The organism is Rhodococcus sp. MALMAid1271 (assembly GCF_049195265.1).
Classification (GTDB): Bacteria; Actinomycetota; Actinomycetes; order Mycobacteriales; family Mycobacteriaceae; genus Rhodococcoides.
Window position 1 is genome coordinate 1 of sequence record NZ_JBMIRQ010000085.1, and the last position, 81173, is coordinate 81173.

At 64.8% G+C, this 81173-nt stretch carries 77 protein-coding genes and 1 pseudogene; 39 read left to right on the forward strand and 39 right to left on the reverse strand.

The features are described 5' to 3' along the window. Positions 1–157 (forward strand): annotated as a pseudogene (locus tag ACOQFP_RS12405) (acyl-ACP desaturase); the annotation flags it as partial. A 61-nt stretch (positions 158–218) separates the two neighbouring features. On the opposite strand, the gene ACOQFP_RS12410 reads toward ACOQFP_RS12405, so the two are convergent. The 4 genes from ACOQFP_RS12410 to ACOQFP_RS12425 form a co-directional block, all read right to left on the reverse strand. Continuing rightward, complete coding sequence (locus tag ACOQFP_RS12410; RefSeq protein ID WP_206487584.1) at positions 219–905, reverse strand: response regulator; 687 nt, start codon at positions 903–905, stop codon at positions 219–221. Further along, complete coding sequence (locus ACOQFP_RS12415; protein WP_241256290.1) at positions 898–2580, reverse strand: sensor histidine kinase; 1683 nt, start codon at positions 2578–2580, stop codon at positions 898–900. Before ACOQFP_RS12415 ends, ACOQFP_RS12410 begins: the two co-directional genes overlap by 8 nt. 46 nt (positions 2581–2626) lie before the next feature. Next, a complete protein-coding gene (locus ACOQFP_RS12420; protein ID WP_206487588.1) occupies positions 2627–4012 on the reverse strand; it encodes a GntP family permease in 1386 nt (461 codons plus the stop codon). 90 nt (positions 4013–4102) lie between these two features. Further along, positions 4103–4993, reverse strand: a complete 891-nt coding sequence (locus ACOQFP_RS12425) for a Bug family tripartite tricarboxylate transporter substrate binding protein (protein WP_241256291.1) — start codon at positions 4991–4993, stop codon at positions 4103–4105. On the opposite strand from ACOQFP_RS12425, the gene ACOQFP_RS12430 reads away from it, so the two are divergent. After that, the gene (locus ACOQFP_RS12430; RefSeq protein ID WP_421584485.1) at positions 4986–5132 is read left to right on the forward strand and encodes a hypothetical protein; all 147 of its coding nucleotides are present in this window, start codon (positions 4986–4988) and stop codon (positions 5130–5132) included. The genes ACOQFP_RS12425 and ACOQFP_RS12430 overlap by 8 nt on opposite strands. A 93-nt stretch (positions 5133–5225) precedes the next feature. Next, positions 5226–5930: a M50 family metallopeptidase gene (locus ACOQFP_RS12435; protein ID WP_341244797.1), complete on the forward strand. Its 705-nt coding sequence runs from the start codon at positions 5226–5228 to the stop codon at positions 5928–5930. A gap of 9 nt (positions 5931–5939) precedes the next feature. Here the strand turns inward: ACOQFP_RS12435 and ACOQFP_RS12440 are convergent, their stop codons facing one another. Continuing rightward, positions 5940–7343, reverse strand: coding sequence for a GntP family permease (locus ACOQFP_RS12440; RefSeq protein WP_421584486.1), 1404 nt, complete (start codon positions 7341–7343; stop codon positions 5940–5942). Between the two features lie 116 nt (positions 7344–7459). Here ACOQFP_RS12440 and ACOQFP_RS12445 point away from each other — a divergent pair, with 116 nt between their 5' ends. The 5 genes from ACOQFP_RS12445 (at position 7460) to fabG (ending at position 11846) form a co-directional block, all read left to right on the forward strand. Then, positions 7460–8425 (forward strand): lysophospholipid acyltransferase family protein, encoded by a 966-nt coding sequence (locus tag ACOQFP_RS12445; protein ID WP_206487592.1) that lies wholly within the window; start codon positions 7460–7462, stop codon positions 8423–8425. 97 nt (positions 8426–8522) lie between these two features. Then, complete coding sequence (locus ACOQFP_RS12450; RefSeq protein WP_341244795.1) at positions 8523–9518, forward strand: ABC transporter ATP-binding protein; 996 nt, start codon at positions 8523–8525, stop codon at positions 9516–9518. After that, positions 9515–10270 (forward strand): ABC transporter permease, encoded by a 756-nt coding sequence (locus tag ACOQFP_RS12455; RefSeq protein ID WP_206487596.1) that lies wholly within the window; start codon positions 9515–9517, stop codon positions 10268–10270. Before ACOQFP_RS12450 ends, ACOQFP_RS12455 begins: the two co-directional genes overlap by 4 nt. Before the next feature lie 15 nt (positions 10271–10285). Beyond that, positions 10286–11020 carry a 1-acyl-sn-glycerol-3-phosphate acyltransferase gene (locus tag ACOQFP_RS12460; protein ID WP_206487598.1) on the forward strand — a complete coding sequence of 245 codons (735 nt, stop codon included), beginning with the start codon at positions 10286–10288 and terminating at the stop codon, positions 11018–11020. 67 nt (positions 11021–11087) lie between these two features. Beyond that, positions 11088–11846 (forward strand): 3-oxoacyl-ACP reductase FabG, encoded by a 759-nt coding sequence (fabG, locus tag ACOQFP_RS12465; protein WP_206487600.1) that lies wholly within the window; start codon positions 11088–11090, stop codon positions 11844–11846. Between the two features lie 78 nt (positions 11847–11924). Here fabG and ACOQFP_RS12470 read toward each other — a convergent pair whose 3' ends face one another. The 4 genes from ACOQFP_RS12470 to ACOQFP_RS12485 form a co-directional block, all read right to left on the reverse strand. Beyond that, a complete protein-coding gene (locus tag ACOQFP_RS12470; protein WP_421584487.1) occupies positions 11925–12818 on the reverse strand; it encodes an SDR family oxidoreductase in 894 nt (297 codons plus the stop codon). A 203-nt stretch (positions 12819–13021) separates the two neighbouring features. Further along, complete coding sequence (locus tag ACOQFP_RS12475) at positions 13022–13870, reverse strand: 3-hydroxybutyryl-CoA dehydrogenase (protein ID WP_421584522.1); 849 nt, start codon at positions 13868–13870, stop codon at positions 13022–13024. A gap of 5 nt (positions 13871–13875) precedes the next feature. Next, positions 13876–15042 (reverse strand): acyl-CoA dehydrogenase, encoded by a 1167-nt coding sequence (locus tag ACOQFP_RS12480; protein WP_206487605.1) that lies wholly within the window; start codon positions 15040–15042, stop codon positions 13876–13878. Positions 15043–15179: 137 nt separating this feature from the next. Next, positions 15180–15827: a TetR family transcriptional regulator gene (locus ACOQFP_RS12485; RefSeq protein ID WP_206487607.1), complete on the reverse strand. Its 648-nt coding sequence runs from the start codon at positions 15825–15827 to the stop codon at positions 15180–15182. A 105-nt stretch (positions 15828–15932) separates the two neighbouring features. Between ACOQFP_RS12485 and ACOQFP_RS12490 the strand changes: the two genes are divergently transcribed. From ACOQFP_RS12490 to ACOQFP_RS12515, 6 genes are all read left to right on the forward strand, one after another. Continuing rightward, complete coding sequence (locus ACOQFP_RS12490; RefSeq protein ID WP_341244892.1) at positions 15933–16277, forward strand: metalloregulator ArsR/SmtB family transcription factor; 345 nt, start codon at positions 15933–15935, stop codon at positions 16275–16277. A gap of 108 nt (positions 16278–16385) precedes the next feature. After that, positions 16386–18092, forward strand: coding sequence for a SulP family inorganic anion transporter (locus ACOQFP_RS12495; RefSeq protein ID WP_421584488.1), 1707 nt, complete (start codon positions 16386–16388; stop codon positions 18090–18092). Between the two features lie 32 nt (positions 18093–18124). After that, complete coding sequence (locus ACOQFP_RS12500) at positions 18125–19543, forward strand: FGGY family carbohydrate kinase (RefSeq protein ID WP_421584489.1); 1419 nt, start codon at positions 18125–18127, stop codon at positions 19541–19543. A 101-nt stretch (positions 19544–19644) separates the two neighbouring features. Then, positions 19645–20631: a 2-hydroxyacid dehydrogenase gene (locus ACOQFP_RS12505; protein WP_421584490.1), complete on the forward strand. Its 987-nt coding sequence runs from the start codon at positions 19645–19647 to the stop codon at positions 20629–20631. Positions 20632–20757: 126 nt separating this feature from the next. Then, on the forward strand, positions 20758–22266 hold the full coding sequence (locus ACOQFP_RS12510; RefSeq protein WP_421584491.1) for a SulP family inorganic anion transporter: 1509 nt from the start codon (positions 20758–20760) through the stop codon (positions 22264–22266). Between the two features lie 37 nt (positions 22267–22303). After that, the gene (locus ACOQFP_RS12515; RefSeq protein WP_206489746.1) at positions 22304–22711 is read left to right on the forward strand and encodes a MerR family transcriptional regulator; all 408 of its coding nucleotides are present in this window, start codon (positions 22304–22306) and stop codon (positions 22709–22711) included. Between the two features lie 8 nt (positions 22712–22719). On the opposite strand, the gene ACOQFP_RS12520 is transcribed toward ACOQFP_RS12515, so the two are convergent. Next, positions 22720–23976: a lipase family protein gene (locus ACOQFP_RS12520; protein ID WP_341244898.1), complete on the reverse strand. Its 1257-nt coding sequence runs from the start codon at positions 23974–23976 to the stop codon at positions 22720–22722. 176 nt (positions 23977–24152) lie between these two features. Further along, a complete protein-coding gene (locus ACOQFP_RS12525) occupies positions 24153–25862 on the reverse strand; it encodes a ribonuclease J (RefSeq protein WP_421584492.1) in 1710 nt (569 codons plus the stop codon). Positions 25863–26067: 205 nt separating this feature from the next. Between ACOQFP_RS12525 and ACOQFP_RS12530 the strand changes: the two genes are divergently transcribed. Continuing rightward, entirely contained in the window at positions 26068–26619 is a 552-nt protein-coding gene (locus ACOQFP_RS12530; RefSeq protein ID WP_421584493.1) for a dihydrofolate reductase family protein, read from the forward strand. Positions 26620–26650: 31 nt separating this feature from the next. On the opposite strand, the gene ACOQFP_RS12535 is transcribed toward ACOQFP_RS12530, so the two are convergent. Next, on the reverse strand, positions 26651–27037 hold the full coding sequence (locus ACOQFP_RS12535) for a cupin domain-containing protein (protein ID WP_421584494.1): 387 nt from the start codon (positions 27035–27037) through the stop codon (positions 26651–26653). A gap of 174 nt (positions 27038–27211) precedes the next feature. On the opposite strand from ACOQFP_RS12535, the gene ACOQFP_RS12540 reads away from it, so the two are divergent. From ACOQFP_RS12540 to ACOQFP_RS12550, 3 genes are read left to right on the forward strand one after another with little or no spacing between them, the layout of a single operon-like run. Then, positions 27212–28699, forward strand: a complete 1488-nt coding sequence (locus tag ACOQFP_RS12540; protein WP_421584495.1) for a flavin-containing monooxygenase — start codon at positions 27212–27214, stop codon at positions 28697–28699. After that, positions 28696–29541: an SDR family NAD(P)-dependent oxidoreductase gene (locus ACOQFP_RS12545; protein WP_421584496.1), complete on the forward strand. Its 846-nt coding sequence runs from the start codon at positions 28696–28698 to the stop codon at positions 29539–29541. Before ACOQFP_RS12540 ends, ACOQFP_RS12545 begins: the two co-directional genes overlap by 4 nt. Next, positions 29538–30203, forward strand: coding sequence for a TetR/AcrR family transcriptional regulator (locus tag ACOQFP_RS12550; protein WP_421584497.1), 666 nt, complete (start codon positions 29538–29540; stop codon positions 30201–30203). The genes ACOQFP_RS12545 and ACOQFP_RS12550 overlap by 4 nt, the downstream gene beginning before the upstream one ends. Here ACOQFP_RS12550 and ACOQFP_RS12555 read toward each other — a convergent pair. The 5 genes from ACOQFP_RS12555 to ACOQFP_RS12575 are packed head-to-tail and all read right to left on the reverse strand — an operon-like array spanning position 30196 to position 33395. Next, positions 30196–30420: a ferredoxin gene (locus tag ACOQFP_RS12555; RefSeq protein ID WP_421584498.1), complete on the reverse strand. Its 225-nt coding sequence runs from the start codon at positions 30418–30420 to the stop codon at positions 30196–30198. The two genes, ACOQFP_RS12550 and ACOQFP_RS12555, sit on opposite strands and share 8 nt — an antisense overlap. Beyond that, entirely contained in the window at positions 30417–31628 is a 1212-nt protein-coding gene (locus ACOQFP_RS12560; RefSeq protein ID WP_421584499.1) for an NADH-ubiquinone oxidoreductase-F iron-sulfur binding region domain-containing protein, read from the reverse strand. The genes ACOQFP_RS12555 and ACOQFP_RS12560 overlap by 4 nt, the downstream gene beginning before the upstream one ends. Then, the gene (locus ACOQFP_RS12565) at positions 31625–32182 is read right to left on the reverse strand and encodes a ferric reductase-like transmembrane domain-containing protein (RefSeq protein ID WP_206489736.1); all 558 of its coding nucleotides are present in this window, start codon (positions 32180–32182) and stop codon (positions 31625–31627) included. The genes ACOQFP_RS12560 and ACOQFP_RS12565 overlap by 4 nt, the downstream gene beginning before the upstream one ends. Continuing rightward, positions 32179–33132: an FAD:protein FMN transferase gene (locus ACOQFP_RS12570; RefSeq protein WP_421584500.1), complete on the reverse strand. Its 954-nt coding sequence runs from the start codon at positions 33130–33132 to the stop codon at positions 32179–32181. Before ACOQFP_RS12570 ends, ACOQFP_RS12565 begins: the two co-directional genes overlap by 4 nt. Further along, positions 33129–33395 (reverse strand): hypothetical protein, encoded by a 267-nt coding sequence (locus tag ACOQFP_RS12575; protein ID WP_206489734.1) that lies wholly within the window; start codon positions 33393–33395, stop codon positions 33129–33131. The genes ACOQFP_RS12570 and ACOQFP_RS12575 overlap by 4 nt, the downstream gene beginning before the upstream one ends. 219 nt (positions 33396–33614) lie before the next feature. On the opposite strand from ACOQFP_RS12575, the gene ACOQFP_RS12580 reads away from it, so the two are divergent. The 4 genes from ACOQFP_RS12580 to ACOQFP_RS12595 all read left to right on the forward strand — a co-directional run bounded on the left by ACOQFP_RS12580 (position 33615) and on the right by ACOQFP_RS12595 (position 37725). Further along, on the forward strand, positions 33615–34289 hold the full coding sequence (locus tag ACOQFP_RS12580) for a response regulator transcription factor (protein WP_206489733.1): 675 nt from the start codon (positions 33615–33617) through the stop codon (positions 34287–34289). 39 nt (positions 34290–34328) lie between these two features. Then, complete coding sequence (locus tag ACOQFP_RS12585; RefSeq protein ID WP_421584501.1) at positions 34329–35630, forward strand: sensor histidine kinase; 1302 nt, start codon at positions 34329–34331, stop codon at positions 35628–35630. A 123-nt stretch (positions 35631–35753) separates the two neighbouring features. Then, on the forward strand, positions 35754–37067 hold the full coding sequence (locus ACOQFP_RS12590; protein WP_206489754.1) for a TrkH family potassium uptake protein: 1314 nt from the start codon (positions 35754–35756) through the stop codon (positions 37065–37067). Next, positions 37060–37725 carry a potassium channel family protein gene (locus ACOQFP_RS12595; RefSeq protein WP_206489732.1) on the forward strand — a complete coding sequence of 222 codons (666 nt, stop codon included), beginning with the start codon at positions 37060–37062 and terminating at the stop codon, positions 37723–37725. Before ACOQFP_RS12590 ends, ACOQFP_RS12595 begins: the two co-directional genes overlap by 8 nt. Here ACOQFP_RS12595 and ACOQFP_RS12600 read toward each other — a convergent pair. Further along, positions 37709–39184, reverse strand: a complete 1476-nt coding sequence (locus ACOQFP_RS12600) for a mannitol dehydrogenase family protein (RefSeq protein WP_421584502.1) — start codon at positions 39182–39184, stop codon at positions 37709–37711. The two genes, ACOQFP_RS12595 and ACOQFP_RS12600, sit on opposite strands and share 17 nt — an antisense overlap. Next, positions 39181–40206 (reverse strand): NAD(P)-dependent alcohol dehydrogenase, encoded by a 1026-nt coding sequence (locus ACOQFP_RS12605; RefSeq protein ID WP_341244270.1) that lies wholly within the window; start codon positions 40204–40206, stop codon positions 39181–39183. Before ACOQFP_RS12605 ends, ACOQFP_RS12600 begins: the two co-directional genes overlap by 4 nt. Positions 40207–40320: 114 nt before the next feature. Between ACOQFP_RS12605 and ACOQFP_RS12610 the strand changes: the two genes are divergently transcribed. From ACOQFP_RS12610 to ACOQFP_RS12630, 5 genes are read left to right on the forward strand one after another with little or no spacing between them, the layout of a single operon-like run. Then, positions 40321–41343: a sugar-binding transcriptional regulator gene (locus ACOQFP_RS12610; protein WP_206489730.1), complete on the forward strand. Its 1023-nt coding sequence runs from the start codon at positions 40321–40323 to the stop codon at positions 41341–41343. Between the two features lie 14 nt (positions 41344–41357). Further along, positions 41358–42692: an ABC transporter substrate-binding protein gene (locus ACOQFP_RS12615; protein ID WP_206489729.1), complete on the forward strand. Its 1335-nt coding sequence runs from the start codon at positions 41358–41360 to the stop codon at positions 42690–42692. Beyond that, complete coding sequence (locus ACOQFP_RS12620) at positions 42689–43639, forward strand: carbohydrate ABC transporter permease (protein WP_206489728.1); 951 nt, start codon at positions 42689–42691, stop codon at positions 43637–43639. Before ACOQFP_RS12615 ends, ACOQFP_RS12620 begins: the two co-directional genes overlap by 4 nt. Next, entirely contained in the window at positions 43639–44508 is an 870-nt protein-coding gene (locus ACOQFP_RS12625; RefSeq protein WP_206489727.1) for a carbohydrate ABC transporter permease, read from the forward strand. The genes ACOQFP_RS12620 and ACOQFP_RS12625 overlap by 1 nt, the downstream gene beginning before the upstream one ends. An 11-nt stretch (positions 44509–44519) precedes the next feature. Continuing rightward, positions 44520–45626, forward strand: coding sequence for an ABC transporter ATP-binding protein (locus ACOQFP_RS12630; RefSeq protein ID WP_206489726.1), 1107 nt, complete (start codon positions 44520–44522; stop codon positions 45624–45626). On the opposite strand, the gene ACOQFP_RS12635 is transcribed toward ACOQFP_RS12630, so the two are convergent. Continuing rightward, positions 45623–46096 (reverse strand): DUF3995 domain-containing protein, encoded by a 474-nt coding sequence (locus ACOQFP_RS12635; protein WP_421584503.1) that lies wholly within the window; start codon positions 46094–46096, stop codon positions 45623–45625. The two genes, ACOQFP_RS12630 and ACOQFP_RS12635, sit on opposite strands and share 4 nt — an antisense overlap. A gap of 76 nt (positions 46097–46172) precedes the next feature. Between ACOQFP_RS12635 and ACOQFP_RS12640 the strand changes: the two genes are divergently transcribed. After that, positions 46173–47888, forward strand: coding sequence for an AMP-binding protein (locus tag ACOQFP_RS12640; RefSeq protein WP_421584504.1), 1716 nt, complete (start codon positions 46173–46175; stop codon positions 47886–47888). Positions 47889–48066: 178 nt separating this feature from the next. On the opposite strand, the gene ACOQFP_RS12645 is transcribed toward ACOQFP_RS12640, so the two are convergent. The 6 genes from ACOQFP_RS12645 to ACOQFP_RS12670 all read right to left on the reverse strand — a co-directional run bounded on the left by ACOQFP_RS12645 (position 48067) and on the right by ACOQFP_RS12670 (position 57638). Next, complete coding sequence (locus tag ACOQFP_RS12645) at positions 48067–48852, reverse strand: alpha/beta fold hydrolase (protein WP_421584505.1); 786 nt, start codon at positions 48850–48852, stop codon at positions 48067–48069. A gap of 64 nt (positions 48853–48916) precedes the next feature. Further along, entirely contained in the window at positions 48917–50524 is a 1608-nt protein-coding gene (locus ACOQFP_RS12650; RefSeq protein ID WP_421584506.1) for an ABC-F family ATP-binding cassette domain-containing protein, read from the reverse strand. A 134-nt stretch (positions 50525–50658) separates the two neighbouring features. Next, a complete protein-coding gene (locus ACOQFP_RS12655) occupies positions 50659–51204 on the reverse strand; it encodes a hypothetical protein (protein WP_421584507.1) in 546 nt (181 codons plus the stop codon). A 29-nt stretch (positions 51205–51233) separates the two neighbouring features. Next, positions 51234–52640 carry an FAD-binding oxidoreductase gene (locus ACOQFP_RS12660; protein ID WP_421584508.1) on the reverse strand — a complete coding sequence of 469 codons (1407 nt, stop codon included), beginning with the start codon at positions 52638–52640 and terminating at the stop codon, positions 51234–51236. Positions 52641–52667: 27 nt separating this feature from the next. After that, positions 52668–56099, reverse strand: coding sequence for a BTAD domain-containing putative transcriptional regulator (locus ACOQFP_RS12665; protein ID WP_421584509.1), 3432 nt, complete (start codon positions 56097–56099; stop codon positions 52668–52670). A 93-nt stretch (positions 56100–56192) separates the two neighbouring features. After that, a complete protein-coding gene (locus ACOQFP_RS12670) occupies positions 56193–57638 on the reverse strand; it encodes an MFS transporter (protein ID WP_421584510.1) in 1446 nt (481 codons plus the stop codon). Between the two features lie 93 nt (positions 57639–57731). On the opposite strand from ACOQFP_RS12670, the gene ACOQFP_RS12675 reads away from it, so the two are divergent. The 3 genes from ACOQFP_RS12675 (at position 57732) to ACOQFP_RS12685 (ending at position 62112) form a co-directional block, all read left to right on the forward strand. Beyond that, positions 57732–59561 (forward strand): penicillin-binding transpeptidase domain-containing protein, encoded by a 1830-nt coding sequence (locus tag ACOQFP_RS12675; RefSeq protein ID WP_421584511.1) that lies wholly within the window; start codon positions 57732–57734, stop codon positions 59559–59561. Between the two features lie 106 nt (positions 59562–59667). After that, positions 59668–61329 carry an NTF2-like N-terminal transpeptidase domain-containing protein gene (locus ACOQFP_RS12680; protein ID WP_421584523.1) on the forward strand — a complete coding sequence of 554 codons (1662 nt, stop codon included), beginning with the start codon at positions 59668–59670 and terminating at the stop codon, positions 61327–61329. A 36-nt stretch (positions 61330–61365) separates the two neighbouring features. Beyond that, on the forward strand, positions 61366–62112 hold the full coding sequence (locus ACOQFP_RS12685) for a sulfite exporter TauE/SafE family protein (protein ID WP_206489716.1): 747 nt from the start codon (positions 61366–61368) through the stop codon (positions 62110–62112). Positions 62113–62130: 18 nt separating this feature from the next. Here the strand turns inward: ACOQFP_RS12685 and ACOQFP_RS12690 are convergent, their stop codons facing one another. Continuing rightward, positions 62131–62820 carry a TetR/AcrR family transcriptional regulator gene (locus ACOQFP_RS12690; RefSeq protein WP_206489715.1) on the reverse strand — a complete coding sequence of 230 codons (690 nt, stop codon included), beginning with the start codon at positions 62818–62820 and terminating at the stop codon, positions 62131–62133. Further along, complete coding sequence (locus ACOQFP_RS12695; RefSeq protein ID WP_421584512.1) at positions 62817–63728, reverse strand: fumarylacetoacetate hydrolase family protein; 912 nt, start codon at positions 63726–63728, stop codon at positions 62817–62819. The genes ACOQFP_RS12690 and ACOQFP_RS12695 overlap by 4 nt, the downstream gene beginning before the upstream one ends. Positions 63729–63826: 98 nt before the next feature. Between ACOQFP_RS12695 and ACOQFP_RS12700 the strand changes: the two genes are divergently transcribed. Then, on the forward strand, positions 63827–64576 hold the full coding sequence (locus tag ACOQFP_RS12700; RefSeq protein ID WP_421584513.1) for an MBL fold metallo-hydrolase: 750 nt from the start codon (positions 63827–63829) through the stop codon (positions 64574–64576). A gap of 137 nt (positions 64577–64713) precedes the next feature. Here ACOQFP_RS12700 and ACOQFP_RS12705 read toward each other — a convergent pair whose 3' ends face one another. The 9 genes from ACOQFP_RS12705 to ACOQFP_RS12745 form a co-directional block, all read right to left on the reverse strand. Beyond that, a complete protein-coding gene (locus ACOQFP_RS12705; RefSeq protein WP_421584514.1) occupies positions 64714–65133 on the reverse strand; it encodes a low molecular weight phosphatase family protein in 420 nt (139 codons plus the stop codon). Next, positions 65133–66221, reverse strand: a complete 1089-nt coding sequence (gene arsB / locus ACOQFP_RS12710; RefSeq protein ID WP_341243827.1) for an ACR3 family arsenite efflux transporter — start codon at positions 66219–66221, stop codon at positions 65133–65135. Before arsB ends, ACOQFP_RS12705 begins: the two co-directional genes overlap by 1 nt. Beyond that, entirely contained in the window at positions 66218–66574 is a 357-nt protein-coding gene (locus ACOQFP_RS12715) for a metalloregulator ArsR/SmtB family transcription factor (protein ID WP_341243826.1), read from the reverse strand. The genes arsB and ACOQFP_RS12715 overlap by 4 nt, the downstream gene beginning before the upstream one ends. Positions 66575–66605: 31 nt before the next feature. Further along, positions 66606–67856 carry an APC family permease gene (locus ACOQFP_RS12720; RefSeq protein WP_421584515.1) on the reverse strand — a complete coding sequence of 417 codons (1251 nt, stop codon included), beginning with the start codon at positions 67854–67856 and terminating at the stop codon, positions 66606–66608. A 169-nt stretch (positions 67857–68025) separates the two neighbouring features. Then, positions 68026–69354, reverse strand: coding sequence for a Na+/H+ antiporter NhaA (gene nhaA, locus ACOQFP_RS12725; RefSeq protein ID WP_341243824.1), 1329 nt, complete (start codon positions 69352–69354; stop codon positions 68026–68028). Between the two features lie 131 nt (positions 69355–69485). Continuing rightward, a complete protein-coding gene (locus tag ACOQFP_RS12730) occupies positions 69486–69872 on the reverse strand; it encodes a DUF3054 domain-containing protein (protein WP_421584524.1) in 387 nt (128 codons plus the stop codon). Positions 69873–69964: 92 nt separating this feature from the next. Further along, the gene (locus ACOQFP_RS12735) at positions 69965–70516 is read right to left on the reverse strand and encodes a YceI family protein (RefSeq protein WP_206489706.1); all 552 of its coding nucleotides are present in this window, start codon (positions 70514–70516) and stop codon (positions 69965–69967) included. 105 nt (positions 70517–70621) lie between these two features. Then, a complete protein-coding gene (locus tag ACOQFP_RS12740; RefSeq protein ID WP_421584516.1) occupies positions 70622–71752 on the reverse strand; it encodes a lysylphosphatidylglycerol synthase transmembrane domain-containing protein in 1131 nt (376 codons plus the stop codon). Between the two features lie 9 nt (positions 71753–71761). Then, positions 71762–73237, reverse strand: coding sequence for an adenylate/guanylate cyclase domain-containing protein (locus tag ACOQFP_RS12745; RefSeq protein ID WP_421584525.1), 1476 nt, complete (start codon positions 73235–73237; stop codon positions 71762–71764). A gap of 142 nt (positions 73238–73379) precedes the next feature. Between ACOQFP_RS12745 and ACOQFP_RS12750 the strand changes: the two genes are divergently transcribed. The 4 genes from ACOQFP_RS12750 to ACOQFP_RS12765 are packed head-to-tail and all read left to right on the forward strand — an operon-like array spanning position 73380 to position 76647. Continuing rightward, positions 73380–74573, forward strand: a complete 1194-nt coding sequence (locus ACOQFP_RS12750) for an AI-2E family transporter (RefSeq protein WP_206489750.1) — start codon at positions 73380–73382, stop codon at positions 74571–74573. After that, the gene (gene macS, locus ACOQFP_RS12755) at positions 74560–75729 is read left to right on the forward strand and encodes a MacS family sensor histidine kinase (RefSeq protein WP_421584517.1); all 1170 of its coding nucleotides are present in this window, start codon (positions 74560–74562) and stop codon (positions 75727–75729) included. Before ACOQFP_RS12750 ends, macS begins: the two co-directional genes overlap by 14 nt. Positions 75730–75764: 35 nt before the next feature. Next, positions 75765–76391, forward strand: coding sequence for a response regulator (locus tag ACOQFP_RS12760; protein WP_421584526.1), 627 nt, complete (start codon positions 75765–75767; stop codon positions 76389–76391). Positions 76392–76428: 37 nt separating this feature from the next. After that, the gene (locus ACOQFP_RS12765; RefSeq protein WP_206489702.1) at positions 76429–76647 is read left to right on the forward strand and encodes an autophagy-related protein 2; all 219 of its coding nucleotides are present in this window, start codon (positions 76429–76431) and stop codon (positions 76645–76647) included. Between the two features lie 2 nt (positions 76648–76649). Here the strand turns inward: ACOQFP_RS12765 and ACOQFP_RS12770 are convergent, their stop codons facing one another. Next, positions 76650–77039, reverse strand: a complete 390-nt coding sequence (locus ACOQFP_RS12770; protein WP_421584518.1) for a MarR family transcriptional regulator — start codon at positions 77037–77039, stop codon at positions 76650–76652. A 110-nt stretch (positions 77040–77149) separates the two neighbouring features. Between ACOQFP_RS12770 and ACOQFP_RS12775 the strand changes: the two genes are divergently transcribed. The 3 genes from ACOQFP_RS12775 to ACOQFP_RS12785 all read left to right on the forward strand — a co-directional run bounded on the left by ACOQFP_RS12775 (position 77150) and on the right by ACOQFP_RS12785 (position 80882). Next, complete coding sequence (locus tag ACOQFP_RS12775) at positions 77150–78253, forward strand: glycosyltransferase (RefSeq protein WP_421584519.1); 1104 nt, start codon at positions 77150–77152, stop codon at positions 78251–78253. A 21-nt stretch (positions 78254–78274) separates the two neighbouring features. Then, positions 78275–78913, forward strand: a complete 639-nt coding sequence (locus tag ACOQFP_RS12780; RefSeq protein WP_206489699.1) for a DUF1707 SHOCT-like domain-containing protein — start codon at positions 78275–78277, stop codon at positions 78911–78913. Between the two features lie 82 nt (positions 78914–78995). Continuing rightward, the gene (locus ACOQFP_RS12785) at positions 78996–80882 is read left to right on the forward strand and encodes a DUF2339 domain-containing protein (RefSeq protein ID WP_421584520.1); all 1887 of its coding nucleotides are present in this window, start codon (positions 78996–78998) and stop codon (positions 80880–80882) included. A 21-nt stretch (positions 80883–80903) separates the two neighbouring features. On the opposite strand, the gene ACOQFP_RS12790 is transcribed toward ACOQFP_RS12785, so the two are convergent. Further along, the coding region (locus tag ACOQFP_RS12790; protein ID WP_421584521.1) for an MMPL family transporter at positions 80904–81173 on the reverse strand (270 nt) is incomplete at its 5' end.

Here is an 81173-nt window from a genome sequence, read left to right on the forward strand (position 1 = left end):
GTTCGAGCGCAACGACTTCACCGGCCGCGGGGAGAACAAGCGTGAGGAACTGGCCGCGTTCCTCGAGGACCTCGAGCGTCAGGCCACCAAGTTCGAGGAAATGCGAGATCGCTCCCTCGCCCGCGAACGCGCGAAGGCCGAGGCGCACGCGTCGTAGCGTGTGTGCGTGGGAAGCGCCGGTGAGATGACACCGCGCGATGCCGTCCGAGATCTCTGGATCAGCCGGTGACGCGGTATCGGTGTACCGGCCTTCCAGCGCGGCCGTATTCGAGACGGACCGTGAGGATTCCGGTCGAGGCGTAGTGCTCGAGGTATCTGCGCGCGCTCACCCTCGACAGACCGGCGAGGTCGGCACATTCTCGGGCCGATACTTCCCCGCTCTCACCGACGGTCCGTAGCACCAGAGATCCGGTTTCCTGGCTCAGTCCCTTCGGGAGGTGCTGCGGAGTGGACTGCTTCGGTGCCCCGAACAGAGAATCGATGACCGACTGGTCCATGCCGTTGGAATCGGAGAGGGCGCGGGCTCGTTGGCGCACGTTCTCGAGTTTCTCCAGCAGTTGCGGGTATTCGAACGGCTTGACCAGGTAGTCGGCGGCACCTCCGCGGAGCGCACGGCGCACGGTGTCGAGCTCTCGGGCCGCGGTGACGACGACGACCGCGACGTCGTTGCCTTCGCTGCGGAGTCGCTGTAGTGCATCGAGGCCGGAGCGGTCCGGGAGATGGACGTCGAGCAGCACCAGATCCGGTGCGATGGTGCGCACCGCAGCGACTGCGTCGGCCGCGGTGTGTACCACTCCGACGGTCCGAAAGCCGGGGGTGGCGTCGACGAATCGTCGGTGGATGTCTGCGACCATGAAGTCGTCGTCGACGACGAGGACCTCGTAGGGTCGGCCCGGATCAGTCATTGCTCTCGTCACTTCCGATGTCTGCCATACGGGTGCTCCCGTGTTGTGGTGGCGCGTTGTCGTACGGAATGCGCACGGTGAATCGGGCACCACCGGTTCCCGGAGCATCATCTACCTCGGCGGTGCCGCCGTGCTGCGAACTGACGATCCGAACGAGCGCAAGCCCGATTCCGCGCCCTCCTGGTGTCTGCGTCTTCGATGTGACGCCACGCGAGAAGATCTCGGTGCGCATGCTCTCGGGAACGCCGGGTCCCGAATCGGCGACTCGAATCTCGATTCCATCGGAACCATCGATGTCGACCACCACGCGGGCGTCGACACTACCGGTCGACGCATCCACGGCATTGTCGATCAGATTGCCGAGAACGGTGATGATGTCGGTGGCGAGCATCGGATTCAGCGCCTGCAGCTGTGAGCGTGGATTCAGTTCCAGCACGACGCCGGTCTCGGCGGCCAGCGATGTCTTCGCGATCAGCAGTGCCGCAACGGCCGAATCGGAAATCCGCCGGGTGACTGCATCGCTGATCTCCGCCCGACGCCGAGTGAGCGCACCGACGAAGTCCGTCACTGCGTCCTGGTCGCCCAGTTGGGTCAATCCCGAGATGGTGTGCAACTGGTTGGCGAACTCGTGGGTTTGGGCGCGCAGGGTGTCGGTGACCGACCGGTGGGAGGACAGTTGGCTCTGTAGCCGCGCCAGCTCGGTGCTGTCTCGCATCGTGGTGACCGTGCCGATCCGGCGACCCTTGCTCGATGCGGATCGGCGGCTGAGAACGAGCACTCTCGTGGCGGTGGTGAGCACGACGTCTCCGCTGTCCTGCGCGTCGACCAGGTACCGGCGCACAGACGGGTCGAGCGGCACGGCGTCGAGATTGCGGCCGACCGCAGTGGCCGTACCGGCGGTGTGTTCGGTGAGGTCGAGTAGTTCGGCGGCGCTGTCGTTGAGAACAGTGATCACGCCTTCGGTGTTGACCGCGACAACCCCTTCTCGGATGCTGTGCAGCAACGCTTCTCGATGATCGGCAAGATGTGCGATCTCGGCGATCTCCAGCCCACGGGTGTGCGTCTTGATGCGTCGGGACAGCAGCCACGAACCTATCAATCCCAGACCGGCTCCGAGGCCGAGATAGAGCAGGAACGGTGCGCCTGCGTCGGCGATGAGACGCCAGGTGGACGGGTAGGTCGAGCTGACGGCGACGACGGCCAGGACTGTTCCCGTCGGGGACAGAACCGGTACCTGACCGGAAATGGACTCCTGACCGTCGACCCGAACGTCCCCGGTCCATGCCCGACCGTCACGAGCATCGCTGGCACCGAGCTCGCCGGTGATCCCGACGCGGTCCGGTACGGAGGAGGCGACGATCACCGATCCACCCGAAGCGGTCGCGTTCAACACGACGATATCGGCGACCGTGGCCCCGGACAGGTCGACGGCTCGGTCGACCTCCGGTGCCAGCAGCTTGTCCGCTTCGATCGATGCGGCCTGCTCGCGGACGATGGGTGTCGAGGCGAGATTCTCGGCGACGGCGAGCAAGCGTCCGCCTTGGGTGTCTCGGAATTCCATTGCGGTCTGATGCACCGAGACGCCGGCCACCGCAACGAGAACCACAGCGACGACGACCAGCTGCAGCAGCAGAACCTGGCTTGCCAGGCTGCGCGGAGCCGATCGTCGTCGCATGTGGTTCATAATGCCTGCATCTGTGTCCCAGCCGGCGAGCGCCGGTTCAGATCGACGCTACGACATACACGACCGAGGACAGGGCGAACCCGACGACGGAGATCAGGGTTTTGATGACGCTCCAGGTCTTGAAGGTCGTCGGAACGTCCATACCGAGGAGCTTTCCGATGAGCCAGAAGCTCGCGTCGTTGACATGCGGGAAGATCGACGATCCTGCGGCGAGGGCGAGAATCATCGCGACCGTCTGCACCGGGTTCAGCCCCGCCGCCATGATGGACGCTCCGAGAAGCCCGGCGGATGTGGTGATGGCCACGGTGGCCGTGCCGAGGGCGATGCGCAGGATGGCTGCAACGGCGAAGGTGGAGACGATCAGCGGAAGGCCGACACCGCGCAGTGTTTCGGCGAGGGCGTCACCGATACCGCTTGCGAGCAGCACCGCGCCGAACATGCCGCCGGCTCCGGTGATGAGGACGACGGGTGCGATGGGCTTGAGTGCGTTGTCGAGCAGTTCCTCGACGAAGTACGCGGTGCGGCCACGACGGAGCGCGAGGACGTAGATCGAGACCATGACCGTGATCAGCAGGGCGACGGGTGTCGATCCGATGACCTGGGCAATGGTGACCAGTGGGGAGTCCTCGTCGAGGTTGCCGGTTCGGGCTGCCGTGGTGAGCGCGGTGTTGGCGAAGATGAGGAGCAGCGGAAGCAAAAGGAGCGCGATGATGGTGCTCGGCTTCGGCGGGTTCTCCACTGTCTCGACCTGAGGGCCACCGCTGAGCAGATCCGGTACCGGAAGATTGATCCGCTTGCCGATGAAGGTGCCGTAGAGGTGGCCGGCGATGAACCAGGTGGGCACGGCCACGACGATGCCGATCAGGATGGTCAATCCGACGTCGCCGCCCAGCAGGATGGTCGACGCCACTGCGCCCGGGTGCGGCGGCAGAAAGACGTGCATCGTCGACAGTGCCGCCGCAGCTGGAAGGGCATAGAGCAGGACGCTTCCGCCGAGGCGGCGCGCCACGCCGAAGATGATGGGGAGCATCACCATGAACGCAGCGTCGAAGAAGATCGGGAAGCCGAACAGCAGGGAAGCGACGCCCAGCGCAAACGGGGCGCGCTTGTCGCCGAACTTGCGAACGAGCGCGCTGGAGAGTGCTTGCGCGCCGCCACTGATCTCGGCGAGCCGACCGAACATGGCACCGAGTCCGACCAGAAGTGCAACCTCGCCGAGGGTGGTACCGAAACCGTCGATCAGGACGTCCTGAATCTCCGAGATCGGAATTCTTGCAGCGAAAGCCGTTCCGAGAGAGACGATCACGAGAGCCAGAAGGGGGTGCACCTTCAGCTTGATGATCAGCAGCAGCAGTACTGCGATGGAGATGCCGGCGATCGACAGCAGCGCCGTTGTGGAAAGGGTTTGGACCCAGTCGTCCACGAGATGTCCTTCCGTGATTCGATCAGCGCACGGCGAAGCTTCGCAGTGCACTGTTGGACGCCGACCTCGATCGGCAGTTCGGGTTCGGCGCTAAGGGGTGACGCCGAGTTCGGTCAGGGTACTTTTCATCCGAAGATCCTCTGCAGCAAGGAATTCCGAGAACTCCTCGCCGACGAGGAACGAGTCTGTCCAGCCGCGTGAGGCCAGGGCCGCCCGCCACTCGTCCGTAGCGTGCATGCGGGTGAGGGCCTCGATCAGTTCGCTACGATCGGCCTCGGAAATATCTGGGGGAGAAACGAATCCGCGCCAGTTGGTGAACTCCAGGGCGATTCCGGACTCGACGAGGGTCGGAGCGTCGGCGGCCGCGGTGGTGCCGCGGATCTGCGAGCCCGACGCATTCGAGACCGCAAGGATGCGCAGTGAACCGCCTTCGATCTGATCGGTGTACTCGCCCGCACCTGCAACACCCACATCGACCGTGCCGTTGAGGACAGCCGCCAGAAGGTCTCCGGCACCGTCGAACTTCACCGTGTTCAGAGCGGCGGTGTCGATATCGGCTGCGCGTGCCAACTCCAGTGCGAACAGGTGATCGGGCCCGCCGACCGCCGACCCGACTCCGATGGTCAACTGCTCCGGTGCCCGACGCCAGGCATCGAGCAGGGTGTCGACGGAGGCCATCGGGGAGGCCGAACGGACAACCAGGGCTTCCGGTTCATCCACCAGTCGCGCCAGTGCGGTGACCTCGGACATTCCCCAGGGTGCGTCGGCGACGCGGGCGGCACCGACTACGCCGACCCCGACCATGCCGATCAGCGAGCCGTTTCCTGCCTCGCGCACGAGCCTGGCCAGTGCGACCGAACCGCCGCCACCGACGACATTGAACTTCTCGATAGGTCCGGTCAAACCTCGGTTCTCCAGAATGCGCGACGCGGTCCTGGCGGTCACGTCGTATCCGCCACCCGGAGTGTTGGGAATGAGCATGCGCAGATTCGACGGAGTCGACGACGTACCGAGGCTGCTGCATCCGGCCGACAACGCCATCGGAAGCGTCGCCAAGCACGCCAGCGCCCGGCGTCGCGTCATCGAACTCAGTGGATTCGTCATCGTGCGTTCATCTTGACGCACGGCCGTGACCGGCGTCACCCATAGGAAAGCAATGAAAACAAAGTTCTTTGTGGTCCTGCCTCTCGTCGGCGAGACCGCATACTGGGGTGTGAACGAATTCTGGGACCGCATCTCCGCGGTGAGTCCTGATCCACCTGTTTGGATCGTCCAAGCCACGGCTCTTGCTGCGCTCGTCATCGTCGTGTTGCCGCAGACATGGCGGATCGCGCGCAATGTCGTCACCATCGCGCACGAGGGCGCGCACCTGTTCGTCGCGCTGATCACCGGCCGTCAGCTGATGGGGCTGCGACTGCATTCGGATACTTCCGGCGTCGCCATCTCGAAGGGCAAGCCCACCGGACTCGGTGTCATCGCGATGACCTTCGCGGGCTATGTGGGTCCGTCGCTGCTGGGCCTCGGCGCTGCGCTCGTGCTCGGGACCCAACACGCCGTGGCAGTGCTCTGGATCGGTCTGATCTCGATTGCGTTGATGCTGTTGATGATTCGCAACATCTACGGCTTGCTGTCGCTGGTCACCGTCGGTGCGGCGTTGTTCGTGGTGTCCTGGTGGGGCACCGGCGAGCAGCAGGTGGCTGCTGCGTACTTCCTCACGTTCTTCCTGTTGATCGCCGGTCCGCGCCCGGTGTTGGAACTGCAACGCTCCCGAAGCGCAGGTCGGGCCCGAGATTCCGACGCCGATCAACTGGCCCGGCTGACCTTCCTGCCCGGCATCGTCTGGGTCGGGTTGTTTCTGCTCGTCACCGTCGGCTCACTGGCCTTGGGTGCGTGGCGAATCCTCGTTCCGGTGCAGTGATTCCGGCCGCTAGAACACCACCCACAGCAGGGACGCGACGGCGAAGACCGAGAGACCGAGTGTTGTTTCCATGACGGTCCAGGTCTTGAGCGTCGTTTTTTCATCCATGCCGAAGAACCGGCTGACGAGCCAGAATCCGGAGTCGTTGACGTGGGAGAGCACGGTGGCTCCGGCGGCCAGTGCGAACACGAGCAGCGCGATCTTGAAGTTGCTCAGTCCCAGCTCGGCCACCTGCACCGAGATCAGCCCGGCGGTGGTGGTCAGCGCAACCGTGGCCGAACCCTGTGCAACACGAAGTGCTGTGGCGATCAGGAAGGCCTGCAGGATGATCGGCAGGCCGATGTCCGACAGCGACGCGGTGAGCGATTGTCCGATACCGCTGGCCCGTAGAACTCCGCCGAACATTCCGCCGGCCCCGGTGATCAGGATGATCGAACAGATGGGGCCGAGGGCCTGATCCATGTACTTGGCACCGTCGGCCACCGGGAAACGTCCCGGCGCGAGGATGAACAGGGCCAGCAACAAGGTGATCAGCAAGGCGATGGGGGTTTGGCCGATCAGGGTCAGAGCGGAAGCCCACGTCTCGTCACCGGTGAGTACGCCGGAGGTGGTCAGCGTGTTGACGACGGTGTTGAGCGAGATCAGCACCAGCGGCGTCAGCAGGATGAACAGCACCGCGCCGAATTTCGGTGCCGGGTCGCGGAGGGCGGCCATCTCTTTCTCGCGCTCGCCGGAGTCCGTCGACCCGGTGGAGAACAGGTCGACCGGCGTGGTGTGGAACCGCTTGCCGAGCTGGGTACCGACGAGGTAGGAGCCGACGAACCAGGAGACGACGGCGACGGGAATGCCGATGAGAAGGACCGATCCGATATCGCCGCCGAGCAGGTCGGTGGCGGCAACCGGGCCGGGGTGCGGGGGAACGATGGCGTGCATGGTGGCGAACGCACCCGCGGTGGGCAGGGCGTACAGCAGTACCGATCCGCCGAAGCGCTTGGCGACGGTGAAGATGATCGGCAAGAAGACCACGAGTCCGGCGTCGAAGAAGATCGGGAAGCCGAAGATGAGTGCGGCGACGCCCAGTGCGAGAGGCGCGCGTTTGGCCCCGAACCGGTTGATCAGGGTGTCCGCCAACACTTGGGCGCCACCGGTGATTTCGAGCAGTCTGCCGACCATCACACCCAGCGCGACGAGCAGTGCCACCGAGCCGAGTGTGGAACTGAAGCCCGACAGCAGGGCCGAGGGCACGTCCTCGAGCGGGATTCCCGCTGCCACGGCGGTGACCGCGCTGACCAGGACCAGGGAGACGAAGGCGTGCAGTTTCACCTTCATGATGAGAAAAAGCAGGACCGCGACGGCTGCGGCTGCAATGAGCAGCAACGTCGTCGTTCCGTATGCCGGTTCGATCGGATCCATCGGTGCACCTCGTTCGCTCGGCTCGAATTTCGACCATATCGGAGGAGTCGGACCTCCCGCGGGGTTACGAGCGCTCGTCGTCTGTCGTCTTCGGCTCGGGGGAGTACGGTGCGAGTATGAGTGATGGGGATCACCCGAAGGGTGGGGATGGCTCTGCGGAATCCGAGAAGAAGCAGCTGCGCGAGCAGGCGCAACGGTACGCCGCAGCCGCACGACTGAAGATGAAAGAGCGACGTGCCAAGTCGTCCGGGGGCCTGACAGCGGTGGTCGCCGAACGTGCCGGTGGCTGGGATCTCGACGATCAGGACACCGTGGCGATGGATCGTCAGCAGCGGCTGTGGAACGGGGTGATGGACCGCTACTTCCGGATGGAGATCGACGGCTGGGAGACCATCCCCGAGTCGCCGGTGCTCGTGGTCGGCGTGCATTCGGGTGCGCCGTTCGTCTGGGATGCATGGACGGTCGGAGCGCAGTGGTGGCGACACTTCGGCGAGGCACGGGTGCTCCACGGAACGGCGCACGATGCGCTGATGGCGTTTCCGTTGATCGGCAAGGTGTTTCGATCGATGGGTGTGCTTCCTGCTGCGCCGGATTCGATGTCGACCGCGTTGGCCGAAGGGCGGGACGTCATCGTCTGGCCCGGCGGTGAAGTCGATTCACTGCGGCCCTGGAGCAAACGAGACGAGGCGACTCTCGGTGGCCGAACCGGTTTCGTCAAGCTCGCCATAAGAATGGGGGTGCCCATCGTGCCCGTGGCCACGGTCGGCGGAGCCGACGCGATGCCGGTGCTCGTTCGCGGTGACACACTCTCGAAAGTGCTCAAGCTGGACAAGATTGCGCGGTTGAAGGTCTTTCCCATCGCGATCTCGCTGCCATGGATCATCGCGCCCGCGGCGTTGCCACAGATTCCGCTGCCCGCCAAGATCCGCACCCGTTTCATGCCGCCGATCGAGCTCGACCACGATCCGACTCTGTGCGAGGACGAGGCATACGTCGACGCCAAATACGAGGAGGTCCGCGCGAGCATTCAGGCAGGCATGGATGCCCTCGCCCGTAAGCGAAAGTTTCCCGTCTTCGGCTGAGTGCTCACTGCCTCGGCCAACGCGGACCGAACCTGACCGCGATCGTTCCTAACGTCTGTGTCGTACGGAAAATCCATACGACACAGGGGCGCGACGGATGATCGAAACACTGGGTTTGACCAAAACTTTCAGGCAAGGCAAGAAGACCGTGGAGGCGGTTCGCGGCATCGATCTCACGATCGACGAGGGCGAATTGGTGGCATTGCTCGGCCCCAACGGAGCCGGTAAGTCGACCACCCTGCGCATGCTGACCACGCTGCTCGCCCCGACGTCGGGCTCGGCTCGGATCGCCGGATTCGACGTGGCTCGAGATCGGGATCGAGTTCGGCGGAGCCTCGGCTACGTAGGTCAGGGCAACGGTGCTGGTCACAATCAGCGCGTCCGCGACGAGCTGGTGGTGCAAGGGCTGTGCTACGGCATGACGCGTCACCGATCACGCAGTCGCGCTGATGAATTGATCGAGGCTCTCGAACTCGGTGAGCTCGCAGCCCGTACCGTCTCGACGCTGTCCGGTGGCCAGCGGCGGCGACTCGACATCGCCCTGGGCTTGGTGCACAGGCCACCGCTGTTGTTTCTCGACGAACCGACCACCGGCATGGATCCGCAGAGCCGGGCGAACCTCTGGGAACACATCCTGCGTCTGCGGCGGGAAATGGGGACCACGATCGTGCTCACGACGCACTACCTCGACGAGGCGGATTCGATGGCCGAGCGAGTGATCGTCGTCGATCACGGCACCGTCATCGCCGACGACACGGCTGCCGCACTCAAATCGGAATTGGCGGGCGATCTGATCGTCCTCACCGTGTCCGACGCCTCGGCGCTGGCATCCCTGCTCGCCGGTGTCGCCGGGGTCAAGGATGTGACGGTCGCGGATTCGCGTCTGAACATCCGGGTCGAGCGCGCCGAGGTGATCCTCCCGGAGCTGTTGCACCTGAGTCGATCTCACGACATCGACGTGCGCACGGCAGAGATGACCAGACCCACTCTCGACGATGTGTTCCTCGGCCTCACCGGTCGCAGTCTGCGCGAGAGCGCCGCATCGACCAGCTCGTCCCTCGAATTCGCAAGCACGGCAGGAGAACTCCGATGAACGTTCTGTCAGGAAGCACGCTGGTGATGAGTCGTGAACTGCGGCCGATGGTGCGTGATCCGTTCACGGTGATCTTCAGTCTCGTTCAACCGCTGATTCTGCTGGCGTTGTTCGGTCCACTGCTCACCGAGGTTCCCGGTCTCGGCAGTGGCAGCGTCTGGGACTGGTTCGTGCCGGGTGTGCTCGCGATGATCACCATCTTCGGCACGTCCATGACGGGCTCGAACTTGCTGGCCGAGCTGCAGCAGGGTTCGCACGAACGGATGCTGGTGACCCCGCTGCCGAGATCGGCCCTGCTCGTGGGGCGTGCGTTCAAGGAAATGGTGCCGCTGGCCGCTCAAGCCGTGCTGATCATTCTGGTGGCACTGCCGCTCGGGCTGTCGGTGCATCCGATCGGCGCGGCCGTGGGGATCGTGTTGCTCGGGGTGTTCGGCGTCGGGCTGGGAGCGTTGTCCTACGCGCTGGCTCTGGCTGTGCGCGGCCAGGACTGGGTGTTCTGGTCCATTCAGCAAACCCTGATGTTTCCGCTCCTCATCCTCTCCGGCACGATGCTTCCGCTCACCGCCGCTCCTGGATGGATGCAGTTCCTCGTCGATATCAACCCACTCGGGTACCTCGTCGATGCCGAGCGTGCGCTCTTCGCGGGCGAGTTCACGGGTTCGACCGTGACAGCAGGTGTGGTCGCCGCCGTGGCTACCGCGGTGGTCGGACTTGCCGTCGGAATCCGAGCTATGGGTTCCTCGCGGGTGTGAGGCTAAGCTCGGTTCATGGATCGGCCTGCAGTCATTCTCGACAACGATGTGACCGTGTACGACTTCTATCTGCGTCACCAGCAGAACCGTCACGTCGCGAGGCTGGCGTACGCCGCCCTTGCCCGGCGATTCCGCCCTCGGGTGTCTTATCCCGACGGTGCCCGTGAGGAGTTGCGTCGCCTGGTGTACGACAACACCCGGTTGCTGATCGCGGTCAACCATCTCACCGAGAGCGACCCGTACACCCTCGCAGCGGCGGCATGGTCGTCGCCGCTGCGTCCGGTGATCGGCAGAACACGCGTGCTGGCCAAGGACGAGTTGTTCCAGGAACCCAAGCAGCGCAGGCGAATCGACATGATGGGCGGCATCCCCGTCTTTCGCGGCAAGAACCACGGAATGCGTGCCGTCAGCGCTGCAGGCGGCCGCATGATGGACATCAGCGCCGAGCGCATGAAGCGAGGCGACGACCTGGCGGTGTTCCCCGAGGGCACCTGCAATCTCGAAGATCCAACCAAAGTGCAGCACGTCGGCAGCGGGATCGGCCACATCGCCTTGCGGGCTCGCAAACTGGGCGTCGAACCGGTGTTGATCTGTATCGGATTGAGCTACGGCCCCACCACGAAGGTGAAGCAGGCGAGCGTCTACATCGACACTCCCATCACCGAGTTGCCCGAGAAACCGATCGATATCACGCGGGTGGTGGCAGAGAACATGCAGAAGGCGCTCGACGGGGCGGTGGCTGCGTACTGACCGCGGCACCGGGGTTGATAGAAACAGATGACAGGTAAACGGGTTCGCGTCGTACTAGGAGATATTCGTGAGTGATCAGATCAAGACGGCCATTGTCACCGGTAGTGCACGCGGAATCGGTGCCGCGGTGGCAAAGCGCCTGGCCAAGGACGGTTTCGGGGTTGCAGTGGTCGACCTCGACGAGGCCGCGTGCAGCGACACCGTCGACGCGATCCAGTCCGCGGGTGGGCAGGCGGTGGCCATCGGTGCCAACGTCGCAGAGGAGGAATCCGTTCAGACTGCGGTCGATCGCATCGCGAGCGAGTTCGGTGCACCGACCGTCCTGATCAACAACGCAGGAATCACCCGCGACAACCTGCTGTTCAAAATGACGGTGCAGGATTGGGACTCGGTGCTCGGCGTGCACCTGCGTGGATCGTTCCTGATGACTCGCGCGGTCCAGAAGCACATGATCGACGCCAAATGGGGCCGCATCGTCAACCTGTCGAGCACCTCGGCGCTCGGCAACCGCGGCCAGGCGAACTACTCCGCCGCCAAGGCCGGAATGCAGGGCTTCACCAAGACCCTCGCCATCGAGCTCGGCAAGTTCGGCGTCACCGCCAACGCCATCGCCCCGGGATTCATCGAAACGGAGATGACCGCGGCAACCGCCGAGCGCGTCGGAGTGCCGTTCGAGGACTTCAAAGCTGCTGCCGCGTCGCAGATCCCGGTCAATCGCGTCGGACATCCCGACGACATCGCACACCTGGCATCGTTCTTCGTGAGCGAGGGAGCCGGCTTCATCTCGGGTCAGGTCGTCTACGCGGCGGGTGGACCGAAGGACTGACCTCCCGGCGATGTGTGAATGGACCATTCACGGGCCCAGACGGGTGTGAATGGTCCATTCACACAGAGCGGGTGTCGACTACGGCGTCGGCATGCCGCCGTTGACATTGAGCGTGTCGCCGGTGACGTAACCGGATTCGGCCGAGGACAAGTACACGTAGGCACCCGCGATCTCGGCGGGCTGACCTGGCCGGCCCAGCGGGGTTTCCTTGCCGAACTCGGGCAATGCCGAGGTCGGCTGACCGCCGGCCGCTTGCAACGGTGTCCAGAACGGGCCCGGCGCAACGACATTGACGCGAATTCCCTTGGGTGCCAACTGCTGCGCGAGCGACTTGCTGATGGTGTTGATGGCCATCTTCGTCGTCGCGTAGTCCACCAGGCCGGGTGAGGGTGTGTACGCCTGAATCGAACTGGTGTTGACGATCGTCGAACCGGCAGGCATGTGCGGGACTGCTTCCTGGATGATCCAGAACAGTGCATAGACGTTGGTTTTGAACGTCTGATCGAACTGCTCGGACGTCAGGTCGGCCAGATCCTCGACGAACTGCTGCTTGCCTGCCACGTTGACCAACAGGTCGAGGCCACCGAGTTCGTCGACGGCAGTGCGCACGATTCCGCGCGCGGCCTGCTCGTCGGTGAGATCCGCGGGAGCCAGGACGGCCGTGCGTCCCGCGTCGCGAACCAGCGCAGCGACTTCCTGAGCGTCTTTCTCCTCGGACGGTAGATAGTTGAGCACCACGTCGGCACCCTCGCGGGCGATGGCAATCGCTGCTGCGCGACCGATTCCGGAGTCGGCACCTGTGATGAGCGCTTTGCGGTCGGTCAGGCGACCGGACCCGCGATAGCTGTCCTCGCCGTGGTCGGCGAGGGGCTCGAGTTCTGCCGCCAGACCGGGCGGATCCTGATGCTGCTCAGGGAAGCCGTCCTGACGGTACTGCGTGACGGGGTTGGTGAAGGTGTATTGGTCGGACATGAAAGTGCTGTCTCCAGACCTGAGTCGACGGTGGAGGAGGAACCAGCTGCTCGATTCCGGGTCCACTCTGGGTTCCCGGTTTCGTCGGTGGCAAACAGTTGGCCCTTTCCGGCGACACCCCTGAACGCGTGAATGGTCCATTCACAGGCCCTGACGGGGTCCAGTGCAGGTGAATGGACCATTCACGCGGAATGGGAGGGGTACTACGAATACGTGTAGAAACCCTTACCAGTTTTGCGGCCGAGCATTCCCGCGTCCACCATGCGCTGCAGCAGTGGCGGCGGCGCGTAGTGGGGTTCGCGGAACTCGGCGTACAGCGACTCGGCTACGGCGAGGGTGACATCGAGGCCGACGGTGTCGGTCAGACGCAACGGCCCCATGGGATGCGCGCATCCGTTGACCATGCCCTCGTCGATGTCCTCGGCACTGGCGAACCCGGACTCGAGCATGCGGATGGCCGAGACCATGTACGGGATGAGCAGCGCGTTGACGATGAAGCCTGCGCGGTCACCGGCGCGGATCGTTTTCTTGCCCAACGTGTTTCCCGCATAGTCGGTGACAGCGGCGACGGTCTCTTCGCTGGTGAGCAGGCTGACGACGATCTCGACCAGCGGGAGCACCGGCACGGGGTTGAAGAAGTGCACGCCGACGACCTTGTCGGGACGCTTCGTTGCATTGGCCATCTTGATGACCGGGATCGACGAGGTGTTCGTGGCCAGGATTCCCTCGGGTTTGACGATGGAATCGAGCTTGCCGAACAGTTCGAGTTTGAGCGATTCGATCTCCGGTGCCGCTTCGACGACGAGGTCGCGGTCTGCGAAATCGTTGATATCGAGCGTCAACGTGATTGCGGCGCGGGCTTTCTCGGCTGCGTCGGGTTCGATGCGGCCGGATTTGACGGCGCGGGCGAAGGACTTGTCGAGGCGCGCTTGGGCCGCGTCCGCGGTGACCTGGCTCGTCTCGAGGATCATGACGGAACTGCCGGAGCGCGCGCACATCTCGGCGATCCCGGCACCCATGGTGCCGCCGCCGATGACGCCTACGAGGTCGATGTTGCTCATTTGAGCAGCGCCCGTGACATGACGACACGCTGAATCTGGTTGGTGCCCTCGTAGATCTGCGTGATCTTGGCGTCGCGCATCATGCGCTCGACCGGGAAGTCGGTGGTGTATCCGGCACCGCCGAACAGCTGTACCGCGTCGGTGGTGACCTCCATGGCCACGTCGGAGGCGAAGCACTTGGCTGCCGCGGAGATGAACCCGAGGTTCTTCTCACCGCGCTCGGCGCGGGCTGCGGAGCTGTAGACCATCAATCGTGCCGCTTCGACCTTCATCGCCATGTCCGCGAGCATGAACTGCACGGCCTGGAAGCTCGAGATCGCGGTACCGAACTGCTTGCGGTCCTTGGTGTATGCGATTGCTGCGTCGAGAGCGCCCTGGGCCAGGCCGACGGCCTGCGCGCCGATGGTGGGGCGGGTGTGGTCGAGAGTTTCGAGGGCGGTCTTGAAGCCGGTGCCCGGTTCGCCGATGATGCGATCGCCGGGGATCTTGCAGTTCTCGAAGTAGAGCTCGGCGGTGGGCGAGCCCTTGATTCCGAGTTTCTTCTCCTTGGGGCCGACGACGAATCCCTCGTCGTCGCGGTGCACGATGAACGAGGAGATACCGTTGGCACCCTTGTCGGGATCGGTGACGGCCATGACGGTGTACCAATCGGACTTGCCCCCGTTGGTGATCCAGCACTTGGAGCCGTTGAGGATCCAGTCGTCGCCGTCGGCCTTGGCCCGGGTGCGCATACTCGCGGCGTCGGAGCCTGCCTCGCGCTCGGACAGGGCGTAGGAGGCCATCGCGCCACCGGCGAGTGACGGCAGGACCTGCTTCTTCAATTCCTCGGAGCCCTTGAGGATCAAGCCCATCGTGCCGAGCTTGTTGACCGCGGGGATCAGCGAGGACGAACCGCAGACACGAGCGACTTCTTCGATGACGATGCAGGTCGCGACCGAGTCGGCACCCTGGCCCTCGTACTCCTCGGGAACGTGAATGGCGTTGAAGCCCGAGGCGTTGAGGGCCTGCAGTGCCTCTTCGGGGAAGCGCGAGTCCTCGTCCACCTCTTTGGCGTACGGGGCGATCTCCTTCTCCGAGAGCGCACGTATGGCTGCACGAAGTTCGTCGTGCTCCTCTGGCGATCGATACAGATCGAAGTCGGGATTTCCGGCCATATCGGCCACACTCCTTGAATCTAGGGATCAGCACTGACGAGATAGGGCACTCAGTGCCAAGGGTGTATCCACTGTACGACGCAATCGGGCCGTGTTCAAGGGCTTGTTGCCAAATGGCGGCACTGAGTGCCACTCGAACGGGTCGGTCAGTCGGTTGTGTGATCGGCCAATGCGTCGAGCACCTTGGTGACGGACATTCCCCGCGGGAACGACGCGACGACGATCTCGCCCAGGAACTGCGCTCGTACCTGCGCCAGCGCAGACCGCAGATCGTCGACGGACGTCGGGAGTCCGTCGCGGATCATTCGCCGGAGGATGTAGTTGTGGGTGGCGGTGACCGAGGCCGAGAACTGCAGAATTTCCAGGTGGGGATGGTCGGGGAGGACGCTCTGGAGGTACTCGACGAAGAGTCGGTCGTAGCGGAAGACGGTGACGATCTCGCGGTCGCGCAGGGCCGGAATCCGGTGGACCACCTGGTAGCGCAGGCGTGACATCTCTTTCCAGTCCGAGAATCGCTCGTACACCAGTTGGGCGGCGTCGCATACCGCATGCCAGGGGTCGCCCTCGTTGGATGCGAGGAATGCGCCTGCCTGCTCGAGCAGGATCTCGTGATCGGCGAAGACGACGTCTTCCTTGGCGCGGAACTGGCGAAAGAACGTCCGTCGGGAGATGCCGGCCGCTCCGGCGATGTCGTCGACCGTCGTCGATTCGTAGCCCTTGACCGAGAACAAGTCCAGGGCCGCTGTGGCCACGGTCAGTCTGAAGTCGGTCGACTCGTCGGGTTCTCCGCGCATGGGAGTGAAGGTAGCGGAGTTTCGGCGTCGGTAGGCAGGTCGCATCGGCTGATTGCTAGTGTTCGCAAGTAGGCGCTCCGCTGGCGGGCGACCCGGGAGGATGACATGGTCTCGGATTCGAGCCGACCGCTGTACCGCATGAAAGCCGACTTCTTCAAGACGTTGGCCCACCCTGCACGTATTCGAGTGCTCGAGTTGTTGAGCGAGCGCGAACATGCGGTGTCCGAGATGCTTCCGGAAGTGGGTATCGAGCCGGCGAATTTGTCGCAGCAGCTGTCGATTCTGCGCCGTGCCGGTCTCATCGTGGGCACTCGGGAAGGCTTGTCGGTGTCGTACGAATTGACGTCACCGAAGGTGGCGGACCTACTGGTGGTGGCGCGGGAGATACTGACCGGAGTGGTGGCCAACCAGGTCGAGTTGCTGGACGGTGAGTCCGGATCGCGTTCGTGACCTGACCGCACCGGGTGTGACGGCCTGCACCCTGTCTTCCTGATTCGTTACTTGCTAAACTTCGCAATCAAATAGACAAGGGAACCAATAGTAGTCAGAGGCCACCGCATGCCCGATCCGACGAGACACACCCGTACGAGCGAAACGCTCGGGGCCATGACGGCACTCCTGCCTCGGTGGAGTGAATGGAAACCCGCGTTCCGGGCACCCGGTGCGGACCTTCTCGCCGGCCTGGTCGTGGCTCTGGTCGCCCTGCCCCTGGCGCTCGGTTTCGGTGTCAGCACAGGACTCGGAGCTGCAGCGGGGCTGACGACGGCGATCGTTGCAGGCGTCGTCGCCGCAGTGTTCGGGGGCTCGCGGTTCCAAATCTCAGGGCCCACCGGGGCGATGACGGTGGTGCTCGTGCCGATCGTCGCCGAGTACGGCCCGACGGGTGTGCTGGCTGTCGGATTGATGGCCGGGGTCGTCCTGCTGGTGCTCGCGGTGGCGGGCATCGGCCGAGCTGTGCGCTACATGCCGGCACCGGTCATCGAAGGATTCACGGCAGGGATCGCCGTTGTCATTGCGCTGCAGCAGATTCCGGCCGCGCTCGGTATCGCCGACGCCCGAGGCGAGAAGGTGTGGCAGTCCGCGTTCGACGCCGCACGGTCGTTCGTCTCACACGCGAGCGTGCTGAGCCCCGCTGTCGCGCTGGCGGTCGCGGTCGTCATGCTCGTCGGCGGCCGTCTGGTACCCAAGATTCCGTTCTCGCTGGTTGCGGTGGCGGCCGCGACGGTAGCCACTCGACTGTTCGACCTCGATATCGCCCGGATCGGCGCGATTCCGTCCTCGTTGTCCGTCCCGACTCTGAGCTTCCTGCACCTCGGCGACCTGACCACGCTGGTGGCCCCCGCATTCGCCGTCGCCGCTCTGGCGGCACTGGAGTCCTTGCTCTCCGCGACGGCCGCGGACTCGATGGGCGTCGGCGCGCGGCACAATCCCGACCGCGAACTGTTCGGGCAGGGGCTCGCCAATATCGCCGCACCGCTGTTCGGCGGCGTTCCCGCTACCGGTGCCATTGCCCGCACGGCCGTCAACGTCCGGTCCGGGGCTCGGACCAGGCTCGCGGCACTCACACACGCTCTGATCCTGGCCGCGATCATGTACGCCGCCGCTGGACTCGTAGCCGATATCCCGCTCGCCGCCTTGGCGGGAGTTCTTCTCGCGACGACGGTCCGCATGGTCGAGACCGCATCCATCCGGGCGATCACCCGCGCCAGCGGAGCAGACACTGTCGTGATGGTGGCAACCTTCCTCGTCACGGTCGTCTTCGACCTCGTCACCGCGGTTGCAGTCGGGGTCGGCTTCGCTGCTGTCCTGGCCCTGCGTGCCATCGCGCGATCGGCCACGGTCGAACAGGTTCCGCTGGACGCACTCGACGCGGTCTCGGCGGAAGAAGGTGAGCTGCTTCGACAGCACATCGTCGCCTACCGGATCGACGGCGCATTGTTCTTCGGTGCCGCGCACAGTTTCCTGCTCGAACTCGCCGACGTCTCGGACGTGCAGGTGGTGATCCTGCGCATGTCGCGAGTCAGCACGATCGATGCCACCGGAGCCATCGTCCTCGAGGACGCGATCAGCGAACTCGAGCACCGTGGCATCACGGTGCTCATCTCCGGAGCAAAACCCGAACACCTGCGCCCCCTCACCGCGCTGGGTGTCTTCGCCACCGGAGGCGACGATGTGCGACGCAGCTTCGACACCACGCCGCAGGCGATCGCCTACGCCCGCACCCTCGTCGCGGACGTAGACCTCGACCCGCGGGTAGGGTCGTAGGTCACACTTGCGTAGGAAAGGACCAGCTCACCGTGGCTCTCGTTGCCGGAATCGACTCCTCCACCCAATCGTGCAAAGTATTCGTTCGTGACGCCGAGTCGGGGGAGCTGATCCGCCAGGGCCGAGCCGGTCACCCGGACGGCACCGAGATCGACCCACAGCGATGGAAGGAGGCGCTCGACCAGGCCGTCGCCGACGCAGGGGGCCTCGAGGACGTCGATGCCGTCTCGGTCGGTGCGCAGCAGCACGGCATGGTCTGCCTTGACGACGCAGGAGCCGTGGTGCGCAAGGCATTGCTGTGGAACGACACTCGGTCGGCGCAGGCCGCGGAGGATCTCGTTGCCGAATTGGGCGAGAAGTCGGGCGTCGACGGCAGACAGGCCTGGGCAGACGCGGTCGGGGTGGTACCTCTGGCCGCAATTACCGTGGCGAAATTGCGGTGGCTTGCCGATCACGAACCCGACAACGCCGATCGAACCGCAGCGGTCTGCCTTCCCCATGATTGGCTCAGTTGGCAGCTCGGCGGCGCATCGGGCCTCGACGCGCTGGCCACCGATCGTGGTGACGCCAGCGGCACCGGATATTTCTCGGCCGCGTCCGACGAGTATCGAACAGATCTGCTGGAGATGGGGTTTCGTGGCCGCACTCCGCTGCTGCCACGGGTGGCCGCACCGAACGAGGCGATCGGCCGCACGCAGTCCGGGGCGCTGATCGGACCGGGCACCGGCGACAATGCGGCGGCAGCACTGGCGCTCGACGCGCAGCCCGGTGACGTGGTCGTGTCGGTGGGCACCTCCGGCGTCGTATCTGCGGTGACTTCGGTTGCAGCACAAGATGGTTCGGGTCTGGTTGCCGGATTCGCCGATGCCACCGGCCGTCAGCTGCCGCTGGTGTGCACGCTCAATGCCGCCCGCGTCCTCGATGCCACCGCGCGTCTGTTGGGCATCGATCACGACGAGCTGTCGCGGTTGGCGCTGTCGACGGCAAGCGAGGGCCTGGTCCTGGTGCCCTACCTCGAGGGTGAACGCACCCCCAATCGTCCCGATGCGTCCGGTGCGATTCATGGACTACGACTGGACAATTCGACGCCGGGCCACCTTGCTCGCGCGGCTGTCGAGGGGTTGCTGTGCGGCCTGGCCGACGGTATCGACCACCTGCGCGGGCAAGGTGTGGAGACCACGCGGGTGTTGCTCATCGGCGGCGGCGCGAAATCTGCTGCGCTACGCGAACTGGCACCGGCCATCCTCGGCGTTCCGGTGATCGTGCCCGAGCCAGGCGAATACGTCGCCGACGGTGCAGCGCGTCAGGCGGCCTGGACGCTGGCCGGCACCAGCGCACCGCCGACCTGGGCGCAGGCACCGGCACACACGTACGAGGCCGACCCCACCCCTGCGGTTCGAGAACGATACGCCGAGGTGCGGGATCTGACCGAGGGCGTCAGCACCCGGTGAGTTGACGCCGGTAGCCGCCGAGAACGCCGGCTGCCGGCGACGTTCGCACACGCAATACCGTAGAGGGATCGAGTATGCCCAGTTATCGCGCGAGGAGAACCATGGTTGGCGTCGACACCTCCGAGTCTCGAGCAGATTCGACCCGGAGCGGGCGGGTACTTCGCGTCGGGCCACTGAAGCCATCGCTGACGGAGACGTTGGTTGCCGAGTACGACGCACTGGAACTACCCGAGGGTGACGATCGTGATCAGTTCCTCGATGCGCACGGTGAGTCGGTCATCGCGGTCGTCACCTCCGGCCGCACCGGCGTCGACGCGTCGCTGATGGCACGCCTGCCGCGACTCGGTGCCGTGGTGAACTTCGGCGTCGGATACGACACCACCGACGTCGACGCGGCAGCCGAACGAGGCATCGCCGTCAGCAACACGCCCGATGTGTTGACCGATTGCGTGGCGGACCTCGCCGTCGGTCTGGTGATCGACACCATACGAGGTATGTCGTCCGCCGAGCGATTCGTTCGCGCCGGGCGGTGGCCTGTCGAGGGCCACCCTCCGCTGACGCGCCAGGTCACCGGCAAGCGCGTCGGGATCATCGGACTGGGCCGGATAGGTTCGGCAATTGCCGAACGGCTCAAAGGTTTTCGATGCACTATCTCGTATCACAATCGCAACGAGATCCCCGGTTCGCCGTACTCCTATGCGGCAGGCCCGGCCGAACTCGCAGACGGTGTCGACGTTCTCGTCATCGCGGCATCGGGAGGTTCGGGAACGGCGCATCTGGTTGATCGGACGGTGCTCGAAGCATTGGGGCCGCAGGGATACCTGATCAACGTGGCACGCGGAAGCGTCGTCGACGAGGAGGCGCTCATCGAGTTGCTCGCCGCCGGGAAGCTCGCCGGAGCCGGTCTGGACGTCTTCGCGCACGAGCCGCACGTCCCCGAGGCCCTGCGGGCGATGGACAACGTCGTACTGCTGCCGCATGTGGGCAGCGCAACGGTGCAGACGCGTGACGCGATGGAGGCGTTGACGCTCGAGAATCTCGATCGCTTCCTGGCCGACGGCACTGTGGTCACGCCGGTCACGCCCTGACCTCGTCCTCACTGCGAGGATTCGCAACCTTCCCTCCGGTAAGAGTAGAGTTCCCGGCGGAGCAGACGCCCGTGTCACCCTGTCCGGCTCGATCTGCTCGCATCCAAGAAACCGATCGGAGTTGTTGTGTCTCGAGCTGCCCAGGTGCCTGTCACCGCCGTCGAAGACGTCTCGGTGCTGGGTGCGTTGCGCTCGCCGAAGCGACTCAAAACGGAGGTCCTCGCCGGCTTGGTGGTGGCGCTGGCGTTGATTCCGGAAGCCATTTCGTTCTCGATCATCGCCGGAGTCGATCCGCGGGTCGGTCTGTTCGCGTCGTTCACGATGGCGGTCACCATCTCCATCGTCGGTGGTCGACCCGCGATGATCTCCGCCGCTACCGGAGCGATAGCGCTGGTCGTCGCTCCGTTGGCACGCGACTACGGTCTCGACTATCTGATCGCTGCGGTGATCCTCGGCGGGGTTCTGCAGGTGGTGCTCAGCGTGCTCGGCGTCGCCAAACTGATGCGATTCATTCCGCGCAGCGTCATGGTCGGATTCGTCAACGCGCTGGCGATCCTGATCTTCACCTCGCAGTTGCCGTACCTGATCGGAGTGCCGTGGTTGGTCTACCCGCTGGTCGCCGTCGGCTTGGTCATCATGTTCTTCTTGCCCAAGCTCACCACCATCGTGCCTGCACCGCTGATCGCGATCGTGATTCTCACCGCCGCCACACTCGTGTTCGCGCTGGCTGTGCCCGATGTCGGTGACGAAGGCGAACTGCCGTCCTCGTTGCCGTCGTTCCTGATCCCGAATGTGCCGTTCACTCTCGACACACTCTCGATCGTCGCTCCGTTCGCGTTGGCCATTGCCCTCGTCGGGCTGCTCGAGTCACTGATGACGGCCAAGCTCGTCGACGACATCACCGACTCGCACTCGAACAAGACCCGCGAGGGTTGGGGCCAGGGCGTGGCGAACCTGGTCACCGGGTTCACCGGCGGCATGGGCGGTTGCGCGATGATCGGGCAGACCATGATCAACGTCAAGGTCTCCGGTGCCCGCACCCGGATCTCGACGTTTCTCGCAGGCACCTTCCTGCTGATACTCGTGGTCGGTCTCGGCGACATCGTCGCGTTGATTCCGATGGCTGCGCTGGTCGCGGTGATGATCATGGTCTCCGTCGGAACCTTCGATTGGCACAGCATCAACCCGAAGACGCTGCGCCGGATGCCCAAGAGCGAGACTCTCGTGATGGTGGCCACCGTCGCGGTCACCGTCGTCACCCACAACCTTGCATACGGTGTGGTCGTTGGTGTGATCACCGCGATGGTGCTGTTCGCCCGACGGGTGGCCCATCTGACCGAGGTCATCGACGTGGCACATCCCGACGACGACACCCGCGTCTACGCAGTCAAGGGCGAGTTGTTCTTCGCGTCGAGCAACGATCTGATCTATCAGTTCGACTACGTCGGAGACCCGAAGAACGTCGTGATCGACATGTCCGAGTCACACATCTGGGACGCGTCGACTGTGGCGACCCTGGACGCCATCACCACCAAGTACGCGGCGAAAGGAAAAACGGTCGACATCGTCGGTCTGAACGCCCCGTCGATCGAGCGGCACGATCGCCTCAGCGGAAATCTGGGCGGCGAGCACTGATGATGAGGGTGGCCGGTCGGGTGAAGAGAGGCAGCAGATGAGCGAGGACGGCAGTCACATGCAGATCGGGCAGGTGGCTCAACGAACCGAGCTCTCGATCCGCACCGTCCGCCACTACGACGACGTCGGGCTGGTCACCCCCTCTGCCCGATCGGCAGGCGGATTTCGGCTCTACACCGAGGCCGACGTCGAGCGTCTGCTCGTCATTCGGCGGATGAAGCCGCTGGACTTCACGCTGGCCGAGATGAAGCAGCTGCTCGAATCCCTCGATACGTTGGTCGATGCGGACGCGACCGAAGACGACCTGTCATCGGCTGCGGCCTTCGTGCGCGAATGCCACACCAAGGCCGAGGAGAGCTGCCGGACGTTGCGCCGCCAGCTCGCCTACGCCGAGGAGCTGACCGAGGTGTTGTCGGCTCGCGGAGCCGCAACCCGGAGCGAGTAAGTTCGGCTCTAGCGGCCGAAGCTACTGCATCCGGGTTGAACCGGAATTCCTGCGAGGCGGTCGTCCAACCACGCGAACGCACCGGGAGCTCCGCTGCCGGCAACGATGCTGTGCTCACCCAGGTATTCCTCGAGGCGGACGTCGGCTCCGCGTGAACACCACTTGTCGAACACGGCCTCGGGACCTTCCTTCGGAATCCAGAACTCCTGCTGTCCGTGATACATGAACACCGGTGCCGTCGGGGTTCCGCCGTCTCCCAATCGGTTCTGATCAGCAACCGCGAGCGCCAGCGGCGAATTGAATGCATCGGGAGTGATGGACAGTGACTCGATGCGGATCGGAGCAACGATTCCGAGCGGGGCAATCCCGACGATGCACAGGTCCTTCGAGGCCTGTGCGAGCCGCCACCCGTCGTCGTTGTAGAGCGAAAGCATCTCCGGGTATTCGCGAGCAACACCCATCGCTGCCGCGAGGAACACTGCCGACGCTGCGTTGCCGTTCATGGACTGACGTAGCAGTGCGAAGTCGGTGGGCGTTCCGCCGAATGCTGCGCCGACGATGTTCAGTTCGGGGGCGTATGCCGGAGCCTCCTGCACGGCCCAGCCCGATGCGATCGCCCCGCCCGAGTAGCCTGTAATGCCCAGGGGCGCAGTCGGATCGAGGCCGATCGCAGCGGTTGTGACCGCGCCGCGCAGACCGTCGAGGACGGCGTGCGCCGCCATCGGTCCGACGGCGTACGCATGGCGTGGCCCCTGATGGTCGGTGACGACGACGGCGTAGCCCCGCGCCAGAAGCAGCTGCACGGGTGCCAATTCCGGAGCGATGCCGCGTTGCATGGTCCACGATGGCTCACACGTGGCACCGAGCGAATCGATGGCCATGTTGTAGGCGACAACAGGGCGCGGACCGGGCGAGGTCCAGGGTGCGGTCGGGACGATGACGCTGGTGATGATGGCAGCGGGGCGATCCTTCGCGTCGGTCGAGGCGACCAGCAGTTGGGTGGTGGTGACCGGGGTGACAAGTGGTCCGACGGTGACGCTGCGGGTCCGCAGAACTGTTCCGGGGGCTGCCTTTTCGTATCCGGGCGGCGGAACGACCCACGGATCGTCGAGCGGTGTCGCGGCGATCGATTCGGCGGTTCGCGGCGGATTCTGGAAATCGCCGAGTGGATCGGCAGCCGCCGACCATTGCCCGCCCACTACCACCAGTGAAACCGCAGCGACCACCGCCGCACACCGACGGCCGAACTTCGCGTACTTCCCCATCGAGACCCCCCGGTCGAAGTTCCGGATCGTTACCGGTGCTTTCCACACGACTCTAGGGGCCCGGAACCATCTACAGGGGCCGAACGCACTATCTGCTCGGTTCGAGCATGATGAATTGCTTCAGCGCCGGTGCGGCTTTCTTGTGGTGACGTCCCTCGCCACCGACAAGACATGCTTTATCCGTCGACCACCACCGGGACGATGAGGGGCTGACGACCCAGGGACTGCTTGGCCCATCGAGCCGATTCCTGGACGATGCGCTTTTCGATCTGCTCGCGCGATGCGACCGTGCTGTCGCTCTCGCGGGTGAGTGTCTTGCCGATCGCCTTGGCCAGTGCGTCGAAAGCGTTGGGCTCGTGCGCGAATCCGCGTCCGATGAAGTCGACGTCGTCGACCAGCAGGCCGGTATCGGGATCGACGATTGCGATGACGGTCAGAACGCCCTCGTTGGCCAGCAGGCGGCGGTCGGCCAGCGAATCCTCGGTGACACCACCGACGGCACTGCCGTCGACGTAGATCAGTTCGATGGGCACACTGCCGGTGATGCTCGCGACGCCGTCGAACAGGTCGATGACGCTGCCGTTCTCGGCGATCAGTACGCGATCACGCGGGACACCGGTCTTGATCGCGAGATCGGCATTGGCGCGCAGGTGTCGGGATTCGCCGTGTACGGGAAGCACATTGGCGGGTTCGAGAATGTTGTAGCAGTAGACGAGCTCGCCTGCGCTCGCGTGACCGGAGACGTGCACCTTGGCATTTCCCTTGTGCACCACGCGCGCACCCTTGTCGACGAGCCCGTTGATGACGCGGTAGATCGCATTCTCGTTTCCGGGAATGAGGCTGCTCGCCATCAGCACGGTGTCGCCGTCGCCGACCTTGATCTGATGCTCTCCCGAGGCCATTCGCGACAACGCGGCCAAGGGCTCGCCCTGCGAGCCGGTGCAGATCAGCGTTATCTTGTGTGCCGGAAGCCGATTGAGCTTCGGTAGGTCCACCACGAGTCCGTCGGGAACATCGAGATAGCTCAGGTCGGTCGCAATCTTCATGTTGCGCACCATCGATCGTCCCACGAATGCGACTTTGCGACCCTGCGCATGTGCGGCGTCGAGCACCTGCTGGATGCGGTGCACGTGACTGGCGAAGCTCGACACGATCACTCGTCCCGATGTTTCGCGGAACACTTTCTCGATGGCCGGAACCAGATCTCGTTCGGAGACCATGAACCCGGGAACTTCGGCGTTGGTCGAGTCGACGAGGAGGAGATCGAGGCCTTCCTCGCCGAGGCGTGCGAATCCGCGCAGGTCGGTGATTCGACCGTCCAGCGGAAACTGGTCCATCTTGAAGTCGCCGGTGTGCAGGACGAGACCGGCGTCCGTGCGAATGGCGATGGCGAGACCGTCTGGGATCGAGTGGTTGACGGCGAGGAACTCGAGCTCGAACGGGCCTTCCTGACGGGTTTGCCCCGCCTCGACCTCGATCAGTGTGGTCGAGACCTTGAACTCCTCGAACTTGGCAGCCAGGAAGTGCAGCGTCAGTCTCGACGAGATGACCGGGATGTCGCCGCGCTCACGCAGCAGATAGGGGACGCCGCCGATGTGGTCCTCGTGCCCGTGGGTGAGGACGATCGCGACCACGTCGTCGAGACGATCCCGGATGCAGCTCCAGTCGGGGAGGATGACGTCGACGCCGGGCTGGTGTTCCTCGGGGAACAGCACGCCACAGTCGACGATCAGCAGTTTTCCGTCGAATTCGAACACGGTCATGTTGCGGCCGATCTCGCCGAGACCGCCGGTCGCGATCACCCGAAGGTGCCCTGCCTGAAGCGCGGAGGACGATCGCTTTCTCGGAGCGGCGGGGGATTTCCGGTTACGTGGTGATCGCGACATGTGGTCAACGCTACGGGGGACTGCCGACCTGGCTTCGACCCCGGTCTCGAGATCTCGGAATTCGTGACGGTCTCCACCGCTCCCGACGGTGGTCAGGTCGAGGTACGAAGCAGATGACCGCGTGCGAGAGCAGCCATCTCGCACGCACGGATCGTGTGGTGCCCGTTGTCGTCGTTCTCACGGTCGCACGGAAGTAACGTCACGTGTGCGCAAGTTGATCATCACGCAGAACATGACTGTCGACGGTGTCATCGAAGCAACCGACGATCGGTTTTCCAGCGTCGGCGAGGATCCCGATCTCGATGCGGCGCTGGTTGCTCAGCGAGAAGCGTCGGATGGATTCTTGGTGGGACGGGTGACGTTCGAGGGCATGCGGGATTACTGGGCTCCGAAGATCGACGACACGACGGGCATGCCCGACCACCTGAACCGCGTCGCAAAGTACGTCGTGTCCTCGACGTTGGAAGACCCGGGGTGGGTGAACACGACCGTCCTGTCGGGACCTCTTCTGGAGGACATCACGCGAATCAAGGAGATGAATGGTTCCGACATCGTACGCACGGGGAGTATCACCCTGTGTCGGGACTTGATCGCCCTGGACCTCGTCGACGAGTACCGATTGTTTCAGTTCCCCTACGCGCGCGGACGCAGCGAACGATTGTTCGACGGCACACCGTCGCAACAACTGCGCATGGCGAAATGCACAGCATTCTCATTCGGAGCGACGCTGATGTCGTTCGAAGTCCGCCGACGATGATGGGAACACACGCGAAATTCCCTCCACTACGTCACGTGGATTCGTCGAGATAGTCGGTCGTCCAAGGGCCGACTGCGGTGCCGATGACGACGGTGTCTTCGTCGGCACCGTCGAAGTGAGCGGCACCGGCAGGAACCCAGAGAAACGAACCCGGCGGGAATCGGCTCGTGGCGCTCACGTCCAGGGCAGTTCCGTAACCCAACCGGAGCTCGCCGGCAGCGACAACTAGGTGGACGTCGGCACTGTGGAAGTGGGCGGCGTCGAATACTCCGGCGGGGACGAAGAATGCGTAGCTGAACATGATGCCGGGATCTCTGGTCCCGACGAGTGTCGCCGACCGCGTGCCGTCGTCGTGGAACGTGTCCCAGGGAATGGCAGCTATGTCGAAAGCCATCGGAGCGCTGCTGGCAGGAATCATGGATGCCACGCTAAGGAAAGCTGGTCGGCATCGCTGGCGGGTTCCGGACGGCGTAGTTCCCAGGGGCTGATGCCGTCCTGGGTACCGCTCGCCATTGCGGAATCGAGTGTCATCACTTTAAAGTGATGACGCGCGTCATCGAATTTGGGGTCTCATCGGGAGGGGTTCGTCGGCATGAATGTTCACACCGTCGTGATCATCGGCAGCGGCTTCGGTGGCCAGTGTGCAGCGAAGGCACTGCTGGACAGGGGCATCGACGATCTCGTCATCCTCGAGAGACGCCCGTTCCTCGGTGGTACCTGGAAGCAGAATCGCTACCCGGGTGCAGCCGTCGACGTGCAGAGTCCGCTGTACTCGATCGCGTCGGAGCCCTTCGAGTGGTCGCGCATGTTCGCCGAACGCGCGGAGCTCGAGCGATACACCGACCACGTACTCGAATCGAACGGCCTGCCGGACCGCACGCATCTCGATACCGATGTCCAGAAGATCGAATGGGCCGGAGACCACTGGACCATCGCCACCTCGCGCGGTGAGTACGCAGCCACGTTCGTCATCAATGCCTCCGGCCCCCTCAGTACACCCGTCGTACCGCCGTTCCCGGGGCGGGAGAAGTTTCAGGGCAAGCAGTTCCACACCAACGACTGGGATACGGCCTACGAGCACGCAGGCAAGAAAGTGGCCATCGTCGGCAGCGGTGCCAGTGCCGCCCAGGTGATCCCGGCGATCCAACCGGACGTCGAGGAACTGCATGTCTTTCAGCGCACTCCGCACTGGGTGATGCCGCGCCACGATCGCGAGTTCACACCGCTGCAGCGAAAGCTGCTGCGCATGGAGCCGATTCGACGGCTCGTCCGCGCAGGCATCTACTGGAGTCTCGAGACTCGCATCCTCGGCTTCAAGTATTCACGACGGTTGCTCGAGGCGGTGGCGCAGCGAACAGCAGTGCAACACATCGAGTCTCAGGTCTCGGATCCGGATCTTCGCGCCAAGGTGACCCCGGACTACACCATCGGGTGCAAACGAGTACTACTGTCCAACACGTTCTACCCGGCGCTGGAACAATCCAATGTCACCCTGCACGACAAAGACGACGGAATCGCCGAGATCACCGAGACCGGAATCCGCACCACCACCGGCGAACACGTCCCCGTCGACTTACTGGTGTGGTCCACCGGATACGACGCCACCGACGGTGTCATCTCGTATCCGGTGATCGGCCGCGACGGCCGGGCCCTGTCCGAGGTCTGGGACCCGTACCCGCGCGCGTATCTCGGTACCACGATTCCCGGCTTTCCCAACCTGTTCGTCGTCACCGGGCCGAACACCGGAATCGGGCACACCTCGGCCATTTTCCTCATCGAGGCGCAGATGGAGTACATCGTGCGGGCAGTGGACGCCGTCCGTGAGGCAGGGGCGAGGTCCATCGAGGTCACGGCCGCCGCCGAGCAGGAGTACACCGAGACGATCCACCGCGAGATGGAGGGCACGGTCTGGAAGGACGGGGGCTGTCACAGCTGGTATCAGTCCAAATCCGGGCACGTCGTCGCCATGTTTCCCGGATTCAGCTTCACATTCCGTCGGTGGGCCAAACGCTTTCGGCCCGAAGCTCACCACATTCACCGGTCGACCACCGAGACGACGAAGGACGAGGTATCGGCATGAAGGATCATTCGGGTCGGGTAGCGCTGATCACCGGTGCCGCAGGTGGAATCGGTTCCGCCGTGGCAACCGCACTTCACCGGCGCGGTGCCTCCGTCGTTCTGGTCGATATGCACTCGACCGATCTGGAGTCACTCGCGGCGAAGCTGGGCAACCAGCGCGTGGCGATCGCCCATGCAGATGTCACCGTGCGTGAGCAGCTCGACGCAGCCGTCGCCACTGCGACCGACACCTTCGGCGCGCTCGACATCGTGATGGCGAACGCCGGAATCTCCAGTGGCGCAACGGCAGCGACGGTACGGTCGGTCGAGGACGGGATCTTCGAGAGAGTCATCGGCGTCAACCTCGTCGGCGTGTGGAACACGGTACGGGCCGCTCTGCCGCACATCGTCGATTCCGGGGGATACGTGTTGCTCACCTCCTCGACGTACGCGTACCTCAACGGTTTGGCCAACGCGCCGTATGCGGCATCGAAGGCGGCCGTCGAACAGCTCGGGCGCGCACTGCGCCTGGAGCTGGCAGGAACGGGAGCGACGGCAGGCGTGCTGTATCCCGGCTGGGTGGCAACGCCCATCGTGGACGTGGCTTTCGGCGGTGACGAGATCGCGACGGCACTGGTGGCCAAAGGGTTTCCAGCTCTGTTGCGGCAACCGATTTCTGCGGACACGCTCGCGCGTGGTGTGGTTCGGGGCATCGAGCGACGGGCACCGCGGATTCAGGTTCCAGCGCGATGGGTCCCGATGTCACTGTTGCGTGGCGTGATCAACCCCGTGTACGACGCAATTCTCGAGCGAGACAAAGACGTACGTGCGCTCACCGCGCAGCTCGACGCGCGTCCGCGGTGACCGAAAGTCAGGGCCCGGGCCGGGCATACGGCGGGGAAAGTGCTGCCGATCGCGACGACCGCAGGCGCAGGCAGCTCCTCGACGCCGGGCTGCGGGTGTTCGGAAGTGTCGGATTTCGTGCTGCGACCGTCCGAGGACTGTGCCGAGAGGCCAAGATCGCGGATCGAGACTTCTACCGACAGTTCGAGAACACCGAGGAACTTCTTCTCGCCGTGTACACGGAATGCATTGGCCGCCTCACTGCGTCGATCATCGAGGCGATGCCGCAGGTGGATCCGCGCAGTGATGTTCGGGCCGTCGCGCGGCAGGTACTCGACCCGTTCTTCCACGTCATCGAGGACCCTCATCTGGCACGAGTGGTGTGGCTCGAGGTGCTCGGCGTCAGCCCGAACGTCGAACGGACATATCTTGCGGTGATGCAACAGTTCGGATCGATGCTGATCGGCTACCTCCGCACATTCGCAGGTCCCGTGCCGTCCACTCCGGATCTCGATATCGAACTGCTCGCCACCGCGTCCGTCGGGGGTATCAGCCACACGGCCCTGACGTGGTTCCTCAGTGACTATGCGGCCGAACGACGCGTTGTCGTCGCGACCATCGCGACAATGCTGGGCAATGTGGTCGAGCCGCTGTCGCTTCCTCCGGGATCTCGATCTACTTGATGCGCAATGCCATTCGAGGGCACAGCCGCACGGCATCCTGCGCCCGCTCGGTGTCGGTTCCGTGTAGCAGGAGATCGTTTCCGGGTCTTCTGGCAAGCGGATAGCCCCACTCGTCTCTGGTGAGGGTGGCGGGAAGCAACTCGGTGCACACCCCGCGTCCGTCGCACCGCGTCCAGTCGATGCGCAGGACGTCATCTTCTCGGCGTTCGATGGTCATCGCCGTCCTCCTCGGTGAATTTCGCACGAGCCCAACCGATGCAGATGTACGTCGTCGGCGAAGACCGACATCGCCGACCGGATCAGACGCGCCGTACCGTCGGGGTGATGGCAGGCTCCCCGGCCGTCGACCAGACGGGTGTATCGCTCGATCTCGCCGATGGCGACCTCGACGTTCTGCCCGGTGGACAGCCGCGAGAACGCGTCGGCCAATCGAGGCAGGCCGTTGAGGCAGGGGCCGCACTGACCGGCGCTTTCCTCGGCCAGGTAACGGACGAACTCGGCCGTGGCCGCGAGCCCACAGGAGCCGACGCCCAGTACATGCACGATGCCCGCGCCGGGGCGGACACCGATGTCTGCCAGCGATTCTCGAGACATCGCACGGCCGACCAGAGCATCACGGCCGGCCCAGGTGCCGTGAAACCCGCCGAGCAGCACCGCCCGCACCGAGCGTAGGTCGATACCGGCATCGCGGGCGAGCATCTCCTCGACCGACGAGCCGAACGGAACCTCGACGACGCCGGCTCGCCGGACGTCCCCCGAATAGGTCACGAGCATCGTCCCGGGCTCGGACGAGGTACCCCGCGAACGGAACCACCGTGGACCCCACCGCTCGATCAGCGCGATATGCGCGAAGGTCTCGACATTGAGCACCAACGTGGGTCGCCCGCGAACCCCGGACACTGCGGCACTGTTCTTCTTGTCCCGGGGAAGTGCCGGACCTCCTTCGATGGCCGAGATCACCGCGGACTTCTCCCCGGAGACGAAACCGGATGCGGATGCGACCACCTGTACGTGCGTCGTATCCCATCCACGACGCCGTCGCTCGTCGATCGCCGCTCGTACGCCGACCACGGCGTCCTGCGGAACGTACAGGTAGCAATCGCGGCATCGAAGTGCCGAGGCCGTGGCGGCGATACCGTCGAGAATCAGATGCACCGACCGTTCGAGCAGCACTCGGTCCTTGCTGCTCAACGGTTCTCCCTCGGCACCGTTGGCGATCAGGACCGATGCACGATCCGAGATCGCGCGCATCTTCGCGCCGGTGGGAAATGCCGCACCGCCGTGCCCGCGAAGGCCCGATCGGACGACCGCATCGACCAGCGAGCCGTCGCCGGGCGGTCGCGCGCCATAGAGTTCGGTGTGGCGTCGCAGGTCGGTATGCGCTTGGGAGAGGAGCGACTCCGTGAGATATGTCGGTGTGGTCATCGGCCGATCCTGATTCTGGTGTGCTGGTGTTCTTGGAAGTTGTAGCGCAGGCGCCAGGCACCTGCTGCGGCGACGACCATCGTGCAGGCCAGTGCCGTCGCCAGGAACCATCCGCTGCCCGCATCGGTTCCGTTGCCGATACCGTGTGACAGGGCTATCGGCCACAGTGCGTACGAAAGCCAATGCACTGCACGAAAAGTGCGATAGCCGAGACGGTGTCGGAGCAGACCGGTCAGGGTGATCGCGATCAGCAGGTCGAACGCGAGGGTGCCCAGGCCGAGCCAGAACGGTTTGTACGCCCCGGCGAAGGGGATGACGACGTCGACCAGATCGAGTTGTGCGTACGGGTCGAAGAACAGTGTCGCGATGTGGATCGCAACGAATATCGATCCCAGAAGTGCAGTGCTCCTGTGTAATTCGACGACACCGAACCGAGGGACGGTCAACAGCGGCCGCCCCGATCGAGTGAAGATCCCCGACGCCACCGCCAGGGTGAGCAAGACGAGTGCAGCGATACCCGATCCGCGGCCCAGCGCCCACAGTGCTTCGCTCATGACCTGTCCTCCTCGTCCTCGGGCCAACCGCCACAGCGAGTGACCGTGCCGTCGGCGGAGACGGCCCGAACAGGAAGACCGAGGTGCGCGAGCCACGCCGTTGCCTGCGATCCCCGGACGATGGACGCGGTGCTGACCGTGTTGGCGGTGAGGCAGCTCGCCGCGATCACAGTCACTGTGCGCCAATACGGTTCGGCGGGCCGTGACAGCTCCGGATCCAGTATGTGATGCAGCAACTGTCCCTCGTGCAGCCATCGCCGCCGGAGCGTGCTCGAGGTCGCAACCCCGCTGTCGGATCCGATCTCGACGACGGTGGCGGGCTCGGAATCGCCGTCGCACACTCGTATTCGCCAACCGCTGTCGGGATACTCCCCCCGCGTCGCGATATCGCCGCCGAGGGAGACCAGCACGCCGGTTCCGAGCTCGTCGTGTACCGCGCGGGCACAACGATCCGCAGCCAGCGCCTTGGCCGTCGCCCCCAGATCGAGAACGAGGCCCTCGGGGACCGTGATGCGGTCGTCGTCGAGCCGGACCAACGTCCAGTCGGCCCGGGTGAGAAAGGTTGCAGTTCCGACGGCGGCCGCCGTCCGCTGAGAGGGCGAGAGTGCGAGCGCGTCGAAGTCCCGGTCGTATCCCAGGTTCACCAGCGCCGACCCGACAGTGGGATCCACGGCGCCGTCGGTCAGACGCGCTGCGCTGAGTGCAGCGTCGACGAAGGTGTGCAGGGTGGCGCTGATGGGCGTGGGGCGACCACCGCTGTGCGCGAGCATCGTCAGCTCCGAATCAGGTCTGAATCTGCTGCAGGCTGCATCGACCTTCGCGAGTTCTGCGCGCACGATCTGTTCGGCTCGTTCGATGCTGCCGGGGTCGGTGACTGTCAGCTCGGCTGCGCAGCCCCATACCGTCCAGCTCGCGGTGGCCGTCGCGGTGCGCGTGGCGGCGCGGTTCACGACCCGTGCGTTCTGGCGTGGGTGGTACCCGAACTCGAGGCGCTGTTCGGCGAGCCGACTCCGGGAGCAGTGACGCGGGGTGCCGACCCGAACGACGGAACGTGTGCAGAGGCATCGGTCTGTGTTGCCGTCGTGACCACCTCGGGTTGGTGAGTGCCGAGGTAGGCCAGTGAGGCGGATCCACCGAGCACGGTGACACCCAATGCAGCCACTGCTGCAGTGGCGATGCGCGTGCGCCGGTAGCCCTGCTCTGGTGTGTTCATCGTGGTTCCTTCGTCGACGAGCGGGCGGCGATGTTCTCGACGATGCCCATGTTCACTGTGAGGACGCTGTGTTCCGGCTGTGCGACCGGTTCGGAGCGAGGAGTCATGATCGTCAGTGTGCAGCGGTGCAGCTGAAGGATCGCTGAAAGATTCTGGGCGGACATCGCGTCGATCTGGTGTACTCGTGTTCCCACTGCCCGAGCGATTCGAGAGTGCGTTGTGCGAGTACTACTTGTCGAAGACGAGACGCGGCTGGCAGAGACCATCCGCCGTGGACTCGACGCCGAAGGTTTTGTCGTGGACGTCGAACACAATGGCATCGACGGTTTCCACAGTGCAGTCAGCGGCGACTACGACGCGATCGTCCTCGACATCATGCTGCCGGGCAAGCAGGGTTACGACGTCGTTCGGGACCTGCGTCGGCAGGGGGTGTGGACGCCGATCCTGATGCTCTCCGCCAAGGACGGTGAGTACGACCTCGCCGATGCTTTCGATCTCGGTGCCGACGACTATCTCGTCAAGCCGTTCTCGTTCGTCGTCCTGATCGCACGGTTGCGGGCCCTCGTGCGTCGGGGTGCACCGGCGCGCCCGACGGTTCTCACGGTCGGGGACCTCGAGCTGGACCCTTCTCGTCACCGCGTGACCCGGCAGGGCACGGAGTTGTCGCTGACGCCGCGCGAGTACAGCGTGCTGGAATATCTGATGAGGCGAAACGGAGTGGTGGCGAACAAATCCGAGATCGTTCGGTCGGTGTGGGATGCCAATTTCGACGGCGACGAGAACATCGTCGAGGTCTATATCGGTTACCTGCGTAAGAAGGTCGATCACCCGTTCGCGGTCAAGCTGATCGAGACCGTGCGCGGTGCCGGTTATCGCATTGCCGCGGGCCACTGACATGGTGCATCTCGGCCGAGATCTGCTTCGTCCCCGATCGTGGACTGTCCGCGTGCGGTCGGCGGTGCGCTGCTGGGTGTTCTCTACACCTCGCTCGAGGACTCGGCACGTTCGGCTGCGGCCGCTCGCGTGGCTCTGATCGCTGCGCAATGGGGAACCGGCGACCGCGACGAGAACGGGCCACGCGTGGAGAACTCTCTGCTGGCGACCGACGGGCAGGTAGGGATCGTGCAGGTGGTCGACGCATCGGGGAAGGTGTTGACGTCCTCGCCGGGCGATGCGGCCACGCCCCTGACGACGCAGCAGGTTTCCCCGTCGGAGGTGCAGGATCTCGGACGTATCTCCGTTCCCGGGATCGGTGACTACTGGGTGACCGCGGCGGGACTGTCCTCGCCTCGGGGACAGGCGACCGTCGTGGTCGGTGCCGACCGGGAACCGGTGGAGAAGGTGGTGTCCACGGTTGCGCTTCTGCTGGCCGCGGTCGGTCCCTTCGTTGTCGCGCTCGTCGCTTTCGCCACGTACCGGCTGGTGGGTGCGGCCTTGAGCCCCGTCGAGAGCATCCGGGCCAGGGTCGCGTCGATCTCGGGAGCTCGATTGACCGAACGGGTTCCGGTTCCCGATACTCGCGACGAGATCGCTCGGCTCGCACTGACGATGAACCATATGCTCGAGCGCCTCGAAGACGGGCAACGTGCTCAGCAGCGTTTCGTCAGCGATGCCTCCCACGAATTGCGCAGCCCACTGGCCACGATCACGGCGGCGTTGGAACTGGCCGAGACGCGACCTGAATTGCGTGATGCGGCGCTGTTGAACGACTCCCTGCTTCCCGAGGTTCGACGGATGCGGCAGCTCATCGAGGACCTGTTGGTTCTTGCGCGGTCCGACGAGATCGACACCGCTGCCGCCTACGGCGATGTCGATCTGGAGGATCTGTTGTACGAGGAGGCCAAACGGGTCCAGGCCACGTCCGGTGTGGTGACGGAGTTGTCCATAGTACCCGTTCGAGTCAGCGGAGACCCCTCGGCGCTTGCCCGAATGGTGCGCAATGTCGTCGACAACGCCGTTCGGCATGCGAGAACACGAATAGTGTTGTCCTGCTCGATGTCCGGTGACGACGCTGTGGTCTCCATCGACGACGACGGTCCGGGTGTGTCGATGGCAGATCGAACACGCGTGTTCGATCGTTTCGTTCGGCTCGACTCGTCACGGGCGCGGGACGAGGGCGGTGCAGGCCTCGGTCTGGCCATCGTCGCCGATACCGTGTCCGCCCATGGCGGCAGCGTGCGAGTGACCGATTCCCCGGCCGGCGGAGCTCGATTCGAGATTCGACTTCCCACGTGAGGGTCGACGCATGCGGCACTCGCGCACACCACCGCGAGAGCGCACAGTAGGGTTTCGCAGGTGACAGACGCTCACCCGAGATCGCGATGGACTGCGAGCTTCCGACCGACGCCGGTTCGGGTGATGGCGGCGGGTTTCGCACTGGCCATCGTGCTCGGAGCGGGCGTGCTGATGATTCCGGGCTCCACCCAGTCCGGGAGCGAGGCCGGATTTCTGCAGGCGTTGTTCACCTCCACCTCGGCTGTCAGTTTGACGGGTCTGATCGTGGTGGACACCCCGGTGTACTGGTCGGGCTTCGGGCAGGGGATCATCCTGGCCCTGATCCAGATCGGCGGGTTCGGGATCATGACGATCGCGTCCCTGGTCGGATTGTTTCTGGCCGACCGAATCGGTTTGCGCGGCAGACTCAATGCCGCCGCCGAGGTACGCACCTCGGGGCTGGGAGACGTCAGGAGCGTCGTCGTCGGCGTATTCCGCACCAGCCTGATCATCGAGAGTCTCGTCGCGATCTGCTTGGCGGCCCGCTTTGCCATCGGCTACGACGAGCCGCTCGGTCGCGCAGTCTGGTTGGGGATCTTCCACGCCGTCTCGGCCTTCAACAACGCCGGCTTCGCCCTGTTCAGCGACAGCATGATCGGTTTCGCCACCGACCCGTGGATCTGCGTCCCACTCATGACGGCGGTCGTGTTGGGCGGCATCGGATTCCCTGTTCTGTTCGAGATCGGTCGCCGAGTCCGGACTCGGGCACGCGGTCACCGATCGCGTCGACGCTGGTCACTGCACACCCGGATGACGCTGACCGTCACCGCCGTGCTGCTGGTCCTCGGTCCCGCCGCGGTGTTGGCCCTCGAGTGGTCGCGGACTCTGGGCGGGTTCGGTTTGTGGCACAAGATGCTCGTCGCGACATTCCAGGGCACCATGCCCCGAACCGCAGGATTCAACAGCGTCGACTACGCGGACGTGGACAACGGGACCTTGCTGATCACCGACGTTCTGATGTTCATCGGTGGTGGCAGCGGCGGCACGGCAGGCGGCATCAAGGTGACGACCTTCGCGCTTCTGCTGTTCGTGATCCTGGCCGAGATTCGAGGTGACCGCGAGGTGACGGCATTCGATCGTCGGATCGACACGCGCGTACAGCGCCAGGCGCTGACCGTCGCGCTGATCGGGGTCGCGCTGGTCATGGTGCCGGTCCTGGCGTTGCTGGCAGGCACCGAGTTCGATCTCGATGCACTGCTGTTCGAGGTGGTCTCGGCGTTCGCCACGGTGGGACTGTCCACCGGGATCACCGCTCAGTTACCCGGCTGGGGCCAGGTGATCTTGATCGTCCTGATGTATCTGGGCCGCATCGGTTCTATCACGCTGGTCAGTGCCCTCGCCGCCCGCGACCGCGGGCGGCGCTACACGCTCCCCACGGAAAGGCCGTTCATTGGCTAAGAAACCGTCCTCCGACGTCGTCGTCGTCCTCGGTCTCGGCCGATTCGGCAAGTCGCTGGCACTGGAACTGATGGGCCAAGGCGTCGAGGTCCTGGGCATCGACACCGACGAAGCTGTGGTGCAACGGGTTTCGGATCGGCTCACTCATGCGGCCGTGGCCGACACCACCGACGAGGAGTCGCTGCGGCAACTGTCGGTGCACGAGTACGACCGCGCTGTCGTGGGCATCGGATCCGATCTGGAGGCCAGCTTGCTGACAGCCTCCGCGCTGATCAACCTTTCGGTATCGAACATCTGGGCCAAGGCGATCAGCAACGCTCATGCCAAGATCCTCAACCAGATCGGCGTCCACCACGTGGTGCGGCCCGAGCACGACATGGGCAAACGCGTCGCGCACCTGGTCCGCGGGCGGATGATGGACTACATCGAGTTCGACGACGGTTTCGCGATGGTCAAGACCTCGCCGCCGGAATCGATAATCGGAAGAAAACTGGGCGAGAGCGTGATTCGCACCAAGTATCGGGTCACCGTCGTTGCGGTGAAACGACCGGGCGAAGGATTCACCTACGCCACAGCCGACACCATCATCGCCGCGGGCGATACCGTCATCGTGTCCGGTCAGGTCCGCGACACCGAACGATTCAGTGAGCTGACCTGAGCGCCTCCAGGGTGGCTCGCGCACCGTTCTCGTGCAGCGATGCAAGCTGTTTCGTGTACTCGGCGACGAATCGCTCGTTGTCGATCAAGTCCCCGAACACCGCGCGATTGGCGATGAACGCCGTCGGATTCTCGCGCTGACTCTGCGCGATCGGCACCAGCGAGTCTTTCAACTGGTCGACGATCTCGATCGGTTCGCCGGATTCGTCGACGGCTTCGGCGTACCGTGCCCAGCTGGCCACCACGGCGGTGGACCGCGAGATCTCCCCACCGGTGTCGAGATTCTTCCGGATCACAGGCAAGAGCCACTTGGGAATTCGATCCGAGGACTCGGCGCACAGTCGCGCCACGGTATCGCGGATCTCCGGGTTGGAGAACCGCTCTATCAGCGTCTGCTTGTACTCGGCCAGATCGATGCCGGGGACGGGCTGCAGCGTCGGCGTCGCCTCCTCGTCCATGTATGCGAGCAGGAATTCGGAGAACAGCGAGTCCTGGCAGACCTCGTGCACGAGTCGGTAACCACTGAGGTACCCGAAGTACGCCAGGGCCTGATGGCTGGCATTGAGCAGTCGTAGTTTCATCAGCTCGTACGGCGTGACGTCCTCGACCACCTGGACGCCCACATTCTCGAACTGCGGTCGACCGAGCGTGAACGAATCCTCCAGTGCCCACTGAGTGAACGGTTCGGCCGCTACCGGCCAGGCGTCCTCGATGCCGTAGCGGTCGGAAAGTTCTTGCATCACTTCGGGAGTGGTCACCGGGGTGATTCGGTCGACCATGGAGTTCGGGAACGTGGCCTCGGCCTCGATCCAGTCTGCGAGTTCCGAGTTCTTCAGACGAGCGAACGTGATGAACGTCGACTTCGCGATGTGACCGTTGCCTTCGATGTTGTCACAGGACATGATCGTGAACGGTGTCATGCCACGATCCTTCCGCCGCGCCAACGCCTCGACCACGAGTCCGAAAGTGGTTGCCGGAACGGCACCGTCGGCCAGGTCGGCGACGATCGCCGGATTCTCGGTATCGAACTCGCCGGTGGTCGCGGAGAAGTTGTATCCACCCTCGGTGATGGTGAGCGAGACGATCTTCACCGCCTCGGACGCCATCTTCTCGATCACCGCTTCCGAATCCTCGGGGGCGAACAGATATTCCACTATCGACCCGATGACACGCGTTTCCCAGGTGCCGTCGGAGTGCTTGAGAGCGAGGGTGTACAGGCAGTCCTGTTCATCCATCACCTCTTTCATCTTTCGATCGTGCGGCAACACGCCCACCCCGCAGATGCCCCAGTCCGACGCCTCGCCGCGCGCGAGCAGCCGATCCACGTACATCGCCTGGTGTGCGCGGTGGAAGCCGCCGACGCCGAAGTGCACGATTCCGGTGGTGACCGCTGCGCGATCGTAGGTCGGTACCTCCACATCGGAATGGATCTCTGAGAGACTGTTCGTCCGAAGTTTCATGCATTGTCTCCATCTTCTCGAAAACCAGGTATCACAACAGCTTTGATGCTTCCGGGCAGCTTGTCGGCGTTCAGTGCGTCCTCGACGCGATCGAGTCCGAATCGAGAGGTGACCATCGCGTCGAGATCCACCATGCCCGACTCCACCAGGGCGCGCGCGACGGGCCACGTGTTGGCGTATCGAAAAACCCCGGTGAGCAGCAACTCTCGGTTCTGGATCACCGAGATCGGCAGTGGGTAGTCGGATCCGCCCATGCCGACGAGCACCACGCTACCTGCGGGTCGAACCGCGTGAATGCCGTCCACCACTGCCCGGGCGGCACCGGAGGCGTCGATGAACGCGTCGACAGTCAGGGTGCGTACGTCCTCGGTCGTGGGGTCGAGCACCCGGGTGGCTCCGAATCTCTCCGCATTGGCTCGGCGGGAGGCGTCGAGGTCGGTGACGATCACCTCGGTGGCTCCGAACGCGCGAGCGACCTGCGCGGTGACGAGCCCGACGGGTCCTGCGCCCGCGATCAGCACGCTCGATCCCGGCGAGATCGCTGCCTTCTGCGCCGACGCGATGCCCACGGACAGCGGCTCGAACAGCGCCGCGGCCTCGTCGGTGATGGTGTCGGGAACCTCGTGCGCGAACGTCGATTGGATGAGCACGTACTCCGCCAACGCGCCGTCGATGGGCGGCGTCGCGAAGAATTCCATGGCCGGGCACAGGTTGTAGCGGCCGGCGCGAGATTGGGCGCTGGTGGGATCGGGCCGCTGCGGCTCGATGGACACGCGTTGCCCGATGCGGGTCTCGGAGACCCCGGAGCCCACCGCGACGACAACGCCCGCCGCCTCGTGACCGAGGACGAGGGGACCGTCGACGACGTAGTCGCCGATCCGTCCTTCGCGGTAGTAGTGGGCATCGGAACCACAGACTCCGACGGCCGTGACCTGGACGAGAACCTCGTCGTGGGCGGGGGTGGGTACGGGTCGGTCCTCGGTGTGTATCTCGTGCGCTCGGGTGAGCACGCTGGCCTGCATGGACTGTGGCACAGCTCGCTGCGTGTGAGGGGGTGTTGTGTAGATCACACCTTAATGTTACCTTAGTGAGCAGATGAACACGAGCTGAGCATCTGCTCACGCAAGGAGGTACACATGGCCGGATCAGCGTCCGGTGGCGGCGGGGCACAGTCCTCCCGGTCCAGCGAGGACCTCCGCCTGGCCCTGCGGGCCGCAACCATGTATCACCTCGAGGGTGCGACGCAGGCGGAGATCGCCCTGAAGTTGGGTGTCTCGCGTCCCACTGCGGGTCGGCTCGTCGCGCGTGCTCGAACGCAGGGGTTGGTGACGATCGAGATCAACGTCCCCGACGATCTGCAGGGCACCGTGCACGCCGAGGTCGAGCGCGAACTCGAAGCGCAGTACGGGCTCACCGAGGTGCTTGTGGTCTCGGATGTCATCGACGGCACGGACTCCGGCTACGGATCCCTGGGCCGGGCCGCGGCGACACTGCTGTCACGACGGCTCAAGGACCAGGACGTTCTCGGATTCACCTGGGGCCCGGAGACGGTTGCAGTGGCCGGTTCGCTCAAGACGCGGTCCACCAAATGTACTGCGGTGGTGCAGCTCGACGGCTCCATCACCTCGGCCGACTATCAAACCGGCGTCGAGTACACACTCGGACGGTGCGCCGCCTATCTGCAGGCGACACCCATCAGGCTCAACGCGCCGCTGTACGCAGATCAGGCGACAGTGGTTGCACTCGAGCAGGATTCCGTGATCTCGCGCGCCCTCAAAGCCGGGACCGATGCCGACGTGATGATGTACGGCATCGGTCCCGTTTCCACGTCCACCACATTGTTCGAGGGCAGCTTCATCGACCTCGAAGTGCTCGACGAACTGCGCAGGCTCGGTGCGGTCGGCGAGATCGGCGGACGGTTCTACGACGCCGACGGTAACGACACCGGGGGATCGCTCCCGGGTCGAACCGTGTCGGTGGGGCTCGACGCCATCAGAGCGTGCGAGCGGGCTGTGCTCGTCACCGGCGGACAGCGCAAACACGAGGCGCTGCTCGGTGCGCTGCGCGGTGGACTCGCCTCGATCTTGGTGACCGATATCGAAAGTGCACGTTGGCTTGTGGCGCAGGCCGCAGCAACGAACGGAAAGGTAGCTCAGTGAGGATATTACCGAAAGTGGCTGTCGCGGCCTCGCTCGCGACGACCTTGGTACTGTCCGGATGTGCCGGAGCAGGCTCGTTCGGAGGTGGCGGTGACGGCACGACGATCACCGTTGCGATCGTCTCGAATTCGCAGATGTCCGACGCCATTTCCCTCGCTCCGGAATTCGAGGCGGAGAATCCGGGCATCAATCTGAAGTTCGTGTCGCTGTCGGAGAACGAAGCACGCGCCAAGATCACGGCCTCGGTGGCCACAGGTGGCGGCGAGTTCGATGTGGTGATGATCAGCAACTTCGAGACCCCGCAGTGGGCCGAGAACGGGTGGCTGACCAACCTGTCCGAATATGCCGATGCCACACCGGGCTACGACCAGGACGACTTCATTCCGACGTTGAAGGAGTCGTTGTCCTACGAGGGCGACATGTACTCGGTTCCGTTCTACGGCGAGTCGTCGTTCCTGATGTACCGCAAGGACTTGATGGAAGCCGCGGGTATCACGATGCCGGAAGAGCCGACCTGGCAGCAGGTCGCCGATGCTGCAGCCAAGCTCGACAGTCCCGGTGTCTCGGGCATCTGCTTGCGCGGCAAGCCCGGTTGGGGTGAGGTGCTGGCACCGCTCGACACCGTCATCAATGCCTTTGGCGGACGGTGGTACGACGAGAACTGGAATGCGCAGCTCACCAGCCCGCAGGTCGAGCAGGCCGTGCAGTTCTACGTCGACCTGGTTCGCGAGCACGGGCAAGCCGGCGCTGCCACAAGTGGATTCAGTGAATGCGGCACGCAGCTCTCGCAGGGAAATACCGCGATGTGGTACGACGCAACGTCCGCGGTGTCGGTGTTGGAGGACCCCACCTCGAGCAATGTCGTCGGCAAGATCGGATACGCCAAGGCGCCGTCGGCGGTCAAAGGCGACAACGGCTGGCTGTACTCATGGGCGCTCGGCATTCCGAAGACCACCGAGCATCCGGACGACGCATGGAAGTTCGTCTCGTGGATGACCAGCAAGGAGTACCTGAAGAAGGTGGGCAACGAATTGGGCTGGGAGCGCGTGCCTCCCGGCAGCCGCCTGTCCACCTACGAGATCCCCGAGTACAAGGAAGCATCCGCGGCCTACGGCCAGGTGACCCTGGATTCGATCAACGGTGCAGACCCGAACAATCCGACCGTTGATCCGGTTCCCTACACCGGAGTGCAATTCCTGACCATTCCCGAGTTCCAGGACCTGGGAACCCGCGTCAGCCAACAGATCAGCGCAGCAGTGGCAGGACGAATCAGCGTCCAGGACGCGCTCGACCAAGCGCAGCAGTACGCCGAAGTGGTCGGCAAGACGTACCAGGAGGGCCAGGGATGACCACCACCGAAACGCGATCGGCGCAGGCCGATTCCGAAGAGTTCGTACCGAGAACCAGAACTGTCTCGAAGGCAGAAGGCTGGCGACGCCGCGGCCCGCTGCTGCCCGCCATGGTGTTCGCCATTCTCGTCACTCAGGTTCCGTTCCTGTTCACGCTGTACTACTCGACGCAGTCGTGGAACCTCGTCCGGCCGGGTTCGCAGAGGTTCAACGGGCTCAACAACTATGTCGCGGTCTTCCGAGACAGCCAGTTCCGTGAAGTCGCCCTCAACACGGTGATCATGATCGTCGGAACCGTCATCATCTCGGTGGTTCTCGGGCTGTTCCTGGCGCTGCTGCTGGATCGAAAGTTCATCGGCCGCAGCCTCATCCGAACACTGCTGATCACCCCCTTCCTGATCACCCCGGTCGCGGGAGCGTTGATCTGGAAGACCACGATGTTCGATCCGGTATTCGGCCTGATCAATTTCGCGCTCAGTCCGTTCGGCGTCGATCAGATCGACTGGGTCTCGCGCTTCCCACTGCCCGCGGTCATGGCGAACCTGATCTGGCAGTGGACTCCGTTCATGATGCTGCTCATCCTCGCGGGTCTGCAGTCCATGCCCAAGGACATAGCCGAGGCTGCGCGGGTCGACGGTGCGGGCCCGATCAAGCTCTTCCGTGAACTCACGTTGCCGCACCTGCGCCGATTCATCGAACTCGGTGCAGTGCTCGGAGCGATCTATCTCGTCAACACCTTCGATGCCGTCTACATGATGACCTCGGGCGGGCCTGGTGTGGCCAGCGCGAACCTACCGTTCTACATCTATCAGCGCGCGTTCCTCGGCTTCGACATCGGCCAGGCCGCAGCCATGGGCGTCGTCACCGTCGTCGCCACCATCATCGTCAGCACCCTGGCGCTGAGACTGATCTTCAAGAGCTTCAGCGGAACCGAGGAGGCTGCGTGATGAGCACCGCAACTGTGGACAGAACCGACACCGACGCCGCGCCGATCAAGCGCAAGAGCAAGTGGGGACCGGGATCGATCTGGTCTCTCGTGGCCTGGGTCGCGGGTATCACCTTCTTCTTCCCGGTGCTGTGGATGGTTCTCACCGGCTTCAAACAGGAGGCCGACGCCTACTCGGACCCGCCCAAGCTGTTCTTCACTCCGACCCTCGATCAATACCGCGGCGTGCTCGAGAGCGGCATCGGGACAACTCTGCTGAACTCGGCATTCGCGACGATCGTCTCGACGATCTTCGTTCTGCTGCTGGGTGTTCCGGCAGCGTTCGCACTGTCGCTGCGTCCGGTGAAGAAGACCAAGGACGTGCTGTTCTTCTTCATCTCCACCAAGATGCTCCCCGTGGTCGCGGCGATCGTGCCGCTGTACGTCATCGTCGGCGACATCGGCATGTTGGACAACATCTGGACCTTGGTGGTGCTGTACACCGCGATGAATCTGCCGATCGCCGTATGGATGATGCGTTCGTTCTTCCTCGAGGTGCCGAGCGAACTGCTCGAGGCCGCGAGCATGGACGGCGCATCACTGTGGACATCGGTACGCGAGGTGATCCTGCCGCTCGTCTCGCCTGGCATCGCGGCCACGTCGTTGATCTGTGTGATCTTCTCGTGGAACGAGTTCTTCTTCGCCGTCAACCTCACCGCCGTTCAGGCCCAGACGATTCCGGTGTATCTCGTCGGATTCATCACCGGCCAGGGCCTGTACTGGGCCCAACTGTCCGCTGCTGCGACATTCGCAGCCCTCCCCGTCGTCCTTGCCGGATGGTTCGCGCAGAACAAGCTCGTGCGCGGCCTGTCCTTCGGCGCCATCAAATAGGAGAAAGTCTCATGGCTGCAATCACGTACAAGAAAGCGTCCTGCGTCTACGAAGGTGCCGACAAGCTCGCCGTCGATTCACTCGACCTCGACATCCAGGACGGCGAATTCGTCGTACTCGTCGGCCCTTCCGGCTCCGGCAAATCCACCGCCCTGCGGATGCTCGCAGGACTCGAGGAGATCGACGGCGGTGCCATCGAAATCGGCGGCAAGAACATGGTGGGTGTTCCGTCCAAGGACCGCGATATCGCGATGGTGTTCCAGAACTACGCGCTCTACCCCAACAAAACCGTCGGGGAGAACATGGGATTCGCGCTCAAGATGCGCGGCATCTCGCTCGAAGAGCGGACGAAGAAGGTGGCCGAGGCCGCGAAGATCCTCGACCTCACCGAATACCTCGACCGCAAGCCCGGCAAGCTCTCGGGTGGTCAGCGTCAGCGAGTTGCCATGGGACGCGCCATCGTTCGCGAGCCGCAGGTGTTCTGCATGGACGAGCCGCTGTCCAACCTGGATGCGAAACTGCGCGTGCAGACGCGTACGCAGATCGCTGCGCTGCAGCGCAGGCTCGGCACCACCACCGTCTACGTCACCCACGATCAGGTCGAGGCCATGACCATGGGTGACCGCGTAGCCGTACTTCGCGGCGGCAAGCTCCAGCAATTCGCGTCGCCGACAGACCTGTACGACAAGCCGGTCAACGCCTTCGTCGCCGGCTTCATCGGCTCACCGGCGATGAACCTGATGACGGTACCCATCGGCTCGGGTGGTGTGCAGATCGGCAAGTTCCTGCTCCCGCTCGAGCGCGACGAACTGACCAAGCTCGCGAGCCTCGGTCTCGACGACGTCACCGTCGGGCTCCGTCCGGAGCAGCTCGGCATCGTGCACGGCAGTGGTGAGGGCTTCGAGGGCAAGGTCGATCTGATCGAGGAACTCGGCAGCGAGTCGTACCTCTATGCGCACCTGGACGATCCGAAGGTCCGGGGTCTCGACGGCGGTCCGGTTTCGCTCGTCGCCCGTTCGGCAGTGCGGGCACCGGCGAAGATCGGCGAGAGCATCGGCCTGACGCGTCTCGATGGTCCGATTCATCTTTTCCACCCGGAGACGGGGGAGCGGATCTAGCGGGGCTCACCTGCGGTTCTTCGGGCGAGGATCAGGGCCGTCAGTAGCGAGGCCCCCCAGAGCAGGAAGATGCCGTCGAAGAGCAGGTGTCCGAATTTGACGCTGCGGTTCTCGTCCGAGGCGATCAGGCCGATCACCGCACCGAAGAACGACAATCCACCCCACGCGATCAGCAGCACCGAGCCGGGCCAGGAAATGCCGAGAATCAGCGACGCCACCCTGGCCCGGCTCTGTGCTGTCAGGCGCGGCTTGTTCATGTATGCAAGGGCGGGCAGAATCGCCGCGGCAAGCTTGACGAGCGCGAGCACCAGCAGTGCGGTCTTCGCGGTCGCCGGTTCGGTGTCGACCCACTCCGTCGCGAAGGCACCGACGGTATCGAGCATCCAACGCCCACCTGCGGCCCAATAGGCGGAAAACGCGGCGTGGACTATCCCCAATGCGCATGCGATCGCGAAGTATCTGATGGCCACGGTGCGCCAGGGTAGCGGATCTAGGCCCCCCATTCAGGGGTAGCGGGCGTGTCCGAGATTCCCTAGCGTGGCAGTGATGGGCATCACAGGCGTAGGAGGCAACATGGTCGAGTCGGCGTACACGGCGTTCAGGAACGCGCGCGATCTACTGCTCGACACGTACGGCGAGTACGACCGCGCAGTAGCGACTTTCGACTGGCCGTCGTTCGGTGAGACGTTCAACTGGGCGATCGATTGGTACGACGCGATCGCCCGCGGCAACGACGCTACCGCGCTGTGGATCGTCGAAGAGGACGGCAGCGAGGCCAAATACAGCTTCGACGACATCGCGCGCCGCTCCGACCAGGTTGCTCGCTGGCTCGAACAGCAGGGAATCGGCCGCGGCGACTCGGTGATCCTGATGCTCGGCAACCAGGTGGAACTGTGGGAATCGATGCTCGCGGTGATGAAGCTCGGTGCGGTACTGATGCCGACCACCACCGCCATCGGATCGAGTGATCTGACCGATCGCGTGGTACGTGGCAATGCACGCGCCGCGATCGTGAACCCCTCGGACACCGGCAAATTCGACGAGGTCCCCGGCGACTACCTACGCATCGCAACCTCGGCGGCCGACGGCTGGATCGACTACTCTGAGGCCCGCTCCGTCGAGCCCCGGCCGTTCGAGTCCGTCACTGCGCCCACCGACCGGCTGCTGATGTACTTCACCTCCGGCACCACCAGCAAACCCAAGCTGGTCGAACACACGCAGATCTCCTATCCCGCAGGACACCTGAGCACGATGTACTTCCTCGGCCTTCGTCCGGGCGACGTACACCTGAACATCAGCTCGCCGGGCTGGGCCAAGCATGCGTGGAGTTGCTTCTTCGCGCCGTGGATAGCCGAGGCGACGATTTTCATCTACAACTACGGCAAATTTGACGCGAAGGGATTGCTCGAGCAGATCCGCCGTGCCGAGGTGACGACGTTCTGCGCGCCACCGACTGTGTGGCGCATGCTCATTCAGGCTGACCTTGCCGGTGGTGGAGGTTCGCTGCGTGAGGCCATCGGTGCCGGTGAGCCGCTCAATCCGGAAGTGATCTCCACGGTGCAGCGGGAGTGGGGCCTGAACATCCGCGACGGATTCGGGCAGACGGAAACCACTGCGCTGGTAGCCAATACACCTGGCGCGGTGCTCAAGTCCGGGTCGATGGGCCGGCCGCTACCGGGTGTGCCGGTGGTGATCGTGGACCCCGGCACCGGAGAGCTCGCCGACGAAGGCGAGATCTGCCTCGACCTGGCTCAGAACCCGTTCAACCTGATGACCGGCTATCTCGGTGACCCCGAACGCAATGCCGCCGTCATGGCCGACGGCTACTACCACACCGGCGATGTCGCATCGCGGGACTCCGAGGGCTACATCACCTACGTCGGCCGCACCGACGACGTGTTCAAGGCCTCCGACTACAAGATCTCCCCGTTCGAGCTCGAAAGCGTGCTCATCGAACACCCTGCAGTGGCCGAGGCCGCCGTGGTGCCCGCCCCCGACGAGACGCGACTGGCCGTGCCCAAAGCCTATGTGGCATTGGCATCGGGCTGGGAACCCAACGAGGAGACGGCATTCGAGATCCTGAAGTATGCCCGCGAGCACCTGGCTCCGTTTCTGCGAGTGCGCCGTATCGAGTTCTTCGAGCTGCCGAAAACCATCTCCGGAAAGATTCGCCGAGTGGAACTGCGTGCCCGCGAGGACGCGGCCGTCGGGCCGCTGGACACCGAGTGGCGTGACGACCAGTTTCCTGCACTGAAGAAGTGACGTGAGTGTCCACTATTCGCTGTGGGAGGCGGGATCCCGATTGCGGAGGCGAATTGTGGACACTGAGGTCCGTTGGTGCGGGCGCGTAGGGTTTCGCGTGCCGTAGGTGACGTGGGTGTCCACTATTTGCGGTGCGAGGCGGGATGCCGAGTGTCGAGGCGAATTGTGGACACCGAGGTCAGTTGCTCCAGAACCGCTCGAGAAGTTCGAGCACTTCGGCCGAGGCCGCCATCGTCGTCGAATGATCGAATCCGCGAATGACATGCAACTCGGAGTTCGGAACCAACGCCGCAGCAGCCCGGGTGTCGTCGAGCCTGGTGCCGTCCTGGCTGCCGACGTAGAACAGCGACGGCTGCGTGAATCCCTGCAGAACCTCCTCGGGTAGTCCGGGATCGGCGTCGCAGGCCCGGATGTACGCAGCCAAGGCCTGAGCATCGTTGGCGGAAAACACCGCTCGCGTTCCTGCATCCACCGGGAACATGCGGTGTTCGTTCCACGCCTCGAGAAAGCCGTCCATGCCGGCCTGCTCCAACACGTCCGCGCAACCGGGAAAGAACAGGCGATCGAATGCGCCCGCCTGAGCGCCGTGGCTCCCGCCGCCGACCGCCAGTGACCGCACCCGCTCGGGCGCCGCAGCCGTCAACGCCAGGCCCGCCCGCGCGCCGAACGAATACCCGAGGTAGTCGACGGTCTTCGCGCCCACCGCATCGAGCACCGCCGTCAGATCGCCGACGATATCGGCCATCGCGTAGGCCTCGGGAGTATGTGGCTTCGCACTCCGGCCGTGCCCACGATTGTCCACCAGAATCAGCTGCCGACTCCCGCGCAGCGCCTTCACGTAGCCGAACGTCCGCCAGATCGTATGCGTCAGAAAACTGCCGTGCACCATCAACAGCGGTGGGCCGGAGCCCGTCACCGTGTACGCGATCTGGGTTCCATCGGCTGCATTCACGGCGTACTCCACCCCGCGATTGTTGCCCGTCGAGTCCACTCAATGTGACATTGACCCCCGAAAAGGCCACCAAATGTCACATTGAGTCCCCACGGGCGGTCGCTTCTTCGGCGGATTCGGCGGGCAGGGTGGGGCTGAGATCGATGGTGCGGGTGGGAGCGATGGCGTCGAGGAAGGGGCGATCGTGACTGGCGACGATCAGTGCACCCTCGAATGTTCTCAGTGCATCGATGAGGTGTTGTCGGCTGGCGATGTCGAGGTTGTTGGTGGGCTCGTCGAGCATCAGTAATTTGGGAGCAGGCTCGGCGAGCAGAATTCGGGCCAGTGCTGCCCGCAGTCGTTCGCCACCGGAGAGAGTGGCGACGACGGCATCGGCGTCGGATCCGCGGAACAGGAATCTGGCGAGCTGGCCCCGGATCTGTTCGGGGGTTGCGTGCGGTGCGACGTCGGCGACGTTGTCGGCAACGGTTCGCGATTCGTCGAAGACATCGAGTCGCTGCGGCAGGTATTTCCACGGCACCTCCGCGCCAGCGGCTTCGAGGGTGCGCAACAGTGTGGTCTTGCCGCTGCCGTTCGGTCCGGTCAGAGCGATCCGCTCCGGGCCGACGATGTGGACGTCCCCGCAGGCGAGTACTTCTTGCCCCGGATGGACTTTTGTTGCGGGAAGGTCGACGCGTATCTCGCGGTCGTCGCGCAGGAGGTCCTCTGCGGCGGACAGGGATGATCGGGCGTCGTCGAGGCGGGCGGTGTGGGTTCCGTGCAGTTTGCCTGCCGATTCCTGTGCTGCTCGCTTGCGTCGGCCCGCGAGGATCGGAGGCACGCGCTTGTGTTCTTCCATCTTCTTGCCGTAGCGCGCACGTCGGTCGAGTTTGATTCGGGTGTCGATCAATTCGCGTTCCTGCTTGCGGACGTCGTTCTTGGCATCACGGACGGTTGCCCGCGCTGCGTCTTGTTCCGCGTCGACGACCGAACGGTAGTGCTGGTAGTTTCCGCCGAACATGCGCAGCCGCGAGACCCCGCCGCGTTCGGCCCGCACTTCGGCGATAGCGTCGACGCGTTCGAGCAGCTCGAGATCGTGAGTGCAGACGATCAGCACGCCTGTGTAGCCGTCGACGGCCGTGTACAAGCGTTCTCGTGCAACCTGATCGAGGTTGTTGGTGGGCTCGTCGAGTAGCAGTACCTCGGGTTCGGCCAGCAACTGTGCGGTGAGAGCGAGCAACATGGCTTCGCCGCCCGACAGGGTGCCTACTGGTCTGTCGAGGTCATCGAGCGAGCCGACGATGGCTCCGAGGCCGAGCTTGTCCAGCAGTGCCAGTGCGCGTTCTTCGATGTCCCACGCAGTTCCGACGATCGCGAAATCGTCCTCGGTCGACGTTCCGGATTCGATGCGGTGCAACGCTTCTCGGGTGGCGGCGATGGCCAGTACCGAGTCCACGCGAAGCTGGGGATCGAGTGTGACGTCCTGACGCAGGTAACCCAGGACGCCGGGCGTCGAGATCGACCCGCGCTGCGGTGTCAGTTCACCGGCGATCAACCTCAACAGAGTGGACTTTCCGGCACCGTTGGAGCCGATGAGACCTGTTGTACCGCTGGGGAAGATGGCGGAGAGGGCGTCGAAGGCGGGATCGCCGCCCGGCCAGGTGAACGTCAGGTTCGAGACAGGCAGGGATGAAGGACGAGGCATCGAGAGCTCCAAAGGTGTGCATGCGGACGATCAGCAGGCGTCTAGAACCTTTGGAAGAGCAATGGCCTCTCCGAATCTGTGGGCAACAAGGCAAGGGCAACGGTAACCCCGAGCCTGACGTTCGCGCAATCGAATTAGATCTTCGGCCCCTTCTTGCGCAGTTCGTCGACCGATTCCATCGCCCCACGTAGCTCGTCCAGCCACTCCTGAGTGTGTTCGCCGACCAGCTTGACTGCCCAGGCGAGTGCATCCGCGCGAGATCGAGCGACGCCCGCGTCGACGAGGGTGTCGAGAACGCGGCGCTCGGGCTGACGCAGCCGCGTCATGACCGGGACGGCGAGGTGAGTGAACAGGACGACCTCGGAATCGTTGCGGACTCCCCAGGCGACCTTGCGGCCGTAGCGTTTCTCGGCCTCGGCAGCGATCTGCATGCGGTCACCGCGGGTCGTCTCCCGGAAGCGAGCGATGCGGCCCTCGGTGGCGGCGGGTGAACTGTCCTGTTCGGTGGGCAGTTCGCCGATGACGACGATCTCCTCGCGGTCGACCTCGACGGAGGCTTTGCCGTCGAACCAGCTTTCGGGAAGTCGGCCGCCGAACCATTCTCCTGCGTCGGTGGCATCAGGGATGTCTGTGTGCTGCCAGCCGCCGGGGCGGCCGAACGAGCGTCCGTTGGGTTTCATGAGTGCTCCTAGCTCGGATGTAATCGTAATTACATGATTACACCTTGGGCGGCGGGTGCGCCACCGATTCCTCGAACCACCGGCCCGACACGCAGCACACCGGACGGATCGTGTTCATCGGCGAGAGCGCTGAGCCAGTGCACGGTGTCCTCGTCGTACGTCCGCGCAATGCGCTCGGGCTCGACACCCGCCGCGAAGTTCGGCAGCGCCCCTCCGGTCGACCACGGGGCCATCGCCTGCTCGACCTTTCTCGCGTGTTTGTCGAGCGCCCCGTGCCCTGGCACGCCGACGGTGAAGAGCGTGAACGCGGCATCTCGATGGCAGAAGGCGCTTCGGTGCTGTGGCTCGCGAGCGAGAGCGCCGCCGAGCAGGCGAAGTTCCACCACCGTCTGCGGTGAGCCGGACTCGGGACCTGCCACCGCGAGTAGTGAGTCGACGGCAGCATGGGTCAATCGGTTGGTGAGGCAACTGAATTCGTGCGACGGCATAGGGTCGGTCGGATCGGCGTGCACCGCACCGATGGCCGAATAGGGAAGTACTCCAACGGCATCGATGACGGGAGCGGCGACGGCTCGCATCGGAGCCAGCAGGGCCTGCGCAGCATCCGGTTCTGCGACACTGGCGAACCGGATCGCCACGGTGAAGCGGCCGGCCAGTGGCGGGGGAACCTGAGGGAGTGCCGGTAGCTGAAGCAGCGCCATCGAGGTGGACGTGTGCTCGGGCAGATCAGCGCACAGATCCAGCCAGGCATGGGCGACGGCGGAAGCATCGGAGCCACTGAAATACAGTGCACCCCCGTAGAAGTGCGAGATCTTCATCAGGTCGATCTCTACCGCGGTGACGATGCCGAGAGTCGACTTCCCTCCACGCAGTCCCCAGAACAGTTCGGCGTGCTGATCGGCCGTGACGCGCAGGATGTCGCCTTCGCCGGTAACCAGTTCGAAAGCCAGGACGTGATCGGAGGACAGACCGAATGTGCGCACCAGGGGGCCGATGCCCGCACCGGTGAGGAAGCCGACCACCCCGACGGCAGTGGACGATCCGCACAGTGGAGCCAGACCATGCGGTGCTGCGGCGTCGACGACGTCCTGCCAGATCACGCCTGCGCCGAGCCGTGCGGTTCGGGTTTCGGGGTCGACGACGCAGCTGTCGAGGTGTCCGGTGTGGACGAACAGAACGTTGTCGTCGATCGGGACTGCGCCGTGGCCGGTGCGGCCGACAGCCACCCGTAGCCCGGTTCGTGCGGCACATCGAACAGTGCTCACCACATCGCGCGCGTCACGTGCCGCGACGACGGCGAGCGGTCGCACGGGTACGGCGAGATTCCAGGGCATCGCGAGTTCGTAGCCCGGTTCGCCTGCCGTCGCGAGCGAGCCCGTCAGTTCGCCGCGCAGCGAGTCGATATCAGCGTCGATCGTGGAGGAGTGAACAGTCATGGTGGAATCCGTTTCTCGTCGTGTGGTTCAACGAGAACGACAATGACCGATCGCGCTTGGAGAATTCTTGAACTGATCAGCGAGGCCGCGCATGCCGCTTCGTTCGGCCTCTGCGAGTATCTCGGCCACTGCATCCGCGCGGGCGGTCGACGGTGGCAACAGCTGCGCTCGAAGCAGTCGGCACCGCAGCAGGGTCGGGCGGCTGCCGGTACGGGTTGCCAGTGCCTCGGCACGATCGAGCAACTCGGCGGCTCGATCGGCGCGACCGAGCACCGCATGCAGCCGTGCCGATGCCTCTGCGACCGACCCGATGCAGCCGACATGCCCGACCGTCGCGATGCGGTCGGTGAACGGCTCGAGCAGATCCACGAAAACCTCGGCGAACTGGACCAGCTCGAGATCGGCGACAACGCGCGCCAAGAGGGTACGGTGGCCGAGCGTTGTCCATGTCGACGGCCCGGGCTCGGCCAGCCATCGAGCTATCGACTGTGCCACTTGCTCTCTGCGGCCGTTCGCGGCGTCGATGGCAATGGTCCACGACTGCGGCTCGACGATCCCCGGCTCGGTGTTCGCGAGACTGCCGCACTCCCACTCCAGCGAGTTCCATGCCAGCCCGGCGCTGCCGGCGGTGTACAGCTCGGTCTGCAGGTGGATCTGGCGTGCCGTTTCGTGCTGCCGACGACTGTGGTCGAAGTCTCCGTGCCAGGCGGCCAATGTTGCTTCCATCCAGCGTAATTGGACTCGCAGCACTGGCAGTCTCAGTAGGTCGCACCCGGCGATCCCGCGTCGCAGATGATCGGTGGCCTTGCCCACCTCGCCCAGGTTCATTTCGGTCATGCTCGCCACGGCATGGGCGATGACGTTGTCGAACGGCGCATGACGATGAGGGAGCGCGAACAGTTCTCGGAGCAGTCCGAGGGATTCCTCGCTGTGCTCCGCCACACCTGAGAACAGCAGGATCCGGCCCAACAGGGCGTCGGCGAGCACCTCGGAGTTCCCTGTCGCCGTCGCGATGTCCAGGGCACGACGGCTCAGCGCATCGGGCACCGTGGAGTCCGGGTGATAGCAGAATCCGACGGCCGTGGCCGCCAGCACACGCGCGTGAGCAGGTGCGTCGGATTCGACGAAGTGTTCCATGCCGGCGAGCCTGCCGAGCAGGGGTGCGGGGTCGCGCCCGTAGGACACCCACGGCCAGGCACCGGCGGCGCGCAGGAGGGCAGCGGCCAACCGTCCGACCGTCGACGTCCGGCCCTGACGCACCGCGTCGAGCAGACACTCGTCGACGACATCGAGCACAGTCTGGCCGCGGCCTGCCCGCGCCAGCGCTTCCACGCGTGCCACCAGTAGGTCGTCTCGCTCGTCCGAGACCTGCTCCGAGGCCGGAAGGAGATCGAATGCCCGGACTGCGCCCTCCCACCACCGCGCCGCCGTTTCCGAGCTCCACCGTTCGGTCGCTTCGCGCGCTGCATCGGTGCAGGCCGAGAGAACGATTCGAGGATCGACGATCGGCAGCGCGGCCATCAGATGGTGCGCGCGCATGCTGGATCGGTCCGCATCGTGCGAATCGGTCAGGGCCCGTGCCACCGAGGCATGGATGCGTTGCCTGCGCAGTGCTGGAATTGCCTCCAGCACTGCCTCTCTCATCAGGCCGTGGGTGAAGACGCAGCCGCCGGTGGGATCGGCCACGATGATGCGTTCGTCGGCGGCGTCGTCGAGGTAGTCGGCGAGAGTGTCGACGGTCATCCCGGTAGTCGCAGCGAGCAAACCGACGTCGATGGAGTCACCGATCACTGCTGCGACCCGAAGTATGTGCAGTACAGCCGGTTCCACCGCGTTCAGGCGACGGCCGAGTACCGAACGGACGGCAGAAGGTATCTGGCTGCTCTGGCGATCGTCTCGTGGTAGGCGCGCGTACTCGGCGACGAAAAGCGGGTTCCCCCCGGTGCGCTCGGCGAGACGGCGAATTTCCTCGGCCTCCAGGGCCTCGCCCGAGACCCGCCGTGCCAGTGCGTCCACCTCCGCCGGTCCCAGGGGAGCGACCGTGAGGTGGCGGTTGGCCGGCGCGTGCAGTACCGCATCGACCAGTCTGTGTACCTCGGGGCCGGTCTCGCTCTCGCGCAACGTCAGAACGAACCATACGGGGTATCGATGGACCACGGTGACCAAGTGCATCAGGCATCGCAGGGAGGTCGTGTCGGCCCACTGGACATCGTCGACGATCAGGGTCAGCAGCGCAGATTCCGATCCCGATCTCAGACCCTGTACGGCAGCCTCGACGGCGGAGGAGACCCGCTCGTAGACCGCAAATCTTGCCTCGTCCGGTTCGACCCGAGCAGGTGGGACGAGGATGCTGTCGGCGTCGACCCCCAACTGGCGCAACAGTTGCCGAATCGGCCACCAGGCCGGGGTGCCCTCGTCCTCGAGGCATCGTGCCCACACCGAACGTCCGGCACCACCGGCTGTGCGACGGTCACACTCCTCGGCCAGTCGCGTCTTGCCGATGCCGGCCGGGCCGGTCAACACCAGCCAGCGACTCTCGCCAGCACGCACCTGATCGAGCATTGCGTCGATCAGTTCGGATTCGGTGGTGCGTCCGATCAGCGTGGATTCGGGTGCTGCCTCGGCGAACTCGGCCGGGGCGGCAGGCGAGTCCGGGATGGACAGCTGTTCCGCGCCCGTCCATCCCGGCTGGCGCGGCCATGCCGCCAGCCCCGGATCGTGACGCAGGATGGCGGTGTGCAGTGAGGCGAGTTCGGTTCCCACGTCCAACCCGAGTTCCTCGTCCAGCCGGGCGGCGTGATCGCGGAAGGTCTGCAATGCCTCGGTGGAGCGCCCGGCTCGGTGCAACGAGAGCATGCGCAGCCAGCAGGTGCGATCTCGCAGCGGATATTCGTGGCACAGCGCAGCCGCCTCCACCAACGCCGGTGCCACACGTCCGGCTGCCAACAGAGCCGTGATTCGGGTTTCCCGGCATTCGGTGCGTACTTCCTCGAAAGCCGCTGCTTCCACCTCGACCCAGTGCTCGTCGCGAAGGTCTTCGAGGAAGGGCCCGCGCACCTGGTTCAGGGCGCGTTCGGACATGACCAGGGCCTGCTCCCACCGAGCCGCCTGAACATGTCCGCGCGCTGCTTCGGCATCGGCAAGGAATGCGGTGCGGTCGATGTCGCGCTCGTCGATGTCGAGCACGTAGCCCGGTGCTTGCCGAACGATGACCGATGCCGCGGCAGGGTCGACGCGTAGCGCACGCCGCAGGTTCGAGATGTAGGCCTGCAGGCTCGCCATGGCACTGGACGGGACGTTGTCCTGCCACAGGGCGTCGATCAATCGATCGGTCGATACGACCCGCCCGCTCTCGACCACCAGGGCGGCGAGCACAGTGCGTTGCTTGCGCGGGCCGAGGTCGAGCGGGTGGCCGTCGGGGTCTGTCACCTCCAGCGGGCCGAGCAATCGGTAGATCATGTGTTAGCCCCTCCCGACGTGCCGTTCCGAGTCGAGTGACTGTGTGTCGGCGTCAGTGTAAGTACGGCGGGTCGATTCCGGCAGCGAGAACGATCACGCGGGTACCTCGGTCCCTGGTGAGTTCGAGACCGCTACGGACGCCGGGGCATTGTGCCGGGTGGGGTGGATAGTGGTCGCGCAGACGAGAGCGCCGACCGCGGCGATCAGGGCGGCGGCGAACAGGGCGGCGTGCAGGCCGTGCACCAACTCCGTCGGCGACCCACCGGGCAGCAGCGACTCCGCGGGGAGAAAAGCGCCGAGTCCAGCGACTCCGACGGCAATTCCGCTCTGTCGGAAAGCGTCGTTGATACCGGCGGCCAAGCCGGAGTGTCGGGCGGTGCTCTCACCCAGAACGAGGCCGCTCATGACGGGATTGAACACTCCGGCACCGATGCACGCGACCACGAATCCGGGTATCAACGCATACGGGGAGCCGTCGACATCGACGACCGTCATCATCAGCAGGCCGACGGAGACGAGTATCAGCGAGACCGTCAACGACAGTGCAACCGGTATCCGTCCTTCGAGCTTTGCCGTCATGCCGGCCACAACGAACATCGCCACCGTCGCGGGCAGGTAGGTCAGACCCGCCTCGATCGGGGAGAGATTCTGCACGTTCTGCAGGTAGACGGTGGTGTAGACGAATACTGCGAACAGCGATGCCGAGATGGCGAAGGCGGCGACCTGAGCTCCGGCGAACGCCCGGTTGGCAAGCAGATGCGGCGGTAGCATCGGCTCCGGTGTATTGAGTTCGTGCAGGCAGAACGCTGCCAGTGTGACTGCGGCGATGCCGAGCGCGAGCATGGTGATCGGCTCCGTCCAGCCCGCCTCGTTGCCGTGCAGCAGTCCGTAGACCAGGCCTGCCAGGCCCATCGAGACCAACAGCTGCCCGGGCAGGTCGGCCCCGCGGGGACGTCGATCACGGGATTCGGGTACCCACGTGAGCGTGGCGAGCAGCGTCAGCAGTCCGATGGGAATGTTGACCAAGAACACTGCCCGCCAATGGAACACCTCGGTCAACACCCCGCCGACGAGTGGACCGACAGCGAAGGCGCCACCGATGGTGGCTCCGTAGGCGGCCAGTGCCGATGCTCGTGCCGGACCCTTCTCGAACACGTCGGCGAGCAGCGCGAGTGAGCACGCGAAAAGTATTGCGCCGCCCACTCCTTGAGCGGCACGGGCGATGTCGAGTATCACGATGTTCGGTGCGAGCGCACACAGCAGAGAGGTGACTGTGAACGTGACGATGCCGATGACGAAAACCCGTTTGCGTCCGCGGCGGTCCGCCCACGAGCCCGCACTGAGAACCACTGTTGCCAGAGCGAGGGTATAGGCGTCGACAACCCATTTGAGGGCGCTGACGCCGGAGTTCAGGTCGGCTGCGATCGACGGTAGGGCGGTGTTCACCACCGCAATGTCGAGCATCAGCATCGCTGTCGTCACGCAGACGACGGCCAGGGTGGCACGGCGGACGGCCGTACTCGTCGTGTTCGAGGGCATGGTGAGTCCTGGTAGGTCGAAGGAACAGTGCTCGATCACGGTGCGCGAGAGGACTTGGTGAACTCTTGGACTCCGCCAGGACCGACTCGAGGCATGATCGAATCCGTGCGTACATCGACGAGACCGACGACTCTGGCCGCGAGCGTGACGGTAGTGGCGCTCACCCTCGCCGCATGTGGGCAGAGTGGGCCGGATCAGCCGCAGACGGTCGCCGAGCAGTTCGCGACCGCGGTGAACAGCTCCGACATCGCGCAGGCGGCTGCGTTGACCACCGATCCTGCCGCGGCGACGGCAGCGCTCACCGAGTTGTACGACGGTTTGTCCGGCGGCGGGACTGTCACGGCCACTCCCGATTTCGAGGTGGCCGATGCCGACGGGGATGCGGGGACGTTCACGTTGAACGCCGACTGGCGGTTCTCGACGACCACCGACGGCACCGCCGAACCCGATGGTGAGCCGAAGGAGTGGAACTACACGACCGATGCGACGGCGGCGGAGACCGAGCAGGGGTGGAAGATCACCTGGGACCCGGCGATGTTGGTGCCCGGGCTCACTGCCGATTCCTCGGTGCGGTTCACTCCGACCGATGCGCTCGTTGCACCCCGAATCTTCGACGGTAACGGCGTCGAGCTCATGTCACAGCAGGTGGTCACTCTCGTGAATGTCGACGCGACGGCCGATCCGGTGGCGGTCGCGAACCTCGTCGGATCCGTCGTTCCCGGCATCACCGCTCAGTCCATCTCGTCGACTGTCTCTGCTGCACAGGGGAGCTCGGCGACGATAGTGACGCTTCGGCAGTCGGACATCGACCCCATCGGTGCTCAGCTCGCGGCACTGCCGGGGGTGACCCTCGCGCCGCAGACCCGGCTGCTGGCCACCGACCGCAGCCTCGTCTCGCCGGTGCTCAACGACCTGACGACCGTGTGGGAGCAGCAGCAGGCGGCCAACCGAGGCTGGGCCGTCCAGGCGGTCGCGGCCGACGGCACTGTCACCCGGTTGGCCGGGCGCGATGCCGGAACCGGCCAGGACATCGCCACCACCCTCGACTCGGCACTGCAGCTCAAAGCCGAGAACGCGCTGGCGTCGTTGCCGCAACAGGCGGCGATCGTCGCGCTCAGGCCGTCGACGGGAGAGGTACTGGCCGTGGCCCAGAACGCCGCTGCGGACGCCGAGGGCCCGATTGCCCTGACGGGCCTGTACCCGCCGGGGTCGACGTTCAAGACGGTCACCACCTCGGCCGCCCTGCAGTCCGGCGCGGTCACCCCCGATACCGTTCTGCCGTGCCCGGGCACCGAGAACATCGAGGGCAGGCAGATTCCGAACGACGACAACTTCGATCTCGGCGACGTCCCGTTGCACACCGCCTTCGCCAAATCCTGCAACACGACGATGGGCCGGCTCGGCGTTGCACTGCCCCCGAACGGTTTGACCGAGGCGGCCGCGCAGTTCGGGCTCGGCGTCGACTACGTCACTCCCGGACTGACGACCGTGACCGGATCGGTGCCCTCGGCCGATACTCCGGCGCAACGCGTCGAGTCGGCCATCGGTCAGGGGCAGGTGACCGCGTCACCGTTCGGAATGGCGCTGGTGGCGTCGTCTATAGCGAACGGTGCGCTGCTTCCGCCGACGATGATCGCAGGTCGTCCCGGGGTGCCGGACATGTCACCTGCGCCGGTGAACCCGCAGGTCACCGATCAACTGAAGGCGATGATGCGCGAGACCATCACCGGCGGCACCGCGACGCAATTGGACGATATTCCCGGCTTGCTCGGCAAGACCGGGACCGCTGAATTCGGTGCCGACAACGGCGGCGCTCATGGCTGGTTCGTCGGGATCGCCGGTGATCTGGCGTTCTCCGTCTTCGTCTACGACGCCGGTAGTTCGACACCGGCGGTCGAGGCCGCGGGACGCTTTCTGCGCTAGGAGCTCACCGAAACAGACCGCGCCGTATCTCAATCGTGATCGGCCCGTGTGAATACCGTGCTTGTTACTCATGTGACTGCAGTGAATATTGTGACTCATGAGTTCTATGAGTCGCGTCCGTCGTGGCCCGCGCACAGTTCGCGGTCGCTACCTCGTCGCCGTAGTAGCGGCGGCGACAGTGACGGTCTCGGCCGCGTACTGGATGGTCGATCGCCCACCGAGTGAGGCCGAGCTGCTGGTCTCGAAGTTCGTCGACGCACTGGACCATCGCGATGTTGCCGCCGCGGCAGCGCTGACGACGTACCCGAACGCTGCGTCGGCCGCGATCACCCAGATGTTCGACGGCTTGTCGGCAGGCGGCACGTCCACCGGCGACTTCGATCTCACCCAGTACATGGATCTTTCCGACGAGAGCGGCTTCTTCACGCTCGCGTCCGCGTGGCACTTCGGTGAGGGCAAGGATTGGAAGTACAGCACGCAGGGCTCGACCAAGAAGCTCAGCGTCGGCTGGCGGATCGCTTGGGACCCGGCCACCGTCGTTCCGGACCTGACCTCGGGCGGCTCGGTGCGATACACCCGCACCGACGCCGCTCCGCCGCTGATCTTCGACGCCGCGAACAACGTGCTGATGAGCGAACGCACGATCAACGCCATTTCCCTCGATCCTGCCCAGATGAGTGATCCGGTTGCGTCCACGCAGCAGCTGGCCGACGTCATCGATGTCGTGGCACCGCTGATCACCTCCGAATCGATGCTGGCAGAGCTCAATTCGTCCGGAGGTGCTCCGATCACCGCAGTGAACCTGCGCGATGACGACTTCGCCGTTCTCGAGGACGACCTTCGGGCCGTGCCGGGAGTCGTGGTCTCGCCCCAACCGAAGCTCATCGTCGACGATCGGCGCAACACCTCACCGGTACTCGATTCGCTACGCGCCGCATGGCAGGCCGGACGCGACGCCACCGCAGGCTGGGCCGTCGACACCTACACTGTCGACGGAATCGGTCAACGCCGCGTCGGATTCCAAGGGCCTGCTGGGCCGGACCTGCACGCGACGCTCGATCCGCACATCCAGTTGGCCGCCGAGAATGCAGTCGTGATGGCCGGAAGCTCGGCGTCGATCGTCGCTCTGTCTGCGTCGACCGGTGCGATTCTCGCTGCCGCACAGAACAGTTACGCCAACGAGCAGGGTGATGTGGCGTTCGGGGGCTCGTATCCAGCGGGCACGGCAGCCGATCTTGTCAAGGCTGTTCAGTCCGATCGCGGCGACGACAGCGCACAGGACGCGGCCTCGCAGCTCGGTCTCGGAATCCACTACTCGATGCCTGGTCTCGATGCCTACACCGGAACCCCGGCAGACAGTCGCAGCGCGATCGACGGTGTTCGGACCGTGTCCACCACCTCGCCAGCCGAGGCGACGGTCACGCCGTTCGGACTGGCACAAATGGCAGCGGCGATCTCGCGGGGTAGCGCGCCGACACCGGCGATCGTCGTCGGGCAGACCGCAGTCGCCGACCGCGCGGCCGAGCCGGTCGGGCCGGACGCGGCGCAGCGGTTGCGCGGGATGCTGGCCGATTCGTCGCGCAGCAGTGGCCTCGATACGTTCGACGGTGTGCAAGGATTCGCAGGGCAGAGCGGTGATGATCGCTTCGTGCTCGCCACCAGTGGCGATGTGGCGTTCGCGGTGTACATCGAGGACGCAGACGGCGGAGACCAGGCAGTGCGCATGACGAGTCGGTTGCTGCAGGAAATGGCGAACCCGGCCGAGTGATGTCGAGCAGATAGTTAGGCACGGTAGTTTTGTCCGGTGACCGTGCTCGATTTCGGACTTCTGGTGGTGGCCGGGTTCTTCGCTGGGCTCGTGGGTTTCGTCACCGGCCTCGCCTCGCTCGTCTCCTACCCGGCGCTCCTGGCGGTTGGCTTGCCTGCGGTGTCGGCGAACGTGACCAACACGGTGGCGTTGGTGGCGGCCGGTGTCGGAGCGACGGCGAGTTCCTCGGCCGAGTTGGCCAAGGACGGCAAGCAACTCGTTCGATATGCGGTCTACTCGGCGCTGGGCGGCACCACCGGTGCGGTTCTGTTGCTCGTCACCCCGGACGGTTCGTTCGAAGCGGTCGTGCCGTTCCTGGTGGCGATGGCAGCCATCGCCCTGCTGCTGCAGCCGAACATTCGAAAGCTTTCCGGGGACAAGCAGTTTCCGACGCTCTATCCCCTGGCACTGTTCGTCGTCGCGATCTACGGCGGCTATTTCGGTGCCGGAGCAGGCGTCATCTTTCTCGCGTTGGCGCTGATCTGTACTGCAGATACCTTCTGGCGCGCAAGTGTTCTCAAGAGCTTCTTCCTCGGTATCGCCAATCTGATTGCTGCCATCATCTTTTCGTTCTCCGGCCAGGTGCACTGGCTGGCGGCTCTCGCACTGGCGATCGGCTGTTTCGTCGGCGGAGCCTGCGGGCCACCGACGGTCAAGGTCATCTCGCCGATCGTGCTGCGCATCGGCGTGGGGATTCTGGGACTCGGCCTCGCCGGCTGGCTGGGGTATCAGGCCTTCGGTTGAGTCGGGTCGAGCGAGAATTCAACGATCGAGGCGGGGTCGAAGCAGTGTCGCGGTGATGCCACCCTCGGCGAATCGGAGCAGGGCGGTGTGGCGTTCGTCCATATCGCGCGCGTGCATCCGGCCCTTGGTGAGACTGTCGAGTCGGAGATTGTTGGAGTAGGTGTGCATCGCGGCGGCGACGAGGTGTAGATACGCGTCGTGAATCGCCACCTCGTTCGCCTCGGGAAACAGTGCCTGCATATGGCTCATGAACTCGGTGGCGATGGCGTTGAAGTCGTCGACGATCAGACGCCCGATAGGACTTCCCGAGTTGGCGAGTTGGGCGATGAGCCGAAAGTAGTTGTCCCATCCGGGATCACCGGTGCGGCGGCGCATCGGTTCGGTGAACGCCTCGATCAGTGCGCGAAGACGTTTCGCGCGGCCTCCGCGCGTCGGCAGCGTGGCCAGCTGGGCGCGCCGATCGGCGTTGAGAGGGCGGATGCGTCGAGCCAACACGGCCTGGAACAGTCCTTCTTTGCCGCCGAACTGCTCACTGACCGATGCCAGACGCGTGTGTGCGCGATCGGTGATATCGCGTACCCCGACGCCGAAATACCCGCGGCCGGAGAAGAGTTCCTCGGCCGTGTCGAGCAGTCGAGTCTGTAGTTCGGCGCGGTTGGCGTCCCGTTTCGATCGGGACGGCGACGCTCCGGCGGCGCTGAAGGTCACGAATCGAGTACGACGTGGCTGATGGTGCCGATCCCCTCGATGCTGAGTTCCAGTCTGGCCCCGGGTGTGAGCCAGTGTCCGGTTTCCATCCCGCTGCCTCCGGGCAGGGTGCCGGTGGCGAACAGTTCGCCGGGCCGCAGTATCTCACTGCGAGAGGCGTGCGCCAGCACTTCGCCGATGCTGTGCTGCATCCCGGCGCTCGATACCGTCGACACGGTGGTGCCGTCGATGGTGACCGTGCCACGCAGCGAGTCGATGATGGGCAGGATCTCGTCGGCGGTGACGGCCACCTCGGACAGCGAGGTCGCGAAGTGTTTGGACTTCTGTGGCCCGAACCCGCTGGCCATTTCGGTGCGCTGTACATCGCGGGCGCTGAAGTCGTTGAGCACGACGAACGCTCCGATGGCATCGAGAGCCTCGTCGGCGGTGGCGTCGAACAACGTTCGGGCCAGGACGAACCCGATTTCGAGCTCGTAGTCCAGCGCTCGTGAGTAGGAGGGCGCAGCAATCGCAGTCCCCGAGGGAACGAACGTGAGTGCATTGGACATGTAGTACATCGGTTGGGCATAGAACAAGGGCTTGGGGCGCAGCAGCGGAAAGGTGCGCCGGGTGATCGCTTCGACTGCGGCGACGGCCTTCGCCTGCATCGGATGGAAGCGTCGGACCAATCCCCGACTGGCGTCGACGACGTGGTGTTCGTAGAGCATGAAGTCACGGAACGAGGCCGGTTGGAACGGCAACAACACCGCACTGTTGCGGAGATGTTCGTCGGCGCGGGCCAGTTCCCACTCGGGATCGAAGACTCGGCCGCCCAAGGCAGACCGGTCCTCTGTCGGTTGCCAGGATGTTCCCTCCGTCGAGGTCTGCAACTGCAGTCCGTCCGCAGTCCGTATCCGTCGCAGTTTCATCGTGCGAGTCCTTTCGGTGACGGAACGACTGTTCCGCTCAGCGTGTTCCCGATGTTAGCGTCGGAACGATCGTTCCGAAAGAGTGAGTGAGGGCCGGTATGCAGGAAATTGCCGACGACGTGTTCTGCGTCGAAGGGACAGCGGTGAACTGGGCGTTGTTGCGTGACGGCGCGGCGCTGACGTTGATCGACGCGGGATGGTCGAAGGACACGGCCCGGGTGGAGGCCTCGATTCGAGAACTGGGCTGCCACCCCCGCGACGTCCAGGCGATACTGCTGACGCACGCTCACATCGACCACATGGGTGCGATCAACCACTTCCATCAGCGCTACGGCACACCGGTGTTCATGAGCGCTGCCGATGCCGAGCATGCACGCAGCGGCGATCTCGAACAGGCCAGTCCGGTCGACATCGTCAGACGCTGCCTGCGGCCGCGTGGACTGCGTTGGACGGCCCGCATCCTCGGCGCGGGTGCGCTGACACCCATCACGATCGGGCACGCGCAGCCGTACCCGCAGACCGGTCCCCTCGATCTACCCGGCACTCCGGTCCCCGTGGCCTGTTCGGGGCATACCTCGGGCCACAGCGCGTTCCACCTCCCGAGCAGCGGTGTGCTGATCACCGGTGATGCGTTGGTGACCGGTCATGGGCTCTCGCCCATTGCCGGCCCGCAACTTCTGCCGCCGTTCTTTGCCCATCGACCCGATGAGGCAGAGGCGGCACTGTCTGCGCTCGCCGATATCGATGCGGAGTGGATTCTGCCGGGGCATGGCGCGCCGTGGCACGGAACACCCACCGCTGCTGTCGAACTCGCTCGTCGCAACGCGAGTGTCACCGACAGGATCTGACGGAGAAGCGGCGAAGGTCGTAGCGGGGCGGTGCACTGAGCGTCCACGATCGTGAACCGAAGGCGGGATCCCGCTCGCGGAGCGAAATAGTGGACAGTCAGGTCAGCTGCTCGATACCACCGGGCTTTCCACGTGAATCAGGGCTTCGTGCTGAGCAATCGGGATGTGAGAGCCTCGACACGGATGGCGATATCGTCCCGCACCAGGCGCATTCGTTCCATTCCGTCGATACCGCGCTCGGAGGGCTCGTCGGTGTCCCAGTTCTCGAACGTCGGCCCGTCGACGGTCTCGACTCGCGCCTCTGCGCCGAGGGTGATGACGTAGTCCATCCGAGCGAGCAGAGCCGGGTCGATCGGTTTCGGATGTTCGCCGGACACATCGACGTCGACTTCGAGGAGGGATTCGGCCGAGAGAGCATTGATGGTGACGCCGGGTTTCGTTCCGGCAGAGTGGACTTCGACCGCAGTACCGGCCAGCTTGCGCATCAGTCCGGCCGCCATCTGCGACTTGCCGCCGTTCTTGACGCAGACGAACAGTACACTCGGGGTATCGGGCATCAGGACTCCTGGCGTGCTGCAGTGGCGGTTGGCATGGGAGAGAAGCGTTTACGCAGTGCGAGCGAGACGTACACGAGGCCGACCAGTACCGGGACCTCGATGAGAGGCCCGACGACACCGGCGAGTGCTTGCCCGGACGTCGCGCCGTAGGTCGCGATCGCCACGGCGATCGCGAGCTCGAAGTTGTTGCCCGCGGCGGTGAACGCGAGGGTGGTGGTGCGCTCGTAACCCAGGCCCATTGCGGCACCCAGGGCGTAGCCGCCGCCCCACATCACCGCGAAGTACACCAGCAGTGGCAGCGCGATGCGTACCACGTCGAAAGGCTGTGACGTGATCTGATCACCCTGCAGCGCAAAGAGAATGACGATCGTGAACAGCAGGCCGTAGAGTGCCCACGGGGCGATACGGGGGATGAACTTCTCCTCGTACCAGTCGCGGCCCTTGGCGCGTTCGCCGAAGAAGCGCGATGCGAATCCTGCTATCAGCGGGATTCCGAGGAAGATGAGGACCGACTTGGCGATCTGCCACGGCGACGCCTCGATGGTGGTCTGCTCGAGTCCGAGCCAGCCGGGAAGAACTGAGAGGTAGAACCATCCGAGGACGGCGAACATGAACACCTGGAAGACGGAGTTGATCGCCACCAGAACCGCGGCGGCCTCACGGTCTCCGCACGCGAGGTCGTTCCAGATGATGACCATCGCAATGCATCGAGCCAGGCCCACGATGATCAGCCCGGTTCGATACTCGGGCAGGTCGGGGAGGAAAAGCCAGGCGAGAGCGAACATCAGCGCCGGCCCGAGGATCCAGTTGAGCAGCAGCGATCCGATCAGCAGACGCTTGTCTCCGGTGACGGTGTCGAGGCGGTCGTAGCGTACCTTGGCCAGCACCGGGTACATCATGATCAGCAGTCCGATGGCGATCGGAAGCGACACGCCGTCGATCGAGATGGACGACAACGCGTCGTTCAGGCCGGGGATCAGGCGTCCGAGGAGCAGGCCCGCCACCATGGCCACGCCGATCCAGACGGGCAGCAGCCGGTCGAGGGTGGAGAGCTTGCCGACGACGGCAGTATCGGTCGTCGTACTCATGCCACGGCCTGCGTGGACTCTGCAGCGTTGAGAACTGCCGACAGTTGTTGCAGGGCCGCGGGAATCACCGAGTAATAGACCCAGGTGCCACGTCGTTCGCAGTCGAGCAACCCCGCCTCTCGCAACACCTTGAGGTGGTGGGAGATGGTGGGCTGCGACAGGTCGAATGCTGGGGAGATGTCGCAGACACACGCTTCGCCGCCTGCGTGGCTTGCGACGAGGCTGAGCAGCCGCAGCCGAACCGGATCGGCGAGGGCTTTGAACATCTGGGCCAGATCTGCTGCTCGATCCGCGGTGATGGGTTCACGGATCAGCGGTGAGCAGCACTCGGTCGCCAGTTCTTGGTTCGACATCCGTCTATATTGACAGTTGTCGAATCAGACGTCAATCGGGGCGACGAACCTGTACCAGTCGATATCCGACACCGAGCGCCACCACCACGATGCCGACGGCGATCGAGGTTGCCGGCAGGGTAGCGAGGAGAATCACGCAACCGATACTGCCGACTACCTGCAGAGCTCTGGGATAGCGGCGGTGCTGGGAATTCTGGGTGTATGCGCTCAGGTTTGCGACCAGGTAATACAACAGCACTCCGAACGACGAGAAGCCGATGGCGTCCCGCAGGTCGACAACCAGAATCAGGACGCAGACAACTGCCGCCACCGTGATTTCGGCACGATGGGGAACGGAGTATCGCTCGTGGACCGCAGTCAGATACGACGGCAGATCCCGATGCCGGGCCATTGCCAGGGAGGTGCGGCCGATTCCGGCGATCAGCGCGAGTAGGGCGCCCAATGCGGCCGCGGCGGCCCCGAAGCGCACCAGCGGCGCGGCCCATGAATGCCCTGCAGTGGAGACGAGATCGACCAGTGGAGCCGAGGACGACGCCAGTAACTCCGGGCCGAGAACCGACAACAGTGACAGTGCCACCACCGCGTAGACCAGCAATGCGATGCCCAGCGCCGAGACGATGGCGCGCGGGATGGTGCGTTCGGGCTGCACGACCTCCTCGCCGAGGGTGGCAATGCGCGCATAGCCCGCGAAGGCGAAGAACAGGAAGCCGGCGGACTGCAGAATTCCGTACCAACCATCGGCGGTGAAGGAGCCGAGTCCCTCGGCTGCCGGGCTGGACGATCCGGTGGCGCCGAGAGTCACTGCGGTGACCAGGACGGCGAGCACTGCCAGGACCAGGACCTTCGTCAACAACGCTGTCCGCGTGATGCCGAAGTAGTTCACAGTGGTGAGGGCCGTGATGGCGAGGATGGCAACGAGTTCGGTATAGCCCGCAGGCGCGACGTAGGCCGCGAACACCAGCGCCATGGCCGCCGAGCTGGCGGTCTTACCGATCACGAAGCTCCACCCGGCCACGAAACCCGGCCACTGTCCGAGACGCTCACGGCCGTAGATGTACGTGCCGCCGGACGTGGGGTACTGCGCGGCGAGTTGCGCCGACGAGGTTGCGTTGCAGAACGCCACCACGGCCGCGACAGCCAGACCGATGAGCAGCCCCGCCCCCGCCACGGCGGATGCTGGTGCGAACGACGCGAACACCCCGGCCCCGACCATCGAGCCGACGCCGATGACGATGGCGTCGAACAGTCCGAGTCGACGGGCCAGCGGCGGCGGAGCTGTCACGCGGGTAGCCGGTAATCGATCACGGCGACCACTGTAGAGGGGCTCGGCGATAGTTGTTCGGCGACGCCGCCCGCACCCTGGACCGGGATACGAGTAAGGCCCGCCTCCTCGGGGGCGGGCCTTACTCGGTATTGCGCACGTGGTCCGGGATCGGACCAGGAACTGCGTACTACTTCTCGTACACGTCCGGGATGCCGTCGTGGTTGTCGTCGCGGGTCTCTTCGATGTGGTACGCCCGGTAGGCCTTGTTGCGGCTGCGCAGGATGATGGCTGCCAACGAGGCCGCGATGATTGATCCGGTGAGCACACCGACCTTGACGTGGTCGTCGCGCTGCGTTCCCTCGCCGAAGGCGAGATCGCCGATGAGCAGCGACACCGTGAATCCGATGCCCGCGAGCATCGCCACGCCCAGAACGTCGAGCCATTTCAATCCGGCATCGAGCGTCGCTCGGGTGAAGCGAGACACCAGATACGTGGTGCCGAAGATGCCGATTGCCTTGCCGATGACGAGGCCGGCGATGATTCCGATGGCAATCGGATCGGTCAGGGCGCTGGCCAGGCCGGAGAATCCGCCGACGGTCACGCCTGCCGCGCAGAAGGCGAACAGCGGGACCGCGATACCTGCCGAGATCGGCCGAATCTTGTGCTCGAAGTGCTCGGCGAGGCCGGGGCCTGCCTCGGGGCCACCGGCGGCCTTGCTGCGAATCACCGGAACGGCGAAGCCGAGCAGCACGCCCGCAACGGTCGCGTGAACGCCGGACTCGTGCATGAGTACCCAGGTCACGACCGCCAGCGGGATGAGAACCCACCACGAGCGGACGCGCATCTGCACGGCGACAGCGAACAGGGCGAGCGGAATCAGCGTCAGGCCGAGCGCGACGAAGTTGATGTCGTCGGTGTAGAAGATGGCGATGACGCTGACGGCCAAGAGATCGTCGACCACGGCCAAGGTCAGCAGGAACGTCCGTAGCGCGGCGGGCAGATGGGTGCTGATCACGGCGAGCACAGCGACCGCGAATGCGATATCGGTTGCGGTGGGGATGGCCCAGCCGAGCAGAGCGCCGTCGCCCGTGCCCAGGTTGATCAGCACGAAAATGACTGCCGGAATTGCCATTCCGCCGATGGCTGCGGCCACCGGTAGAGCCGCTCGTGCGGGATCACGGAGATCGCCTGCAACGAATTCTCGTTTGAGTTCGAGTCCGACCACGAAGAAGAAGATGGCCAGCAATCCGTCGGCTGCCCAGGTCGAGAGCGTCAGGTCCAGATGGAGCGCCGAAGGGCCGACTCGGGTCCCCATCAGAGAGTGGTATGCGTCGGACCAGGGTGAGTTGGCCCAGACCAGTGCGATGACGGTGGCGACGAGAAGCAGCGCGCCGCCGACGGTCTCCTTACGAAGAATCTGCGCGACGCGATCGGTCTCGGACCAGGAACCACGCGAGAACAGCGGCAATCGCGTTCTCGGCCTGGGTGAATCTGTCGAGCTGGATGGATCTGTCACGGAGACAACGCCTTTCGGTAGCTTCGTCGAGCCGCGAACCAACCGAACTTCACTCAGCAAGTACGCAGCACAGAGTTGTTGCCGACCAGACTTCCCGGCGCACCGAGTATCACTCTATCGCGTGCAGGCCGTCATGGACGACCGCTGGGGACCAATTTCGCCAGAGCTCGCCAACCCAGCAGCAGCACGGCGGTGGCCACCGAGGCGACGATGATGAACGACCCGGCCGTCCCTTGCCCGGTCAGCGCACGCAGAGTCATACCGACCCCGACGGTCATCACCCACACGACGATGCCCGTCGGGACGATGAGGAAAGCGTCGAACTTGTTGCGATACAGCGCGAACGTGACGAGCCAGCCGATGGCACCGCCGACGACGAACGGCCACGCGGTATGGAACAGGCCGGACAATGCAGCGGCCTCGGCATGGCTGCGACGGCCGATAGCGGCGAAGAGCACCACCATGAGCAGGTCGAGGACGGCGGCAATGGCGGGAGAACGAAGCTTCACGCGCCCCACTGTAGACACCCCGACATTCGACACCGACGGCGAACGGCCCGTATCGCGTGTGCGATACGGGCCGTTCGGAGGGTGAGGCGGGGAGGGCGGAATTACGCCTGCAGCCCGGCTTCGATTTCCAGGTTCAGCGTGATCTTGTCGCCGACGACTGCGCCGCCGCCTTCGAGGGGCATGTCGATGCTGATGCCGAAGTCCCTGCGGTTGATGACGGTTTTGGCTTCGAACCCGGCGACCGGCCCGTTGCCCATGCCGGCGTTGACGCCGTTGAACTCGAGCTCGAGATCGATGGAGTTGGTGACGCCGTGGAGGGTGAAGTCACCGGTGACGACGAAGTCTCCGCCGTTGGCCTTGACCGAGGTGGACTTGAACGTCGCGGTGGGGAACTTCTCGACCTCGAAGAAGTCTGCGGTCTTGAGGTGACCGTCGCGCTGGGCATTGTCGGTGGTGATGGAGGCGACGTCGATCTCGGCGTCGACCGAGGGGGTGCCGTCGGCGGCGACGGTGATGGTGCCACTGAAGTTCTGGAAGCGGCCACGGACCTTGCTGACCATGAGGTGGCGGACGGTGAATCCGACGGTGGAGTGGGATGCGTCGATGGCCCAGGTGCCTGCGGTGAGCTCGGGAAGTGCGATGGCGGTGGTCATGGGGACTCCTTGATGAGTTGAAGTTTCAATTCTCATAGTACACAAACGGACCAAGGTCCGAATAAATTTCTCGAGAACGGAAAGTGACGGATACCACAGGGCGCGCTATGCGGGCTCCGGGTCGCCCTTCGGGCCGCGAACATCCTCGGTGCCGCGCAGATCAGCCGTTTCCTGCCGCTCGAGGGCGATGTCGAACTCGAGATCGGCATGTTGATGGCGCCGAAACAGCACCAGGAACACGATCCATCCGATGATGGCGACGAGAATGAAGCTGATCCCGCGGTACACCAGGGCCGAGGCCACGGCTTGCGATGCGGTGATCGATGCGGCGCTGGTCAAGAACGCGATCAGGGTGGCATCGACGACGACCAGCCCGCCAGGAGCAAGTGGAACCGAACCGACGGCCTTGCCCGCGGCGAAGGCGATGAGCAATCCGGACAGTCGGGGATCCGCGCCGACGGCCAGGCATGCGAACGCCAGGCACGCCACATCGGCGAGCCGATGAACCGCAGACCACGACAGCGTCAGTGCGCCATCGCGCTTTCCGAGCTCGACGGACTGAATCTGCCCGATGATCTTGTCGATGCCCTCGGCACCGGCGTCGAGCTCGTGGTTGCGTAGCGCGTTGTACCGACGCAGCCCCCAGCGTGCGATGTTCTTGATCGAGTCCGGGTGACGCGAGATATAGCGGACTGCGGCGACGATGGCGATGACACCGGCGATCGGGAGCACCACGGTGAAGGTGTTGAACGAGCTACCCACGATCAGCCCACCGGCGAGCCCGAGGACGGCAAGTCCAGCCGCGGCGATGACGCCGGAGATGGCCAGCTGCCACGACGCCACGACCGGGCTCGCTCCCCACCGGCGGGTCTCGCGATAGGTGAATGCCGTCGAGAACACCTGTCCGGCGGGAAGCGTGAGCGACATGGCGGTGCTGCCGTAGATGACAGCAACGGACTTACGCTGGCGCACCTGCACGCCACCTGCGTCGAGTAGCTGCTTCTGCACTCTGCCGAATGCGCTCAACGACAGCGCCTGCGCACCCACGCAGGCCGCCAGCCAACCCCAGTGAATCTCGCGCACCGCGGTCCAGGATTCGTGCAGTCGCGGCCACAGGTAGACCGCCTCGGCCACCAGCAACGACACCAGTGCGATTCCGGCGATCCACTTGACCCACCGCAGTCGGTTTCGCGGACGCCGCACTGCGGGTCCGCGGGTGGAACTGGGGTCCGGCACCGTGTCAGACTAACTGTCGCCGGGCGTGGCGTCGGGGTGCTCCACCGGCCAGGCCAGGTGAGTGGCGCGGCGTCGACCACGGAGTTGCACCTGGTCGCCCAACTCCCACTGCTCCTGTTCCTCGTCATCGGCGAAGTACAGGGCCGAGGTCGACGCCAGTACGCGTCCCGGTCTCAGCTTGGCCAGCTCGGTGAGCCGCGAGGCCTCGTTGACCGGGTCTCCGATGACCGTGTACTCGAAGCGTTCCGCCGCACCGATGTTTCCTGCGACGGCCAGGCCCGCGGAGACGCCGATGCCGATATCGAGCCCGGTGATCTCGTTCAGCGCGAATCTCAACTCCCGCGCGGCAGCGAGCGCCGCAGTAGGGGCATCCGGGCGATCGAGCGGAGCCCCGAAGATCGCGAGGGCGGCATCGCCCATGAACTTGTTGACGAAACCGTGATGGTTTCCGACGACATCGACGACCACCCGGAAGAACTCGTTGAGCAACACCACGACCTCGCTCGGTGGGCGCTCGGAGGCGGTGGCGGTGCTGCCGACCATGTCGACGAACAACACCGCGACGAAGCGGGTCTCGCCGCCGAGTTCGGTTCCGAACTGCAATGCCCGACGCGCCACGTCCTCACCGACGTGCTGACCGAACAGCTCCCGCAGGACGCGTCGTTCGGTCGACTCTTCCATCATCCGGTTGAAGCCCACCTGTAGGCGGCCGATCTCGCTGCCGTCGAACACATCGACTTCGACGTCGGTTTCACCGCGCTGCACTCGCTCGATGGCGCTGTGCAGCGCACTGATCGGATCGGAGATCTGGCTCGCGGTGAGCATCGAGAGCACGAACGCCTGCACGATCGCCAACACGCTGAGCAGGATGATGGCGACCGCGAGTGCATTGGGGGAGAAGACGAGATCGGTGGTGAGCTGGGTGGCGCACAGCAGGATGATGCCGATGACGGGCATCAAGGTGCCCAGCCCCCACGTCATGGCCATCCGGGTGCCGACGCCGGGCGTCATCGTGCGATCGAACCGACCCTCGCTCAAGGCCATCGCCGCGACGGGACGCAGAATGCGTTCGCCGAGCATGTAGGTGAACCCGAAGGTGACGGTGGCGGCCATACCGACGGTGACGATGACTGCGACCGACAGGGACGGCATCTCCGCGATGGTCAACAGTACGAAGATGATGCCGCCGATGATCCACAGAATCAGGTGCACGATGGCCTGTCGCAACGGCGCGTGCAGCGTCGTCATCTGTTCCTTGCGGGTGGGCGGACCGCCGCGCAACTGCCATCGAATGACCGAACGCAGCAGAAAGTAGGCGTAGATCAGGCTGACCACCAGGGCGACGCCCAGATAGGCCCCGAAGATGTACACGTTGCGAACCCGGTCGGCCACGATGGACTGCGACTCCGGGATGGGTAGGCCGTAGCGAACGAATGCGAACACCAGCACCGCGCCGAAGACGTTGGCGATGAGCATCGAGAACATATAGAGCGGCCAGCGACTCTTCAGGGTGAGCGAGACCGCTCGGAAAGATGCCAGCACAGGTTAAATTTAGCGGGTGAGCACCGACGAGTTGCGGGCGCAAGGTACGGGGGCGTCCCCGCGCCTCACTTCGGCCGCGGATTCGGTGCATCCCCTGGTGCGGGTGGGGGCGGAATGGACGTGGCGACTGCTTGTCCTGTTTGCCGGGTTCGTCACTTTCGCCTATGTGGTCGCCAGACTCAGCACCGTCGTCATCCCGTTGGGTCTCGCCCTGTTGGCCTCGGCGATGCTGGTCCCGGTCGTCGACTGGATGCACCGGCGCGGGGTACCTCGAGCCCTCGCGGTGATCATCGTCATCATCGCGAGCATCGGCGTCGTCGCCGGGATCATGACCTTCATCGTCGAGCAGTTCATCGAGGGCCTGCCTCAGGTCGGCGATCAGTTCACCCAATCGATCAACAGCGTCGAGAGCTGGCTCACCAGCGGACCTCTGCACATCAGCGAAGACCAGATTCGGCAAGCCACCGACAACATCGTCAAGGTCGTTCAGGACAATCAGCAAGCAGTCACCAGCGGAGCACTGACCACCGCCACGGTGATCGGCGAAATCCTCACCGGGGCAGCGCTCACCCTGTTCATCCTGATCTTCTTTCTGTACGGCGGTGATCAGATCTGGCAGTTCGTCACGCGTCTGGCACCGACCCAGGCCCGCCGCAAGATCCGGACCGCCGGCATCCAGGGTTTCGGTTCGCTCGTGGGATACGTCCGCGCGACGGTCGCCGTCGCCGCCGCCGATGCGATCGGCATCGGCGCAGGTCTCGCCGTTCTCGGTGTTCCGCTGGCTCTTCCGCTCGCATCGCTGGTGTTCATCGGTGCGTTCATCCCGATCATCGGTGCCGTGTTGACCGGGTTCGTCGCCGTGTTCATCGCCCTGGTGACCAAGGGGCTGATCACCGCCGTCATCACCCTCGGCATCGTGGTGGCCGTCATGCAGCTCGAAGGGCATGTGCTGCAACCACTTCTGCTGGGCCGCGCAGTGCGGCTGCACCCGCTCGCGGTGGTGCTGTCCATCACCGTCGGAATCCTGCTCGCGGGCATCGTCGGAGGCTTGCTGGCAGTACCGATCGTCGCAGTCCTCAATACCGCCGTTCGGTCACTGCTCGCCGACGACCCGGACGAGGTGTTTTCCGAACCCGAGGAGACCGATCCGCTGTACTCGGCCGAACCGAGCGATCCGCACACACCGCCGGGTGCCTACGAGCCGGAGCGGCTTCCCAAGGGGGAGTTGACGATCCCGGAGCCGGAGAGCGGAGGTTCGAAGACCGATGCCGACGGTTGATCGGGTGCGAACCACGCACACCTCGTCCGATCCCGACACCCCGCTGTGGCGGGCCTCCCAGGCTTTCAGGCTGATCACCCTCGTCTACGCCATCAGCTATCAGGCCGCGACCGTCGACAATTACGTCAATCCGCGGTTGAGTTGGGTTCTCGTAGCTCTGATGGCCGTGTGGTCGGGAGCTTCTGCGCTGGTGCTCTCGCGTGCAACGCTTCCGCGTTGGCAGGTGGTGCTCGCCGACCAGGTCATCGTCATCGCGTTGATGGCATCGACGCGACTGGTGGCCGACTACGACTGGTACAGCACCCGCCAGACCCTGCCGACCACCCTGTGGGCCACCAATGCCGTCATCTCCGCCGCGATCCTGTGGGGTCCCAGGGGCGGAATCGCGTCCGGAGTGGTGATGTCGGTGGTCAGCGCCCTCGTCCGCGACCGCTTCGACCTCGACCTGTGGTCCGACGCCACCGCCCCGGTTCTGCTCTCGGCGGGACTGGCACTGGGATTGGCGTCGAACACCGCCCGCCGCTCGCACGAGGAGTTGCGTCGCGCAGCACGTTCGGCCGCGATCACCGAAGAACGCGAACGGCTCGCCAGGCAAGTGCACGACGGGGTGCTGCAGGTCCTGGCCTTGGTTCGACGGCGCGGTCTCGAAATAGGCGGTCCGGCAGCCGAACTCGCGGAGCTGGCCGGGGAACAGGAAGTCGCACTGCGGGTACTGATCTCGGAGCAGGCCGTTCCGCGTAGTGAGCACCCCGGGTCGATCGTCGACGTCAGGGCGCTGCTGAACACCCAGGCCAGTACCGCTGTGTCCGTCTCGACCCCTGCCGATCCGGTTCTCGTCGAATCCCACGTGGCCCGGGAGCTGGCCGCCGTCGTCGCAACTGCCTTGTCCAATGTCGAACTCCATGCTGGTGCCGAGGCGCGGGCCTACGTACTGCTCGAAGACGTCGACGGGGAGTTGATCGTGAGTATTCGCGACGACGGACAAGGGATTCCAGCTGGACGGCTTGCCGCCGCCGAAGCCGAAGGCCGGATGGGAGTGTCGAAATCGATCCTCGGCCGCGTCGAATCCCTCGGTGGCACTGCGATACTCGACACCAACGAGGGCGACGGGACCGAATGGGAGATCCGAGTACCACGAGCGGGAGGACCGGCATGACCGAGGACGAGAACGCGCATCCCGAGATCGCGGTGATGGTCGTCGACGATCACCCGATGTGGCGCGACGGTGTTGCCCGTGATCTCGACGCCGCCGGATTCAGGGTCGTCGCCACCGCGGACGGCGTTGCCGCTGCCGGACGCCGGGCCCGGGCCACCACTCCCGACGTCGTGCTGATGGACATGCAGCTACCCGACGGCAACGGAGCCGACGCCACTGTGGCGGTTCTGGAAGCGTCGCCCGAGACCAAGATCCTGGTGCTGTCGGCGTCGGCAGAACGCAGCGACGTGCTCGACGCGATCAAGGCGGGTGCGACGGGATACCTGGTCAAGAGTGCGTCGGCGGAGGAACTGTTCGACGCGGTCCGCGCCACGTCGGCCGGGCAGGCGGTGTTCACACCCGGCCTCGCGGGCCTGGTCCTCGGGGAGTTCCGACGGATGTCGTCCTCGCCCGAACCGGAATCCGACACCCGCCCGACGCTGACGGATAGGGAAACCGAGGTGCTGCGTTTGGTCGCAAAGGGACTGAGCGCCAAGCAGATTGCGACGCGATTGACGCTCAGTCACCGCACCGTCGAGAATCACGTGCAGGCGACGCTGCGGAAATTGCAGCTGGCCAATCGCGTGGAATTGACCCGCTACGTCATCGAAAAGGGTCTGTGAGGGTTTGCGTCGCGGGCCGACGGGCACTCTTGACCCCATGACCGACAACGAAGCAGTGGACACCACCGTCGACCCGGCGAAGCATTCGAAAGGCGTCGACGCCGATCAGGATCAGACCGGCGGCGAACGCGATGAGGCGATCGACGAGTTCGACGGCCATCTCGACGGGTCCGGCGAGGAGTCGTCGTTGCCGACTCCCGAGCCGACCGAGGTAGCCGACCAGTCCGAGGAGAAGACAGTGCCGCGGTCCGAGTAGCTCTACCGCGCACACAACCGGTGGAGCGCGAACTTGGCGACGGGCAGATAGGGCAGCACCAGGGGTGCAGGGCCGTCGACCGTCAACCAGGCCCGGGTTCCGCTCGGCCGCGACACGACCCCATGAGTCAGGTCGATCCCGATGGCCTGATTCTGGAACCACGCAGACCACGCCCAGGTCCACGACCGTTCGTCGATCGAGTGCACCCGAAACTCGATCGGAACACCCAGTGGTCCCAGCACCCGACCGGTGGTCTCGGCAGCGAGTCGCTCGCCGCCGTATTCGACGCCGGTGATCTGCGGTGCCCAGATCTTCCACTGCGCCGGTTCCATGTAGCGTTCCCAGACCTCGGACGCCGGGGCGTGACCGGTGGATTGCAGTGTCGCTCGCATCTGCCCTGCCTACCCGTTGGTAGCAGTTGCCACACAGAAATTCCGCGAGGGTTCGGTCACTGTCCATCGGCGCGCCGCCGGATGGATCCTCTGGTGAGAAGACTGAGCGAGTGCGCATCGTGCAACTCGCCAACTTCTACGGGCCACGCTCCGGTGGGCTGCGGACGGCAGTCGACCAGCTCGGGGCGGGTTACGTGGCCGGTGGTCACGAGGTGACGTTGATCGTGCCGGGAGCGCAGTGGCGTGAAGAACTGTTGCCTTCGGGAGTGGTCCGCATCGAGGTACCCGCACCGCAGATTCCGTGCACCGGCGGCTATCGGGTGGCCGATCCGCGCCGGGTGTCTTCGGTGGCGTCCGGACTGCGGCCGGACGTGATCGAGGTGTCGGATCGACTCACGCTGCGTGGCATGGGTCGCTGGGCCGCCCGCCGGGACATCCGCAGCGTGATGATCTCTCACGAGCGCCTCGATCGACTGTTCGCGCAGACGATGCCGATGCGCTGTGCCCGACCCGTCGCCGATCTGGCGAACCGGCGCACCGCCGAGCAATACGACGCCGTCGTGTGCACCACGCAGTTCGCTCAGCAGGAGTTCGAGCGCATCGGTGTCCGCAACGTGCACCGGGTGCCTCTCGGGGTGGATCTGGACCTGTTCCATCCGCGGCGCAGACACGTCGAGGAGCGCTCGGCAGTGGCGGAACGGCTACTGGTGCACTGCGGCCGACTGTCGGTGGAAAAGCACGTCGAGAGAAGCATCGATTCGCTTGCTGCGCTGCGTAACTCAGGAATTTCCGCGCGATTGATCATCGCCGGCGATGGACCTCGCCGGGCAGGTCTGCAGCGACGCGCCCGCGGCCTACCCGTCGATTTCCTCGGATTCGTCTCCGGCCGATCGACGGTCGCGGAGTTGCTGGCCTCGGCCGACATCGCACTCGCACCCGGACCGCACGAAACCTTCGGGCTCGCCGCGCTGGAGTCACTGGCAGTGGGCACCCCCGTCGTCGTCTCCGAGACCTCGGCGCTGGCACAGATCGTCACCCCACACTGCGGAGGATCCTCGAAGAACACCGCGGACGGGTTCGCCGCCGAGATCGCGCGCGTACTCGAACTCCCTGCCGACGGCCGTCGCATCGCCGCCAGGTTGCGTGCCGAGCAGTTCGGTTGGCCCGCTTCGGTGTCTGGAATGCTCTCGGTTCTCGGTGGTCGCGCAGCCTGAGATCTTCGCTACCCTGGATGCATGGAGGCCAGGGATCTGCGAGTGTCCGATGCCGAACGCGAGCACGTCGGCCAGCTGCTGCAACGCGCGGTGGGACAGGGCATGCTCTCGCTCGGCGAGTTCACCGAGCGCATGGACACCGCCTTGGCGTCGAAAACTCGTGGTGAGCTGAATTCGGTACTGGCCGACCTGCCCGGGATGCAGATCGCCGAGCAGCATCGCCCGTCGGTGAAGCCGGTTGCCGAACCGCCCCCGCGCCGCGTCGTCCAGGAGCATTGGGGCCACGGCGGCGGATCCTCGGACACGCTGCGCGGCACCATGTCCACCATCGCCCGCAAGGGGAAGTGGAACGTGCCACCGAGCTTGCGCCTGTCCACCCGCATGTCCACGGTGACGCTCGATTTCACCCAGGCCGTGATGTCCACCCAGGTGGTCGAAATACACGTCGACGACTACTGCAGCACCGTCACGCTGATCGTGCCGACCGAAGCGACCGTCGACCTCAACGCCGTCGACACCGTTGCGGGCAGCGCTACCAACAAGGTTCGCACCGGCCCACCCTATGGTCCGCTCCACCTCGTCGTCTCGGGCAAGGTTCGCCTGGGCTCGGTGACCGCGAAGCATCCCTTCGGTAGCTCGCTGCGCAGGATGTTCGGCTAGAGCCCGGCCTGCGTCGATTACTCGAGCGAACCGAGTAGCACTACTCACGCTATTCGAGGCCGACCGCCGCAGAATCTTTCGCATGACTTCTTCCCAGAACGCCGGGCTGGATCCGCAACTCGTCGCGCGCCTGTCCAGTCGCTTCGATTCACTGGGCGACCACATGCGTCAGGTCGCCGTGGATCTGCAGACCTTGCAGTCACAACTCGGTGCTGCCCGCCAATTTCCTGTTCCCCAAGCTCCTGTTCCCCTCGCGCAGTCCTATGCAGCGCCTTTCGTGCCGCAGCAGCCCCCTCCGCAGAACTACGGTCAGCCGATCCACCGGACCATGGGTCAGCCCGCCGGCCGGCCGGCCGATCGCACTCAGCCGGCCGCGCCAACGCCGCGTGGGCCGGTAGTTGCGCCGCGTCCGCCCGCTCCGCCCAGGGAGCCCTGGTGGCAGCGGGACGGTGTCATCAGCCGCCTGCTCGCCGTCGCCGGTGCAGGCGTCACCCTCGTCGGTGTCGTGATGCTGTTGGTGCTCGCGGCGCAGGCGGGGTGGTTCGGCCCGCCGCTGCGCGTCGCGGCCGGCGCCGTGTTCTCGCTCGCACTGATCGCCGCAGGCGTTCGGGTGTTCGGACGCTCCGGCGGACGCGTCGGCGGAATCGCCCTCGCCGCCACCGGAATCGCCGGCCTCTACCTCGACGTTCTCGCGACGTCGGTGCTGTACGGCTGGCTCGATCCGGTCATCGGTCTGCTCGTCGCATTCGGAATCGCAGCTGCGGGAACGGCCCTGGCGGTGCAGTGGACATCGCAGCCGATGGCCGTGTTGATCCTGGCCGGTGTCGCCGTGTGTGGCCCGGTGCTGACCGACGGGCTCACCCTGACTTTGATCGCGTTCTTCACGGCCACCTATCTCGCCGGCTTCCCCGCCCAGCTCGGACGGAATTGGCAACTCCTGCAGATCGTTCGCACCCTTCCCCTCGTCGGTACGGTACTGGCGGCCGTCGCCAGTGCCGATGTGAGCGGAACGACCGGCGACTACTGGCTGCTGTCGGCGATCGTGTCGGTGGCCGTCCTCGGCATCGGAACCTCCCTGGAATTGCTGCGCCGCAACACCTCCGATGTGGTGGCGACCGTGATGATCGCTCTCGCGTCACTGCCGGTCCTGCTCTGCGTGGACGTTTTCGATCGAGCCGTCGTCGTCGCCGTTCAACTGGTCCTCGCTGCGGGCGCTCTGGCGATCGTCGTGCTGGTCGGTTGGCTTCCCGGACACGCCCGCGTCACCGTCGCGGTGATCGGCGCGTTGGCCACCCTGCAGGCTGCCGTCGAATCGACGACCGTCGAGATCCGCCCGGTCGTAGTGTTCGCCGTCGCCCTGGCGCTGCTCGCCGTGGCGCACAGCACCCGCTCGACGTTGGCGTACTCGATCGGCAGCGGATTCGGTGTGATCGCCGCGTTGATGTTCGTCTCGATCTGCCCTCCGCGTACCCTGCTGGACTCCAACCATGCCGTCGGAAGCGCGGGGATCATCGTCGGCGGAATCCTGCTTGCAGCAACGGCCTTCGCGTTCGCGTACGTCCTGGCCGCACTGAAATTGCTCGACGACGGAAGGCAGACCCTGGCTGTCGTCTCCGGTGTTCTCGCGCTGTACGGGCTGACGGCGTCCACGGTGTCCCTCGGTATCGGAATCGGCGGGGAAACAACCGGATTCACGGCCGGTCACACCGCGGCGACCATCGAGTGGATGATCGCGGCCTTCGCGCTCCTGGCCTTCGGGCTGCGCAGCGTCACCCACGCCCACGTGGCGCTACTGGCCGGGCTGTCCTTGACCGCAGCGGCGATCGCGAAACTCTTCTTGTTCGATCTCGTCGCCCTGGACGGACTGTTCCGCGTCATCGCCTTCATCGCCGTGGGACTGTTGCTGCTGATCGCCGGTACCCGGTACGCCAAGGTGTTCGCGGATCGCGAGAGTGCAGCTACATCCTGACTCCCGCGATGGGGCGGAGAATCAGACCTCCTCGGGAGCAGTCTCGCCGAGTCCGAGCTTCTTCTGCATTCGTTTCATTGCGGCCGGGGCCCACCAGCTGGCGTCGCCGAGCAGTTTCATCGTGGCAGGTACGAGGAACATGCGGATGACGGTGGCGTCGATGATGAGTGCGGCGATCATGCCGTAGGCGATGTACTTCATCATCACCAGATCGGAGAACGCGAATGCTCCGGTGACGACGATGAGGATCAAGGCTGCGGCGGTGATGATGCGTCCGGTGTGCGAGGTGCC

Bases quoted from the DNA above. Each gene is read 5' to 3' on its own strand.
- ACOQFP_RS12410 (WP_206487584.1), bottom strand. From the start codon at position 905: ATGACTGATCCGGGCCGACCCTACGAGGTCCTCGTCGTCGACGACGAC.
- ACOQFP_RS12415 (WP_241256290.1), bottom strand. From the start codon at position 2,580: ATGCGACGACGATCGGCTCCGCGCAGCCTGGCAAGCCAGGTTCTGCTG.
- ACOQFP_RS12430 (WP_421584485.1), top strand. From the start codon at position 4,986: ATGAGCATGCGCAGATTCGACGGAGTCGACGACGTACCGAGGCTGCTG.
- ACOQFP_RS12425 (WP_241256291.1), bottom strand. From the start codon at position 4,993: ATGCTCATTCCCAACACTCCGGGTGGCGGATACGACGTGACCGCCAGG.
- ACOQFP_RS12440 (WP_421584486.1), bottom strand. From the start codon at position 7,343: ATGGATCCGATCGAACCGGCATACGGAACGACGACGTTGCTGCTCATT.
- ACOQFP_RS12445 (WP_206487592.1), top strand. From the start codon at position 7,460: ATGAGTGATGGGGATCACCCGAAGGGTGGGGATGGCTCTGCGGAATCC.
- ACOQFP_RS12450 (WP_341244795.1), top strand. From the start codon at position 8,523: ATGATCGAAACACTGGGTTTGACCAAAACTTTCAGGCAAGGCAAGAAG.
- ACOQFP_RS12455 (WP_206487596.1), top strand. From the start codon at position 9,515: ATGAACGTTCTGTCAGGAAGCACGCTGGTGATGAGTCGTGAACTGCGG.
- ACOQFP_RS12460 (WP_206487598.1), top strand. From the start codon at position 10,286: ATGGATCGGCCTGCAGTCATTCTCGACAACGATGTGACCGTGTACGAC.
- ACOQFP_RS12470 (WP_421584487.1), bottom strand. From the start codon at position 12,818: ATGTCCGACCAATACACCTTCACCAACCCCGTCACGCAGTACCGTCAG.
- ACOQFP_RS12485 (WP_206487607.1), bottom strand. From the start codon at position 15,827: ATGCGCGGAGAACCCGACGAGTCGACCGACTTCAGACTGACCGTGGCC.
- ACOQFP_RS12490 (WP_341244892.1), top strand. From the start codon at position 15,933: ATGGTCTCGGATTCGAGCCGACCGCTGTACCGCATGAAAGCCGACTTC.
- ACOQFP_RS12495 (WP_421584488.1), top strand. From the start codon at position 16,386: ATGCCCGATCCGACGAGACACACCCGTACGAGCGAAACGCTCGGGGCC.
- ACOQFP_RS12505 (WP_421584490.1), top strand. From the start codon at position 19,645: ATGGTTGGCGTCGACACCTCCGAGTCTCGAGCAGATTCGACCCGGAGC.
- ACOQFP_RS12515 (WP_206489746.1), top strand. From the start codon at position 22,304: ATGAGCGAGGACGGCAGTCACATGCAGATCGGGCAGGTGGCTCAACGA.
- ACOQFP_RS12520 (WP_341244898.1), bottom strand. From the start codon at position 23,976: ATGGGGAAGTACGCGAAGTTCGGCCGTCGGTGTGCGGCGGTGGTCGCT.
- ACOQFP_RS12525 (WP_421584492.1), bottom strand. From the start codon at position 25,862: ATGTCGCGATCACCACGTAACCGGAAATCCCCCGCCGCTCCGAGAAAG.
- ACOQFP_RS12535 (WP_421584494.1), bottom strand. From the start codon at position 27,037: ATGATTCCTGCCAGCAGCGCTCCGATGGCTTTCGACATAGCTGCCATT.
- ACOQFP_RS12540 (WP_421584495.1), top strand. From the start codon at position 27,212: ATGAATGTTCACACCGTCGTGATCATCGGCAGCGGCTTCGGTGGCCAG.
- ACOQFP_RS12545 (WP_421584496.1), top strand. From the start codon at position 28,696: ATGAAGGATCATTCGGGTCGGGTAGCGCTGATCACCGGTGCCGCAGGT.
- ACOQFP_RS12555 (WP_421584498.1), bottom strand. From the start codon at position 30,420: ATGACCATCGAACGCCGAGAAGATGACGTCCTGCGCATCGACTGGACG.
- ACOQFP_RS12560 (WP_421584499.1), bottom strand. From the start codon at position 31,628: ATGACCACACCGACATATCTCACGGAGTCGCTCCTCTCCCAAGCGCAT.
- ACOQFP_RS12565 (WP_206489736.1), bottom strand. From the start codon at position 32,182: ATGAGCGAAGCACTGTGGGCGCTGGGCCGCGGATCGGGTATCGCTGCA.
- ACOQFP_RS12575 (WP_206489734.1), bottom strand. From the start codon at position 33,395: ATGAACACACCAGAGCAGGGCTACCGGCGCACGCGCATCGCCACTGCA.
- ACOQFP_RS12590 (WP_206489754.1), top strand. From the start codon at position 35,754: ATGGCGGCGGGTTTCGCACTGGCCATCGTGCTCGGAGCGGGCGTGCTG.
- ACOQFP_RS12600 (WP_421584502.1), bottom strand. From the start codon at position 39,184: ATGAAACTTCGGACGAACAGTCTCTCAGAGATCCATTCCGATGTGGAG.
- ACOQFP_RS12605 (WP_341244270.1), bottom strand. From the start codon at position 40,206: ATGCAGGCCAGCGTGCTCACCCGAGCGCACGAGATACACACCGAGGAC.
- ACOQFP_RS12610 (WP_206489730.1), top strand. From the start codon at position 40,321: ATGGCCGGATCAGCGTCCGGTGGCGGCGGGGCACAGTCCTCCCGGTCC.
- ACOQFP_RS12620 (WP_206489728.1), top strand. From the start codon at position 42,689: ATGACCACCACCGAAACGCGATCGGCGCAGGCCGATTCCGAAGAGTTC.
- ACOQFP_RS12625 (WP_206489727.1), top strand. From the start codon at position 43,639: ATGAGCACCGCAACTGTGGACAGAACCGACACCGACGCCGCGCCGATC.
- ACOQFP_RS12630 (WP_206489726.1), top strand. From the start codon at position 44,520: ATGGCTGCAATCACGTACAAGAAAGCGTCCTGCGTCTACGAAGGTGCC.
- ACOQFP_RS12640 (WP_421584504.1), top strand. From the start codon at position 46,173: ATGGGCATCACAGGCGTAGGAGGCAACATGGTCGAGTCGGCGTACACG.
- ACOQFP_RS12650 (WP_421584506.1), bottom strand. From the start codon at position 50,524: ATGCCTCGTCCTTCATCCCTGCCTGTCTCGAACCTGACGTTCACCTGG.
- ACOQFP_RS12655 (WP_421584507.1), bottom strand. From the start codon at position 51,204: ATGAAACCCAACGGACGCTCGTTCGGCCGCCCCGGCGGCTGGCAGCAC.
- ACOQFP_RS12660 (WP_421584508.1), bottom strand. From the start codon at position 52,640: ATGACTGTTCACTCCTCCACGATCGACGCTGATATCGACTCGCTGCGC.
- ACOQFP_RS12665 (WP_421584509.1), bottom strand. From the start codon at position 56,099: ATGATCTACCGATTGCTCGGCCCGCTGGAGGTGACAGACCCCGACGGC.
- ACOQFP_RS12670 (WP_421584510.1), bottom strand. From the start codon at position 57,638: ATGCCCTCGAACACGACGAGTACGGCCGTCCGCCGTGCCACCCTGGCC.
- ACOQFP_RS12675 (WP_421584511.1), top strand. From the start codon at position 57,732: ATGATCGAATCCGTGCGTACATCGACGAGACCGACGACTCTGGCCGCG.
- ACOQFP_RS12680 (WP_421584523.1), top strand. From the start codon at position 59,668: ATGAGTCGCGTCCGTCGTGGCCCGCGCACAGTTCGCGGTCGCTACCTC.
- ACOQFP_RS12695 (WP_421584512.1), bottom strand. From the start codon at position 63,728: ATGAAACTGCGACGGATACGGACTGCGGACGGACTGCAGTTGCAGACC.
- ACOQFP_RS12700 (WP_421584513.1), top strand. From the start codon at position 63,827: ATGCAGGAAATTGCCGACGACGTGTTCTGCGTCGAAGGGACAGCGGTG.
- ACOQFP_RS12705 (WP_421584514.1), bottom strand. From the start codon at position 65,133: ATGCCCGATACCCCGAGTGTACTGTTCGTCTGCGTCAAGAACGGCGGC.
- arsB (WP_341243827.1), bottom strand. From the start codon at position 66,221: ATGAGTACGACGACCGATACTGCCGTCGTCGGCAAGCTCTCCACCCTC.
- ACOQFP_RS12715 (WP_341243826.1), bottom strand. From the start codon at position 66,574: ATGTCGAACCAAGAACTGGCGACCGAGTGCTGCTCACCGCTGATCCGT.
- ACOQFP_RS12735 (WP_206489706.1), bottom strand. From the start codon at position 70,516: ATGACCACCGCCATCGCACTTCCCGAGCTCACCGCAGGCACCTGGGCC.
- ACOQFP_RS12745 (WP_421584525.1), bottom strand. From the start codon at position 73,237: ATGTTCTCGATGCTCATCGCCAACGTCTTCGGCGCGGTGCTGGTGTTC.
- macS (WP_421584517.1), top strand. From the start codon at position 74,560: ATGCCGACGGTTGATCGGGTGCGAACCACGCACACCTCGTCCGATCCC.
- ACOQFP_RS12760 (WP_421584526.1), top strand. From the start codon at position 75,765: ATGGTCGTCGACGATCACCCGATGTGGCGCGACGGTGTTGCCCGTGAT.
- ACOQFP_RS12765 (WP_206489702.1), top strand. From the start codon at position 76,429: ATGACCGACAACGAAGCAGTGGACACCACCGTCGACCCGGCGAAGCAT.
- ACOQFP_RS12770 (WP_421584518.1), bottom strand. From the start codon at position 77,039: ATGCGAGCGACACTGCAATCCACCGGTCACGCCCCGGCGTCCGAGGTC.
- ACOQFP_RS12780 (WP_206489699.1), top strand. From the start codon at position 78,275: ATGGAGGCCAGGGATCTGCGAGTGTCCGATGCCGAACGCGAGCACGTC.
- ACOQFP_RS12785 (WP_421584520.1), top strand. From the start codon at position 78,996: ATGACTTCTTCCCAGAACGCCGGGCTGGATCCGCAACTCGTCGCGCGC.